The sequence below is a fragment of the Tritonibacter multivorans genome (assembly GCF_001458415.1).
Lineage (GTDB): Bacteria > Pseudomonadota > Alphaproteobacteria > Rhodobacterales > Rhodobacteraceae > Epibacterium > Epibacterium multivorans.
The window spans coordinates 1-87757 of the sequence record NZ_CYSD01000024.1 but is presented as its reverse complement, the minus strand read 5'-3'; the positions used below and the strand labels follow the sequence as shown (position 1 = coordinate 87757).

Annotated in this window: 73 protein-coding genes and 1 riboswitch; of the genes, 31 read left to right on the top strand and 42 right to left on the bottom strand. The window is 58.5% G+C overall.

The annotated features are described in order from the left end of the window. From TRM7557_RS08545 to TRM7557_RS08495, 11 genes are all read right to left on the bottom strand, one after another. On the bottom strand, positions 1-182 hold a 182-nt coding region (locus tag TRM7557_RS08545; protein WP_165592434.1), incomplete at its 3' end, for a transposase. A 471-nt stretch (positions 183-653) separates the two neighbouring features. Next, the gene (locus TRM7557_RS08540) at positions 654-3356 is read right to left on the bottom strand and encodes an AAA family ATPase (protein ID WP_082626564.1); all 2703 of its coding nucleotides are present in this window, start codon (positions 3354-3356) and stop codon (positions 654-656) included. Between the two features lie 109 nt (positions 3357-3465). Beyond that, complete coding sequence (locus TRM7557_RS08535) at positions 3466-5742, bottom strand: nSTAND3 domain-containing NTPase (RefSeq protein WP_074941960.1); 2277 nt, start codon at positions 5740-5742, stop codon at positions 3466-3468. A 189-nt stretch (positions 5743-5931) separates the two neighbouring features. Further along, a complete protein-coding gene (locus TRM7557_RS08530) occupies positions 5932-7824 on the bottom strand; it encodes a type IV secretory system conjugative DNA transfer family protein (RefSeq protein WP_058289805.1) in 1893 nt (630 codons plus the stop codon). Further along, positions 7817-9625, bottom strand: a complete 1809-nt coding sequence (locus tag TRM7557_RS08525) for a relaxase/mobilization nuclease domain-containing protein (protein ID WP_058289804.1) — start codon at positions 9623-9625, stop codon at positions 7817-7819. The genes TRM7557_RS08530 and TRM7557_RS08525 overlap by 8 nt, the downstream gene beginning before the upstream one ends. After that, positions 9612-10142, bottom strand: a complete 531-nt coding sequence (locus tag TRM7557_RS08520) for a hypothetical protein (protein WP_235811434.1) — start codon at positions 10140-10142, stop codon at positions 9612-9614. The genes TRM7557_RS08525 and TRM7557_RS08520 overlap by 14 nt, the downstream gene beginning before the upstream one ends. Before the next feature lie 234 nt (positions 10143-10376). Further along, on the bottom strand, positions 10377-10658 hold the full coding sequence (locus TRM7557_RS19850) for a hypothetical protein (protein ID WP_074941962.1): 282 nt from the start codon (positions 10656-10658) through the stop codon (positions 10377-10379). Next, positions 10645-10869 (bottom strand): hypothetical protein, encoded by a 225-nt coding sequence (locus TRM7557_RS08510; protein ID WP_058289801.1) that lies wholly within the window; start codon positions 10867-10869, stop codon positions 10645-10647. The genes TRM7557_RS19850 and TRM7557_RS08510 overlap by 14 nt, the downstream gene beginning before the upstream one ends. Continuing rightward, the gene (locus TRM7557_RS08505) at positions 10866-11069 is read right to left on the bottom strand and encodes a hypothetical protein (RefSeq protein WP_054463963.1); all 204 of its coding nucleotides are present in this window, start codon (positions 11067-11069) and stop codon (positions 10866-10868) included. The genes TRM7557_RS08510 and TRM7557_RS08505 overlap by 4 nt, the downstream gene beginning before the upstream one ends. Beyond that, positions 11066-11374 (bottom strand): hypothetical protein, encoded by a 309-nt coding sequence (locus TRM7557_RS08500; protein ID WP_058289800.1) that lies wholly within the window; start codon positions 11372-11374, stop codon positions 11066-11068. Before TRM7557_RS08500 ends, TRM7557_RS08505 begins: the two co-directional genes overlap by 4 nt. A 624-nt stretch (positions 11375-11998) precedes the next feature. After that, positions 11999-12877, bottom strand: a complete 879-nt coding sequence (locus TRM7557_RS08495) for an ArdC family protein (RefSeq protein WP_058289799.1) — start codon at positions 12875-12877, stop codon at positions 11999-12001. Between the two features lie 569 nt (positions 12878-13446). On the opposite strand from TRM7557_RS08495, the gene TRM7557_RS08490 reads away from it, so the two are divergent. From TRM7557_RS08490 to TRM7557_RS08445, 10 genes are all read left to right on the top strand, one after another. Next, positions 13447-14319, top strand: a complete 873-nt coding sequence (locus TRM7557_RS08490; protein ID WP_074941965.1) for a WYL domain-containing protein — start codon at positions 13447-13449, stop codon at positions 14317-14319. Then, complete coding sequence (locus tag TRM7557_RS08485; RefSeq protein ID WP_058289797.1) at positions 14316-14930, top strand: DUF1819 family protein; 615 nt, start codon at positions 14316-14318, stop codon at positions 14928-14930. Before TRM7557_RS08490 ends, TRM7557_RS08485 begins: the two co-directional genes overlap by 4 nt. Before the next feature lies 1 nt (position 14931). Further along, entirely contained in the window at positions 14932-15534 is a 603-nt protein-coding gene (locus TRM7557_RS08480) for a DUF1788 domain-containing protein (protein ID WP_058289796.1), read from the top strand. A 4-nt stretch (positions 15535-15538) separates the two neighbouring features. Then, positions 15539-19057: a BREX system P-loop protein BrxC gene (brxC, locus tag TRM7557_RS08475; protein ID WP_058289795.1), complete on the top strand. Its 3519-nt coding sequence runs from the start codon at positions 15539-15541 to the stop codon at positions 19055-19057. Further along, positions 19057-20244, top strand: a complete 1188-nt coding sequence (locus TRM7557_RS08470) for an AAA family ATPase (protein ID WP_058289794.1) — start codon at positions 19057-19059, stop codon at positions 20242-20244. The genes brxC and TRM7557_RS08470 overlap by 1 nt, the downstream gene beginning before the upstream one ends. Next, positions 20241-20792: a hypothetical protein gene (locus tag TRM7557_RS08465; protein WP_058289793.1), complete on the top strand. Its 552-nt coding sequence runs from the start codon at positions 20241-20243 to the stop codon at positions 20790-20792. The genes TRM7557_RS08470 and TRM7557_RS08465 overlap by 4 nt, the downstream gene beginning before the upstream one ends. Further along, on the top strand, positions 20792-24292 hold the full coding sequence (gene pglX, locus TRM7557_RS08460; RefSeq protein ID WP_058289792.1) for a BREX-1 system adenine-specific DNA-methyltransferase PglX: 3501 nt from the start codon (positions 20792-20794) through the stop codon (positions 24290-24292). The genes TRM7557_RS08465 and pglX overlap by 1 nt, the downstream gene beginning before the upstream one ends. Further along, the gene (gene pglZ, locus TRM7557_RS08455) at positions 24289-26784 is read left to right on the top strand and encodes a BREX-1 system phosphatase PglZ type A (protein WP_058289791.1); all 2496 of its coding nucleotides are present in this window, start codon (positions 24289-24291) and stop codon (positions 26782-26784) included. Before pglX ends, pglZ begins: the two co-directional genes overlap by 4 nt. Before the next feature lie 9 nt (positions 26785-26793). Then, positions 26794-28869 (top strand): BREX system Lon protease-like protein BrxL, encoded by a 2076-nt coding sequence (brxL, locus tag TRM7557_RS08450; protein ID WP_058289790.1) that lies wholly within the window; start codon positions 26794-26796, stop codon positions 28867-28869. Positions 28870-29058: 189 nt separating this feature from the next. Then, positions 29059-31188, top strand: coding sequence for a GmrSD restriction endonuclease domain-containing protein (locus tag TRM7557_RS08445; protein WP_058289789.1), 2130 nt, complete (start codon positions 29059-29061; stop codon positions 31186-31188). Between the two features lie 61 nt (positions 31189-31249). Here TRM7557_RS08445 and TRM7557_RS08440 read toward each other — a convergent pair whose 3' ends face one another. From TRM7557_RS08440 to TRM7557_RS08425, 4 genes are all read right to left on the bottom strand, one after another. Next, complete coding sequence (locus tag TRM7557_RS08440) at positions 31250-31447, bottom strand: hypothetical protein (protein WP_058289788.1); 198 nt, start codon at positions 31445-31447, stop codon at positions 31250-31252. 321 nt (positions 31448-31768) lie between these two features. Then, a complete protein-coding gene (locus TRM7557_RS08435) occupies positions 31769-33034 on the bottom strand; it encodes a type II toxin-antitoxin system HipA family toxin (protein ID WP_235811433.1) in 1266 nt (421 codons plus the stop codon). Positions 33035-33060: 26 nt separating this feature from the next. Then, positions 33061-33306, bottom strand: coding sequence for a helix-turn-helix domain-containing protein (locus TRM7557_RS08430; protein ID WP_058289786.1), 246 nt, complete (start codon positions 33304-33306; stop codon positions 33061-33063). A 97-nt stretch (positions 33307-33403) separates the two neighbouring features. After that, positions 33404-34267 carry a hypothetical protein gene (locus TRM7557_RS08425; RefSeq protein WP_058289785.1) on the bottom strand — a complete coding sequence of 288 codons (864 nt, stop codon included), beginning with the start codon at positions 34265-34267 and terminating at the stop codon, positions 33404-33406. Between the two features lie 593 nt (positions 34268-34860). Here TRM7557_RS08425 and TRM7557_RS08420 point away from each other — a divergent pair. Together TRM7557_RS08420 and TRM7557_RS08415 are read left to right on the top strand one after the other, a co-directional pair. Beyond that, positions 34861-35322, top strand: coding sequence for a (2Fe-2S)-binding protein (locus tag TRM7557_RS08420; RefSeq protein WP_058289784.1), 462 nt, complete (start codon positions 34861-34863; stop codon positions 35320-35322). A 3-nt stretch (positions 35323-35325) separates the two neighbouring features. After that, positions 35326-37569: a xanthine dehydrogenase family protein molybdopterin-binding subunit gene (locus TRM7557_RS08415; protein WP_058289783.1), complete on the top strand. Its 2244-nt coding sequence runs from the start codon at positions 35326-35328 to the stop codon at positions 37567-37569. A gap of 57 nt (positions 37570-37626) precedes the next feature. Here TRM7557_RS08415 and TRM7557_RS08410 read toward each other — a convergent pair whose 3' ends face one another. From TRM7557_RS08410 to TRM7557_RS08390, 5 genes are all read right to left on the bottom strand, one after another. Beyond that, the gene (locus TRM7557_RS08410) at positions 37627-39648 is read right to left on the bottom strand and encodes an ATP-binding protein (protein ID WP_058289782.1); all 2022 of its coding nucleotides are present in this window, start codon (positions 39646-39648) and stop codon (positions 37627-37629) included. Beyond that, entirely contained in the window at positions 39633-40517 is an 885-nt protein-coding gene (locus tag TRM7557_RS08405; RefSeq protein WP_207382647.1) for a phosphate/phosphite/phosphonate ABC transporter substrate-binding protein, read from the bottom strand. Before TRM7557_RS08405 ends, TRM7557_RS08410 begins: the two co-directional genes overlap by 16 nt. Beyond that, the gene (locus TRM7557_RS08400) at positions 40514-41035 is read right to left on the bottom strand and encodes a response regulator (RefSeq protein WP_058289781.1); all 522 of its coding nucleotides are present in this window, start codon (positions 41033-41035) and stop codon (positions 40514-40516) included. Before TRM7557_RS08400 ends, TRM7557_RS08405 begins: the two co-directional genes overlap by 4 nt. Positions 41036-41192: 157 nt before the next feature. Continuing rightward, a complete protein-coding gene (locus tag TRM7557_RS08395; protein WP_058289780.1) occupies positions 41193-41555 on the bottom strand; it encodes a response regulator in 363 nt (120 codons plus the stop codon). Between the two features lie 251 nt (positions 41556-41806). Continuing rightward, positions 41807-42733 carry a LysR family transcriptional regulator gene (locus TRM7557_RS08390; protein WP_058289779.1) on the bottom strand — a complete coding sequence of 309 codons (927 nt, stop codon included), beginning with the start codon at positions 42731-42733 and terminating at the stop codon, positions 41807-41809. A gap of 173 nt (positions 42734-42906) precedes the next feature. Between TRM7557_RS08390 and TRM7557_RS08385 the strand changes: the two genes are divergently transcribed. Further along, positions 42907-43887 (top strand): MBL fold metallo-hydrolase, encoded by a 981-nt coding sequence (locus tag TRM7557_RS08385; protein ID WP_058289778.1) that lies wholly within the window; start codon positions 42907-42909, stop codon positions 43885-43887. Between the two features lie 26 nt (positions 43888-43913). On the opposite strand, the gene TRM7557_RS08380 is transcribed toward TRM7557_RS08385, so the two are convergent. From TRM7557_RS08380 to metZ, 8 genes are all read right to left on the bottom strand, one after another. Beyond that, the gene (locus TRM7557_RS08380; protein ID WP_058289777.1) at positions 43914-44537 is read right to left on the bottom strand and encodes a glutathione S-transferase family protein; all 624 of its coding nucleotides are present in this window, start codon (positions 44535-44537) and stop codon (positions 43914-43916) included. A 210-nt stretch (positions 44538-44747) separates the two neighbouring features. Continuing rightward, positions 44748-46988, bottom strand: coding sequence for a phosphoenolpyruvate--protein phosphotransferase (gene ptsP, locus TRM7557_RS08375; protein ID WP_058289776.1), 2241 nt, complete (start codon positions 46986-46988; stop codon positions 44748-44750). Between the two features lie 288 nt (positions 46989-47276). Continuing rightward, positions 47277-47663 carry a DUF4260 domain-containing protein gene (locus TRM7557_RS08370; protein ID WP_058289775.1) on the bottom strand — a complete coding sequence of 129 codons (387 nt, stop codon included), beginning with the start codon at positions 47661-47663 and terminating at the stop codon, positions 47277-47279. 107 nt (positions 47664-47770) lie between these two features. Beyond that, positions 47771-49006 carry an aspartate kinase gene (locus TRM7557_RS08365; RefSeq protein ID WP_058289774.1) on the bottom strand — a complete coding sequence of 412 codons (1236 nt, stop codon included), beginning with the start codon at positions 49004-49006 and terminating at the stop codon, positions 47771-47773. Between the two features lie 134 nt (positions 49007-49140). Continuing rightward, positions 49141-50589: a TrkH family potassium uptake protein gene (locus TRM7557_RS08360; protein ID WP_058289773.1), complete on the bottom strand. Its 1449-nt coding sequence runs from the start codon at positions 50587-50589 to the stop codon at positions 49141-49143. Between the two features lie 80 nt (positions 50590-50669). Next, on the bottom strand, positions 50670-51395 hold the full coding sequence (locus TRM7557_RS19740; RefSeq protein ID WP_058289772.1) for a hypothetical protein: 726 nt from the start codon (positions 51393-51395) through the stop codon (positions 50670-50672). A 333-nt stretch (positions 51396-51728) separates the two neighbouring features. Then, positions 51729-52832 (bottom strand): GTP cyclohydrolase FolE2, encoded by a 1104-nt coding sequence (folE2, locus tag TRM7557_RS08350; protein WP_058289771.1) that lies wholly within the window; start codon positions 52830-52832, stop codon positions 51729-51731. Positions 52833-53053: 221 nt separating this feature from the next. Then, positions 53054-54241: an O-succinylhomoserine sulfhydrylase gene (gene metZ, locus TRM7557_RS08345; protein ID WP_058289770.1), complete on the bottom strand. Its 1188-nt coding sequence runs from the start codon at positions 54239-54241 to the stop codon at positions 53054-53056. Between the two features lie 67 nt (positions 54242-54308). Further along, positions 54309-54387, bottom strand: a riboswitch (SAM riboswitch). A gap of 155 nt (positions 54388-54542) precedes the next feature. Here metZ and TRM7557_RS08340 point away from each other — a divergent pair. Then, positions 54543-55475 carry an alpha/beta hydrolase gene (locus TRM7557_RS08340; protein ID WP_058289769.1) on the top strand — a complete coding sequence of 311 codons (933 nt, stop codon included), beginning with the start codon at positions 54543-54545 and terminating at the stop codon, positions 55473-55475. 4 nt (positions 55476-55479) lie between these two features. Here TRM7557_RS08340 and TRM7557_RS08335 read toward each other — a convergent pair whose 3' ends face one another. The 4 genes from TRM7557_RS08335 to ftsY form a co-directional block, all read right to left on the bottom strand. After that, positions 55480-55776: a hypothetical protein gene (locus tag TRM7557_RS08335; protein ID WP_058289768.1), complete on the bottom strand. Its 297-nt coding sequence runs from the start codon at positions 55774-55776 to the stop codon at positions 55480-55482. A gap of 175 nt (positions 55777-55951) precedes the next feature. Beyond that, positions 55952-56569: an inner membrane-spanning protein YciB gene (locus TRM7557_RS08330; protein ID WP_058289767.1), complete on the bottom strand. Its 618-nt coding sequence runs from the start codon at positions 56567-56569 to the stop codon at positions 55952-55954. Positions 56570-56617: 48 nt separating this feature from the next. After that, complete coding sequence (locus TRM7557_RS08325; RefSeq protein WP_058289766.1) at positions 56618-57520, bottom strand: EamA family transporter; 903 nt, start codon at positions 57518-57520, stop codon at positions 56618-56620. Further along, positions 57517-58683, bottom strand: coding sequence for a signal recognition particle-docking protein FtsY (gene ftsY / locus TRM7557_RS08320; RefSeq protein ID WP_058289765.1), 1167 nt, complete (start codon positions 58681-58683; stop codon positions 57517-57519). Before ftsY ends, TRM7557_RS08325 begins: the two co-directional genes overlap by 4 nt. A gap of 47 nt (positions 58684-58730) precedes the next feature. On the opposite strand from ftsY, the gene TRM7557_RS20380 reads away from it, so the two are divergent. Together TRM7557_RS20380 and TRM7557_RS08315 are read left to right on the top strand one after the other, a co-directional pair. Continuing rightward, positions 58731-58865 carry a hypothetical protein gene (locus tag TRM7557_RS20380; protein WP_268873717.1) on the top strand — a complete coding sequence of 45 codons (135 nt, stop codon included), beginning with the start codon at positions 58731-58733 and terminating at the stop codon, positions 58863-58865. After that, positions 58862-59251, top strand: coding sequence for a hypothetical protein (locus TRM7557_RS08315; RefSeq protein ID WP_058289764.1), 390 nt, complete (start codon positions 58862-58864; stop codon positions 59249-59251). Before TRM7557_RS20380 ends, TRM7557_RS08315 begins: the two co-directional genes overlap by 4 nt. Here TRM7557_RS08315 and xseA read toward each other — a convergent pair. Continuing rightward, positions 59248-60681, bottom strand: coding sequence for an exodeoxyribonuclease VII large subunit (xseA, locus tag TRM7557_RS08310; protein WP_058289763.1), 1434 nt, complete (start codon positions 60679-60681; stop codon positions 59248-59250). The genes TRM7557_RS08315 and xseA overlap by 4 nt on opposite strands. A 191-nt stretch (positions 60682-60872) precedes the next feature. Here xseA and purD point away from each other — a divergent pair, with 191 nt between their 5' ends. Together purD and TRM7557_RS08300 are read left to right on the top strand one after the other, a co-directional pair. Continuing rightward, positions 60873-62135 carry a phosphoribosylamine--glycine ligase gene (gene purD, locus TRM7557_RS08305; protein WP_058289762.1) on the top strand — a complete coding sequence of 421 codons (1263 nt, stop codon included), beginning with the start codon at positions 60873-60875 and terminating at the stop codon, positions 62133-62135. Between the two features lie 352 nt (positions 62136-62487). Continuing rightward, positions 62488-63366: a bestrophin family protein gene (locus TRM7557_RS08300; RefSeq protein ID WP_058289761.1), complete on the top strand. Its 879-nt coding sequence runs from the start codon at positions 62488-62490 to the stop codon at positions 63364-63366. Here TRM7557_RS08300 and TRM7557_RS08295 read toward each other — a convergent pair. Further along, positions 63359-64153, bottom strand: a complete 795-nt coding sequence (locus TRM7557_RS08295; RefSeq protein ID WP_413081155.1) for an FG-GAP repeat domain-containing protein — start codon at positions 64151-64153, stop codon at positions 63359-63361. The two genes, TRM7557_RS08300 and TRM7557_RS08295, sit on opposite strands and share 8 nt — an antisense overlap. 41 nt (positions 64154-64194) lie before the next feature. After that, the gene (locus tag TRM7557_RS08290) at positions 64195-64518 is read right to left on the bottom strand and encodes a 2Fe-2S iron-sulfur cluster-binding protein (protein WP_058289759.1); all 324 of its coding nucleotides are present in this window, start codon (positions 64516-64518) and stop codon (positions 64195-64197) included. 172 nt (positions 64519-64690) lie between these two features. Between TRM7557_RS08290 and TRM7557_RS08285 the strand changes: the two genes are divergently transcribed. From TRM7557_RS08285 to TRM7557_RS08275, 3 genes are all read left to right on the top strand, one after another. Further along, a complete protein-coding gene (locus tag TRM7557_RS08285) occupies positions 64691-65137 on the top strand; it encodes an OB-fold nucleic acid binding domain-containing protein (RefSeq protein ID WP_082626562.1) in 447 nt (148 codons plus the stop codon). A gap of 57 nt (positions 65138-65194) precedes the next feature. Next, positions 65195-65701, top strand: a complete 507-nt coding sequence (locus tag TRM7557_RS08280) for a peptidoglycan-binding protein (protein ID WP_235811432.1) — start codon at positions 65195-65197, stop codon at positions 65699-65701. Positions 65702-65858: 157 nt separating this feature from the next. Further along, the gene (locus TRM7557_RS08275; protein WP_058289808.1) at positions 65859-66527 is read left to right on the top strand and encodes a Crp/Fnr family transcriptional regulator; all 669 of its coding nucleotides are present in this window, start codon (positions 65859-65861) and stop codon (positions 66525-66527) included. Between the two features lie 177 nt (positions 66528-66704). Here the strand turns inward: TRM7557_RS08275 and TRM7557_RS08270 are convergent, their stop codons facing one another. Continuing rightward, positions 66705-67403 carry a helix-turn-helix transcriptional regulator gene (locus tag TRM7557_RS08270; RefSeq protein WP_058289758.1) on the bottom strand — a complete coding sequence of 233 codons (699 nt, stop codon included), beginning with the start codon at positions 67401-67403 and terminating at the stop codon, positions 66705-66707. A gap of 174 nt (positions 67404-67577) precedes the next feature. Between TRM7557_RS08270 and TRM7557_RS08265 the strand changes: the two genes are divergently transcribed. Then, entirely contained in the window at positions 67578-67898 is a 321-nt protein-coding gene (locus TRM7557_RS08265) for a VOC family protein (RefSeq protein ID WP_235811431.1), read from the top strand. An 80-nt stretch (positions 67899-67978) separates the two neighbouring features. Here TRM7557_RS08265 and TRM7557_RS08260 read toward each other — a convergent pair whose 3' ends face one another. Then, positions 67979-69436, bottom strand: coding sequence for a Do family serine endopeptidase (locus TRM7557_RS08260; protein WP_235811435.1), 1458 nt, complete (start codon positions 69434-69436; stop codon positions 67979-67981). Between the two features lie 388 nt (positions 69437-69824). Here TRM7557_RS08260 and TRM7557_RS08255 point away from each other — a divergent pair, with 388 nt between their 5' ends. The 5 genes from TRM7557_RS08255 to TRM7557_RS08235 all read left to right on the top strand — a co-directional run bounded on the left by TRM7557_RS08255 (position 69825) and on the right by TRM7557_RS08235 (position 76184). Beyond that, a complete protein-coding gene (locus tag TRM7557_RS08255; protein WP_058289755.1) occupies positions 69825-71567 on the top strand; it encodes a sensor histidine kinase in 1743 nt (580 codons plus the stop codon). Next, positions 71564-72922: a sigma-54-dependent transcriptional regulator gene (locus TRM7557_RS08250; RefSeq protein ID WP_058289754.1), complete on the top strand. Its 1359-nt coding sequence runs from the start codon at positions 71564-71566 to the stop codon at positions 72920-72922. Before TRM7557_RS08255 ends, TRM7557_RS08250 begins: the two co-directional genes overlap by 4 nt. Before the next feature lie 134 nt (positions 72923-73056). Then, complete coding sequence (locus TRM7557_RS08245) at positions 73057-74067, top strand: C4-dicarboxylate TRAP transporter substrate-binding protein (protein ID WP_058289753.1); 1011 nt, start codon at positions 73057-73059, stop codon at positions 74065-74067. Positions 74068-74135: 68 nt separating this feature from the next. After that, a complete protein-coding gene (locus TRM7557_RS08240; protein WP_058289752.1) occupies positions 74136-74768 on the top strand; it encodes a TRAP transporter small permease subunit in 633 nt (210 codons plus the stop codon). A gap of 15 nt (positions 74769-74783) precedes the next feature. Further along, complete coding sequence (locus tag TRM7557_RS08235; protein WP_058289751.1) at positions 74784-76184, top strand: TRAP transporter large permease; 1401 nt, start codon at positions 74784-74786, stop codon at positions 76182-76184. Between the two features lie 90 nt (positions 76185-76274). Here TRM7557_RS08235 and hflC read toward each other — a convergent pair whose 3' ends face one another. From hflC to rpiA, 4 genes are all read right to left on the bottom strand, one after another. Then, the gene (hflC, locus tag TRM7557_RS08230) at positions 76275-77150 is read right to left on the bottom strand and encodes a protease modulator HflC (RefSeq protein ID WP_058289750.1); all 876 of its coding nucleotides are present in this window, start codon (positions 77148-77150) and stop codon (positions 76275-76277) included. Then, positions 77150-78295 (bottom strand): FtsH protease activity modulator HflK, encoded by a 1146-nt coding sequence (gene hflK, locus TRM7557_RS08225; RefSeq protein ID WP_058289749.1) that lies wholly within the window; start codon positions 78293-78295, stop codon positions 77150-77152. Before hflK ends, hflC begins: the two co-directional genes overlap by 1 nt. 121 nt (positions 78296-78416) lie before the next feature. Further along, positions 78417-79772, bottom strand: coding sequence for a glutathione-disulfide reductase (gor, locus tag TRM7557_RS08220; protein ID WP_058289748.1), 1356 nt, complete (start codon positions 79770-79772; stop codon positions 78417-78419). Between the two features lie 300 nt (positions 79773-80072). Beyond that, positions 80073-80861, bottom strand: a complete 789-nt coding sequence (rpiA, locus tag TRM7557_RS08215) for a ribose-5-phosphate isomerase RpiA (protein ID WP_058289747.1) — start codon at positions 80859-80861, stop codon at positions 80073-80075. A gap of 254 nt (positions 80862-81115) precedes the next feature. Between rpiA and TRM7557_RS08210 the strand changes: the two genes are divergently transcribed. From TRM7557_RS08210 to TRM7557_RS08200, 3 genes are all read left to right on the top strand, one after another. Continuing rightward, entirely contained in the window at positions 81116-81823 is a 708-nt protein-coding gene (locus TRM7557_RS08210) for a glutathione S-transferase family protein (protein WP_058289746.1), read from the top strand. Then, positions 81823-83196, top strand: a complete 1374-nt coding sequence (locus TRM7557_RS08205; protein WP_058289745.1) for an L-serine ammonia-lyase — start codon at positions 81823-81825, stop codon at positions 83194-83196. The genes TRM7557_RS08210 and TRM7557_RS08205 overlap by 1 nt, the downstream gene beginning before the upstream one ends. Positions 83197-83309: 113 nt before the next feature. After that, on the top strand, positions 83310-84218 hold the full coding sequence (locus tag TRM7557_RS08200) for a DMT family transporter (RefSeq protein ID WP_058289744.1): 909 nt from the start codon (positions 83310-83312) through the stop codon (positions 84216-84218). Here the strand turns inward: TRM7557_RS08200 and TRM7557_RS08195 are convergent. Continuing rightward, positions 84208-84867 carry a thiamine diphosphokinase gene (locus tag TRM7557_RS08195; RefSeq protein ID WP_058289743.1) on the bottom strand — a complete coding sequence of 220 codons (660 nt, stop codon included), beginning with the start codon at positions 84865-84867 and terminating at the stop codon, positions 84208-84210. The genes TRM7557_RS08200 and TRM7557_RS08195 overlap by 11 nt on opposite strands. Positions 84868-85005: 138 nt before the next feature. On the opposite strand from TRM7557_RS08195, the gene TRM7557_RS08190 reads away from it, so the two are divergent. Next, entirely contained in the window at positions 85006-87543 is a 2538-nt protein-coding gene (locus tag TRM7557_RS08190) for a hypothetical protein (RefSeq protein ID WP_058289742.1), read from the top strand. The last annotated feature ends 214 nt before the right edge of the window (positions 87544-87757 follow it).

Sequence of the window (87757 nt, the reverse complement as noted above, 5' to 3'; positions counted from 1 at the left end):
GCGGTCGCCGGGCCACTGAAGACCTGTGCCATGTTCTCAATCGCGGTCCGTTTCCAGCCGCTGATCATAGTGGGGTGGATGTCATACTTCTTGGCCAGCTCGGCCGTCGTGAGCTCCTCGCGGATGGCCTCCAAAGCAACCTTCGCCTTGAACTCTGTCGAATAGCGTTTTCGTTTGGTCATTTCTGTGCGTTCTTCCTCAGGCGCTACAGCTTAACACTTGGTCCGAAATCCCGCGACCATCTCTCCCTTCTTCATGATGATGTTCCTTGCAGGGGGCATGATCATCGCGACCCCGCTAATCGTGCGATCGATCTCAGGCAACTTCATGATGGCCGGACCGCCGAGCATTCCCGGTCCGGGTGGATTCGCAAAGGGATTGATCGGCACCAAGGGGTCACGGGCGCGGGCTCGCTTTGGGACCAGGTCAAATGCTGAGATCGCGGGGGCTGGGATACGGCAGGCAGGCGGTGCGACTGTTTCTATGGTTCAGAGGGTCGCTGAAAGGGCAAAGCGGTTGGAATAGGGATTTCGGCCCTGAGCCGACATTCAGCGCCCCACAATTAGGTCCCCGCAAGCTGACATTGGTGCAACTCGCAGCAATTCTCTCTATCGGACAATTGGGATGGACCAGCATAGCCTAATGACGCAACATCAAAGGAACTCTGGCTCAGGACCTTTCTCATAGCTATGTCCTTTCTCGAGAACGGCCTTTCGGTCAGAGACCTTCTTGTGAAATTCGACAAGGGCCTGCAGGTCAGCATCAATATCTACCTTTTCAGGTAGCTCCTGTGGCAAGTCTGCCGCCCTATCGTGCCCGGAATGATGCGAGCATCGCTTCATGCCCTCGAAAATCGCCGGATAATCATCTGCGGGATCATAGCAAGCATGCTTTAGGCTTTGGGTCATTACCTCCGGACGAAAACGCTGGATCGTACCGTTGAACAGGATTTCTTCGACGATCCGCTCCCAGGTTTCGCGCATTAGCGTATAGATGGCCGTGAGCGGATCGCGAAATTCCTGAACCGCCGGATCATAACCGTCCTTATACAATTTAGCCTTAGCTTCGTTGAGCTCGCCGATGCGTTGCTTTGCCTTCTTGGTGTGGTTCGGCTTACCCGAGTCATCAATAATCCCGAATTTGGTTCCACCTAGACTCGACATCCATTCGGTATGGCAGGGAATATCGGCACGGCGTGCCTCATTCTCCATCATGTAATGAAACACGATATTGTGCGTAAAGATGATGACCTGGCGGCCAGCCGAAGCCTCCGCCACAAGCCGCTTTGCCACAGCTTCCATTCGGGAGTGATCCAGCGAGGAAACCGGATCATCGACTATAATGCCGTGTTCGGCACCAACCTCGATCAGTTCGGCAAGGAAACATGACAACGCGAGCGCTCTCTGTTCACCCTCGCTGAGCACATCGCTGTTGTTTGCCACACGCTGATGGGCAGTCAGGCCAACTTCAATAACACTGTCAGGGCCCGCACTGCGGTCGGAGAGATCGATGGGAATATGCGAGAGTTTGAGAGTTTCCAGTTCTTCTGTGAGCTGCGTTTTCAGGCTCTTGGTCAATATGACACGGCGACGGGCCGTGAGCTGGCGCGCAATGGGACCTGACGCACACAGCTTGCGCGCCTCTTTGATCTTGAGCCGCTCCACGAGCTGCTTAAACCGGGCGACCACAATTTCGATCTCCTGACTCAGCTTCTTTGCATCTTCGAGCTCTGCCTTTTCGGATGCGAGCGTTTTCATGCGCTCTTCATCGGCATCTGCGTTTTCAAGAACATCGATCTGCGCCTGCAGGTTTTCAAGCGCTGCATCGATCTTTTGGATGAGATCGACTTGGACAGCTTCCAAAGCATCCGCCCCATCAAAAGTGCCCGCTGCGATCATCGCCTTCACCGCCTCAAGACGTGAAGCAAGAACATGGTAACCAAGCGTAATCTCATCGACAAAAGCCTGATGGTCATCGCTCAACCCGCCATAAACGCCAAGAAGCGCTTTGGTTTGATCCTGCGTGCCAAGGCGGAGAGCATTGATCGAAGCGACAAGCACCTCGTAGTCTTCTGTGGCTTTCTGACTGTCGCTGGCAGTGCGCCCAGAAATATACTCATCGAACCTCGCCATCCGTGAAGCTGCGTCATCCTCCAAAGGTTGCTGACAAAGGACGCAGGATTCGCCAGTGGCCAGCTTGGGGTCATCGCGCACAGGGAAAGCTTCACCGGCAAAGTCGCGGGCATAGATCAGCATCTTTCGCCAGGATTCCGAACCGATTTCCGGGATCGGCATCCCTTCTCCCAGACCTTGGGCTGCTGTCTTGGCCGCCTCGGCCTTTGTCGTCATATCGGTGTGGGCATCTTTGATCTTGGCAACGCCATCATCGGCAAGAAGTCCAAGGTGACCGGAAAGCGCGGTCTTTATATTCTCTAGCCCCTGCTTCGCCAATCTGTGAGACCGCAGCCGCTCCTTAGGATCATCGCGAATTTCATCGCTGACGCTCTGGAGATCGGCCTCCTTTTCATCATTCCATACGGAGAGCGCGCGCAGGCCCGCTTCATCGGGAAGATCGGCTAGCTCTGTTTCAGGGACGAGTTTTGCAAGAGCCTGCGAGACAGCGGTGCCATCCGTATAACCAGCAGGCAGTGGCGTACGGATCGCCGCATCGATCCCGTTTTCCCGCACCTCAAAATCACCGTCCAGCGCCTTTGCTGCCAGAGCGAGCTTGTTCAAAAGGTCGAGCTCGTAGGGTAGGAATTCAACCTTGCGGTCTTTGTCTACGTAAACGCGCGCCGTCGCCGTATCGAATACGGATATCCTTGCTAGTTCTGCCGGAGACGGATCGCCATGTCGCCAGGTTGCCTCTTGGCGATCGGGTTCGTCGCCTTCCATGCCGAACACAAGGTCAACTTCTGGTGGGTCGGCTGAGGCGGCCTCATAAACATTGCCTTTGAGGTCTTGAGGACTGAGAGACCTGCAAAGCTGTTTAGCTATTCGGCAGTAGCCGCTCTTACCTGATGCATTGGCACCATAAACAAGTGTGATCCCATTTTTCGCGAATTTGATCGGAGGCTGGTCGCCTGCTAGCCGGTCTACCCGACGGACAGGTCCAATCGCACCAAGAATTGTGCGTGGGGCGTCGGCTGCCGGATCAGATAGGTACTCCGCAGCTAGGGGAGTAACCGCAGCGACCTCGTCGTCGATCAGTTCTGTTGCCTTCTCAACAACCTTTCGTAGGTCCGACAAGTCTTCTTTGCTCAACTCGCCTGTTGTCGCCAGCCGCCGAAGCGCATCCTTTTGCCAATCCGGCCGTACTTTTTGATCTGACCAAGTAATAAGTTCCTCAAATGCCATTAAACTAATGTCCTTATAAATGCCGAACAGCGATGGGCCGCTGTTGGTTCGCCACAAGCTAAGTCAAGTGCCCTTTATGAGAAAACGCAGAATCATTGGAGCAGGAGAGTTATTTCGAAAGAGTCGAGAACAAGCTTACGAGATCATTGTCGGAAAACTCTGCATCAACGTGACTACTTCGCCCGCGAGAACTCGGTTGGTAGTCATCATAGTCAGGCACTTCATTTTCACTGATTTTCTCTAGTATCACCATTTTCGCAGTCTCGGCACTTCGATCAGTGTGTTGTGCAATGAACTCCAGCATCTCTAGGTGCTCATTCAGCTCACTTTCGGACGAAAGGTCAGAGATTCTTTCTGAAATCTCATCAAACTCATAGTCAATCGCGGAATTGATCGCGTCCTCGATGGGGCCGAGATCAATAGCTTCATCAAGGTACTCGTTTATGGCGTCATTCACTGCGACCAACTCGTCCATCGGGACGCCAGCTTCGATCGCCTTCACCAGAGCGACCTCAACTGACGTGAGCAGGACCGCCTTGCCCTCCACATCATCATCGACAAAGTTGGAAACCCTCCAATGAAGTTCCGGTAGGTCTCTGGAATCACGTGACGCTTCGATCCCAAGAACCTCGCTGTTCACAACTGAGATCGCGGCATCGAGAAAGCTACGGTCGTCAGATTGCTCAAACAGGTCGAACAGAAGGGATCCGCGCTCAGAGATAGAAAGGTCAACTAGTTCGCGGAACCAATAATTGTACTGTTTCGACTTTACCTTTGCGAAGTTGGGAATTTGGTCCAGTTTGTTTGCAAATTGGAAGAATGCCAGCGCCAGCGTTTTCAGTTTATCAGGATCGGTCTGGAACCTATGCTTCAAGTGAATCCATAGGTTCTGTGCCCATTCAGCTCGAACACAAAAAGTCGGCAGCAGGCCCAGAAAATCTGCATCAGATAAATGCTCTTTGAGAAAGTCGCGGACTGATGGGTTCACAAACCGGACCTGCTGATCCGATATTGCAACAAAACCAGACTCGAGTGATTTAAGAGCTTCTTCGAAGTCCTCTGGCTTTGACGGCTGTGAATAGTGTTCGCATATCTTATTGTGTATCGCGTTGTAGTTTTCCCGCAGAACCTCAATGGACTGGCCATACTGATTGCCGAAGTAGAGAGCCACAAGCAGGTTCTGGCAGCGTATACTGAGACTGCGGTATGCCTTTGCCCAGATCGGAGCAGGATTTTCTAGGGTCTTGAAAGCAAATGTCGGATAGGCGGATGCTTCCAAGCCCTCAGGACACTCTGCGGCAGCATGAGCGATTCGGCGCGGATTATAGTTTCGGTGGTCGACGATCTTCTTCAGCCAGTCACCTTGAAGCAAAGCTTCTATGTGTTCGCCACTCAAATCTGATGCGGCAAGATGGTTGAACAATATGCGCGCTTTGATTGCGCGAGTATATTGACCGACATCCAGCAGAAATTTTGAAAGCTGGAAGCGGCCCTCATCCATATGATCTGAAAGCCGTCGTGCTTCCTCAAAAATGTGTGCGCGCGTGGTAAGAATGAAACGAGAGTTTTTGGAAGCTCTAACGCGTTTCACAAATCTCGCAAGTTGCCCATCCCGTTGAACAAGTGCTTGGCGATCAAGCTCAATCTGTCCAAGGAAGTCATCAAAGAAGAAGATGGTTCGCTTTTCCTCATCAAGTTTGGCAAAGCCATCGTCGAGAGATCTTATCGCGCAAAACTGCCAATCGTCATTGAGATAGTGATATGTGAGCATTTTGGCCAACGTGGTCTTTCCCACCCCTGGCGGGCCAGACACAACGAGGACACGATGTCGTTCGAGCGTTTCAAACGCGGCGTCAAAACTTGGGTTACGAACATAGACTCGCAACTCGTCCAAGATTTCAGCTTTGGTCGCTGCTGTGTGGGCCTCAAGACCTGACTGCAGCACCTTCTCCAAAACTGCCGTACTGGTCATCCAGAGTTTCAGATGTGCCTTTTCGATGTCGGGGTGACGCTTCAGCGCGGCCTCGATGTCTTCCGCACTCCAAATGTCTTCCGAATGTTTGAGGCGATCACCTAACACATCTGCCAGTTCGTCGCTGCGTGCAGGTGTCAACGATTGAGACGTCAAGAAAATGTAACGACTTGGTTTCAGAAGATCGATCTTCGGCACTTCCTTTTTCAAAGCCGACTTCAACTGAGAAAACGTTGAATTCAGATAATGCTTGCACTGAAGAATGGTCGACTTAGGACCCTTGGAATGCCTGCCATCAATACCGCCATCAGCTCCCGCGCCAAACGCAGAAAATCGCTGACCGGTTTCAGCTTGCAGGATATCACGACACAGATCTTCAAAATCCGGAGGTGACAGATTTCCAAGCCTTTTCATGTCACAATCCCACCAACTATTCCGTTAATAAGCCTACACTGCCAGACCTGCAATTGGATGAGAAAGTCAGCATAGTCCACACGAAGGGGGGACCACTCCCGATCCACATTACGACCTCCCGCGAATGTCTGCTTAACTAACAAATCAAGTGAAACGATACCAGTGCAGCGAACGACCGCTCTCTGCCCGTCATCCCCGAGCAGCCTCTTCCATGAACCGTTCCACCCTTTCAGTTCCGGCCTGATAATCACCCAAACTGGCCTGATCACCTGACTGTGCATTTTGACTGCCGGACGCCAATTCCTCAATCTCATCGCGCCGTTTCCCACCACCTTCAAAGGCATCATCTACAGCCCCTCTTGGCACTTCCAACGCCCCGATCTTCGCCTCCAGCGCCTTGATCTGCCCTTGCAGTCCACGCATCTGGTCTCCCGCAGATGGATATGGCAGATCGCCGGTCTGCTTGTCGAAAATCTGCTTAAAGAACTGATCCTCATAGTATTTGATCCGCTTGGCGCGGACGGGCATCTGCGCGTCGACCACCAGAACGATGTCATCAAGATCCATGCGCCGCGCCTCATCCTCGGGCAGCAACGCGGTTTCTTCGGTCCGTTCAGACATGCTGCGCCCGGCGAAAGGGTTGCGACCGACCGAGCGCGAACGGGTCACAACGCGCTTGGTTGTTTTACCTACGGCTTTGCTGAGCTCTTCGATGGTCTTTTCATCTGATGGAGTCAGATAGAGCTTGATGCCCGCGTTGCCCTGCAGGGCACGCCGGGCATTTTCACCGTAGATCTCGTCCAAAGCCGGGATCGTCTGTGTGACGATCGCGAGGTTGGCGCGGTAGGACCGCAGGGTTTCGATGCTGTCGAGAACGATCGGCATTTTTCCGAGGCGGTTAAACTCATCGAGCATGATCATCACCGGCCAAGGTTCGTCCTTGCCGGGTTCGTGGTCCTGCAGCGATGCCAGCAAGTCCGAGAAGAACAAGCGGATCAACGGCGCGAGGGGTTTCACCATAAGCGGTTCGACCACGAGATAAACCGAAAACGGCGATTTTCGGATGTCGCGGAAATCGAAGTCTGACGTTGCGGTCGCACGGTCGATGGCGGGGTTTGACCACTGCTTCAGGCCGGACGTCATCAAGAGCGACAGATAAGAGGTGAGCGTGTCGTTGTTGGTCGAGGCCATGCGCATGAAGATCAGCTTGGCAGCTGGATTAACGACTTCGTCGGCGCGGCGGCGATACTCTTTCTGTTTGTCACCGCCTGATGCTGTGATGCGGTAGATCTCACCCAAGGTAGGCCGCTTTCGCTCGAACGCCAAAAGCCCTGCCGCCACAAACAGATCGATACCGCCATCGAGGAGCCCTTGGACGCGGTCGCTATCTGCTTGCAGGAACAGCGAAGCCAGAAGTTGCAGCTCCATCTGCTGGCGGTCGACGTTTTCCAGCGCCGATATGCGCAGCAAGGGATTGTACCGGTGCGAGCGGCCATCTTTCCAATCTGTTGGCGCGAACCGGAACACCTTGTCACCTTGCGCTACCCTGTGGCGCGCTGTTGCCTCGAAATTTTCGCCTTTTACGTCGAGCACCACCGCACTGCCCTGATAGGTCAGAAGGTTCGGGATGACGAACCCCGTCGTTTTGCCGCGTCCGGTCGGGGCGACGATCAGGGCATGGGGGAACACCTTAGACATAACGAAGGGTTTGCGACTTTTGGGCTTGCCCATTTTGCCGAGGACGAAGCCGTGGCCGGGCTTTCCGAAAAAGCCGTTCCGCTTCATCTCGGACATATGCTGCCAGTGGGTTTCACCGAACTTGGTCAGTGCTTCGTTCATCAGCACAGCGCTGAGCAAGACACCGGCACCGGTACTGATCCCGACGATCAAGTGAACGATCTGCATATCGCCCGGATGGGTCGATCGAAGAACTCCATAACTGCGCGCCAGCATCAAGAAATCGATATCCGCCCCGACCCCGAACCAGCGGAATGTCAGAAAGGCCGACGCCAGAACATACCCCAGCATCGCGCCGAGAAGAGCAAAGCTCATGACGCCAAGTGCGATCCGCGCCTTACCCATGCGTCACGCCCTTTTCGCCGTCGGCATCGACATGCCGCTCGCGTTGGAGATCTATTTCCTCATTGGCGATCTCGTCGAGGACATGCTCCATCGCCACGCTGTTCGCCAAAGCGGCATCGCTCTGCAGATAGGCCTTGGCCGCATAGAGACGGTCCAGACGGTCTTCGATATGTTCCTCCAGCGTGGTCTCATCGCCAATCGCCAAGTCCGGTGTGTTTTCTTCACCGACCAGTTCCTCCAGCTCGGAGCGCAAGGTCTCGCGTTCCAGATCGCTACGGAATGGATCTGCGGTCGGATCATCTCTCAAACGGCTCAGGATGTCAGAGGTGGTCGGCGGCAACCGGTCGATTATGGCTTCTTGCCGGTCAGACTCCACCGAACCACTGTCCTTGAGAACCTCAGCATCGGCCAAGACACGGCCCAGCTCACTGTGCACCTCGTCGAGACGGTCGATCGCCTTCTCCAGCTGATCGGCGCGTGACAGGTCAAAGCCTTCCTTCTCGGCAATCGCCTTCAAATCCTGGCCAAGCCATTGCCGCTCCAGTGCGGCATTGCCCGCGCCTATTTCGACGCGACGCGCAACATCCTGCGCGTCAATGCCTGTGCCTTTCAAAGCCTGCTGAAGACGTTCAGAAAGAGCTGGATCCTGCAATGCAACTTGGGCGTCGGCCTGAATGTTCGCGGCCGAATAGATCCCACTCTTGGACGCATCCTCAAGCAAGGTATGGGACTGCGTTCCCATTGGGCTGAGATGCGACAAAGAGCGATAGATGTCGTTCAGCTCATGCTCCAGCGCGGCACGCCGCTCCACCGGGGCGTCCGCCACAATGCGTTCGGCTTGGTTGATCTTGTCGTGAAAGGCATCCACGACCTCATCAAACGAATGCTGTTCTTCGGCCATGCCATATACCTTTCCATCTGCTTCAATCGGTTTGCCCTGCGCCAATAACGTCGCGGCCTTCTCCAAGGCTGCTGCAATGTCATGCTGGTTCTCGCGCGAGGCCTCGGCGGCCAGGCCGCGATAAAGCCGCGCGTTCTGCGCCACGTCAGCCAAGGCACGGTCAAGCTCCGGCCCCACGCGCTCACGTTCGGTCAGCTTCTGGCCCTTGGCTTCCGCGCGACGCTGGTCTGCATCGCTTGGCCTCTTCGTCGTGATCCCACGTTCGAGCTTTCGGGTCGCCTCAAGCCGCAACCCATAGCGGTCCGACACCTCAACCATTGCCTCGCGAAAACTGTCGTAGTTGAAATGGTGCCCTTCTTTCAGAAAAAAGAATTCACCGTCCTTGCTGCGCCGGTTCAGGACGATATGAGCGTGTGGATGGTCCCGGTCCTCATGCACGGCGGCGATGTAGTCAAATTGGCTGCCTTCACCTTGAAAGAAACGCTCGCAGATCTCGCGCGTGATCTCGGCGACATCCTCGCCGCGCGTGCCAATCGGGAAGGCCATCAAGAGGTGCGAGGTATGTCCCAGTTTGGGATGGAACCCCTCATTCCACCGTGCGGAAAACCGGCGCGTAACCTGCTCGATCTCCTTGCCTGATAGCACGCTTTGGCCGTCATAGGTGCCACGGCTATCGATGATAAAGCTCGACTTGGTGGTCAGGTATTCCAGCTGGTTGCGCAGCTGCGTTTTGTTGTGTGTGCCGCCGTCGCGAATGGCTTTGAAGATCGCGGGTGAATGGCCCATGGCCGCGCGCGCCATCTGCTTTGCACGGGCGCGTGGAACGCTGCCGCGAATGCGGCTCCAGTCACGATCGAAGAAGGCCTGCTGCGCGGCGGCAACGGCGCTATTCCGGGCCATCGGCAAAGCCTCCCAGAACGCGGGCAACCTCGCCAGACAGCGCGCTTCGGCGGCGCTGCGCCATGTCTTGGACCTGGTCCGCGATGTCGAAGATCAGCCCGGCCAAAGCGCGCACCTGACCATGGGCAGAATTGCCATAAGGCGGCGTCTTGCCCTGGCGCTTTGCCTCGTTCAGGCGCTGCGCGATCTGGTTGATGTTGTTGCCGGTGCGATTGAGCGAGGCCGAGAGCCCCTGCATCTGATTGGCCAGTTCATCGTCGGGAACAAAGAGATCGTTTGAGGCATGGATCAGCCGCCTCAGCCCCTCGGCGCGGTTGGTGATATCATGCCGCGTCAGCACCGCATCAAAGCTCGCAAGCTCCTTTGGCGTGAGCCGGACATTCACCAGTTCAGAGCGCACGCGCGCATCAAGCTTGCGGCTTTGATCGGCCTTCAATGTGTAGAAGATGCTGCGGGTCGTTACCCCGAATTCACGGGCCAGATCCTCGATCGGCACCCCTTCGGCACGCTTGCGCACGATGGCAAAACGTTGATTTTGCGTCAGTCGCTTGTGCCGTGGTGCGCGCGGTCGGCCCATGTGAAGTAATCACCCCTATTTCTTGCCAGCATCATACAGGCAGCCCCGTTATGGCATTTCGCCATAGTTGATTCAATATTATAATATTGCATCAACTGCCTGTATTCCGTTTGGAGCAGCCATAAGCTGCGACCGCCGGGCAAAGCCCGGCCCCATGCGCAAGGCATGGCACCACTAATCGTGGTTCCACGCCTCAGCATCGCCAAGCAATTGCAGCGCTATTGCGCGGGCCGCGCCCTCAGCGCTGGCATAGGTTTGATGATCGGGCAGCTCGTGCAGATCAAAGGGCTGTTGCGGGTCGTCCGGAGTCTCAACTCGAACATAGATCGCCCAGCCGTCGATCAGTGCCGGATCATCACAATACTCCTGACCGCCGTCGGGCAGATTGCAGAACCCATGTAGGTGTACACTGGCGCGACCCTCTCGGGTCGCCTGCCTGATGTCAGAATACTTCATGGCAATCCTCGGCTTTTTCCTCGATGAAAACTTCGTCAGGCTCGCCGTTCAGGCGGGTGCTATCCCGACTGGTCAAGCCGATAGCCGACCCGTTCCGCGTGAATGTGATGAGGTATTGCCCGAGGTCATCACGCGTCACCACATACCCGCTGTTGACCCAATGAACGCGGTTGCCCGCCTCCACTGCTGCCTTTATGCCTGCCAAGGTCATCGCAACGCCTCCTCAAGGATTGCGAGAGCCCCAAGACAATCGTCGATATAGGGCTGCTCCTCACCCTCCAGATCGTTCAGCTCCAGCCGGTTCAACACCGCGTAAAGCGTGGCGCGGGCCTCACGGGCGGCGCTTCGCAAGCTGACGGTATCTTCCAGACGCGCTGTCGCAAAATCATCACTGTGATAGTCAGGGATCATTGGATTTCTCCCGCCTTGTGCTTCCAACGCGGAGCGATGTCTTTGAACGGCACCGTGAAGGGTGGCAGCGCGTCAAAGCCGTTCGAGCTTTTGACCACCTTCACCTTGGCGCAATCCTCCTCGACGCTGAGGATCTCGACACAGAACACGCCCCCCAAACCGGACGGGACGACGATCTCCTTAAGCTCGTGCCGATGCTTCCCGCAATAAACGCAGGTGTTATAAAGCCCGTCGATGGTGTGACCGCCGGTCGTGCGATCACAGTCGCAGGTCCAGAATTGCGGGGGCTGATATTTATGAGCCATTTGTGGCCTCCTCTTGGGTGCTGCGGTTGGGGCTTGGCTCCCCTTCCGCCGATGGGCTGCACACCGGCCAATCTGATCTGACCGAATACGCATGTATTCGGCGGAACAGAGTGGGTGGGGGCACAGCCCGACCCACGCCCCTGGAGCGGCCAGTCAATGGGTCAAAGCCAGCAACTGGTGCGGCCCGCAGCGCGCCTTCGCGCGAGGACACGGGTTGCAGGCTTTGACGACGCGCACGCGCGGCGCTTGCCCATTGACGGGACGTGACAGGGATGTTGGGCGGACCAATCAAATTGAAAGAAGCCTGAAGGAGGTGAGCGGGCTGAAAGCCGGTCGATCCTCCGCACAGTCCGTTTCTCAAAGCGGCCCGTGCGCAGCAGCACGGGCCACAATTTCTCATCTCGTTCAAGATAACCGCGCCCCGCCATGCGAGGCGGGGCGCGGGTGCTCAAAGCTCAACGCCAGGTTTCAAGTTTCCGTCCGTATCCAGCCACGAACGGGCCTCGGCGCAATCCAAGCAAATGCACGAACAACTGCCTTTCACGATGACCGGCGCGAGAAAGATCACCGGATTTGACGCGCCGCATTTGCGGCACGTCATCAGGGGCAGGATTGCGGTGCGGCTCATGCTGCGGCCGCTTTCGATTGACCTGCGGCTGCTAGGACAAAATCGGCTGCCTTCTGGGCCTCGGACGCCGCGCGAAAAATTGCCCGCTTGTCCTCCTTGATCGCTTTCAACCACCCTTCAACATAAGCGGCGCTTTGGTCAAACTCCGGTGCAACGCCAATCTGAGCACCAAGGAAACAAGCGCCGATTTCCGCCACCAGCTCTTCAAAGGCATAGGCCTCACGGTTCGCAAATTTCTTGATCCGCTCAAGCCGCTTTTCGCTACCGGTCCAGTGGATTGATTCATGGGCAAGGGTCGCGAAATACCCTTTCGCACTAAGGAAGGTCGCCACGGGCGGCATATGGATGTGATCCTTGGCCGGGCTGTAATAGGCTCGCGGCTCATCGGTGGTCACGATCTCCGCACCCGTGCGAGCAAAAAACGCCTCAAGCTCAGGATCTTCGGCCGTGCCAAGATCACGCGGGGCCTCGGGCCGGATGTAGTAGTCCTCCGGCAAACCTTCGATCTGATCGGCGTTGAAAACGCGGTAAGCGCGCGCGTAGGGCAGTTCTTCCTCAATGCCCTGCTCGTTCTCTCGGGTGAACGTCCCGTATTTGACCACGGTCGACGACGTTTCACCTTTGCGGACTTGGCCACCCAGCTCCTGAGCCTGTTTGTAGGTCATCCAGCGGCTGGACACATAACCGTGCTTGGCCGCCATAACCCAGAGCATCAGGATATTAATCCCGCGATACTCCTCGCCGTTGTGTCGGGTCGGCAGGGCAATACCGGACGCGCTCCCTGTCCACGGCTTGCGCCATGGCGGCGTGCCTGCCTCGATCTCTGCAATAATGGTGTCGGTGACGTGAGCATATACATCAAACTTTGGTGCCATTTGTGGCCTCCTCGATCAAATTGACGCGGGTGAGGCTTCGCGCCCCCTTCCGCCGATGGGCTGCGCCTCGGCCACCTGATCTGACCGAATACGCATGTATTCGGCGGGACAGAGTGGGAGAGGGCAAAGCCCGACCCACGGCCCTGAACGGGGCTGTCAATCGGCCACATTTGCGAAGAAAATGTCTGCGCCAAAATCAGACGCCAATTTGCCGCGCGAGGAATGGCTCGCCTGCGAGACAGGGGAAATTGGTGGCTTATTTTGAGGATGGCCCAAGGTTGACCGCCACGGTCAGGGATGTTGGGCGGACCAAAAAAAAGAATGATGTCTGGATCGGGGTGAGCGGGCCATCGGCCCGTTGAGCCTCGGTTCAGTCTGCCAGGAAACGTTGCCCGCGCGCTAAAGCGCGGGTTCTACTGAAACCATGCGATACTTCCTAGGTCGCGCGCGACACAAGACCGAAGCAATCCATCAACCCGCTGACAGAATTACAAGATATTGCAGACAGTCCGCTGAGTATATGGTTCTTAAATCTAGACCCATCCTCTGGGTTTCACTAGACTTAAGCTATGACAAGCGAATCGAACAGTCTTTCACGATGGCAGCAGGATCGCCGTGCATTCATTGAGCACAGGGTCTTTTGGCGGGGACGTGTCGGCCTTGCGGATCTGATGGACGTGATGGGCCTCAGTCGGGCTCAAGCTTCGAAAGACCTCAATAGCTACATCAATGATCATCCCGAACACATCATCTACGATAAAACGGCCAAGACCTACGTTCTGGGCCCGAAGTTCGAAGAACACTATACTGCGCTTGAGCCGTCAGCGTATCTTGATGATTTACTATCGATCTCACGAGGCGGTTCAGTCCCCGCTGCAGACTGGATTGTCTACCAACCGGATATTCTGGCAACCACTGTGCCAGGGCGCGGACTAAGCGCGCCAACACTTCGCAACGTCTTATTAGCCTGTGAACAGCGCAAAGAGCTGCAAATAAGCTATCAGTCGATGTCGTCCCCCGATCCAGAAGATCGCGTTATCATTCCTCATGCCCTCGCACATGACGGATTTCGTTGGCATGCGAGAGCGCTATGCTCAAAAGACCAGGTCTTCAAAGACTTTGTTCTCGGGCGCATACTGAAGAGCGCATTGGGGGAACAATCAGATGTCGACGCCGGTACGGATGAGGACTGGCACCAAACAATAACACTCAAAATCGCACCGCACCCCGGCCTTCCTGAAAACCAACGCAGGATTGTCGAGCTAGACTATGCAATGAATGACGGGGCGGCAGAACTTTCAGTGCGAAAGTGCCTATTGTTCTACAATCTAAAGCGGCTAGGCCTCGATGTTGATCCAAGTATCCGCACCCCACAGGATCAGCATATAGTTTTGATCAATGACGGAGAAGTCCGCGCTGCTCTCGAGAGGGGGCGGCGATGAGTGCTTTGGCGAAACAAGACTACAAGATGTCATTTAGCACCGGCGGGCTCTTCCTCAACGAAAGCCTGGAAGTCGCGCGCTTGCATAAAGACGATGAAGCTTGGGAAGACACAATTCTCAGAGCCATGGAGGAAGGCACAACCAGCCTACCGAAATCAGCATCGAACCGTCGATCGCTGCGCGAAATTTCTAACCGCTTGCTGACTCTCACGAATGAGGAACGCGCTTACCTTGTGGAAGAGGCGGACCGCTCCGAACAGCAGGCGCTGTTGTGGATCGCCACATGCCGCGCATATCGGTTCGTTCGTGAATTTGCGGTGGAAGTGGTGAGAGAGCGATACCTATCTTACCAACTCGATTTACCGCTCGAAAGCTTTGACATTCTTTTTGAGGCAAAAGCTGAATGGGATGAAGGTCTGGCCGGATTAAGTCGGTCGACCCGCCTGAAACTTCGTCAAATCATGTTTCGCATGATGCGTGAAGCCGGGATCATTTCAGAAGATGATCGCATTCAAACCGCGATTATTTCCACACGTTTGAAACACATGATTGAAGACCACAACCCCGGCGAGCTGGCCTTTTTCCCCAGCGTTCCGGTTGAGGGAGCTTAATTTGAAACGAGAACTAAACCGGAAAGAGCGGGCCGAGCACCTCTACCGCGTGATCACCAGTGAACGCTTCCTGACCAAACAAGGCCTAGGGAATGAAGTGCCATTTTTCATCTATCCCTTTCCTGCCGAGGAGGGGCTCACCATGGTTGAGGATCGTGAAGATCTTGTGACCCGAATTCAGCACTCCGGCACTCGAGTATTGGACCTGAACCTCTACGATCTCGCGCTCGACATACTTTCAGAGCGCGGGATCTTAGAGCAGGTTCTCGAAATTGAGGCCGACAGTAGCAAGGGTGAGATCAAGGAACTACTACAAGGCGTCTTGGACCCACAAGCTCACCTGATCCCGCATATTGGCCAGGCGATCCAAGCGACCCCACATGACGTCATTTTCTTGTCTGGCGTCGGTGAGGTATACCCTTACATCCGCTCTCACAACGTGCTGAACAACCTACAAAGCACTGCGAAAGAAGCACCAACCGTTCTCTTCTTCCCAGGAAGCTACACCCATGCTTTGGCGACTGGCGCGTCATTGGATCTCTTTGGTCAGCTTCATGACGACAAGTATTACCGCGCCTTCAACATTCTGAATTACGAGGTCTAAGCCCATGGCCCAGCTGCTAAAAGACATTTTTGAGAAACCCGTTGATCGCGCCATTGACGGCGTCATCAAGGCAGACGACGAGGCAAGCCTTCGCGTCGAACTCGACGAGTACGTCATCACAGGGGAGATCGGCCAACGGCTGGAACAGTTCCTCGAGGCCTACAACAATTATGACACTTCAAATGGCGTCTGGATCTCTGGCTTCTTTGGCTCTGGTAAGTCGCACTTGCTGAAGATGCTGGCTCTACTGCTTGAAAATCGTGAAGTCGACGGCAAAACCGCTCACGAGATCTTCGCTGAAAAGCTCAAAGGCGAGCCAATGCTGGCAGGAGCACTCAACAAGGCCGTTTCCATCCCGTCGAAATCGATCTTGTTCAACATCGACCAGAAGGCAGATGTAATCTCGAAATCGGATGTAGATGCGCTTCTATCTGTCTTCCAAAAGGTCTTTGACGAAGCCTGCGGGTTCTATGGCAAACAGCCTCATATCGCGCAATTCGAACGCGACTTGCAGGGGCGTGGGCAATTCGAGGCATTCCAAGAAGCTTTTCGAAGCGCTGCTGGGAAAGACTGGGAACGCGGTCGAGAACAGGCGCTACTCGAAGCCAAGAATATTGCGACAGCGTTTGCAGAAGCAACCGGTGGTGATCCTTCAGATGCAAAAGACATCCTGAGCCAATACCGGAAGGACACACGAGTCTCGATTGAGGACTTCGCTGGCACAGTCAAAGCTTGGATCGATGACCAGCCCAAGGGCTTCCGGCTCAACTTCTTCGTTGACGAAGTCGGCCAGTATATTGCGGACAATGTTAAGCTCATGACCAACCTGCAAACCATCGCAGAGAGCCTTAACACCAAATGCAAAGGGCAGGCTTGGATCATAGTAACTGCGCAGCAAGATATGGCGTCGGTTATCGGCGACATGACGCAACAGCAAGAGAATGACTTCTCTAAAATCCAGGCCCGCTTCAGCAACCGCATGCCGCTGAACTCGGCCGACGTCGCCGAAGTGATCCAGCGCCGCCTCCTCGCCAAAACGTCGGAAGGGCAAGTAACGCTTGGCAACCTTCATGACCGCGAAGAAAACAATCTCAAGACCCTGTTCGATTTTACTGACGGCTCGATGAAGCTCAAAAACTACCGGGATCGCGAGCACTTCATCTCAAGCTATCCTTTCCCCCCCTATCAGTATGACCTCTTCCAAATGGCGATCACGTCTTTGTCGGAGCACAACGCATTTGAAGGCAAACACAGCTCGGTCGGTGAGCGGTCGATGTTGGGCGTTTTCCAAGAGGTCTCGAAGAAGCTGAAAGACAAAGAAGTCGGAGGGCTGGCCACTTTCGATCTCATGTTCGAAGGGATCCGCACCGCACTGAAATCTTCGGTTCAACAGAGTATTCAGATTGCCGAAAAAAACCTGGACGATCCTTTTGCCGTTCGGGTTTTGAAATCCTTGTTCCTCGTCAAATACGTCAAAGGCTTCAAACCGTCGGTTCGAAACATCGGAATTCTGCTACTATCAGAGTTTGAGGCGGACCAGACAAGCCAACGCCGCAGGATCGAGGATGCATTGAGCCGTCTGGAACGGGAAACCTATATCCAGCGGAACGGTGAGGTCTATGAGTTCCTCACCAATGAGGAAAAGGATGTCGAAGCGGAAATCAAAGCCCTCGACATAGACCCTTCTGAGCTCTCGAAGGAACTCGAAACCCTCGCATTCGATACCATTCTGCGTCATCGCAAGATCAAGCATCTCGCAACGAATAGCGAATATGCCTTCACTCGAAGGCTGGATGATCACGCGGTTGGACGCGAGTACGAACTGGCAATCAATCTCGTTTCGCCCCTCAGCGACGAGGTTGAAAGCCCCGATGGCATTCGAATGAAAACCATGTCTCGGGAAGAGCTAGCGGTTGCCATGAAACCAGATGCCAACTTCGTCCGCGACCTGATCCTGTTTAAGCAAACGGACAAGTTCATCCGTCAGTCCCGGAGCGGTTCTCCGCAGCCGGGTCGCGACCGTATCGTCGCAGAAAAAGGAGAACAAAACGGCCGCCGCGCAAAAGACCTTGAAATGCGGCTTCGCAAGTTGATGGGAAGCGCCCGACTTTTCGTCAGGGGTGACGAATTGGAGATCGGTGGCGAGGATGCTCAAGAGCGCATCAGCAAGGCATTCCAGTCCCTGGTCGACAAAGTCTACACCAATCTCCCGATGCTGCGCGGCGTCAGCTATACCGAGGCCGATATAAACAAAGCGGTACAGTCGGAAAGCGGACTCTTCGGTTCTGACGGCACAGGTATCAACGAAGCCGAACAAGACGTCCTCAGCTTCATCAATGCGCAGGCACGCAACGGGGTGAAGGTCTCCGTCAAATATCTGGCTGATCGGTTCACGTCCAAACCCTACGGCTGGCCAGCAACCGCAGTCCTTTGCCTTGCAGGCAGCTTGGTCGCCAAAGGAAAAATCGAAGCGCGCGTCGACAGCGCCATCAAGGAAGGGTTGGATCTTGCCAAGGCGTTGAACAACAGTCACGCGCTTCCGAACATATTATTGACCCCTCAGACAGAATTCTCCGCTGCAGAAATTCGTCGAGCGAAGGAACTTTATCAGGAGCTCTTTGCGCACCCCTCATCGGGAACAGATGCGCGTGGTTTGGGTGCGGAATGGGCTACAAGCATTGATACGCTCGAAGCCGAGGTAGACGGGCTTGTTCGCCAGTCACACCGCTACCCTTTCCTAACCGCGCTCGAACCGTTCCATGAACTGCTGCGGGGCATGAAGGGCAAACCAGCGAACTGGTATATTTCCGACGCGCCCAAGCGCGAGGATGACATTCTGAACGCGAAGGAGGATATCCTGGACAAGGTGAAGTCCTTCATGGGGGGTGCACAAAAAGGTATCTACGATGATGCCCGCGATATGCTCGCCAGCCAATCTGCCAACATCGACTACGTCGATCCTGATGCCGGGGCGAAGCTACGCTCCGCATTGGAGGATCCGGGCTGCTTTAAGGGGGCATCGATCCAGAACCTCAAATCCGACCTGTTTGATCTGAAAAACAAAGTCGAACTCAAGGTTCTTGAGGAACGCAAAGCCGTCATCGCAGAGGTCGAAGACGTCTCTGCCAAAATCGCACAAATGCCGGACTTCCAGGCGCTCGACACGGACAAACAAGCTCGCATCACCACGCGCATCGAGAGCCACAAGGCAGGTCTCGACACGGTTACGCTGATCCCCGTGCTGCGCGACCGTGCCAATGGCGCGCGCACCAACTTGCTGTCGGACGTCGTCACCGAACTCGACCGCCTCGCGCGCCCGGCTCCTGCACCCGAGCCACAGCCCGGCATGTCGGACCGGCCAGCGCCTGCACCGCAGCCCCCCACAACGGTCCTCGCCTCGCAGCTGAAGGTCACAGCCCCCAAAACGCTGCTGACCGATGAGGCCGACGTCGACCAGTACCTTGAAGAAATGAAAAAGACCCTGCTGGCCGAAATCCGCGCGGGCAAGAAAGTGATCGTCTAATGATAGCCAATCTTGAATTCGAGAACTTCACCGCGTTCGAAAAACTGGATCTTTCTCTTTCCCCTCGCCTCAACGTTATTATCGGGTCAAACGGGACAGGGAAGACGCTTCTATTAAAGGCTATCTATGGCTTAGGTCTACTCGCCGGTGGTAGATTTCCTGATCGCTCAGACGAAGGTTTCGCGGCCTCAGCATCAGGAAAATTCCTGAGCATTTTTTCATCTGAGGACGAAAAAGTGGGAACCCTCTCTTCCAAAGGGGCTCAAGCGCAAACCCGGCTACGACTGGTGAACAGCGATGGTTCCGCAGTTGAAGTAACTTTCGGTGCGAGGTCTCAATACTTAGATTTTGCCTCAGACACCGTGAAACCCAATGCTGCCGACACGCCTGTCTACATCCCGACCAAAGAGGTGCTTTCCTTGGTTCGTGGCATTCGCCACCCGAAACATGACCGCGCTACTGTCGAGATGATCTTCGATGATGGCTATGTGAACCTTGCTGAACTTCTTGTGCAGCCCGGCTTCGACGAAAAATCTGATCTCCTCGAAGATCCGAGGCTATCGAATGTAATTCGCGATCTGGTTACTCTGGTAGGGGGACGCTATCGCGCAAAAATTGACGGCGGCTTCGATTTTCAGCCCGGGCGGTATGAAGAAAAAGCCAAGTCGACGACGGACGGCGGCGAGGGAAGATCCAACGCTCAAATCGCGAAGGCATATCAAGACTCGACTCAGACCAGATTTGTTTCGAGTGGCGTTCAGGCTTTCCCAACTGGAATGACTGCTGAAGGATACCGCAAGATCGGTGTGCTTCACCGCTTGCTATGTAACGGATCGATCAGCCCTGGCAAAACGGGGGCCCTGCTATGGGATGAGCCTGAGTCGAACCTGAATCCGAAACTGATGAAGAAGCTGGTTCAGGTCCTATTGGAGCTTTCACGCAACGGACAACAAATCATTCTTGCTACCCACGACTACGTGCTTCTGAAGTGGCTAGATCTTCTTACGGATGAAGGGAAGGAAGACCATATTCGTTTCCACGCAATTTATCAGGATCCTAACACGCAGAAAATGAGCGTCGAAAGCGCAGACAGCTATGCGCTTATTTCAAAGACAGCTATCTCGGACACCTTTGCAGAACTCTTCGACGAAGACATGGCCCGTGCGCTCGGAGCGTCGAGCACATGAAGCTGTACAGAGCCGAGAAAAATGCTGATCTCGAGTTTTCGTTTCCAGATGAAGCGATATGGGATGAACTTGATAAACAGGGAGTGAAGCTTCCTGTTCAAATGAAATTTGTCGACCTCGTTATCGAAAGAGAGAACGACATTTTGCTTGTTGAAATTAAGGATCCTTCGAACAAGAGAACTCCACCTGATGAGAGAGCGAAATATTTCAAAAGGCTTTCAGACAATTCGATTCTAACTCAAGAACTGACACCGAAAGCGCGCAGTTCATATACGTTTTTGCATTTGATGGAGCGCGACACCAAACCGCTCAAATACGTCGTTCTCATCGGTCTCGATGCCTACGATCCGGTTCAACAGAAGGCATTGCTTACGGGCTTCAAAGATCGCCTTCTAGCCGATATTCGATGCGAGACAGACACCCCCTGGCGACGGCAACACATAGCTGATTGTGTGGTGGTGTCCGTTGATATCTGGAACAAAACATTCGCCGATTGGCCCGTAGCACGGATTGCCGAAGCGACTAATATTGCGGAGGCCATCGACTGATGGATACCACAAAGCTCAGAAAGTTCGCCCAATTTGCGCGGAGCACGTTGATTGATCAAGTCGCCGCAAGGATGGACGCCGTCTTGAGCGAGGGCTCAAGGGCTCAGCGAGAACACCCGAAAGCGTTCAAGAAACTTGAGGCATTGGTCGCCAAACATGGACCAGAGCACGTCGTCGAAAAGGTGGCCTATGTCTGGTTCAACAGGTTCACCGCTTTGCGGTACATGGATGTGAACGGTCTCTCTCCTGTTCGCATTGTGTCTCCGTCCGTTGGTCAATTTCAACCTGAGATACTTTCGGATGCAAAATCAGGGAGTATTAACGAGCAAATTGTTTCCGAAATCACCCGGCAAAAGGTCCTTAGCTTGTTGGACGGGCGTATCGATAGTCCGGACCCTCAAGGAGAGGCGTACAGATTGCTTGTGGTCGCGGCATGCAACTACTGGCATGAGGCATTGCCGTTCATGTTCGAACGCATCGACGACTATACTGAGCTACTAATGCCTTCGGACCTCCAGTCCAACGCTTCGATCCTCGCCTACCTCCGTGAGGCGATGACGCCTGACGTGTGTGAAGACGTCGAGATCATCGGCTGGCTCTACCAGTTCTACATCTCGGAGAAGAAGGACCAGGTCTTCGCGGGCCTCAAGAAGAACCAGAAGATCACTGCCGAGAACATCCCCGCCGCGACGCAGCTCTTCACCCCGCACTGGATCGTCCGCTACCTGGTCGAAAACTCGCTGGGGCGGCTCTGGCTGCTGAATAATCCGCAAAGCCGTCTGGCCGAGCGGATGGATTACTACATTGCGCCGGAAGAGCCCGAGACGGACTTCCTGAAAATCACCAAGCCCGAAGAGATCCGCATCTGCGATCCGGCGGCGGGCTCGGGGCACATGCTGACCTATGCCTTTGACCTGCTCTACGCCATCTACGAGGAAGAGGGCTATGACGCGACAGAGATCCCCGCGCTGATCCTGACGAACAACCTGACGGGGGTGGAGATCGACGACCGCGCGGGGGCGCTGGCGGCCTTTGCGCTGGCGATGAAGGCGGCGGCCAAGCTGGGGCGGCGGCGGTTTTTGCGGATGGAGGCAAAGCCCGACATCTGCGTGTTGCAGAACGTGGCCTTTACCGAGGCCGAGATGCAGGATGTGGCCGCCGTGGTGGGCAAGGATCTGTTCACCGATGAGCTGCGCGAGACGCTGGGACAGTTCGAGCAGGCGAAGAACTTCGGCTCCCTGATCGTACCGAAACTGCGCGATCCGGCAGAGACGCTGCGGGTGGTCGAGGCGCGGGATTTTGCGGGCGACCTGCTGCTGAAGGAGGTTCAGGACCGTGTCATCGCCGTGCTGCGCATGGCCGAGGCGCTGTCGCCGAAGTATCATGTAGTGGTGGCCAACCCGCCGTATATGGGCGGGAAAGGGATGAACCCAAAACTGGGTGCATTCGCAAAAGAGAGCTACCCCGATAGCAAATCTGATCTGTTGACTATGTTTATGGAACGATCTGCCTCCCTCGCACGAGCTTCTGGAATGATCGCCATGATCAATCTCCCATCCTGGATGTTTTTGAGTTCATATGAAAAGTTGCGGGAACTCCTGCTGTCATCCCAGCATATCTACTCATTGCTCCAGTTAGGTCGCGGACTGTTTGGCGCAGATTTCGGCACCGTCGCGTTTGTTTTGCGAAACTCGAAAAGCGCTGAAGGAGAAACCGGTATCTATAGACGCTTGTTTGAAAAGCATGTCGACGTCCGAAAGTCGGAAACAATCCAAAATCTATTCCTGGAAAAAGATTACGGACGGTTCGTCTGTGATAGTAGCGTGTTTGAGCAGATACCTGGCCACCCCATTGCGTTTTGGATTAGCTCTCGCGCACTTGAAAACTTCAAGCAGCCTAAGTTTCAAGACCAATACACAGCCAAGAAAGGGATGGCTATCGGAGACAACGCCCGTTTCTTGCGACAATGGTTCGAGGTTTCAGAGAACAAGCAGAACAGAGACGCGCACGATGCAAGTGAAACAATGCAACACAAGTGGTATCCTTGTCTCCACGGCGGGTCCTTCCGGAAATGGGGGAGTAACAAGGAGAGCGTAGTCAATTGGCTCGAAAATGGGTCAGAAGCTAAGAACGCAATTTCCCAAAAGACTGGAGACCATTGGTCACGTTACATCATTAGCACTGATTTTTTCTTTCGACCGGGCCTCAACTGGACGGCTATCTCGTCATCATCTTTTTCAGCACGATACCATCCGCACGGCTTTGCGTTTTCATCGGCCTCAATGGCTGCTTTTGATGAGGACGAAAACACAACGCACGGACTCGCGCTGATAAATTCCAGAGTAGGAGCGTACTATTTCAATCTTTTGAGTCCCACACTCAACTACGGAATTTCGGAGGTCAAAAAAACTCCGCTCGTTGAGGGTAGCGCCAGCACCAAGATAGAGTCAAACACTCGCGAGCTCGTTCATCTTTCGGAATCCGACTGGGACGCCTACGAAACCTCCTGGGATTTCACCACGCTTCCGCTGCTCCAAAACGATCACCGCGAAGGTACGCTGGAGGCCACCTACACCACCCTTCGCACCCATTGGCAGGGCATGACGGACGAGATGCAGCGGCTGGAGGAAGAGAACAACCGCATCTTCATCGACGCCTATGGTCTGCAAGACGAACTGACCCCCGAGGTGCCGCTGAACGAGATCACCCTAACCTGTAACCCCGCCTATCGCTATGGCATCAAGAACGACACGGCGGCCAACGAGTCCCGCCTGCGCGCGGACACCATGGCCGAGTTCCTCTCCTACGCCGTGGGCTGCATGTTCGGCCGCTACAGCCTCGACGCGCGGGGCCTGATCCTCGCCAATCAGGGCGAAACGCTGGCCGACTACCTCGCCCGCGTACCCGCGCCGAGTTTCATGCCGGACGAAGACAACGTCATCCCCGTGCTGGACGAGAACTGGTTCCCCGACGACATCACCGAACGCTTCCGCCTGTTCCTGCGCGTGACCTTCGGCGAAGCGCATTTTCGCGAGAACCTGCGCTATATCGAGGACGCGCTCGGCAAAGAAATCCGCAAGTATTTCACCAAGGATTTCTACGCCGATCACGTGAAGCGCTACAAAAAGCGCCCGATCTACTGGATGTTCTCCAGCCCCAAGGGCACGTTCAACGCCCTGATCTACATGCACCGGTATCAAAGCGACACGGTCTCGGTGCTGCTGAATGACTACCTGCGCGAGTTCATCACCAAGCTGGAGGGTGAACGCGTGAATGAACAAAAAAGGTCTGATGATCCGACTGAGACCAAAGCTAACCAAACAAAGGCACTGAAAAAAGTCAGCGTATTGTCCAAGCAGATCAACGAACTGAATGAATGGGAACGCGAGGTGATCTTCCCACTCGCGCAGCGGAAAATTGAGATCGATCTGGATGACGGGGTGAAGGCGAACTATCCGCTGTTCGGGTCTGCCCTGAAGAAGATCGCGGGGCTGTCATGACGGACCGGATCAAGGCAGGCCTTGAGCGGCTGTTCATCGATCACCGGATCGTCTTCTGGTACGACGCCGCGCGCGACATGCGGGCCGAATATGACGCTGTGGATCTACCGGATGTGGAAAAGGTCGAGATCGCGAATAACGAGTTCGGCCTGAAGTACCGGATGCTGCGGCAAGAACCGAAACAGAAGTTTCTGGTGTTCCACGACGGCCCCGCGCCCGAGATGGCCGACAACTGGCTACTGGATCTCTATTTCGCCTGCGGTGTCTTCAAGGCCGACCAAGCGGCGATCTGGCTGTCTGAACTGGGCCTGCCGCTGCAGTTCGAGGACGTGGTGCGCGACCATATGGAGTTCTACCGCGCCAAGGGCCGCATCGAGGCGCTGAAGCAGATGCTCACGCCGTCGGACACGAAGACCGATGTGCTGCGCCGCATGTTGGCCGTCTGCGCCGGGGCCGAGGGAGCCTTGGACACGGTGATCGAGGAGCTGCTGGCCGAGCTCGCGGACGAGCGCGACGACGCCATGCGCCTGATGGAGCGGTCCGGTCTGACAGAGTTCTTCTGGAAGCAGGTTGAGAATGCCTATGGCTATGTCAGCGATGCGCCAGATTTCGAGGACTTCGCGATCACCCTGTTCCAGTCCTGCTATGCCCGCGCCTTGGGCGAAGATGGCAAGCTGAACGGCGAAGCGCTTCTTGTCTTCCGCCGCTGGAAGAACAACCGGCTGGGGGCGAAGGCGTTTGAAACGCTGAGTGGGAAGTACCAGGACATCCTACGGATCCCTGAAGACGTGCAAGAGCGCGACATCAAGGCCCTGCGTGCCATTGATCACTTCGAAGAGATCGACCGGCAGATCATCCGCTCTCTGGTGCGTGAGATGGCAAGCCAAACGGTCTCATCAGCCGAGGTGCTGAAGACCGTGCGAGAGCGGCGGCAAAGCCATTGGTACCCTACCTATGAGGATATTTATCAAGCCATCGGCTATGCCACAGAATTCCAGCAGGCGTTGGCTGAAGCGAACCTGACCATGACCTCCCCCGCAGAGGGGGTGAAGCGCTATGTTTCGCACTGGTACAAGATCGACCAGCTCTACCGCAAATTCATCTATCATATGCAAAAGAGTGGTCAGGCCTCGCTGCTTAGCGCGCTGTTCGAAAGCGTAGAGAACCGCTACACGACCAACTTCCTGTCTGCCGTCAATGACGCCTGGCAAGATCAGATCGCTGGACTGAGCGATTGGAAGATATCGGGATTTGCGCATCAGACCGATTTCTATATGGACCAAGCCGCCGAATTCCGCCGCCGCGATCAGAAGGTGGTGGTGATCATCTCAGACGCATTGCGCTATGAGGTTGCGGAAGAAGCCCTGCGCCAGATCCGTAAACTGAACCGGTTCGACGCCGATCTAAAGCCGATGATTTCTGCTTTGCCCAGCTACACGCAACTCGGCATGGCTGCGCTCTTACCGAACAAGGATCTGGAGCTGTCGGAGGACGGAAACGTATCTTCGTTTGGCTTGCCTACTCAGGGAACCGCAAACCGCGAAAAGGTGCTGGGCATGGGGCGTGCCGGAGACCGTGTCAAAGCCATGAAGGCCGATGATTTCATGAGCTTGAAGGCGGACGACGGAAAAGAGGTTTTCCGCGATCATGACATTCTCTACCTCTATCACAACAGGATCGACATCGTTGGCGACAAGCTCGCCACCGAGGAACGCGTGACAGAGGCTGCAGAAGTCGCTGTCGAAGATCTGACCAAACTAGTCCGCAAGCTCACAACCGCCAACTTTTCCAACATTCTTGTGACGGCCGATCACGGCTTCATCTATCAGCACCGCGCGTTGGACGAGACAGATTTTTCGGTAGCGGTTCCTGCTGGTGCGGAAATCCTTGTAAAAAATCGTCGATTTATCATTGGGCGAGACCTTGATGCGACATCTGGAATGAAGAAGTTCTCACCCGCAAATCTGGGTCTATCAGGTAACTTGGATGTTCTACTGCCCAATTCGATCAATCGTATGCGCGTCAAGGGGGCGGGAAGCCGGTTTGTGCATGGCGGGGCCACGCTTCAAGAGGTCATTGTTCCCGTACTCCGCGTTGGTAAACGACGCGAAGCCGATGTCGAAAAAGTTGAAGTGCAGATCATCGTAACTGGAAAAAGCCTGATATCTTCCGGCCAAACGGCGGTCACTCTCTATCAAACGCAGCCGGTTTCAGAGAAACAGCAACAACGTGATGTTCTTGCTGGGATTTACGCTTCGGACGGCACGCTCATTTCAGATGAGCACCCGCTGACCTTTGACTACACCTCGCAAAATGCGCGCGAACGGGAGCTGCCCATCAAGTTCCTGCTTTCTCGCGATGCTGATCGGTTCAACAACCAGGACGTCTTCCTCAAGCTTCGCGAACGGATCGGCAAAACGAGCCACTTCGAAGATTACACAAGCCACCGTTTCCAACTGCGTCGTGGCATATCGACAGATTTCGACTTTTAAGGACCTATCATGAGCGCACTCGACGAAAAGATTAACGAGCATTTCGCGGGCTACGTGGTCCGCAAAGATCTTGTGAAAGCGGTCAAAGGCAACGCAATCGTTCCAACCTATGTCCTCGAATACCTGCTTGGGCAGTACTGTGCGACTGACGACGAAGCATCAATCGAGAGCGGCATCGAAACCGTCAAAGAAATCCTCAGAAAGCACTACGTTCACAGAAGCGAAGCGGGACTGATCCAATCCACGATCAAGGAAAAGGGACGCTACAAAGTCATCGACCAAATCAGCGTCTCGCTGAACGAAAAAACAGACAGCTACGAGGCCACGTTCGACAACTTGGGCATCAAAAAGGTTGCGGTGGACAGCGGTACGGTCAAAGCGCATCCAAAGCTGCTTGTGACCGGTGTATGGTGTATTGCTGATGTTCAATACGAGTTTTCCGAAGACGCGCGAACGTCTCCGTGGGTGCTCGAGACCATCAAACCCATCCAGATCGCCAAGGTCGATTACGATGGGTACAAGGAGGCGCGCGCGCAATTTACCAAAGACGAGTGGATTGATCTCTTAATGCAGTCAATTGGCTTCAATCCTGAAGCCTTCGGACGTCGCAGCAAGCTTTTGCAGCTGATGCGGCTGATCCCCTTCGTGGAGCGAAACTATAACATCATCGAACTTGGCCCAAAGGGAACGGGTAAATCGCATATCTACTCTGAGTTTTCGCCACACGGGCAGCTGATCTCCGGCGGCGAAGTGACCATCCCGAAGCTGTTTGTAAACAACTCGAATGGGAGGATCGGACTGGTCGGATATTGGGATGTGGTGGCCTTTGATGAATTTGCAGGGCGCGAGAAAACTGCGAACAAGGCCCTGGTCGACATCATGAAAAACTACATGGCAAACAAGACCTTCTCGCGCGGGGTTAACCCCATGGGGGCAGAAGCGAGCTTCGCGTTTGTCGGCAACACAGACCACAATGTGCCATTCATGCTCAAGAACAGCGACTTGTTCGAAGCCCTGCCACCCCAGTTCCATGACTCTGCATTCATTGACCGCCTCCACGCTTATCTGCCTGGCTGGGAGATCGACGTGATCCGAGGCGAGATGTTCACCACTGGCTACGGGTTCATTGTCGACTACCTCGCCGAGATCCTTCGCCATTTGCGCCAAGAAGACTTCTCCAACCGGCCGGACCTGCATTTCAAAGTCAGCGAGAAGATTTCAACCCGTGATCGGGACGCCGTCTACAAGACCATCTCGGGCTTCCTGAAGGTGATTTTCCCTGCCGGAGATGAAACAGCCGATGACGTTGAAGAGCTCTTGCAGCTCGCACTTGAAAGTCGAAAGCGCGTTAAGGACCAATTGTTTCGGATCGATGCGACTTATCCAGATGTCGACTTCTTCTACACTGGCTCTGATGGGGAAAAGCGGCGCGTCCAGACCGTCGAAGAGCAAGAGTTCCCCCAATTCTACTATCTGAAGCCTGCCTTAGACCCAAAGCAGCAGGACCAACCCACTGATGCTGTCGATGATGATATCATCGAAGTCGAATATGAGCCGCGCGACACATCGGAGACCTCAGCGCCCGCCAAGCCGCGCGCCGAAGAGGGTCACCACGTATTCGCCGAAAACCGAAAAGGCATCAGCTACGATAAACTGTTCGGGCCCTATCTGGACGGTGCATCGCGGATCGTAGTGACAGACCCCTACATTCGCTATTTTTACCAGATCAAGAACATGATGGAATTCGTCGAGATGGTGATTCAGCGCAAGGCGTTGGAAGATCAAGTGGCTATCCATCTTGTCACCGGGCCTGATGACGGCAACGTGCAAAAGCAACGCGAATTGCTGGAGAGCATTACCGAGGCATGCATTGGTTCGGGCGTTGATTTCACCTGGGCATTTGATGGTTCAGGGACCGCGCACTCGAGAGACATCGTCACCGATACCGGCTGGAAAATCGTACTTGATCGCGGTTTAGATATTTTCCAAGCGCCTATGCGACGTGACGGGTTCAGCCTAGGCGACCGCCTGCAAGAGCATCGCATGCTGAAGAACTTCTATGTGACCTATGTGCGGCAAGACTAACGGTGAAACTGAGTAGATATTTCAGAAAAGAGCAAAGCCATGTTCCGCGTTGATTTGAACCAAAACCGCTTGTCCCGCCTGTCCCAGAAGCGTTTTTCTGACTTGAACCTGCGCAAGCACGGAGATTTGCAGGAACGGCTTGCGAACGAACCAAAATTGCAGATGCGCAGAAATTAGACGGACGAACGAATGAATAACCAGCCAAAGCCAGATTCGAAGACATACGACGACCTGATCTCGGACGTCAAAAAAGGCATCATCAAAGTACCCAAGTTCCAACGGGATTTCGTCTGGGACTTGAAGGCAACTGCGAAGCTTCTGGACTCGATCCTTAAAGGCTATCCCATCGGGACCTTCATCCTTTGGGAAACGGATCAACGCATCAATGATATAAAAAACATTGGTGGCTTTGACCTACCCGAGACGCCCATAGGGCGCAATGTTCAGTATGTCCTTGATGGGCAGCAACGCATCACTTCCCTCTTCGCGGCTTATCTTGGTGCGCAGATCAGAAAACCCACCGAGAAAAAGGTGACCGACTACAAAGACATCGTCGTGAACCTGGAAGAGAACCTCGAGGAGAAGGAAAAGGACATCGTCACCGTGAAAGACGAGACGGAGGTTTTCATACCTCTGCATGACGTTCTGAACTTTGATTACCAGATGGGCAATGAACTAGAACAGCGTGGTTTTGAGAAACCACAAATCAATCAGATCAGTTCTTATTCCAGCGCCTTTAAGACCTATGCGTTCTCAACCGTCACCCTTCGGCAGAACGATATCGAGTCCGCCATTGAGGTGTTTACTCGAATAAATACAGGGGGAAAGGTTCTCACGCTTTTCGAAATTATGTCGGCCAAGACCTACGACGAAGCCGCTGATTTCGACATGCAGGCCCGTTGGGAGAAGTTCCAGAAAAAACTTAATGACAGCAAGTATGAGAACATTTCTCCCTCTGTTCTTCTGCAAATCCTGAGCCTCGTCATAAGCGAGTCGAAGGAGTGCAAGCGAAAGACGATCCTTGGCCTGGACAAGGCGGACATCATTGCAAGGTGGGATGATGTCATCTCTGCGATCGAGAAGACCATCGATCACTTCCGAACAGTATTGCGGATACCTGTTTCCCAAATTCTGCCCTACGACACTCTTATCGTGCCTTTTGCCTACTTCTTCTTGAAAACGGGCAAGTCACCCAGCGGGCAGCAACGGAAATATCTGGAAGAGCTCTTCTGGCGTTCTTCCTTGTCGCTGCGGTATTCATCGGCAACTGAATCCAAGCTGGCGGCTGATATCAAGAAAGTTGATCTAATCATAGCAGGCCAGCGGCCAGCTTACCCCGAGTTCAAACTTTTCATCAATTCAGCTCAAGATCTTCGTGAAACAGACTTCTCGACCGGGAACGCCATCTGCAAGTCGATCCTGTGCATTCTCGCATATCATGAACCAAAAGATTTCGACACAAACGGTAAAGTGCTTCTGGATAACTCCTATCTCAAGATCGCCAGCAGTAAGAACTACCACCATTTCTTTCCGAGGGCATTTGTCCGCAAACATGGCAGCGATGCAGAAACCCCCTATGCCAACTCGATTGTCAACATCACTTTGGTCAGTGCCGAACTGAACAAGAAGCGGATCGGCGCAAAGGCCCCATCGGTCTATCTAGCGGATTTTGCAGATGAGAACTCAGAATTGAAACACGCGCTGAGCAGCCATCTCATCGAGTTGGATGATGCCTCAGTTGTTCAAGACGATTTCACTGCATTCCTGAAGCGTCGCTCAGAAGTTCTCTATGCCGAAATATTGAAGCGCATCGAACCATCCGAGGCACCTGCTCAGATCGATCCCATCCACGAAATGATCCTCGAGGGGGAAGGCCAGCTGGTAGAGTTTAAATCCACTCTGCGATACGACATGCGTACTGGCGAAGTGAACAAGAAGCTCGAGCACGTGGTCGCCAAGACAGTTGCGGCGTTCATGAATTCTGACGGTGGAAGCCTCTTCATTGGTGTAGATGACCATGGGAATGCCATTGGCCTCGAACTCGACTGCGGCACACTTTCAAAGAAAGATCGGGACGGCTTTCAACTCCACATTGCTAATATCTTCGACAAGTTCCTCGGCAAGGACGTTATGAAGCTCTGGAAACTCAACTGGCCCACCTATGACGACAAACAGATTTGTCATGTTGAGGTCACAAGGGCGAACAAACCCGTTTACGTGATTTCCGAAGGTAAGGAGGAGTTCTTCGTACGCAAAGAAGGATCATCGCAGCCCCTTTCGCGTGCGGAAGAGCATGAATGGAACAAGGGACGCTTCTGAGAAAAGTCCAGAGCCTTGAGCAACGGGGCACCAGAGCGGGAGTCCCGCCCTGGCGCTAAGATCACTCGATGACCGGGTCTTCATCGCGACGAGGGAAGGCGACCATGTCGACGTCGGGGAACATGCTGTGCTTGACGTTGATCGAAGTGATCTTGCCGCTGTCGTCGGTGTTGACGAAGACGACGCCGCAGCGGTCCCAGAAGTTCTTGCCGTCTTTTTCGCCGGATTTGACGTTCAGTTTCAGAGTTTGAGTAGCCATTTTTTGATCCTCACTTTGAGTGTTTCGATGAACATGACCAAAGCTGGCACCAAGGGGCTGTCAGCGAGAAACTTGCCTCGCGAGGAATGCGCTGGCGCAGGGGAATTTTCTTGTTGAAGCGGGGCTTGCCCCGCGTCTGCTACGGCTGCCCGCTTATGTTCAGCAATCAGAAACACGGCATTGAGGATCTGAGTTCGGCCATCAATCTCTGGGCTGGTCCGTCAAAGTTGGCCCGGAATGCTGCAACTACTGCACTGGTCCTGCAGATTGCTCTCAGTCAATATGATCTAACGATCATAAAGCGGAAATATGATCTGCGGATCATACGGCGCAAAAGGCAGCTGCGCGACGTCTTGCGCCAGCAACAATGGCTTCGGCCAATGACTGTGGGAACCCATCCGGCAAGCCTGCGAGTGTCTTGTCCATGGCAGGTTCAAGCTCTGTCGCAATGTCCGACAAGATCTCTTCGGCCAGCGCGACACCAAAACCTGCCGCCTTCGCTGCCTGCAGGAAATGGCGAGGCACCACCTCATTGATCCGATAGTGCCCGTCGACCGCCATTGCGAGGCGCATCCGGTTTTGGCGAATTTGACTGTCATCCACTGCTTTTTGGGCACTCAGCACATCGTAAAGCGGGGTCATACGGAAACCACCAGGGCGCAAAGCGATGCTGAAATTCTTGGCGTGCCCATCCGTCGCTCCCAGGAGCCAAAACAGCACCTGCGCGCGGAAGAAGGCGCGCTGATCCAGCTCGGGATCATCACTGCCCTTCAGCAACTCGACCCCTTCGGTGATCCCTGGCCCGCCATCCATTTGGTATTTTTGACTGGGTGGGACCGATAGCGCCTGACAAAAGTCTTCCTGCGGGAGGCGGATCAATCGGCCATCCTTGGTCCAGCGCCTATCGAACCGCGTCACGACAAGGCTTCGCACGTCTTCGAAGTCGGCAATCTCGACCTCCGCCACATCCATGCCCATGGCGCGGCAAAAGCTCATGCAGAAATACTCGTTTTCAACGCTGTCGGATAGATCAATCCCTGCGGGTAAAACACCTAGCTGAGTCTTGAGGATATGGGTCGTTGGGGTGAGCCCCGATGGACGGATCCACGCGCCCTCATGGCGCAGAAGCGCCGTTTTCTCCTGCGCCCCTGCGATGGAAATGCGGAAGTCGTCTTCCTCGTCCAAGCCTAGCGGAGCGCTCGCGAGGTTGCGCAGCATATCGGCAATCTGCGCCTCAGACACGGGCTCTCCCTCGAGTGTGCCATCCTCTGGGACCTCACCAGAGACGAACTGCAAGGCCCCTACGCAATCGCGCCCGATTTTCTCCAGCATGTGCCAGGCGTCCGTACCGCCTGCACGCACCCGAGCGGCTACGCGCTCACGTATCGCCTGATTGTCCGGCAGCAGATTTTCAAGATAGGCAATGACAGGACCACCTTGGTGCGCCTCTTCGCGCAAAGGCAGCGAAAGCGAGATGGGCATGGCGTGTTGCCACGACAGCCAGTCCGGATCATAGGTGAAGTTGATTGCGCCTGAGCCTGCAAGACGCAAAGCCCCCACCAGCCTTCCATTTAGAAGCACCTGCATAGTGCCGCTACGCCCGCGTTTCGCCATCAGAAGATATCCTCGATCTCAAGCGAGCCACCGCGCTCCACCATTCGGAACTCAAGCCCAAGAGCCGCCATGACAGCGAGCACAGTGGCGAGCTTGGTTCCCGCGTCGCCATTCTCGAGCGACGAAATCGTCGCGACGCGCAAATTCGTGCGCGCGCTGATATCGCTTTGGGTCCAGCCGCGCGCTTTGCGCGTCCGGCGGAGTGCCTCGCCGATCTGCTCGGCCGTTCGTGCTGTGAGGTCCATGACGCGGCTCCTTTTACGGCACAGCGTAAATAAAAACAAATTACGCTGCAACGTAAAAATCTAAATTTTGCGCCACAGCGTAACATGCGATTTGCACTCACACCTGCAGTCCCGCAGCGCGGACCTGTTCTGGCGTCACCAGTTTTGACGCAATCAAATCCTCGATCTGCCGGTTGGTGATGTGGCGGCAAAGGGGATGGCGCTCGTGGATCCACTCGGCGAGGCTCGCTCGGCCTTTGGCTTCGGCCTCTCGCGCCTTCTCGCGGTCGGCCTGGATCTGGGCCAGTCCCTTCTCCCACCGGCGCATCTTGAACCAGTTGTCTGAGAAACAGACCTTGCTGCGCGTGAAGCCCTCGCTTTCCTTGGCATAGGCTTTGACCGCCTGCCTCAGATCATCGGGCTTCACTCCGGCCTTCACAGCTGCTGCGATCAGGCGCAGACTGGTCTGCCGGTCTCGGATCCTGTCCTCGGGATAGACTGCCAAGATCTTCTCAGCTTCAAGATCTTCAACCTCTTCCGCCACCTCGCGCCTGCGCGTAGGTGGTTTATGGATGGTTTTAGGATGGTTTGGGGTCCACCGTGAACCCCGTACCCCGTTCACCGTGGACCCCGTACCGGGTTCAGGCTGGACGGGGTTCACAGTGACCCCCGTCTCAATATCGGGCTCGGCCGTGGGTTCGAGCGCGGCCACGCGTTCCAACACAATCCGGTAAATGACGGTGTAGCCGTTCTTGCAGTGCCGCCGCCCTGTCTCGATCAGAATGCCTTCGCGCAGGAAGTCGATGATGGTGCGCTTCACTGTGCTCTCGCTGAGCTCTGTGTGGCGCTGGATCGTCCCCTTGGAGCACCAGATGCCCGAGCCATCATCGCTCGCCTTATCGGCCAGGAACATGATGATCTGTTTGCGTGCGGCGCTACCAAAGCGACGCTCAGCGCATTCGTTTGCGATGCGCCAGCTCATTGGACCACCTCACCGGTCAGAGGCCACGAAAAAGCGGACTGAGCGTTTGCGGTGTGGCGCTGGCCTGTGCTAATGTACTTCGAAAGCTGACAGGCTTTTTCTATTTGGCCCCGGTTCACAGTTGCCGCTGTGACGGGGCCTTTTTCGTTTTGAACCGGCGAATTTGGCTTTGAAACTTTCGCTTTTTGTTCACTTTTTGTCAGGGGGTGTTTTGCACCCTTAAGCCGTTGTTTTCGCTTATGCTCTTTCTGGATTGCAAATCCGTGTACACCGGTTCGATTCCGGTACTCGCCTCCACATAAAATCAACCACTTAGATCAAAAGCGTCCCCCCCCGGGGCAGCAGTGATCGTGGTTTGATGTCGAAAGCCTCCTCCCTCTTGTCGCCCCGATACGGCTTGGCATAGCCCTGTTTCGGCTGACCCAAATGGCCTGAGCGCGCGCTTCTTCTGCTGTTGATTGTCGGCGGTCCTTCGCCAAGTTGGCATGGATTACCAATCGTTTGGCACGCTATGCGAGGGGGATTTCTTTTTCCTGTGCTTGAATCCGCGTAGAATGCGGCAAAGGCCGTGCGTCTGGAGAAGGAGCCACGTCATGAAGCTAACTGTAAACGGCACGCCCCATGAGGTGAGCGTCGAAGAGGATATGCCCCTTCTGTGGGTCCTGCGGGACGAGCTGGGGGTGACCGGCGTCAAATACGGTTGCGGTGTGGCCCAATGCGGCGCCTGCACCGTCACCCTGAACGGCGAGGCTGTCCGTTCTTGTCAGGTGCCCGCCGCCGACCTCGAGGGCGCCGAGGTCACAACCATCGAAGGTCTGGGCACGCCCGATAATCTGCATATTGTCCAGCAGGCCTGGGAGAAACATCAGGTGGCGCAATGCGGCTATTGCCAGTCCGGCCAGATCATGCAGGCCGCCGCCTTCCTGAGCCAGAACCCAAACCCAACCGACGCTGATATTGACGACGCAATGTCGGGAAATCTGTGCCGCTGTGGCACCTATCCGCGTATTCGCGAGGCCGTCAAAGACGCGGCCAGCATGCTGCAGGGGGCCTGATCGATGAGTAGATTTGGTAAAATTGCCCGCCGTTCGTTTCTGATTGGCTCTGCTGCGGTTGTCGGGGGCGTGGCCTTTGGCGTCTACAAGGCCAAGACCCCGTTTCCGAACCCCAATCTGGATGATCTTGCGCCCGGCAGCGCCAGCTTCAACCCCTGGGTCATTATTGACAGCGACAAGATCACCCTGATCGCGCCCCATGCGGACAAGGGTCAGGGCATTTTCTCGGCGCAGGCGGCGATGATCGCGGAAGAGCTGGATGTCGCGCTGGACGATGTCGAGATCAGCTTTGGCGTGCCCGATCGCGCCTATTACAACACGGCTGCAATGGATGCGATGGCCGGCTATCCGATGTATGACAACAGCCCCGCGGCAGAACGCATGCGCGGTGTACTGGGCGGCGTGATCAAGCTGGTGATGCCGATGATGGCGACCGGCGGCTCTTCGGCGATTCCCGATTCTTATGACAAGCTGCGCGAGGCGGGCGCGATTGCCCGCGAGACGCTGAAACTGGCGGCCTCGCAAAACACCGGCGTGCCGGTGGATCAGCTAAAAACCGAAGGCGGCGCGGTGCTATTCCCCGATGGCAGTGCCGTGAAATACACCGAACTGGCAGAACTGGCGTCGACCATCGACCCGGTAACGGATGTGACCCTGCGCGACCCCAAGGAATGGAAGATCCTCGGCAAGCCGATGAAGCGGGCAGATATGGTGGCGAAATCCACCGGCACGCTGCAATACGGGATCGATTTCCGCACCGAAGGCATGCTGCACGCCACGGTCAAGATGAACCCCCGTCAGGGCGGCGCGCTGAACAGCTATGATGCCTCGGCGGCGGAAAACATGCGCGGTGTGAAAAAGATCCTGCCGGTGCAGAACGGCGTGGCGGTTGTCGCCGACAACACATGGCGCGCCATTCAGGCGGCAAATACGATCACCTTTGACTGGGGTCCTGCCCCCTACCCCGCGGAACAGGACGACCATTGGCACACCTTGGCTGGTGCGTTCTCGGAAGAATTCCTGAACGCCGATGCCCGCACCGTCGGCGACGCCGGCGCGGCAGAGGGCACGTCTGTGATTGGCGAATACCGCTCGCCCTATCTGGCCCATGCGCCGCTGGAGCCGTTGAACGCCACCGTTCTGGTCACCGATGACCGCGTCGACATTTGGACCGGTCACCAGATCCAGACCATGCTGGAACAGCGCGTCGCGGACATCACTGGCCATGACGTCGAAAACGTCCATCTGCACAATATGTTCATGGGCGGCAGCTTTGGTCACCGGTTGGAGTTCGGCTTTGTCGATCAAGCCGCCGAGATCGCCAATCAGATACGCGGGACGCCCGTCCAGCTGACCTATTCCCGCGAAGAAGACTTTGCCCATGACTACCCCCGCCACATCACCATGGGGCGCGGTGTTGCCAAGGTGAAGGACGGCAAGGTCAATGCGCTGGATGTTCAGATCGCCGGTCAGTCAGTGATGAAATCGCAGATGGGCCGCATTGGCATGAGCCTGCCCGGCCCCGACGCGCAGCTGCACGAAGGCGCTTGGGATGCGCCCTATTTCAACCTGCTGAACCTGCGGGTGCGGTCCTATGCGGTGGAAAACCTTGCGCCGGTGTCGTCGTGGCGCGCTGTGGGCGCGGGTCCCAATGTGTTCATCTATGAAACGCTTTTGGACGAGGCGATCCATGCCGCAGGCGCGGACCCGCTGATGGAGCGGATCCGACTGATGGGCCATGAACCATCGGTCAAAGTGCTGGAAGCCGTAGGTGACATGTGCAACTGGGCCGGTGCGGATCTTGGCAATGGCCGGGGGCGCGGCGTGGCCTATGGGTTCTCCTTTGGGGTGCCGGTGGCCACCATTGTTGAGGTGGTGAACACCGACGATGCGATCAAGCTGGAAAAGGTCTGGGTCGCAGGTGACGTGGGCAAGGTGATTGACCCTGTAAACCTCGACAACCTCGCCAAAGGCGGCACGGTCTTTGGTCTGGGCCACGCAATGAACTGCGAAATCACCTATTCCGACGGCATGGCGGAACAGGCGAACTATTATGATTTCGAGGCCATGCGCCTGAACCAATGCCCCGAGATCGAGTTCCGCGCGCTGGAAAACGGTGAGAAAATCCGTGGTTTTGGCGAACCGCCGATCCCGCCGTCAGCGCCTGCGCTTGGCAATGCGATCTTTGCGGCCACCGGCAAACGCATCCGCGAAATGCCATTTAACAAGCACATCGACTTCGTCTGAAAACCGCAAAGCCTGCCTCCGATATGGGGAGGCAGGCTGTCGCCGTCATGGCATGGCTCAGGCCGTTTCCGCAAGCGGCTCTTCTTTGGCTGCGCCCTGATCCGGCAGGACAATCCGGAAACACGCGCCCTCGCCTTCGTTGGTGGCCGAGATCACGCCGCCCATGTCCCGTATGGTGCCAAAGCTGATCGACAGCCCCAGCCCTGTGCCTTTGCCCGGTTCCTTGGTGGTAAAGAAGGGCTCAAACAGCTTGTCCATCACGGCCTCTGGAATGCCGCCGCCCGTGTCGCGCACGGTCAGGACGTGGCCATCCGGCGTGCCGAATTCGGCATCAATGGTGATGCGTCCTTCATTACTGCCCTCGGCCAGTTTGCGCGCCTCAATGGCGTCGCGCCCGTTCGAGATCAGGTTGAGCAGCACCTGTTCAAAAATGACCCGTTCCCCCAGCACGGTGGCATCGACGTCTTCCGGTACGGAAACGCGCAAACCAATGTCGAGGGTCTGCAGCTGCGCCCGCGCCAGGCTGGCCACTTCGGTCAGGCTGTCGCGCAGATCGAATGGGGTTTGTTCACCGCTGGCCTCGCGACCGAAGATCCGCATGTGATTGATGATCTGCGACGCGCGCTCGGTCTGTTCGCCCATCCGTTCCAGTTTGCTGCGCAGATAATCAAAGTCGCCTTTGCCGCGATCAATCCGTTTCACACAGTTGGTGGCCGCCATGCGGATCACGCCAAGAGGCTGGTTCAGCTCGTGGGCAATGCCGGTCGCCATTTCGCCCAAAGTGGCCAGTTTTGAGGCCTGGATCAGCTGGTTTTCAGACTGTCGCAGATCGGTGATATCCTTTGCGGACAGAACGGTGCCGATGCCATCGACCTGACTTTGCACCGTCAACAGCACCCGGTCGGGGGCACAGTTCAGTTCGCGTGGCGTGCCAGAGCTGCAGGCCAAGCGCCCGGTGATCCAGTCCTGCGCGGTGGTGCCTTCGGCCAGCGCGTCCTTAAACACCCCAAGACGCACGCCCACCTCAAGATACCCTTTGAGCGTAAACTGCTCGTGGCCGATGGTGGACAGGATGGTGTCGTTTGCACGGCGGAAAGCCGCATTGAGGAACAGGACGCTGCCATCCAAACCAAAGATTGCCACCTGTTCTTCGACCTGATCAAAGGCCGAAATCAGACGTTGCTGTTTAAGCCTTGCGGATTCGATTTCTTCCATGGCATCGCGAAAGACCACGGTTGCCCGCGCCATATCCCCGATTTCATCCTCGCGGTCCGTATCGGGAATAAAGACACGGCTGTCGCCGAACTGTTCATTCTTGGAGATCTCCGTGAGACATTTGACCAGAACCTCCACCCGTGCTTTGCGGTTCAGCAAGAACCGATGCTGTTCCTGAAGCCTGTGACGTTCCTGAGACAGCGATTGGGCCATATCGTTGAAACAACTGGCCGTCACGGCCAGTTCGTCCCGCCCGCGCACTTTGATCCGATGGTTCAGATCGCCGCTGGAGATGGCCCCCGCCCCTTTTTGCAGCCAATGCAGCTGGTGGGTCAGAACAGACCCCAGAAGATATCCAAAGACCGCAACGAGCGACATGCCGATAACGGCAATAAGAATGTTCCAGCGCAACGCAGACGCAAGCTCCGCCTCGATTGCGCGGGTGGACATGCCCAGTTCAATCACCCCAAAGGTCGTGCCTGAAACGATGATCGGCAGCTGGAGGTCAATCATATGGTCGCTGCGGGCGCTGTCGAAATCCGCATCCGCCACGAACGGGCGCGCGAGAGCTTCGGCATCGCCGCCCGCTGACAGAACCACGCCAGACGGGCTGAGCACGCGAAGATATTCCAGCTCTTCCCCGAATAAGGCGGTTGCAATTGTGGCATCCAGCGTCGCCAGATCCGTGGCAATCACCGCATCAGAGACCGCGTTTGAAAACACCCGCGCGGTGGTTTCTGCCCGTTGAAACAACTGGGTGGCGGCAGAGCCACCCAGAGCAAACTGGTTGATCATAATGAGGATTGCCATAACCGTCAGTTCAATCAGTGCAATCCCCAGAACTGTCTTTAATCGGAAGGACATACAGCATCCCCCTTACGAGAAATACCGGTTTCATCCCGCGACATTTCCAGTGACCGCACATCATCCCAGGCGCTATCACCTGCGGCGACAAAGCCTTTCATGCCGATCCCCGTCACAAGGGTTGGCTGTGCCTCGGCAATGGTCATCAAAGCGCCCTGAATGCCATCGCGCAATTGCGCATCCACCGCGCCGTGCACCGCGATCGCATGGGGGGTATAGCCCGGGGTTTCCTGAATGATCTGCAGCTGCGCCCGGATTTCGGGATCAACCGCATTGAAGGTCCGCGTGACCCCACCGCCTGCCACCATCAGACCAGCCGCCACTGCGCGGTAAACGCTGTCGTGGGATTTCACATAGGCAGGGTCGAACTCCACCCCGTTTTCAGCCAGCAGCGCGCGGTTCAGGATGCTGGCGCCAAACGCTCCTGGAGAAGGGAAAGCAACCGTGCCGCCCTGCAGCCCCTCCAGATCTTCGAAACTGGCATCCGCCCGCGCCACCAGCACACCTTTGAGGCGTTTGTCGGACTGATGCGCAATGGCGGTGTACGACGCCTCGCTCGAGAAGATCGTGTAGTGCATCGGGTTCATATAGGCGACGTCAAACGCGCCGGATGCAAGACAGGCCTCAAAGGTGGGAATGTCCTTGGTGGTGCGAAAGCGGAAGGTGACGCCCGTTTGCGCGCTCAGCTCTGCCAGAAACGGGCCCCACATCTTGGCCAATCGGCTGGCAGATTGCTGCGGCACAATGCCAAAGGTCAGAACCTGCCCCCCGGCCCCACTGCTGGCCATGGCGGGTTGTGCAAAATGGGCACCGCCGAAGACGGCCATGGCGGCCAAAACCGACGTCAGCTGTTTGAACACAGGTTTCATGCGGCATCTCCTGCGGCTTTGACATTTGCGGCATGCACACCTTCGGTGGTGCTCTGAACACGTTCCAAAAGATTCTCGGCCCGGTCCGGATCCTCAAAATAAGCCATGCCTTCACCTGCACCTGCGGTGATCGCTGCGATCAGCGCATCCGCATCCAGGGGTTTGGACAGGAAATCCACAGCGCCGATCTGGACCGAGGACTTCAGCGCACTTGGGTCGCCGCTCAGAACAACAAAATTGAGGTCGCGTCCAGGGAAACGGGCCTGCGCACGGGACACCAGCTGGATGCCATTGGACATGTCGCCCGAGGGATCAACAAAGTGGACATCTGTGACAACAACGCCAATGAACGGGTACCATTCCAGCACCTCAAGCGCCATGTCGACACTGTCCGCGATAATCGCGTTCCACCCTTCGAGATCGACAATGTCCTTCAGCTCTTCAAGCGCGTCCCGGTCGTCATCGACCAGAAGAACGGTCAGTTGCTGGTTCGGGGTCTCATCTGCTTTAGAACTCATGCCTAATCTCCTCATAACGTTACTTTACGGCTTCAGCATGCGGTCAGTGTACCTTTGTACACAATTCTAAAAGTGCCCCCCTATCCGCCTGAGCGGCGGCGCCCTGTTCAAAAGGCGTATACACCCTATACGCGTGTAAAATTGTTTGTTTTTGGCCTTAAGCAGCGTCTGACCGACCTTCGATCAGGTCAATTAAGTCTTCAACATCAAGGGGTTTGGCGAAACACGCCGAAGCCCCCAAGGCCAAAGCATCCTCCCGAGAACTCTCTGCGCCATGGCCGCTGACCACGACAACACGGCCTTTGAACCCCTGCTCCGATAGTTTCCGCAACAGCTCCAATCCGCCCACTTTGGGCATCTTTAGATCCGTTACCACAACATCAAAGCTCTCTTCCGCGAGCTCTTCCAGAGCTTCGGGAACGGAGGCGGCGGCCACCACCTCGTAATCTTCCAGTTCGAGAGATTCCTGAAGTTCTTCGCGCAAGAGCGGCTCGTCATCTACGATCAGAATATTGGTCATGTCACCTCCGGTCTGTGTCGTCAGTGTGGCCGTCAGAGTTTAACGGCCTCTTGCCGCGCGCAGGCCCATTGCCCCACCCACCACAAATCCATCAGAAAATATGTCTATACTCACGGACGGATAGGTCAGATTAGCCTGCGGTCACGGTGGCAGCGGCGCGCATTCGGACAGGCGACGCGCGCAAATTTGCCCCCCTGCCTCACTCGGCGTGGATCAGAAATCGGCTGGAGCCGCAGCGGTGTTGCGCTGGCTTAGGCCTCTTTGAGGAAATTGGAGACGGGCACCACACCTTCGGTTTCCGCAAGCGCGGCCCACAGGCTGCGGGCAACCGTGCGCAGGGTAAAGTCCATCGCCTGTTTGCTGCGGTAGATCAGGAACATATCCTTGGGCGCCACCTGATACCCGGGCAGGATTTCAACAATGCGCCCAGACGCCAGGGCCTCGGACACCACGGCCAGGGGCGCGCGCGAAAAGCCCATGCCATCCAGCACCGCGCGCTGGATCAGGTCGGGGCTGCCCACCGTCATCCCCACCGGCACATTGACATGCTGCGTCGCCCCATCCTGAAGGATCGGCAGGCGCGAGGCATTTGGGTCATCGGAAAACCGGATAAAGCGCAGCCGCTGCAGGTCTTCGGGCACCTGCGGGTGGCCATGGCGTTCCAGATACTCGGGCGTGGCAAAGAGCACCGTGTGAATGGACGCAATCTTGCGCGCAACGCCACCGCTGTCGCCCAGTTTTCCTGTGCGCAGCAGCAGATCATAGGGTTCGTTCAGAATATCCACAAACCGGTCTTCGAGATGGATCATCGGTTCCAGCTCAGGGTGGCGCTGCTTGAGCGAAATCAGCGCAGGCCCGGTGGTCAGCTGGCCCAAATAGGACCCCATCGACACCCGCACCACCCCCTGCACGCGGCCTTTGCGGCTGTTCATTGCATTGAGCAACCCGCCGTAATTCCCCAGAATTTCCTGCGCATGGTCATAGACCACTTGGCCAGCTTCGGTCACCCGCACGCCGCTGGGGCTGCGTTGCAGGAGCTCTTGATCAAAGAACCGCTCCAGCGCCTGAATCTGCTGGCTGGCGGCCGACTGGCTGATTTTCACCCGCTTGCTGGCGCGGTTCACGCTGCCGCTGTCGACGGCCTCGACAAAGGTTTGAAATGCTGTCAGCCTGTCCATATGAGCCTGCTCCCTGATCGCACGGTCCGCGGTTATTAGCTCATCTAATACCCCCTATCAGAATTACAATTCTCCCGGGCCGGGAAATCTTGCCCCATATTGCAAGCGTGGCGCTGACTGCTGTTGGGCATCGGCGCTGCTGCTTTGATTTCATGCCCCAAGGAGGGTTTCTGATGACTTCCACCCGCAGAACATTTCTTGCTGCCGCCGCCGCAGCCCCGCTGGCTGCTGGCCTTCTTCCGGCTGTGGCCCGCGCAGGCTCCGGCCATTCTCAGGCCGCGGCCCATCAGGTAGCAGGCGTCCAACGCCGCAAGGTCGGTGAGGCCACTGTCACCGCCCTGCTGGATGGCTATCTGGATGTGGCCCCGGCCCTGATGTCGACCTATGACGCCGAAGCGGCCGGCCAGTCGCTGGCGCGCTATGGCCAGACCATGCAGGCAGACGGGCTGCGCATTCCGGTCAATGGCTATCTGATTCAGGCAGGCGGCAATACTACCCTGATCGACACCGGCACGTCGAACCTCTTTGCGCCGACCCTTGGCACATTGGGGGCAAACCTCGCCGCTGCCGGGGTGAGCCCGGAAGAGATTGATCAGGTGATCCTGACCCACATGCATGTGGACCACGTCGGCGGCCTGATCGACGCAGGCGGTGCGGCGATGTTCCCCAACGCCGAGCTGATCGTGTCCCAGACCGAATGGGATTTCTGGTACAGCGACGAGATGCGCACTGCCGCAGGCGAAGGGGCGGCTGCCTTCTTCCAAGCGGCACGCATGACCACCACGCCCTATCAGGACCGTCTGAAGCTGGTAACAGGGGATGCGGATCTTGGCGGCGGTCTGTCGACGCAGGCGCTGCCGGGGCACACGCCGGGCCATCAGGGGGTTCTGCTGAACTCTGGCGATGACAGCCTGCTGTTCTGGGGCGATGTCATCCATATGACCGGCATTCAGTTTGCCTACCCGGATGTGACGCTGGCCTTTGACACCGATGCTGAGGTGACCAAAGCAACCCGCGCCAAAATGCTTGATATGGCAGCGGCCGATGGGCTGCGCGTGACGGGGTCGCATCTGGATTTCCCGGGCTTTGGTCTGGTTCTGCGCGACGGCGACGCCTATCGCTTCCAGGCGGCACCCTGGGACTACGCGCTGTAAATCAACCTATACAGATCTCCGGGGGCTTAACCCTCGGGGATCTCGTTGACCCATTTTGGCTGGTGATAGCCTTTCTGCACCGCAGGCCGCGCGCGAATGTCCTGATACCAGCGGCGCACATTGGGAAAGGCGCTCAGGTCGATGCCCTGCCATTCATAGCGCGACACCCAGGGCCAGATCGCCATATCAGCAATCGAATAGGCCCCCGCCACAAACTCCCCCTGCCCCAGCCGAGTGTCGAGCACGCCGTATAGCCGCCGTGCCTCGGTCGCGTAGCGTTCCTCGGCATAGTCGGACTTGCCGCGGTTATAGTGCAGAAAGTGATGCGCCTGCCCCAGCATGGGGCCGAAACCGCCCATCTGCCACATCAGCCATTCCATCACCTCGAGCCGCTGGTCCGGGCCCAGAAAGCCACCGTAGCGTTCAGCCAGATAGACCATGATCGCTCCGCTTTCCATCATCGAGACCCCGGTGTCATGGTCCACAATTGCCGGGATTTTATTGTTGGGGCTGATCTTCAGGAAGTCGGGTGCAAACTGATCGCCTGCGCCAGTGTCCACTGGAATGGCTGTGTAAGGCAGGCCCAGTTCTTCCAGCAGGATCGACACTTTCCGCCCGTTTGGCGTGGTCCATGTGTAAAGATCAATCATTGCCTGCCCCCTTAAGCGACCTCTGTCTGCGGCTATCCTAGGGGAAAACTCCGCGGCTGAGCGGGAAAAAGCCAAAACCCGAAAAAATGTTGAGAAAAGACAATCTAGAACGAAGAAAGGGGCCAAAATGGCTCAGTAGGTTAGAAAAAGAAAAGCCGCCTCACGCAATGCGAAGCGGCTTTCGTCTGTTTTCCAGCGTCGTGCTGACGATCACAGTTCGCGCAGATACCGAATGACAGAGGGGCGCACGCTCTGTTCGCCGCGATGGCGCGCGTCCGAGATCACCTTGCGCAGCTCTCCCAGATCGACCCGCATCATCAAGGATTTCACTGGCCCAATCGACGCCGGGCGCATCGACAAGTAACGGATGCCCATGGCAGCCAGGCACACAGCTTCGATCGGGCGGCCTGCGTCTTCGCCACAGAAGCTGAGCGGCGTGTCACACATATCGCAGCGCTCCACCACGCGTTCGATAAAGGACAGGAAGCTGGCATTCAGCGTGTCATAGCGTTTGCGCACCCGTTCGTTTTCACGATCCGCCGCAAAGAAGAACTGCTTGAGGTCATTGCCGCCGATAGAGACAAAATCCACCTCTTCAAAGAACTTCAACGGTGCAAACCCCAGCGACGGGGTTTCCAGCATCGCGCCCACCTCAATGCTTTCGGGCAACACATGCCCCAGCTTGCGTTCGCGTTCGAGTGTTTTGTCGACCTCACGCCGTGCCTGACGGTATTCTTCGAACTGGGCGACAAAGGGGAACATGATGGTCAGGGGACGCCCTTTGGCCGCGCGCATCAGCGCCTGCAGCTGCATCCGCATGACGCCGGGCTTGTCCAGACCCACACGGATCGCCCGCCAGCCGAGCGCCGGGTTGGGTTCATCCGTGGGTTTCATATAGGGCAGCACCTTGTCCGACCCAATATCAAGCGTTCGGAAGACCACGCGCTTTTCGCCGGCTGCGGTCAGAACGCGTTCATAGGATTCCACCAGCTCTGCCCGTTTGGGCATCTGGTTACGGATCAGGAATTGCAGCTCGGTGCGGAACAGGCCCACCCCTTCTGCGCCCGAGGTGCCAAGCGACGGCAGATCTGCCATCAGGCCCGCGTTCATCATCATATGGATGCGTTTGCCATCCACCGTCACCGCTTCTTTGTCGCGGATCGAGGCATAGCGTTCTTTGGCCTGCGCCTGCATCGCGATCTTGTCGCGGAAGGCGCTGGTCACAGGATCATCCGGGCGCAGATGTACCGTGCCGACATCGCCATCAACCAGCACATGGTCGCCATTCAGCGCCTCGGTCGTAATACGGCCCACATGCACCACCAAGGGGATCGCCAAGGCGCGTGCGACGATCGCGGCATGCGACCCAACCGAGCCCTCCTCAAGGATAATGCCTTTCAGCTTGCGGCCATAATCCAAGAGCTCTGCCGGGCCAATATTGCGCGCCACAAGGATCGGGTCATCGGGCATCTCTGCCCCGGTTTCCCGGCCCTGCCCGGTCAGAATGCGCAGCAGGCGATTGGACAGATCGTCCAGATCGCTCAGCCGTTCGCGCAGGTACGCATCCTGCGCCTTGGCCATGCGACCGCGCGCCAAGGATTGTTCCTTCTCCACCGCCGCTTCGGCCGACAGACCGCGGGCGATGTCTTCTTCCATCCGCCGCATCCAGCCTTTGGAATTGGCAAACATTCGGTAGGTTTCCAAGACCTGCAACTGTTCTTTGTCGGCGCTGCGCGCGCCTTCGAGCATCTTATCGACGCCAACCCGCAGTTCGTCCACGGCCTCTTGCAGGCGTTCAAGCTCGCGGTGCGGATCATCGGCAATGGGGTTGGTCACAACCACACGCGGCTCATGCAACCAGATATGGCCCTCTGCCGCGCCTTCCTGCGCCACGCCCCCTTCCAGCTGCACCGGCTGCTGGTGCAGCGCCGACATCGCCGCGCCTTCGCCGACAAAAGCGCCCAGCTCGGTCATCTCGGCGATCACCATGGCCACCACTTCAAGCGCATAGACCGCGTCTTCGGTATATTCGCGGCTGTCGCGCGACTGCACGACCAAGACGCCCATCATCTCGCCCAGCCGCTGGATCGGGATGCCAAGGAAGGAAGAAAACGCCTCTTCCCCGGTTTCCGGCATATAGCGGAAGCCACGGGCGTTCGGCGCATCAGCGGTGTTCACCACCTTGCCCGATCGCGCCACACGGCCCACAAGGCCTTCGCCGACGCGCATCCGGGTCTGGTGCACGGATTCGCGGTTCAGACCTTCGGTGGCGCAGAGTTCGAGCGTTTCTTCGTCACGGAACAGATAGATCGAGCACACTTCGGTTCCCATGCTGTCCGCGATCAACTGGGTGATCTTGTCCAGGCGTGCCTGCCCCGCATCATCGCCGGCCATGGCCTCGCGAAGACGGCCAAGCAGCTTGCGGCTCTCGGATTCGGTGTTCTCTGCCATGTCTGGCCTTTCTCGGCGTTCTTGCCCACCACATCCTGCCCGTCTGACTTGCGGGAATTGCTCGGTCTGCGGCGGGGTGCTCCTCCCCTTGTGGCCTACGCATGCAGGCCCCAGTTACTTGCAATGTGGCGTTCGCAGCCGCCTATGACAAGCCCTGCCAAAAGGTCAGCGCGTCAAAAGCGACGCAAGGTCGGTGGCCTTGCCCAATTCCTCGACGCCAAAAGCCATTGGCGCAGCCCGAATTGCTGCGACGCGGCATTTTCTACTGAGATAACAAGACGTTCTTGCTCACGGCTCTGCCCCCTCTTTGGCGGCGCCGATTCTGCCCAGATGGGTCAGCTGAAACCCGCCTCCCGACTTCAGCCCATAGCCCAGCATACGGTCAAACCCCGCATGCCCTAGCCAGGTCGCGCCGACAACCTGCGCCCAGCTGGCGTCCAGAACAATCCCCGGAACCAGCAGAACAGCCGCTGTGCCATAGCTGTGCAGCGAATTATAGAAAAACGCCCCAACCCGTGGCCCGGCCCCATAGGCGGCAAAGCTCAGATCCGGGGCAAAAAACAGCAGAACAATCCCCCAGACAGGGGCTGCATCCGGGACATGCCACCACAGGGTGACACAGCCCGCAAAGATCAAAGCGCCTTCGACCCGTTGCCAGATGATTGTATCACGCATGATCCCGCTCCGCCGCTGTTGCCCGTTTCAGATAGACACGGGGCGGCCAACAAAAAACCCCCGCCGTTTCGGGCGGGGGTCTTTGAATTGGGGCAAATCCGTCTGGATCAGGCTTTTTCCAGCTCGAACGCGTCGTGCAGAGCTTGAACGGCCAGTTCCATGTATTTGCGTTCGATCAGCACAGAGATCTTGATCTCGGAGGTGGTGATGACCTTGATGTTGATGCCCTCATCCGACAGCACCTTGAACATCTTGGCCGCCACACCGGATTGCGAGCGCATGCCAATGCCCACGACGGACACTTTCGCAACCTCGGTATCCGCGATCACCTCGGCAAAGTTCAGCTCGCCCTTCTCTTTGTAGTCCCCCAGCGCGACTTCGGCGCGGGCGACCTGATCGGTCGGGCAAGAGAAGGTCATATCGGTGCGGCCGTCGTCCGAGATGTTCTGAACGATCATATCGACATTGACGCCAGCGTCAGACAGGCAGCCAAAGATCGTTGCTGCGATACCGGGGCGGTCGGCCACGGAAACGGCAGTCAGTTTGGCTTCGTCGCGGGAATAGGCCACACCGGCCACAACATTGGATTCCATGATTTCCTCCTCGTCGCAGACCAGCGTGCCGGCCTCGTCGGATTGTTCTTCAAAGCTGGAGAGCACCCGCAGCTTTACCTTGTAACGCATTGCCAGTTCAACGGAACGGGTCTGCAGAACCTTGGCGCCCAGCGACGCCAGCTCCAGCATTTCTTCAAAGGCGATCTTATCGAGCTTGCGCGCCTTTTCACAGATGCGCGGGTCAGTGGTATAGACCCCGTCAACATCGGTGTAGATGTCGCAACGCTCGGCTTCAAAGGCCGCAGCGAAAGCCACTGCCGTGGTATCCGACCCACCCCGACCCAGCGTGGTGATCCGGCCTTCGGGGGAAATCCCCTGGAAGCCTGCAACCACGGCGACTTTCATGCCTTCGGCGAATTTCGCGTTGATATTCTCTGGCGGGATCTCTTCGATCCGGGCCTGGCTATGCGCCGAGTTGGTCTTCAACGGCACCTGCCAGCCCTGCCAGCTGCGTGCGGGCACGCCCATTTCCTGCAGGGTCAGCGCCATCAGACCGGCGGTGACATTTTCACCAGAGGACACAACCGCATCGTATTCGCGGGCATCATGCAGGGGCGAGGTCTCGTTGACCCAGCCGACCAGCTCATTGGTCTTACCGGACATCGCCGACACGATGACGATCACGTCATAGCCCTTGGCCACTTCAACGCCGACGCGTTTTGCGGCGCGGCGGATGCGGTCCAGGTTGGCGACAGATGTGCCGCCGAATTTCATCACGAGTGTGGGCATCTGGGCCACGCTCCTTCTGCAGCTGGAATTTCGGTTCGCGGCTGAATAGGCGAGCGTTAAGCCACGTGCAAGACCCAAGCGGGTCTTTATGTCGCCAGAGGCCCGTTTTCCGCAATATTCCTATATAACGGAGGTCAACTCCGCCAGAACCGGAGGGTGAAGATCGCAAACACCGCCAAAAGCTCCAGCCGCCCGATCAGCATTGCCAGCGACAGGATCCATTTTGCGGTGTCATTCAGGCTGCTGAAATTCCCTGCAGGACCAATGGTATCGCCAAGGCCCGGACCAATATTGGCCACCGCCGTCGCCGCGCCAGAAATCGAGGTGATGAAATCCAGCCCCGTCAGCGCAAGCGCCCAAGCCACAATGCCAATCGTGACCACAAAGAACATGAAAAACGAAATAACAGAGCTGAGCACATCAGGCGTCACCGGACGGCCCGCATAGCGCGTCACAAAGACTCCATTGGGCGACCGGATCCGTTGCACCTGCACCCGGATGGCCGCAAACAGCAGCTGATAGCGGAAGATCTTGACCGAACAGGCAGTCGACCCCGCGCAGCCGCCGATCAGCCCCAGAAAGAAGAAGATCATAATCAGGAACGGCCCCCAGGCCATATAGTCCACCGAGGCATAGCCAGTGCCCGACATGATCGACACAATGTTAAACAGCGCCTCGCGCACCGCCTGCTCTGGGTGATGCGGGAAGACATAGACCAGCACGCTCGCGGTCACGATCACCAGCACAGCAATGGTCGCCAGAAAGGTCTGGATCTGACTGTCGCGAAACAGCGGTTTGGACTGGCCATTGATCAGCTGCACGTAGCGGACAAACGGCAGTGCCGCGAGGATCATAAACACCGCAGCCGCATATTCCGCAGGCCCCGAAAACGTCCCGAACGATCCGTCATAGTTGGAAAACCCGCCCGTCGACATCGTTGTCAGCGCATGCACCAGCGCGTCAAACAGGCCCATGCCAAGGATGGTATAGACCAACGCACAAATGACGGTCAGAACAAAATAGATGGTCGAGATCTGCGTCGCGATCGCCTGTGCGCGGGGCAAGATTTTCCCCATGGTATCAAAGGCCTCGGATTTAAAGATCTGCATGCCACCAACCTTGAGTTCCGGCAGGAACACCATGGCGACAACAATGATCCCGATGCCGCCCAGCCATTGCAGAATGCCCCGCCACAGCAGAATGCCGCGCGGCAGGTCATCAAGGCCGGAAATCACCGTGGAGCCGGTCGTGGTCATGCCCGACATGGCCTCAAAGAACGCATCGGTGAACGACAGCTGCGTGGCGCCCAGCATCATCGGCAGCGCGCCAAACAAGGGCAGCGCCACCCAGACAGAGGTGGTCAAAAGAAAGGTTTGGCGGATATCCAGCCCGCGGCCAACGGCATTGGCACAGCTGAGCGCCAAAAGCCCCCCCACAAGGATGGAGATGATCGCGCTTTCCAGAAACACCGGCCATTGGCCGTTGCCATCATAAAGGTCGATCAGAAGCGGAAAGACCATGGTCGCCCCAAGAATGGTGACGAGCAGGCCAATGACATAAAGGACAGGGCGCAGATCCAGCATGGGTGCACCGTTGGCAACGCCCGCAGCCAGAGTCAAGCATCTGGCGCAGTCCGGGGCGCTGCCATCAGGTCAAGGGTGGCTTATTCGCCGCCCTCGGTGGTTTTAGCAGGCGTTTTGGCGATTGTGGCCTTTGCCTCGGGCTGCATCGGCTCGCCCAAGGGCAGACTTGGCGGTTTGGACGGGGCGCGTGTGCCGCGGCGACGGTTTGCAGCCAATGTCTCGGCTGCGGCATTGCTGACAGCGGGCGCTTCCTCAGCCGGCTCGGGCGCGACCTTTGGAGCGGCGGCTTTGGGGGCGGCTTTTACCGGGGTTTTCGGCGCAGTTTTCCGCGCAGGCGCCTTGGCGGCTGGTTTCGCGGCGGTTTTTGCGGCAGGTTTGGCGGCGGGTTTGGCGGGTGGCTTGGCCTCGGCTTTGACCGCAGCGGGGGCTTTGGGTTCCGCAGGCGCAGGCTTTGCCGCTGGTGCGGTTTTCGCTGCCGGGGCGGCCTCTGCCTTGGTGCTGGTTTTCGGGGCTGTTTTGCGCGCCGGTGCCGCCTTCTTGGCCGCCGGTTTTTTCGGGGCGGCCTTGGCCGCGGGTTTCGGCGCAGGTTTGAGCGCGGTCGGCGTCACGGTCGGTGCTGGTGTCGCAATGCCCAGCATATCCTGCTGTGCTTTCAGCAGCGCCTGGGCAATCTGCATCTGCTGGGCGGGGGCATTGGCTGCAACGGAGGCAGCCGCGCGCAGCATTTTTACTTGCGTGCCCACAGCATAACCGGCCCAGGCCTGCGGGGATTTGGGGTAGTCAGAAAAACCTTCAAAGCGGATCATGAGACCTCCTCGGGTCGTGCAGCGATCTTGGGACAGACAACAGATGCGCACCAAAGTCCGGTCTGACACAGGCGCCGTTTGGCCCCTGTTGTGCAGGGCCATCCCGAAAAGGAATAGGCTGAACTTAACATGCGCACTCCTGAACTAGAGGCGCGGAACAGGGCCCGTGACGGGCAAAATCGCCGCGCTATGGCCAAAGCCTAACACAGGAAAACGAGGCATCAGCAGAAAAAATGCCGCGCTGCGGCAAAAATCCGCGGCACGGCAAATATTGGCTCAGATTTTGCGCCTGATTATTGCACCAAACCCCTACCCTTCGGTAAGGGCGCGGGTTTATCCGCGATGAATCAGGGTCGAGAACAGCTGTGGATCCAGGCTCGCCGAGGCAAACATCGGCCCCTGCGTCAGCACGGACACGGCGTCATGGCTGTGCAGGCTTTCCTGATGGCTGGCGACAATGCGGAAATCGGCAATGCGGCCATCGCTTTGCAGCGCTTCGCAGAACAGCCGCGCGGCATCTTCGACGAAGATCGGGTTGGCGGCATTCAGTTCGGCAAAGGCCTGCTCGTCTTCGCGTTTGACCATGACTTGGGTCTCGGTCGGCACCGCGCGGCGGCAGTGGTCGATCAGATCCTCGAACCACAGGATCGGCTGGTCACGTTCCACCTGCACCGAGATGCGCGCGACAGAGCGCTGCGAATGCGGGGTCGCCAGCTGGCCGCGCGACTGACGCGCGTGCTCGGACAGCTCCAGCGAACAGGGGCACGTGGAAGAATAGACATAATCGAGATGGATGATCTCGTGACGCTCGCCGCCGGTCTGCACCAGTTCCAGCGCAATGTCGTAATACTGATACCCTGACAGGCCAGACCGCAGGCTTTCGATTTTCGCCGGGAAAGAGAACCGCATCTGCAGACGCGCATCGCCGCTGTCGAGATCGGTCAGGTAATCCTCGAGCGCATGTTCCATGACCTCGAACGAAAAGGTCTTTTCCGCGTGCTTATAGAACGACCGCATGATCCGGGACATATTGATGCCCTTCTTTTCAGCCTGCAGGCTGACGGACCCTGTGACAGATGTTTCCAGCAGCAGATCACCCGCATCGCGGGTGTGGAAGCGGATCGGCAGGCGGAAGTTGGAAATGCCCACGTGCTGGATCTGTTCCTGCGCCCCACGGATCAGGCTGGTCGGCCCGTTCTGCAGGTCCGGCAGGGTCGCACGGTAGTTCTCATCCGCTTTGAAGTCTTCGTCATAGTGACGGGACAGTTCGGGGTAATTGGTCACTTCGCGACCGGGCAGCAGACGGGCAATGGCCGGGTCCATCTGCGCGATCTCGGTCTCGGTCGCGGTGGCAGCCCAGTCCCGCAGGACCTCCAGGGCTTCGGCAGCCGTTTCGCGGTCCGGGGCGCTCTCCCGATTGCGCGAATAGATGTTCATCGTCGATCCTCCGACTGCCTAAAAACCGGGCACGGGGCCCAGATGTGGGATTTCCTACCCTATTAGGGGGGTGCAGCGCAAAAGGTTCATTCAAAAACGGCCTTTTCAGGCCGGTTTCGGACCAAAAGCGCCCTCCCACCTAGGGTTTCTTTGGGTGAGACGCATATAGGGCGGTCGCGCCGGAACGCAACCGCCCTTTTTAACGTTCACACCACGCTGGCTTAGCTGGCCGCCGCCAGCGCCTGCTTCAGATCGGCAATCAGATCATCGGTGTCCTCCAGACCAATGGAGATCCGCACCAGACCCGGCGCAATGCCCAGATCCACCTTCTGTTCATCTGACAGACGCTGGTGGGTGGTGGTTGCCGGGTGGGTGGCGATGGATTTCGCGTCGCCGAGGTTGTTGGAAATCACCGGAATGGTCAGCGCATCCAGGAATTTGAACGCCGCGTCCTTGCCGCCCTTCAGGTCCAAGGACAGCACGGTGCCGCCCTTGCCGCCCAGCTGTGTCTGGATCAGGTCGTTCTGCGCGTGGGATGCCAGACCCGGATAGATGGTGCGCTGCAGCGCTGCGTGCCCCTCAAGGGCCTCGGCAATCGCCAGCGCAGAGGTCGCCTGCGCCTGCACCCGCAGATCCATGGTTTCCAGACCTTTCAGCAGCACCCAGGCTGAAAACGGGCTGAGCGCGCCGCCGGTGTGCTTCATGTAAGGCTCAAGCGTGCCGCGGATATACTCCTTGGAGCCAAGGATCACACCGCCCAGCACCCGGCCCTGGCCGTCAATGTGTTTGGTCGCGGAATAGATCACCACATCGGCGCCCTGCGCAATTGCGTCAGAGAACACCGGGGTCGAGAACACATTGTCAATGACCACGGTGGCGCCGACAGAATGGGCGATCTCGGCCACGGATTTGATGTCGATCACCTCGAGCGTCGGGTTCGACATGCTTTCAAAGAACACGGCTTTGGTGTCAGGGCGCACAGCCGCGCGCCATTCGTCCAGATTGGTACCGTCGACAAATGTCACCTCTACGCCATACCGCGTCAGGATGTTCTCGAGGATATAGAGACAGGAGCCAAACAGCGCCTTGGCAGAGACAACGTGATCGCCCGCTTTCAGCATCGAGGTCAGCGCACCGTTCACAGCCGCCATGCCGGATGCGGTGGCAAAGGCGTCTTCGGCCCCTTCCAGCATCGCAATCCGTTCTTCGAACATGGCCACGGTCGGGTTGCCGTAGCGGGCATAGATGAACTCATCCTCGCCCAGTTCGATAAACCGCTGCTCTGCCTGTTCGGCGGTGTCATAGACAAATCCCTGGGTGAGGAAGATCGACTCGCTCACCTCATTGTATTGACTGCGACGGGTGCCGCCATGGACCAGCTTGGTGCGTTTGTTCCAGCTCTCGCTCATCTGTCTTCTCCTCGCGCGATCCCTTTGATTGCGCATAAAAAAACTCCCAATCGGCCAAGCGAAGGGGAGTCCTTACGTCCTGACCTCTTTAGCGGTTTGTTTTACGTGGCCCGCAATCCGGTAAACAAATCGCCACGGGTAGTCCCGCGTTTGGTACGCCCGTCGCGACGCTCAGTCAATAGGCAGGCCCGTCCGCGTCACTGTCAATTCACCAGCCTGTCATGCGCCCGTTACGCTTTGCCGGTACCGGCTGGGAGAAACGCAAAACAATGCGGCTGGCAAATCAGGTGTGGGGACCAAAATGGCAGTGATCCGTATGAATGCCCAAGGCGACAAGGCTGTGGCCCATGGGCGCCCCGTGGAACTGGAGGCGGTTCTGGAAGCAGAGGCCCAGAATACAGGCCCTGTGGTGGTGATGATACACGGCTTCAAATATGAACCCGGCAACCCCTACCACTGCCCGCACCGCCACATTCTGTCGCTGGACCCCGACCACCTGCCATGGCGCGCGCCCTCTTGGCCGCGGCATCTGGGGTTTGGTCTGGGGCATGCGGACGAAGGTCTGGCCATTGCCTTTGGCTGGAACGCCCGTGGCGGGTTTTCGGCGGCCTTGGGGCGCACGCGCGCGGCCGGGTCCGCGCTGGCCTCTGTTGTGAACCGTATTCATACGGTTGCGCCGCACCGCCCTGTCCACATTATTGGCCATTCGCTTGGCACCAAGGTCGCATTGGATGCCCTGTCGGACCTGCCCGCAGGCGCAGTGGACCGGATCATTTCGCTGACCGGCGCAATGTATCGCAGTCAGGCCGAAGCGGCGCTGAACACACCGGCCGGGCGCAGCCTTGAGTTCTTCAATGTGACCACCCGCGAAAACGACCCCTTCGATTTCCTGTTCGAACGGCTCGCGGCGCGTCCCACACGGGGCGATCTGGCCATTGGTCATGGGTTGCAGGCCCCCAATGCGGTAACCCTGCAGCTCGACTGCCTTCAAACGCTCGAACATCTGCGGCAGATGGGGCATGATATTGGCCTGCCCGAACACCGCATCTGCCACTGGTCGTCCTATATGCGTCCCGGCGCGCTGCGGTTTTACAAACGCCTGATCCGCAAGACCGACCGCAATCCGCTGGCACAGCTGCAGCAGATCCAGCCAGACCGGCCCGCGCCGCGCTGGTCGCGCCTGCTGAACCCCGGTCCCCTGCCCGCACCAATGCCGATCTGGCAGCGGATCTGACCGCTCAGGATGCCTGCTTGCGGGTCAGCCGATAGACCAGCGGCAGTGACAGCGCGATCATAGGGATCGCAAAGGCGCGATAGGTGATCTGTAGATTGAAGCCGATGTAGGACACGTAGGAGCCGCCGAACAACAGCAGGCTTTCTTCGATCGAGGTGCCTTCAAACCCGGTCGCCGTGTTCAGCGCGGCCTGCGCCAGAAACAGGCAGATCGCACTTACGACAAACCCCGGCGTGCCCCAGCGCAGCGGCATCAGGCTGCCCAGCACAGCAGCGGCAAGGGTGACAGCGGCCAAAATCATTGTGATCCTCACTAAAGCGACGCGTCCTGAGAAGACATTCGCAGCGTTCACGCAAAAACAAAGGGGCCATACTGCCGCATGCCCCCTTCGTGAGTGATTGTGATCGGATGTAATATTTCGCAGCCCAAATTCGCCCCAGTTGCCCGCAGCAGGCAACAGGTCACTCCGGCGGGTCTCAGCCGTCTTCTGAGGCCCCGTCTTCTTCGATCCCATAGGCCGAGAACAGCTTGCCCTGCGCCATAAAGAACACAAACATCGCAGCCGTCAGGCCAAAGGTTTTGAAGTAGACCCAGGTGTCTGTGGATTGCGTCCGCCAGATTGCCTCGTTTGCAACCGCCAGCGCAAAGAAGAACGCGCACATGCGGCGGGTGAGGATCATCCAGCCCTCGGGCTGCAGCGGCATCATCTCTTCCATGACCACCCGCAGGTAGCTTTCGCCGCGCAGCAGGCCAAAGCCGATAATTCCGCCGAACATCAGGTAGATCATCGTCGGCTTCATTTTGAAGAAGCGTTCGTCATTGAACCAGACCGACAAGCCGCCAAACAGCACGATCATCACCAGCGTCAGCACCTGCATCTTGGACAAAACGCCGGTCAGCCGCCACAGCACCAGCGTCGAGGCCACCATCAAAGGCACAAAGGCCGCAGTCACCACGATAAAGCCCGCATAGTCGGTGCCCGCGATCTGGAACACTTCATCTTTCAGCTTCAGATAAGCCACAAAGAACAGCACCACCGGCCCCAGCTCCAAAAGCGTTTTGACCATTGGGTTGATCTTCTTCTGCTCCGCCATTGTCACGTCTCCCTGCAGGCGACAGCCGCCCTAAATTGCACGCGGGGGTTACCCGCCCATTTCCACAATCACCGCGCCCAGCGCGATCAGGGCCATCAGCGCAATCCGGCGCGGCCCCACGGTTTCTTTCAGCACCAGCCAGCCAATCAGGGCGGCAAACACGGTCGAGGTCTCGCGCAGCACAGCCGCCTCGCCCACTTTGTCGAGGCGCGTGGCCAGCATGATCGACCCGAAGGACGCAAAAGCCACAAAGCCACCAATCACACCGCGTTTCATCAGCGGGCCCAGCGCCGGGCGGTCTTCCATCCGGCTCCACCGCCACAGCGCATAGGGCGGCATGGCGATCCCGTCGATCATGAAAAACCACGCCAGAAACGTGAACGGATCCGCCGTCGCGCGAATGCCGTAGGCGTCATATGTGGTGTAAAGCGCCACAAAGAAACCCGTCATCAGCGCCAGAACCAGCGCAATCCCCAAGGTGTCGCGCGCGGTCTCAAGAAAGATGAAATTATAAACCGCAAGACCAAAGATCCCCATCAACAGGACCCCAACACCAGCCCATTGCACCAGCGTAAAGCTCTCGCCAAACAGCCAATAGGCCCCGATCACCGCAAACAAGGGCCCGGTGCCGCGCACCACCGGATAGACCACGGTGAACGCGCCCTTGGTGTAGGCCATGGCCTGCAAGACCTTATAGGCCACATGGATCACAAAGACGCCGACAAAGATGGGCCACATATGCGCTTCGGGCCAGGGGACCACAAACAGCGCAAAAGGCGCGGCCATCAACCCGTAAGAGGCATCAATAGCGCCCCGGCTCAGCCACGGGTCATGGCGCCCCTTTTGCAGCGCACCAAAGACCGCATGCAGAAACGCCGCCATCACGGCAAGCGCCAGCGCGACCTGATGGCCTGCTTCGGTGCCCTCCAGCGAGATCAGCCAGTCGCTCATCCTTTATCAAGCCCGGTCAGAGCGGCGGCAAATTCTTCCGGGTCAAAGGGGGACAGGTCGTCGATCTGCTCGCCCACGCCAATCGCATGGATCGGCAGGGCGAATTTATCGGCCAGCGCCACCAGCACGCCGCCCTTGGCGGTGCCGTCCAGTTTGGTCATCACCAGCCCCGACACATCGGCCAGTTTCTTGAAGGTCTCAACTTGGCTTAGCGCGTTCTGACCGGTGGTCGCATCCAACACCAGCAGGGTGTTATGCGGCGCGCTGTCGTCCTTCTTGCGGATCACGCGGACGATCTTGGCCAGCTCCTCCATCAGATCGGCGCGGTTCTGCAGACGGCCGGCGGTGTCGATCATCAGAAGATCCGCACCGTCAGCTTCGGCCTTGGTCATGGCATCAAAAGCCAGGCTTGCCGGATCGGACCCTTCGGGCGCAGTCAGCACCGGCACACCGGCGCGGTCGCCCCAGACCTGCAGCTGTTCAACAGCGGCGGCGCGGAACGTGTCGCCCGCGGCAATCACCACTTTCTTACCGGCGGCGCGGAACTGGCTGGCCAGCTTGCCAATGGTCGTGGTCTTGCCCGATCCGTTCACACCAACCACCAGAACCACCTGCGGTTTTTTGGGGTAAATCGGCAAGGGCTTCGCGACATTTTCCATGATCCGCGCAATTTCCTGCGCCAGCAGCTCGCGGATTTCGCGGGACGACACCCGCTTGCCCATCCGTCCCTCGGCCAGATTGGCGGTGACGCGCAGTGCGGTGTCGACCCCCATATCGGCGGCGATCAGCATCTCCTCGAGGCTCTCGAGCATATCATCATCCAGCACCCGGCGCGGCTCGCTTGGGGCGGTGCGGCCCATCAGGCGACCCAGAAGACCCGGCTTTTTCGGCACCTCCGGCTCTGCGGCGGGGGCTGGGGCTGGGGCCGGGGCTGCTGCGGGTGTCACCTCTGCCGGTGCCACAGGCGCGCTTTCCACTTGCGGCGCGGGTTGCGGCGCAGGGGCGCGCGGTTCAGGGCTAGCAGGCGCTGCAGCAGACGCCCCTGCACCAGAAACCTCTGCGGGGGCCTCGGACGCCCCCTCTTCAACAATGGCGTCCACTTCCTTTGACAGGCGGGAAGAAGATTTCAGCAGCCGTTCTTTCAGCTTCGCAAAAAGCGCCATCGGGGTCTCCGGGTCAGGTTCGTTTGGTCTCTTACCGCCCTCACCTAATGCCGATTGCCGCCGGTTGCAAAGCAGATGGCACCTTTGAGGCCGTAATTTTCCCCACCTGCGGCGCGCAAATCGAGGAAATGCACAAAGACCCCTTGGCGCAGATCCCGCAAGCGGGCAGTTTGGGCGCATGAGATTGCCGCTGATCCTGACCCTCTGCCTTGCGCCTGTTCTGGCCCACGCCCAGATGAGCGCCGAAGACTTTGAACGCTACACCAGCGGGCGCACTCTGATCTATGGGCAAGGCGGCCAGGCTTACGGGGCCGAACGCTACCTGCCTGGTCGGCGGGTGACCTGGTCTTTCCTTGACGGCGAATGCAACGACGGGATCTGGTATCCTCAGGACGGCAATATCTGCTTTCTTTACGAGGACCGCGACGCCCCGCAGTGCTGGCAGTTCACCGAAACCGCAACTGGGTTGATTGCGCGTTTCGCAGGCGAAGACAGCACGCTGGAACTTTATGAGGCACGCGAAACGCAGGAAGACATGATCTGCCTCGGCCCCGAGGTCGGGGTCTAACCTTTCGCCACATCCACTTTACCATCGGCAAATTCGATCGACAGCACATCCGCCGCCTTGGCCTGTGCGGTATTGGTGACCAGCTGATCCCCCGCCCGCACCACCGCATAGCCCCGGTCCAGCGTCGCCTTGTAGCTGAGGATGTCAAGCTGGCGGGATGCAGCCTTGAGCACCTGCCCCTGCCGGTCAATCCGCGCCAGTTGCGCCGCCTCCAGCCGTTGCGCCAGCGCGCCAAGGCGGTCCTGTTTCTGGGTCAGATCCCGCTCAATTGGCCGCACCGTAAGCCGCGAGGACAGGTGGCGCAGATTGTCGGCGCGTTTGTCCACCAAGGCCCGCAGGGTTGCGGGGCGCAGGGACGCGGCGGTCTCGCTCAGTGCGATTTTGCGCCGCTGCACGCCCGCGATCAGCGCATTGGGCAGCCGGTCGACAATCCGGTCCAGCCGCTGGCGCGGGGTCTCCAGAAGGGTTTCAGGGCGCGGCAGCGCCCGGGACAGATCGTTCAGACGCTGGCGGCGCAGCTGCACCGCTTGGCCCGCGCCGCGCGTCAGACGTGCGCCCATGCTGTCGGCCCAAGCCATCAGTTCAAGGCGCACCGGCACCGCATGTTCCGCCGCCGCCGTCGGCGTCGGCGCGCGCAGGTCCGAGACATAGTCAATTAGCGTGGTGTCCGTTTCATGCCCCACGGCCGAGATCAGCGGGATCTGACTTGCGGCGGCGGCGCGGGCCACGATCTCTTCGTTGAACCCCCAGAGGTCTTCGATCGAGCCGCCCCCCCGGGCGACAATAATCAGATCCGGGCGTGGCAGCGCACCGCCGGGTGTGAACTGGTTGAAGCCATTGATCGCATGCGCCACCTCAGCCGCACAGTTCTGCCCCTGCACAGCGACGGGCCAGACCAGCACCTTGCGGGGGAAACGGTCGCGCAGGCGGTGCAAAATATCGCGGATCACCGCCCCCGAGGGGGAGGTTACAACGCCAATAAACTGCGGCAGAAACGGGATCGGCTGTTTGCGTTCCGGCGCAAACAGCCCTTCGGCGGCCAGCTGGGCCTTGCGTTTTTCCAACAACGCCATCAGCGCGCCTTGCCCCGCAACGGCGACCTCATCAACGTTCATATTGTATTTCGACTGCGCCCCAAACGCCGTCAGACGCCCGGTGACCACGACCTCGAGCCCCTCTTCCGGCACCACCGACAAGCCCGAGATCTGCCCCTTCCACGTGGTGCAGGCCAGCACGGATTTGTCGTCCTTGATGTCGTAATACAGATGGCCCGAACGCGCTTTGAACACACGCCCCACTTCGCCGCGCACCCGGATACGGCCAAAAGATCCCTCAAGCGTGCGCTTCACCTCGCCCGAAAGCTCGGAAACGGTGAATTCCGGTGCGTTCTCACCTGCCGCTGGTTGCGGGTCTTCGAACAGGTCTGCCATGGGTGTGCCTCGGGAAATGGTCTTGATTTGTCCCAACCATAAGGGAGTGCCGAGGCAAGGCCAAGCCGTTCTAAACCCCCGCGCAGCCATCGCGAAAACCTGAAACTCTTTCGTGTGAACCAAGGGTAATCTTGCCCTCTTTCGCCGAAGCCCCTATGAGGTCCCGAGAACATCAAGCGGAGCCATGGCACATGAACATCCTCATCCTCGGCAGCGGCGGGCGCGAACATGCGCTGGCATGGGCGGTCAAGCAGAACCCGAAATGCGACAAGCTGATTGTGGCGCCGGGCAATGCGGGCATCGCGCAGATCGCGGAATGCGCGGACCTGGATGCAGAGAACGGCGGCGCGGTGGTGCGCTTTGCCGAAGAAAACGCCATTGATTTTGTCATCATCGGCCCCGAAGCGCCGCTGGCCGCAGGTGTGGCGGACCGCTTGCGCGAAGCGGGCATTCTGGTCTTTGGCCCCTCGGGCGAGGCTGCGAAACTGGAGGCATCCAAAAGCTTTACCAAAGAGGTCTGCGACGCGGCGAAGGCACCGACCGCAGGCTATGGCCATTTCACCGATGCAGAGGCCGCGAAGGCACATGTGCGCGAACATGGCGCGCCCACCGTCGTCAAAGCCGACGGGCTTGCGGCGGGCAAAGGTGTGATTATCGCCATGGACGAACAGACCGCGCTGGACGCGATTGACGACATGTTCGGTGGCGCTTTTGGTGGTGCCGGCGCCGAGGTCGTGATCGAAGAATTCATGGAAGGCGAAGAGGCGTCGCTGTTTGTGCTGGTCGACGGCGAAGAGGTGCTGTCGGTGGGATCCGCGCAGGATCACAAGCGCGTCGGCGAAGGCGACACCGGCCCCAACACCGGCGGCATGGGCGCCTATTCCCCCGCGCCGGTGCTGACCGCCGAAATCGAACAGAAGGCGATGGAAGAGATCGTCAAACCCACGATGCGCGTCATGGCCGAGCGCGGCACCCCCTATCAAGGGGTGCTTTATGCCGGTCTGATGATCAAGGACGGCCAGCCGCGTCTGGTGGAATACAATGTGCGCTTTGGCGACCCGGAATGTCAGGTGCTGATGATGCGTCTGGGCGGTCAGGTGCTGGACCTTTTGCAGGCTGCAGCCGAAGGCCGCCTGTCAGAGGCGCGCGCGAATTGGGCCGATGACCATGCGATCACCGTGGTGATGGCGGCAGCAGGCTATCCGGGGGCTTACGAGAAAGGCACCGAGATCAAAGGCCTGGACGCCCTGCCCGAGGACAGCATGAATATGGTGTTCCACGCGGGCACCAAAGAGGACGCAGGCAAGATCCTGGCCACCGGTGGACGCGTGTTGAACGTGACTGCCCGCGGTGACAGCCTGCAAGAGGCCCGCGACCGCGCCTATGCAATGGTCGATGCGATCGACTGGCCCGAAGGTTTTGTGCGCCGCGACATTGGCTGGCGCGCGCTGTAAGATTGCGCTGAGCGCTAAAAGATCCGCCGCCGTGGTCCTTTGGGGCTGCGACGGTTTTTCTGTGTAGCCTGCGCACGTACCGCCTGCGGCGCGCCCAAAATCGCCTGCGGCGGGCGGGTCGCTCCCGCCGGTTTTGCTTGCATGGACATGCAAGCGCCCCCGTTTGGGCCGCGCGCCGCTGCGCGGCGCGGCCCCGCTTGTGACTTTGGGGGCGAGCAGGTCTGATCTGTCGGAACCGGGCTGTTGAATGGCGCAGGTCCGTTTGACGCATGGCCCCTCTCTGACAGAGGGTTTAGATCTCGAGCCAGGATCGCTTTGGGCCGAACGAAGCCACGCAGAACGGATACGTCGCATGATTGTCAGGGAAAAACCGGGTCTTTGGGAGCTGATCTTTGCAGTGCAGGGATCGGTGTTGCCGCGCATTCTGCCGCGGATCATCGGACTGGCGCTTCTGGCGGCGGTTCTGGTGTGGCTGGATCGTTTTGTCCTTGCCCTGCCCCATACCAATGCCGCGCCCTTCGCGGTGTTTGGCGTCGCGCTCTCGCTGTTTCTGGGCTTTCGCAACAATGCCGCCTATGAACGCTGGTGGGAGGGGCGCAAACTGTGGGGGCAGCTGATCGCCGACCTGCGCAGTCTGGGCCGTGAAGTGCAGATATTCCTGCCACCCGAGGCCCGTCGCCGCCCGCTGGAGCTGGCTTTGGGTTTTGTCCATCTGCATCGGATCAACCTGCGCCGCCTGACCGATTTTGCCCCCGCCACGCGTTGGACGGGAACGGACCTTTCGACAGCGCCCCACCCGCCCTGCGCGGCACTGGACATGTTGACCGTGAGCCTGAGCAAGGCCGCCCCGGATGGGTTTGCCCAAAAGGCGCTGAGCGAACGGCTGGCGTCCATGACAGCCGCACAAGCGGGCTGCGAACGCATTGCCGCAACGCCCCTGCCCTTTGTCTATTCGCTGTTGGTGTTTCGCACGACCTACCTTTATTGCCTGCTGATCCCCTTTGCCCTGCTGGAAGGTGCGGGCTGGATGACCCCGGCTTTTGTGGCAATTGTGGCCTATGTGTTCTTTGGTTTGGCCGAGGTCACCGAAGAGCTGGCCCATCCCTTTGGCGAAACCCTGAACGGGTTGCCGCTGGATGCCATGTGCCGGACAATGGAAATTTCGCTGATGGTGCAAATGGGAGAGACCCCGCCCGACGCCGCCAAGCCCAAGGGCTATCTGCTCAGTTAACCTCGCACGCCAGCGCGGCGGTCAGGCGTGTTTTCGGGTCAAAGGCGCCAATGTCGCGGGTCCGGATCTGATCGTCTTCGAGGGTCGAGACCATAATGCGGGACCAATTGACATTGGCGGTAACGATCTCCGGGCCCTGACCACAATTGCGAATGCCAGAGGTGATGAAATCCTCGCCAATGCGGTGATTGGTGAGACCGGGCGTGGATGCGACCTGTTCCAGCGCCCCTTCGCGAAAGCGCCAAATGCGCAGGGTTTTGGCCAGATGCGGACGGTCGACATAGGCGACCTCGATGTGGCCGTCGCCGTCCAAGTCTGCCGCACCAATGGGGGCCAGCCAGCGGAAACGTGTGCCAATATGAGGGGTGGCCGCGATTTTGGTGCCGCTGGCGTCATAGATGGAAAGCTGCGCGCCTTTCTGGGCATCGCTTTCTACCACCATGACCTCGGGCGCGCCGTCATCGTCAAGATCGACAAGACGGGGGGCGAGATCCTCAAAGACACGGGTCAGCGGCAAGCGTATGGTGATCTTCTCCCGACGCAGAACCGCGTTGGACCGCAAGGCCGTACCTGCCTTGAGGTTGCTGCGGTGCAGGATCAACGCGCCGTATTCCACGTCATCGCCGAGAACTGCATGAGCATAGCGCAGGGTTGGCTCGGCGAATTCCGCAGATGTCACAATGGTGGCCTCTGTCCCGGCCCCCAAGGGGAGCGCCGCGCCTGCAAACGTTGCCGCAAGCACAAACGTCAGCGCTGCGCGGCGCGCGGGCCGGGGCGATTGGCGCAACCGAAGACGCCGCGCGATCTGCAGCCCCCGCGCCCTCACGATCAGATCTGCTTTTCAGGCAGCTTCACCACCAGACCATCCAGCGCATCGGTCACTTTGATCTGGCAGGTCAGGCGCGATGTGGCCATATCGGGCTCGAACGCGAAGTCCAGCATGTCCACTTCCATGTCATCCGCCTTGGGTAGTTTTTCGACCCAGGCCGGATCCACATAAACGTGACAGGTGGAACAGGCGCAGGCGCCGCCGCAGTCCGCTTCGATGCCCGGAATATTATTGTCACGCGCACCTTCCATCACAGTGAGCCCATTGGCCACATCCACCACATGTTCGGTGCCGTTGTGCTCAATATAGGTGATCTTTGCCATTCTTCGCTTTCCCTAATCTGGCCCGTATCTGGGTACTCGGCTGTCTGTTCTCGGCAGAGGTTGTAGCCAAGCCACATGCCCCAGACCAGCCCTCAAATGCTGAAAGCGATGGTTACTGGAATAACGCGGCAAATGTTCTATATTTGTTCCAAGCCTATCCGAAAGCTGCCGCATGAAAACCACCACCGCCCTGTCACAGTCCCCCTGCCCGACACGCCAGACACGCCAGACCAGCGCCATTCGCAACTGGCCGCGCCCGCCCGCCTGCCTGACCGCTGCGCGCCTGTGGGAGCCGCCGGAAAACGCCCGCATCACGGTGGCAGGACTGGTGATCCTGCGCCAGCGCCCCGGGACCGCCAAAGGGGTGATTTTCCTGACCCTCGAGGATGAAACCGGCGTCGTGAACATTATCGTCTGGCGCAAGATTTACGAACAGTTCCGGCGCGCTGTGATTGCCGGACGTCTCTTGCGCGTCACTGGCCGCATCCAACGCGCCGATGGCGTGGTGCATGTGATTGCGGAAACGATCGAGGATATTTCACCCATGCTCGATCTTTTGCTGGAACAACAGGGCCGTAGCGAAGATCCAGCCTTTGCGCCGCCCCCCGAAATAAGCTAGCCTCTCAGGGAGACAGACGCTCAACCGCGCAACCCAAAGACGAAACAACAGGCACAGATGGCATCACCAGCAGAAAAGACCGCATGGCGCTACGGCGTTCTGTTCTGTACCGTGCTAAGCGCCTGCGCCCCGGTGGCGCCCTCTGCCGTTGGCCAAAAAGCACCGCCCGGTGCCCATCCGGACACCTGCTGGAGCACGGTCATTGCGCCCGCCCGGATTGAAACCATCAGCGAACAGGTCGAGGTCACCCCAGCGGTGCACGATGCGAATGGGCAGATCCTACAGCCAGCCACCTATGCCACGGAAACCCGCCAAGAGATTGTCAGCCCCCGGCGCGAGCGGTTTTTCCAGACCCCCTGCCCGATGGAGCTGACCCCGACCTACGTGGCCTCACTGCAGCGGGCGCTACAGGTCCGTGACCTCTACGCAGGCCCGATTACCGGCACATTGGATGCGGCCACTGGCCGGTCCATTCGCGCCTATCAGCTGCCCCTGGGCATCGACAGCGCGGATCTATCGCTGGAGGCGGCGCGCAAACTGGGCCTGAGCGTTCTGCGACGCTGAGCGCGTTCCCTCAGATGCCACGCAGCGTTCTCGGCACGACATGCAAGAGGTTCTTGCTCCAAATCGCGCCAGCGCATAGACCTTTCAGGGCTGGAGTGGCGTGCACACCCTCCGGACCTTCATCCTTTGTGCGGAGATCCCGATGGACAGCCCCCCGATGGACAACACCCTGCCCCCAGATCTGAGCTTCCTCTCGGGCGCCTCAGAACGGCTGCGCCTGATGCTGGAAAGCCAGGCCACGGATGTGCATCTGGCGGCTGGCGACGTGCTGTTTGAGCTCGGCGATGAGGGCGACGCGCTCTATGCGATTGTCTCGGGCGCGCTGGAAATCTCGACCCTCTCGGCGTCGGGGCGGAAACTGTCGCTCGACCTGATGCGGGCCGGTGCCATGTTTGGCGAGATCGCGCTGTTTGACCCCGGCGAACGCACGGCAACCGCAACCGCCGTGGAGCCCTCGCATCTGCGCCGCCTTCGCAACCGCGATGTGCTGGCGCAGCTGGCCCAGCACCCGGAGCTGGCCGGTGACATGCTACGGCTGGCGGGGCAGCGGATGCGTTGGATGACGGCGCAGCTGAATGAACAGGTGTTCCTGCCGATGCCCGCCCGTCTGGCGCGTAAGCTGTTGTATCTGACCCGCGCCGACGGCCGCGGACAGCTGAGCCTGTCGCAATCCGAGCTGGCGGAATTTGTCGGTGCCACCCGCGAGGCGGTGTCCAAAACCCTATCGAACTGGCGCAAAGCAGGCCTGATCGAGATCAGCCGTGGCGGCCTGACCATTCTGGACCGCGGCGGGCTGACCGTTCTGGCCGACCCCGACGGGATTTAGGGCAGAGACTTCAAAAAAATTCTGTTTTTCTTGTGCTTGTGTGATCCGGTTCACATCGCGTGGCGGTGCAGCTGGCCTAAGACACCCATGCAGCAGCCAATTCCCAATCCATCCCATTGGCTGCCTGTCCCAAAACGAAGCCATGTGCCCCGCCCGGCACATGGCTTTTTTGCTGGATCACAGTCCAAAGTCCTCTGCAAAGACCGAGGGATCGAACCGGTCCTTTGGCAACAAAGTGAAAGACTTATTGGTCATTTGGGCTGAAAGGATTCGATCACATCGAAAATTGCGCGGTCGGTCCCTGAGGCGATCAAAGGCCAATACATACCAAATCGGATATTTAAGCAGCAGATAATGCGGTGCGATCTGGCGGTTCGAAATTTCACCATCCTCGCGCTGGTATTGGATGGCCAGTTCCGACTGGCTGACAAAGGCCTGGTGTAAGGTCTGAACAACCGGTTTCGGCGGCGTGCTTGCACCAGCCTGTACAAAGGTCGACGCAGTACCACCAATCAAAATTCGGGATTTCAGGCGCTCGACCTGTTTACGCTTTTCTGGCGAAAACGATGCAACCAGCTGCCGTCGTACAGAGGCAAGACTGGCCAAAAAGATAGGGGATTTCATCTGCTCTGCCACGGAAATGCTGATCAGCAGATCGACGGCTTCGGCATAGGGCAGGTTCAAACGACCCACGCCCCAACTGCGATCAAGGCGAACTCCGCCGCCACGCCCGCGGTCTGCGGCAATCTGCATGCCCTGTTCACGCATTACGGACAGATCGCGCGCAATGGTTCGTGTGCTGACACCATGCTGCTGGGCCAGATCCTTGATGGTGCAATGGACATCTTGCTTGAGCTGTACTGCCAGCAATTCCATGCGCCTGATCCGTTCGGTTGCGGAGCTTCGAGACATAAAACAAATAGGACACAAACTGTCTTATTTATCAATATTACCCTACTCAGACGGGCCCTTTCCGGGTCTTCACCCTAAACATGGCAAGCGGAGCGCAGGACAATGAAAATGAACTATTGTGTGGTGGGAACAAATAACATGACGGCCTCTCAAGGCTTCTATAATGCGCTGTTTGCGCAGGCGGGCCTTCAAACCGTTTTGCCATCCGAGCGCATGACCTATTGGATCGGTGACGATTTTGCCTTTGCCACAGCCGAACCCTTTGACAAGAAACCTGCAACCCACGGCAATGGCACCATGGTTGGATTTAGTGTTGGCTCAAAAGAAGAGGTGAAGAAACTGCATGGTTTGGCACTTCGGCTTGGGGGGCGCTGCGAAGGCGCGCCGCATCAGCGCGGACCCAAGTTTTCGGCCTATGTGCGAGACTTGGACGACAATAAACTATGTTTTTCTGACTGATGGCCAGAAAGGCCTGCCGAGAGCCAGTTCAACAAAAAAGCCGGGCACTGGGCCCGGCTTTTCTTTTGTTCAGTGCGGGATCACTCACCCAAATTCAGCGCCACAAAGCGGGGTTCGCCGGCGCGGCGGACCATGAGGAACAGGGACTTGCGGCCCGATTCTTTTGCCGCCTCGATCTGGGCTTCAAAATCGGCGATGGTGGCGATCTTGTTCTGACCGGCCTCGGTGATCACGTCACCGGCGCGCAGGCCTTTTTCCCAGGCCGCCGAGGTCTCATCCACGCTGAGGATCACCAGACCTTGTGCGTCGGGGGCGAGGTTCAGCTCGCTGCGCATATCGTCGGTGACAACACCAATGGTCAGGCCCAGGAATTCTTTCTCCTGCTCAGCGGTGCCTTCTTCGGGCGTTTCGCCCTCTTCCTCGGAGGGGCCGTTTACCGCATCCTCGCGGCGGCCAAGGGTCACGCGCAGGGTTTCGGTTTTGCCATCACGGAAGACAACAACACGGACGGTTTTGCCGACCTCGCTGTCGCCCACGCGGCGGACCAGATCGCCGGTGTCTTTGACGTCATGGCCGTCAAACGACAGGATCACGTCACGTGACAGCAGGCCGCCCTCTTTGGCGGGGCCTTCCGGCACATCCGTGACCAGCGCGCCTTTGGGGCCTTCCATGCCCATAGCTTCGGCCAGATCCTCTGTGACGTTCTGAATGCGCACGCCCAGCCAGCCGCGGCGGGTTTCGCCGAATTCTTTCAACTGGGCCACAACCTTGGTCACCACGTTCGATGCCATGGAGAACCCAATCCCGATGGAGCCGCCATTGGGCGACAGGATTGCGGTGTTCACGCCGACCACATTGCCGTCCATATCAAACAGCGGCCCGCCCGAGTTGCCCCGGTTGATCGCCGCATCGGTCTGGATGTAGTCGTCATAGGCGCCCTGCAGCGCGCGGTTGCGGGCCGACACGATACCTGCCGACACAGAAAACCCCTGCCCCAGCGGATTGCCCATGGCCACAACCCAATCGCCCACACGGGCGGTGTCGCTGTCGCCGAATTTGACAAACTTCAGCGGCTGTTCGGCGTCGACCTTCAGCAGCGCAATATCGGTATTCGGGTCGGTGCCGATCACCTTGGCGGGCAGCAGCTTGGCGGGCTGGCCATCGCCCGGGAAGAACTCGATCTCGATCTCATCGGCGCCATCAATCACGTGGTTGTTGGTAACAATGAACCCATCTTCCGAAATCACAAAGCCCGAGCCCAGCGCGGACGAGCGGCGCGGGCGGTTCGGGGTGTCGCCATTGGGGCCATTGCGGTCCTGAAACTCGCGGAAGAAATCCTCAAACGGAGAGCCCTCTGGCACAATGCCCTGCGGGCCACCCGCGCGGCCTTCGACCACGGTCGAGGTGGTGATGTTCACAACCGACGGGCTGATCTTATCAACCAGCGGTGCCAGGCTTTCCGGGCGGGCAAAAGCCGCCGCCGCCTGCAATACGATCAGGGCCAGCACAACAAAGCCGCCCCACAACAATCGGGCCATCTGCCCTGTCACATCCACGCTTTCAGCCCGTGTCACAGCCTGTGCCTTCACCGGTCTACTCCTCCGTCTCATTCTGTTGTCGCCTGTGCCGCAGGATCGTGGCACGCGAGTGTTAATCTACAATGTAGTGGCTTGAGCGCAGGCTGCAATGAATGTTGCAGGGGAACAATTCGTTGTGAGGCGCAGATTGACCTTTTTCGCGCAACTTAGGACAGCATCGGGGGCGTGGCCCGGATGCGCCGCTTTGAAGGCAGCCGAACTGAGAAATGAACAAAGGCCGCATGATGTTGGTCAAGCGGTGAGTCCGTGATGCAGTGTGTCCGTGATGCGGGGGTTTACGAGAGGCCTTGGTCTGTGGTCCTATCCCGGCGCACGTCAAGGACCCTTCATGCGCCGCGCCTCATTTATTCTTGCTCTTCTTGTTGCAGTTGCCGCCGGCGCCAGCCTGTTTCAGCTGTCCTATCGCAGTTTCCGCGCTCAGGAGCTGGCCCAGGCCGAGGGGCGGCTGTCGCTCTATCAAAGCACGGTCCGGGCCGAGCTGGAGCGGTTTTCGCATCTGGCCTATGTAATGGCGAACGACCCCTTTGTGATCGCAACAGCTGCGGGCGCGGGCACCGGGCCGCTGAACCGGCGGCTTCAGGACTTTGCCAGCCAAGCGGGGGTGGATGCGATTTACCTGATGGATGCAGACGGGCTGACCATTGCCGCCTCAAACCACCATGAACCCCGCAGCTTTGTCGGCCAGTCCTATGGCTTCCGCCCCTATTTTCAGGATGCAATTGCCGGGGGTCAGGGACGGTTTTATGCAATTGGCGCCACCACTGGCGAACCCGGTTATTTCATTGCTGATGCGGTGCAGGAGGGCACGCCAACACCGACCGGCGTGATCGCCATCAAGCTTGATTTTTCGAGCCTACAGGACAGTTGGCGCGCAGCTGGTGAGCAGGTTTTGCTGGCCAACGAGGATGGCGTGGTGTTGCTCGCCTCGGACCCCGCGTGGCAATACCGCAGCCTGCAGCCGCTGTCGGCGGACCAACGGAATCGGATCATTGCCGCCAAACAGTTCCCCGGCGAACGGCTGGAGCCGCTGGACTGGACGCCGCAGCCCGATAATGTGGCGGGCATCGGCGGACAGACCAGTCTGTATCTGCAGGCGCGCGCCCTGCCTCATGGCTGGTCTTTGCATTACTTTGCCAGCGATGACCGCGCCACCGCGCGGGCCTGGCTGGTCACCGCGCTGTTCCTGCTGGTGGCAGGTGCCAGTTTCATTGTCTGGCAAATCGGCCGCACCCGCCGCGTCGGCGCAGCGCTGGCTCGGTCGGAACAGGAAGAAGCCCAGCTGCGCCTTGCCAACGAACGTTTGGCGCAAGAGATTGAGGTCCGGCGCACCGCTGAACGTCGCCTGAAACGCACACAAGGAGAGCTGGAGCGCGCCAGTAAACTGGCAGCCCTCGGCCAGCTCGCGGCCTCAGTGACGCACGAGCTGGGCCAGCCCATCGCCGCCATGCGCAACCATCTGGTGGCGGCCGAATTTGCCCCTGCCCCGCCTGCGCGGCTGCCCGGCCAGATCGCCAGCCTTGTAGACCGGATGGAAGGGATCACCCGCCAGCTTCGGTTCTTTGCACGTTCTGAACAAGAACCCTTTGGTGATGTGGATCTGAACGTCGCGGTGCAGGCGGCGCTGTCGCTGGTTGCCCCCAATGTGGAAAAGGCCCGCGCTGCGGTCGCGCTAGATCTGCCGGATCAACCGGTGCTGATCCGGGGCATTTCCCTGCGCGTGGAACAGGTTTTGACCAATCTGCTGCGCAATGCGCTGGATGCCACGGACGAGGTCGACGCGCCCGAACTTGCGGTCTCGGTCCGGCTGGCCGCAGACAGTGCACTGGTCGAAGTTCAGGACAATGGTCACGGTCTGGGTGATGCCACGCTGGCGGATCTGCAGGAACCCTTTGTCACCACCCGCGAAAGCGGGCGCGGCCCGGGTCAGGGCATGGGGTTGGGTCTGGCCATTTCCGCCAGCATTGTCAAAGATCACAATGGCACAATGACAGCGCGCAATCGCAAGGCCGGGGGCACCATTTTCACCGTGACCTTCCCACGCCCGCATTCAGAGGACGATCTCGACGCATGACCAATTCCACAACTCAGGCCGCAGCGCAGCCTTTTCACGTTCTGGTCGTGGATGATGACAAGGCCATGCGCCAGTCGCTGGAAGACCTGCTCGAAGCTGCGGGCTGGCGGGTTACCGCCCTGCCCCGCGCCGCCCAAGTGGCCGACCAGCTGGCCAGCAGCCCGCCGGATGTGATCCTGTCGGATGTGCAGATGCCGGGGATGACGGGACTGGAACTGCTGGCGCGGCTGGATAAACAGGTGGCCCCACCAATGGTGCTGATCTCGGCCCATGGGGACATTCCCATGGCGGTGCAGGCCATTCAGGACGGGGCTTACGGGTTCATTGAAAAACCTTACGAGCCACGCCGCCTGCTGACGGTTCTGGCCCATGCCGCCGAACAGAACCGCATGCGCCACAGCAATGCGCGCCTTAAGGAACGGCTGTTCAAACTGTCAGGGTTGGACCGCATTCTGCTGGGCCAGACGCCGGGCATAGCAGAGCTGCGGCAGGATATTCTGGATCTGGCTGAAACCTCTGCCGCCGTGCTGTTGCAGGGCGACACAGGCACCGGAAAGGAACTGGTGGCCCATGCGTTGCATGATCTGGGCGCCAACCCCGATGCGCCATTTCTGGCGCTGAACTGTGCAGCCCTGTCTGCGGACACCTTTGAGGCCGAGATGTTTGGCGTTGCAGGCCAGTCCGACGGTCGATTGCTTGCGGCCTCTGGGGGGACGCTGTTTCTGGACGAAATCTGCACCTGCCCCCCTGCAGCTCAGGCAAAACTTCTGCGCGTGATCGAAGACCAGCAGGTTCTGCCTGTGGGGGCCAGCGCGCCGGTGCCAGTGCAGTTTCGCGTGATCTCGGCCACCAACGAAGATGTCACACAGGCTGCCGCCGACGGGCGGCTGCGCCAAGACCTTCTGTTCAGGCTCAACACCATTGTCCTGACCCTGCCGCCCCTGCGCCAGCGCCGGGATGATCTGGTGTTGCTGGCCACACATTTTCTGGCTGAATTTGCCGAAGTTTACGAAATCGACGCGCCAGAGCTGGACCCGGATGACCTTGCAGCGCTGCTAGCCCATGACTGGCCCGGAAACGTGCGTGAATTGCGCCATGTCTGCGAACGCCGCACCTTGGCCGCGCGGCGCGGCGGCGGTTCCCTTGCCCGTGCGATCCAAAGCGACCATCCGGTGGATGATGTGCCGGATACCTTACGCGAAGCCGTGGCTGCTTTTGAACGCGAGCTGATCGGCAAGGCGATCAAGGCGCATAAGGGGCGCATGGATGCGGCAGCAGAAGCACTGGGGATCGGGCGGCGCACACTCAATGAAAAGATCGTAAAACTGGGTCTCGATAAGGACGCGCTGCTCTAGCTGCTGAGCGCCTATCGTGAACCCTGCGGAAATCCGCAGGGGCCTGCCCCCCAGCCCCGCAATTTCCCACATTGTCAGACGCAGCGCGCGGGTGAATACTCCCCCATACCAAGCATGAACTGGGAGGAGATCTCATGCAGAAGCATCTTAAACGCGCGGCTCTGGCTGCGCTGTCGCTGACAATTGCATCCGAGGCCATGGCGGATCAGTGGAACGTGTCCCTGTGGGGCAAGCGCCGCGCCTTTACCGAACACGTTGAAAAACTGGCCGAGCTGGTGTCTGAGAAAACCAATGGCGAATTCACCCTGAACATCAGCTATGGCGGTCTGTCGAAGAACAAAGAAAACCTTGACGGGATCTCGATTGGCGCGTTTGAAATGGCGCAGTTCTGTGCCGGCTATCACCGCGACAAGAACCCGTCGATCACCGTGCTGGAGCTGCCGTTCCTGGGCGTGACCTCGCTGGAGCAGGAGATCGAGCTGTCGATGGCGGTCTATGAACACCCCGCCGTGGTCAAGGACCTGGCCCGTTGGGACGCCACCCTGCTGATGCCCTCGCCGCTGCCGCAGTACAATCTGGTCGGTGTGGGGGATGCCCCCAAAACGCTGGCTGATTTCGAAGGCCTGAGCGTGCGCGCCACCGGCGGTATTGGCAAAGCGATGGAGACAGTGGGCGCGGTGCCGACCTCTATGTCCGCATCTGAGGTCCGTCAGGCGATGGACAGCGGCATTGTCAAAGCGGTGAGCTTTGCGCCCCATGCCCATATGTCCTTTGGCACCATTGAAAACGGCAAGTGGTGGACCACCAACCTGAACCCCGGCACCGTGAACTGCCCGGTTGTGGTCAACACGCTGGCGCTGGAAAGCCTGTCGGACGATCACCGCGACGCGCTGCTGAGCTCGGTGGATGAGGCGCTGGATCACTATGTCAGCCACTATAACGGCCAGACCATGGAAGCCTGGGGCCCGGCTCTGGAAGAGCGCGGCATTGAGCAGGTGACCTTCTCTGATACAGAGATCGCGAGCTTCAAAGAAGCGGCTGCCGCCCCGGCCGCTGCGGCCTGGATCGAAGAAAACACCAAGCGCGGCCTGCCTGCGCAGGAGCTTTATGACATGGTGACCGGCAAAATCGCTGCCGCGAACTAACCCCGACCCGCCCCGGTGCTGACCTGATCCGCACCGGGGTTTTTCTATTCAAAAACTGGAGGTTTAAGATGGCCGGATCCTCTCTGGTGCTGTCGGATGACAGCCGTCTGAGCCAGATCGACCGCAGCCTGTACCGGCTGGAACAGGTGCTGGCCCTGGTCAGCGGGCTGGCGGTGTTTTCCCTGATGCTGATGGCTGTTGTGTCCGTGGGCGGGCGCAATTTCTTCAACCAACCCCTGCCCGGTTATGTGGACTGGATCGAACAGGCGATGCCGCTGATTGCCTTTATGGGCATTGCTTACGCCCAGCGCGATGGCGGGCACATTCGCATGGATATGGTTGTCGGCGCGTTGAAAGGGCGCGTGTTGTATCTGGTAGAATTCATCACCACCGCCGTAATCCTGTTGGTGGTTGTTCTGCTGGTCTGGGGCACCTGGTCCCATTTTGACCGCAGCTTTGATTTTGCCATGCCGATGTGGAGCACCGACAGTTCCATCGATATTGGCCTGCCGATCTGGCCTGCGAAACTGCTGGCGCCGGTGGCGTTCTCCGTCCTCAGCCTGCGACTTGCCTTGCAGCTCTGGGCCTATGCGCGCGCCATAGTGACCCCCGATCGCGCCCCTGTGGCCATTCCGCTGATCGCCGATGCCGCAACCCAAGCCGCAATGGAAGCCGAGCATGTCTCGGGCCGCGACGAATAACGAAAGCACAGAGACATGGAACCCATTGATATTGGCCTGATCGTTTCAGGCGGCATGCTGGTGCTGGTTGTGCTGGGGATGCGCGTGGCCTTTGCCGCCGCCACCGCCGGTATGATCGGCCTGATCTGGATCTTCTGGGCCAAATTCGGCTATGATCCGGACCGTTTTGGCAAGGCGGTCACCGTTGCGGTAAAGACCGCAGGGCAAGTGCCGCATTCGAAAATCTCCAGCCAAGCGCTGAGCCTGATCCCGACCTTTATCCTCATCGGCTATCTGGCTTACTACGCAGGGCTCACCAAAGCGCTGTTTGAAGCCGCAAAACGCTGGCTGGCCTGGGTGCCGGGTGGCCTGGCGGTGTCGACCGTTTTTGCCACCGCAGGCTTTGCCGCAGTGTCCGGCGCCTCGGTCGCCACATCTGCCGTCTTTGCCCGTATCGCCATCCCAGAGATGCTGAAAATCGGCTATGACAAACGCTTTGCTGCGGGGGTTGTGGCGGCCGGTGGCACTTTGGCCTCCCTCATCCCGCCGTCGGCGATTTTGGTGATCTATGCCATTATCGTGGAACAGGACGTGGGCAAGCTGCTGCTGGCGGGGTTCATTCCCGGCATGTTCTCGGCCCTGATCTATGGGCTGCTGATTATCGGCATGGCGATGACGATCAAGAACTTTGGCCCCGCTGTCAGCGGTTTCACCTGGAAGGAACGGTTTCAGGCCCTGCCCCCGGCGCTGCCCATTTTGGTGGTGGTGATGACCATCATCTTCTTTGTTTACAACCCCTTTGGCGGCGACGCATGGGGCACGCCGACCGAGGGCGGCGCGATCGGGGCCTTTGTGGTGTTTCTGATGGCGCTTTACCAAGGCATGCGCTGGAGCGAGTTGAAAGACGCGCTGCTGGAGACTGCGAAACTGTCAGTGATGATCTTCACCATCATCTGGGGCGTCTTGATCTATGTGCGGTTCTTGGGCTTTGCCCAGTTGCCGAACGCGTTCTCTGATTGGATCACCAGCCTCGAGATGTCGCCGATGCTGATCCTGGTCTGTATTCTGCTGGCCTATGCGGTCTTGGGCATGTTCATGGATGCGATTGGCATGCTGCTGCTGACCCTGCCGGTGGTCTACCCCGCCGTTATGGCGCTGAATGGGGGCGAAGGTGTCAGTGCGGCGGATGCAACCTTTGGCATGTCGGGTCCGATGTGCGCGATCTGGTTCGGCATTCTGGTGGTGAAAATGGCCGAGTTCTGCCTGATTACTCCGCCGATTGGTCTCAACTGTTTTGTTGTCGCCGGCGTGCGCGACGATCTGAGCGTGCAGGACGTGTTCAAAGGTGTGACGCCGTTCTTCCTGGCCGATGCTGCAACGATCGCGCTGCTGGTGGCCTTCCCCTCCATCGTGCTTTGGCTGCCGGGACAAGTTTAAATCGACACGACCTCCGGTCCCCGAAACCCGGAAACGCAAAAGGGGCGGCCCGCACAGGCCGCCCCTTTTATTTTGTCTTGTCAGATCGCTTTAGCGGTCAGCCCCACCAGAGAATTTCAGGTAGTTGAAGAACTCGCTATCCGGCGACAGCACCATGGAGGAGTTCCCCTCCAGCAGCGAATTGGAATAGGCATTCAGCGACCGGTAGAATTCAAAGAATTCCGGGTCCGCACCGTAAGCTTCGGCGAAGATACGGTTGCGTTCTGCGTCTGCCTCACCGCGGATGACTTCGGCTTCACGTTCAGCTTCTGACACCAGCTCGACCTCGGTACGATCCGCCTGCGCGCGCACACGCTGGGCTGCTTCGTTACCACGGGCGATCTCGTCTGCGGCTTCACGTTCACGCTCTGCCCGCATCCGGGCGAAGGTCGCGTTGAGGTTGGCTTGCGGCAGGTCGGTGCGTTTCAGGCGCACGTCGATGACCTCCAGACCCAAGGAACGGGCCTGTGCAATCGCACCATTGCGGATACGCAGCATCAGCGCGGCACGATCCGACGACAGGATATCGTTGGAGCTGACCGAGCCCAGAACCGCGCGGGTTTGGTCGCGCAGGATCTTGTCGAGGCGACGTTCAGCGCCAAAGACATCTTCGCCACCAACGGCCTGACGGAAGGTATCCACATCTGCGATGCGGTAGCGCGAGAAGGCATCGACCACCAGACGGCGGTCATCACGAGGGGTCACCTCGAGCGGGCCAACTTCCAGAGACAGAATGCGGTCATCATAGCGCACAACTTCATCAATGAAGGGCACTTTGAAGGCCAAGCCCGGCTCTTCCTGCACATTCACAACCCGACCAAAACGCAGCACCAGCGCTTTTTCACGCTCGTCCACAATGAAGATCGACGACAGGCCTGCAACGGCCAAAAGAAACAGGACAAACAGTCCCAATGCAGCACGGTTCATCAGTTATTGTCCCCCGTGTTGGACTTGCGCAGCTCGTTCAGCGGCAGGTAAGGCACAACGCCCTGACCATTGCCGCCCGCATCATCAAGAATGATCTTGTCGACACGAGAGAACACGTCTTCCATGGTTTCCAGATAGAGACGCTTGCGGGTCACTTCCGGGGCTTTTTCGTATTCTTGCAAAACCGAAGTGAAGCGCGCGGCCTCACCCGAGGCCTCGTTCACAACCTGCGCACGATAGGCTTCGGCTTCTTCCAATGTCTGCGCAGATTGACCACGCGCCGCCGCCAGTTTGCGGTTTGCGTAAGCGTCAGCCTGCTTTTCCAGACGGTCGCGTTCCTGACCAGCCGATTGCACTTCGCGGAAGGCGTCTTTCACCGGATCGGGCGGATCGGCCCCATCAAAGTTCACACGGACCACGTTGACACCACTGTCGTAGCTATCAAGCGTTGCCTGAATGAGTTCCTGCAGACGGTCGCGGATGATACCACGGTCCCGGTTGAGGATCGGCGCCAGTTCCGACTGCGCGATGATCTCGCGCATGGCGGATTCAGACACCGCGTTGATGGTGGATTGCGGATCTGCGAGGTTAAACAGATACTTCGCCGGGTCCGAGATGTTCCAGACCACTTGGAAGTCCACATCAATGATGTTTTCATCACCGGTCAGCATCAGACCAGCTGTTGCACCGGACGAGCCCGTACCGATGTTTTCGGTCTGCTCGACCCGCACCGGGATCACCTCGCGGCTGACCAACGGCCACGGCGCAAAGTTCAGGCCCGGCTCACCGGTTTTCCAATATTCGCCAAGGAACAGCTCGACCGATTTTTCTTCCGGCTTCACAGTATAGAAGCTGGAAAACGCCCAAAGGCCAGCCGCCACAAGCGCGCCCAGCGCCAGCGTACCGCCGGTGATCTGCGGGCCACTGGGGGATCCACCGCCTGTGCCGCGACCACCGCCCTGGCCACCGCGACCGCCCATAAGGACACGCAGCTGTTCCTGGCCTTTTTTCACCAGCTCGTCGATTTCTGGGATTTGCTGGTCGTCGGGACGACGTCCGCCGCCTCCACCACCGTTATTGCCCCGGTTTCCTCCGCCGCCCGAAGAGCCGCCGCCCCCCCAGGGGCCACCGTTATTGCCAGCCATCTAACTCCTATCCATCCTCTCCCCCGATCTTGGGGGTCGTTGAAGTATCTTGTCTAACCTGTGGTCGCCCGCCGCAAATTCAAGCAGCGCGCGCCCTTTAGATCGTTGTTTTTGCGTCTGCTCAGGTCGAGCGGACGGGTGTTTTCAATGTCACCAATTCTTCCGACATCGTCGGGTGAACCGCAACCGTGCGATCGAAATCTTCTTTGGTTGCGCCCATCTTTACGGCGATGCCTGCAAGTTGGATCATCTCGCCCGCGCCCGGCGCCACAATATGGCAGCCCAGAACCTTGCGAGAGGCCTTGGACACAACCAGCTTCATCAGCACTTTCTGCGCGCGGCCAGCAAAGGACTGCTGCATCGGCTTGAAGGATGCGGAATAGACCTCGATCGCTTCTTGCGCCGCGGCTTCTTCTTCAGACAGACCAATGGTGCCCATTTCCGGCTGCGTGAAGATCGCGGTCGGGATCAGGTCGTGATCCGGGCTGGTCGGGTTGCCGTTGAACACGGTTTCAACGAATGCCATGCCTTCACGGATCGCCACAGGGGTCAGGTTCACACGGTCGGTCACATCGCCAATGGCATAGACCGACGGCACGCCGGTTTGCGAATACTGGTCCACCACGATGGCCCCATTGCGGCCGCGTTCGATCCCCAGCTCCTCAAGGCCCAGATTGTCCGCTTTCGGCGCGCGACCGGTGGCGTACATCACCTTGTCATACAGCGCCTCGGTGCCATTGGTATCCGTGACGCGGATCTGGTCGCCCTCCTGCACCATGGAGGCCACATTGGTGTTCACCTGCAGGTCCACGCCAGCTTCACGCATGCCGTCGGCAACCATATTGCGGGCCTCTTCATCAAAGCCGCGCAGGATCTGTTCACCGCGGTAGAACTGCGTGGTTTTCACGCCAAGGCCGTTCATAATGCCCGCAAATTCCGATGCGATATAACCGCCACCAACGATCAGGATGTTTTCCGGCAGCTTGTCCAGCAGGAAGATCTCGTTCGAGGTAATCGCCAGCTCTCCACCCGGCACATCCGGGATCGACGGCCAGCCGCCGGTTGCGATCAGAATGTGCTTGGCGGTTTTTGTGGTGCCATCGGACAGTTCAACCGTGTGCGGGTTAACCAGCTTGCCGCGCGCATCAAAGGTTTCAACGCCTGAGTTCTTCAGCAGGTTCCGGTAAATGCCTTCCAGACGGTCCAGTTCCGCGTGCAGCTTGCCTTTGAAGTGGTCCCAGCTAAAGCCGTTTTCCGTGATATCCCAGCCATAGGCGCGGCCGTCCTCAATCATACCGGAATATTCCGAGGCGAAGACCATCAGCTTTTTGGGCACACAGCCGCGGATGACGCAGGTGCCGCCATAGCGGTCTTCTTCGGCCAGCGCGACCTTAGCGCCGCCCGCTGCGGCAACCCGTGCCGCCCGAACACCGCCGGAGCCGCCGCCGATGACAAAAAGATCGTAGTCAAAGCTCATATCGCTCGCCTTTTCCTATCTTGTTCTTCTGTGGAGCCCCAATGAACGCTCCCCTGTCTTTTACCGGGGTATCCCATAGGGCGCATGCAAATGCCATAGGCGCAATTGGGCGTTTTGTTCCGGGTTTCAAGTCATAGACCTGCTGCCCCCCAAGACTGGGGCGTCTGTTTGCGGTTTTCCGAGCCATACTCCCACAATCGTGAAAAGAGTTTCAACAGAGGCAGGACGGGAACGCCGCGCGTGGCCCGCAGGGGCGCGCGCGGCGCCGGTCGTTTCGGGCGCAGCCCGAAGCGAAACCCCTTACTCTTCCAGATCGGTAAAAAGGTTCTCATTCTCCAAGAAATCAACCCGTCCTTCCTCAACCGATCCTTCATTGATGTCGCGCACTTCGACACGGCCATCGCCATAGCCAACCACAACCCGGTCGCAGATGTCGATAAACAGGCCATTCTCGACCACGCCGGGGATCTGGTTCAGCACCATGGCCATCTGGCGCGGGTTGCCAATGCGGGTGAGGTGCAGGTCCAGAATGTGGTTGCCCTCATCGGTGACAAAGGGCACCCCGCCCTTCATTCGCAGGGTCACATCGCGCCCCAGCACATCCAGCGAGATCAGCGTTTCCTCCAACAGCGACCGCGTGGTCGACAGACCAAAGGGCAGCACCTCAACCGGCAGCGGAAACGCCCCCAGAGACGCGACCTCTTTGCTTTTGTCGGCAATCACCACCAGCTGATCCGAGGCCGCAGCGACCACTTTTTCGCGCAGATGCGCGCCGCCGCCGCCTTTGATCAGGTTCAGCTCCCCATCAAATTCATCGGCCCCATCAATGGTCATATCCAGCCAGCCCGCCTCTTCCAGAGACACCACCTTCAACCCCACCTCACGCGCCAGATCGGCTGTGCGGGTCGAGGTCGGCACCGTGACAATGTTCAACCCCTCCATCGCCACCCGGTCGCCCAGACAGCGCACCAGCCAGGCAGCGGTTGACCCGGTCCCAAGCCCCACCCGCATGCCATCTTCGATCATCTCTGCTGCGCGTTTGGCGGCTACAAATTTGGCTTTGTCGATCGGGGCAAGTTCTCTGCTCATCACATGGATCCTTATTCGGGTCTTCTGGCGGGTTTCCTGTGCACCGGCCGTTCTGGCAGGCTTTTGTCTCTTATAGGAATTTTGCCCTCCTGTGGCGAGTGACCTTTGCCGTTTGATGCGGAACAAAGCGCAAAATCACCCACGCCCCGACAGGCGGCCACCGCAAACTGCACTATTTCCCGCAGGGCGCGTTTCCGATAGGAAACGTCGAAAACGAACATGTATTTGACCCGCACCCTTTCTACGGTGAGCTTATGGAAACAACCCTGCGCCTGCACTATGCCCCAGACAACGCCTCGCTGATCATTCGGCTGGCGCTGGAGGAGCTTGGCCTGGCGTATGAGACCTGCCTTGTGGACCGCGCAACCGGCGCACAAAGCCAGCCAGCCTATCTGGCGCTCAATCCCAATGGCACGATCCCAGCGCTTGAGACGCCGGATGGCGTGCTGTTTGAAACCGCCGCCATTCTGATGTGGCTGTCGGAAACCACAGGCAAACTGGCCCCCGCAGTGGACACGCCCAAACGCGCGCATTTCTTGAAATGGATGATCTGGTGTTCCAACACCTTTCAGGTCGATCTGCGCCATTTCTTCTATCCCGAAAAATTCATAGGCCCCGATCCGGATCAGCAGCGCCAGCTGCGCGGGATGTTCCGTGCCCGGATTGAAGGGGATCTTGATATTCTTGAGGCCGGCTTGGTCGCAACACCCGGTCTCGCCGGTGGGGGTACGCCAACGCTGCTGGACATATACATCCCCTGCCTGCTGCGCTGGACCAAACTCTATGCAGAGCTGCCGAACCAGCCCTGGTTCGAGCTGAGCCGCTACCCGATACTCCATGCCATAGCGCAGCGCGCCGAGACCCGCGCCAGCACGCAGGCTGCCCAAATCGCCGAAGGGTTGGGCCCCCACCCCTTTACCGCACCCATCCTCGCCACTCCGCCAGAAGGATCTGCTACCTGATGTTCCTCTCCGTATTCGATATGTTCAAGGTGGGCATTGGCCCTTCGTCTTCGCACACTATGGGCCCGATGGTCGCGGCTGCGCGATTCCTCGATATGATGCGCGCTTCGCCGTTTGAATTTGCCGGGCTGCGGGCGTCGCTGCATGGCTCGCTCGCCTTTACCGGTGTGGGCCACGCCACGGACCGCGCCACCATCCTTGGCCTCGCCGGGTTCCTGCCGGACACCTATGACGACGACAAAGCCGAGGCCGCGCTGTCCGCAATCAACGAGACCAAGACCATTGTACTCGATGATCTGGGCGCGCTGCACTTTGACCCCAAAGCAGATATGATCTTTGACTACGATCACGCGCTGCCCGGTCACGCCAATGGCATGATCCTGATGGCCACGGACCCGCAGGGCGATGTGATCCTGCAGCAGGTGTTCTATTCTATCGGTGGCGGTTTTGTGGTCACTGAGGAAGAACTGGCCCAGGGCAAAGCCACAGAAGAAGGCGACCCGGTCCCCTTCCCCTTCAAATCGGCGGCGGAAATGCTGGAGATGGCCAAGGCCAGCGGCAAGACCATTGCCGAGATGAAGCGCGAGAACGAGATCGCGCGCGGCAGCAAAGACGGCCTGTCCAAAGGTGTGGATCGCATCTGGCAGGTGATGAACGACTGCATCAACCGCGGGCTCGAACGCGACGGCATCCTGCCCGGTGGCCTGTTTGTCAAACGCCGCGCCAAAGGCATCTATGACGCGCTGATGGCCGAACGTGGCATGAACCTGACCGCACCGCACACCATCAACGACTGGATGAGCGTTTACGCCATGGCCGTCAACGAGGAAAACGCGGCGGGCGGTCAGGTGGTCACAGCGCCGACCAATGGCGCGGCGGGCACCCTGCCTGCGGTGATCCGATATTATCTGGATCACGTGCCGGGTGCCTCCCCCAGCCACGTCGAAGACTTCCTGCTGACCGCCGCTGCAATTGCCGGTCTGGTGAAATTCAACGCCTCGATCTCGGGCGCTGAGGCAGGCTGTCAGGCCGAGGTCGGCTCTGCCGCGGCCATGTCTGCGGCTGGCCTGTGCGCGGTTATGGGCGGGACACCGGAACAGGTGGAAAATGCGGCGGAAATCGCGCTCGAACATCACCTTGGCATGACCTGCGATCCGGTCAAAGGTCTGGTTCAGGTGCCCTGTATCGAACGCAATGGCTTGGCGGCGATCAAGGCGGTCTCAGCGGCGTCGCTGGCGCTGCGCGGCGACGGCCAGCACTTTGTGCCGCTGGATGCCTGCATTGAAACCATGCGTCAGACCGGCGCGGACATGCACGAAAAATACAAAGAGACCTCCTTGGGTGGTCTGGCGGTAAACGTGCCGAACTGCTGAACAGTCAGCCGTCCCCCCCTACATTGCGGGCTGTGGCATCCTGTGCCGCAGCCTTTTGTATTGCGACACGCCGGGCGCTTGTCAGATCCAGATACCGCGCCTAGCGTGACGCCATGACACAAGATCGCCCCTTCCTTGGCGTGTCCCTGATGCTGGGGTTCTGCGTTACCATTCCCGCCTGCGACGCCATGGCCAAGCTGCTGGGCGCAACGCTCCCTGTGGGCCAGATCGTCTTTGCCCGTTTCGCGTTTCAGGCGGCGCTTCTCGTGCCGCTTGCTTTTGCTTTGGGGTCTTTGCGGATGCCCCGCCGCATTCTGCCCTTTGTTGTCCTGCGCACGCTGCTGCAGATGGCCGGTGTGGGCGCCATGTTCACCGCCTTCAAACATCTGCCGCTTGCCGATGCGGTGGCGATTGCCTTTGTGATGCCCTTCATCATGCTGGTCTTGGGGAAATATGTGCTGGGTGAAGAGGTTGGTATCCGTCGTCTTGGGGCCTGTAGTGTTGGTTTCACCGGCACGCTGCTGGTGATCCAGCCGAGCTTTGCCGCGGTAGGCTGGCATGCATTGTGGCCGGTTCTTGTGGCCGTGATCTTTGCGCTGTTCATGCTGGTCACCCGCAAGATCGCCAAAGAGACCGAGCCGATCTCGCTTCAGGCGGTGAGCGGCCTGCTGGCAAGCGGGCTGATGGTTCCCCTGCTGTGGCTGGGGGAAGCCGCCGGGGGCCCCGGTCTGAACCTGACCCCGCCCCCAGCTGACACATGGGTTTTGCTGACCGCGACAGGCGTGCTGGGCACTTTTGCGCATTTGCTGATGACCTGGAGCCTGCGCTTTGCGCCAACGGCCACGCTGGCCTCCATGCAATATCTGGAAATTCCGGTGGCCGTTCTGCTGGGCTGGATGATCTTTGGCGACCTGCCCAATGCGCTTGCGGCCCTTGGAATTGGTCTGACCATCTCCGCCGGGCTTTACGCGGTCTTGCGGGAACGGCGCGCCGCTGCAGGGGCGACCCGCGTCACTGCTTGAGCGCGGCGACCAGTTCCCCCAGCAGCCGACGCGGCACGATCGCCAAAAGCCCCGCCCCGTTGGGTGTCAAAGTGATCGGCCCCAGTGCCCGGTTCGACGTGCCGATCTGCCCCATGGGTGACAGCTCCAGATCATCGATGGGCCATTCCAAACCCGTGGACTGACCGCGCACCGGTTGCAGCGGGAACAGTGACACCACCTCGCCCGCCTTGGTTGACAGAGATACGGGGTGGGTCAGGTGAAAGATCACCTCTGTTTCGCCAAGCAAAATACAGGGGCTGTCATGCCCCTGCGCCAGAACATGTAATGCCGCCAGCTGGTGATCCACCCGGCCGCCCAAGAACCCCACGGCCAGAACAACCGGCGTGGAAATCATCCGCAGCGCCTTGTCGAAATCTGTGGTATCCTGTTCTGCGATGTTGTGAATGCTGCCCCCCGGCAATGTCTGCTGCGCTGCCGGGCTTAAGGAATCCAGGTCACCAATGACGGCTTCGGGCACGTGCCCAAAGGCCAAGGCCTGATCCGCCCCGCCATCTGCGGCCACCAATCGCGGAGCCAGCGCGAGGGCTGCGTCAAGGGTGCTTTGGGTCAGGATCCCGCCTCCGACGAGGGTAACTGGATCCGAGGTGTGAACAATTTTAGAGGTCATGATGTGATTTTTTACGGATTTAGAAACCGGCCACAATCTAAACACAAAAAAATACGATCAATTGCACGGATTCGGGCCGAATTCGGCCATGACATCATTAGGGTTAACAGCACGAACTTGGCGAGGACGAGCTGACAGATGGTACATAATAACAAAGTTTTGACCGTTTCCTACGGGACTTTCTCCTGCACCCTCGAAGGGTTTGAGGATTCGTTCGACACAATGAAGGCCATTGCCGAGTATTTCCGCGATCTCGCGGCAGATGATCGTTATTTTGGGGCCGAACCGCCGCAACCCGATGCCGAGATGCTGGCGCGGATTGCACAGCGCGAAGTCGCCCGTCAGGTCGAAGCACACACCAGTGATCAGGGGATCCACCTGCGCGCTGCCACGGCGTTGGCGCCGGATGCAGCCGCTGTAGCCCCGACCGCAGGGCCCGCAACGACATCCGAAGCCGCCTCCCAGGACGCACCGGCTCCCGCCAAAGCCGACGCGCCTGCGCCCATCTCGGAACCCGTCTCGGAAACTGTATCAGAACCGGTCGCGCAGACCGACGCTCCCGCCTCGATTGCCCCCGCAGCGCCCGATGTCCCATCCAATGCTACAACCAGTGTCCCGGACATCGCCCCCCCTGTTGCGGCTGACACCGCGCTTGCACCGGAGCTCGCAGATACCGAAGATACCTTCGGCGACGTAGAGCTGTTTGAAACCGCTGCTGCGGAAGAGGCCGCCGTTGAAGAAAATCAACAAGTTGCCGCAGAGGTCGACTTTTTCGACGTGAGCAACGAGGCTCCGGGTGTGGACACCGCGCCGACAGAAGGCTCCGATGCGGAGGCAGCAGCCTGGGGTGTGGACGCCGCACTGGTTGATGCCAGCACGGCCTCCGAAGAAGACCACATTATCCTTCCCGAGGCAGAGACCGAACCAACACCCGTATCTGAAAGCATTGCCGCCAAACTGCAGCGCATCCGCGCCGTGGTCGCAAAGACCCCGCCCCGCGAAGAAGAATTCAGCGAAGATCAGCACGCCGAAGGGTTCAACGTCGGCAACGCCTATCTCGAGGATGCTGTAAAAGAGCTCGAAGCCGTAGGTGACGAGAGCGCTGATGAGTCTGACGCAGCCGACCTCATCGAAGACACGATCGAAGCCGATGTCAGCGACATTCTGGATCAGCTCGAGGCAGAAGCTGCCTCCAATGCCCCAGAGACTTCGAGTGCAGCACAGGACGATGATCTGGACGCCACATTGCGTGCGGTGACCGAAGCGACAAAAGCCGAGGCCGAGCGGACCGCTGCGCCCTTGGCTGAGGACGCCATTGACCGCGTCGCGCAAGAAGCGCCGACCGAAGAGGTCGCCCCCGCAGACGCCCCCACCCCAGAGGCCACAGAAGACGCAGCAGACACTGCAGACGCAGAACCGCAGCTCAACGCCAAAGCGGAACCGGCTGCCGAAGCTGCCAAGGCCAAGGTCGAACCGCGCCGCGTCCGGGGGCGTGTGATCCGCGTTCGCCGCGCCGCAGTGTCGAACACTTTGGTAGACGCCACCGCCGAAGATGTAACGCCAGAGGCCGCTCAGCCTGCTGCGGAACCTGTCGCCGAGGCAGAGCCGCCGCGCCCAGAGCCGACCCAGGACATTGCGCCCGCGCCTCAATCCGCGGCTCGCGACGAAAAACCGGATGCCCAAAGCAGCCTGAGCGACGCTGACGAGGCGGACCTGATGGCAGAGCTGGCAGCGGTTGAAGCAGACCTGATGGCCTCGGGCCGCCCGGCTGAGGCGCCCTCCGCCGCTCAGCAGGAGGACGCTCAGGACAACGGCCCGGCGGACACCGAAGGTTTTGCACAGGAAACTGTTCGCCTTGAAGAACAAGAAGATTTTGACACGGCAGAAAACATGCCCGCGTCTCCGACAGCGGCGTCCCTGCTGCAGCGCAGCCCCGGCGCGCTGGAAGGGGATCTGTCGCGTCTGATGGCGGAAGCCGATGACAAATTGGAACAGGCGGATGCCGCGTCCTCTCGCGAGACATACAACCAGCTGCGCGCCGCCGTAGCAGCAGCGCAAGCCGAAGGTAGCACCCTGGACGACAGCGCCGAAAAAGACGCACAGGCGCAGGCCTATCGTCAGGACCTGGACAGTGTCGTCCGCCCGCGGCGCCCGCTGGGCGACGACGCCAAAGGCGCTGCTGGTCGCGGCGCACCCTTGAAACTGGTCGCCGAACAGCGGATCGACCCGGACCCGACGCCTGAGCCGATCGGTCAGGTCTCCGAACCCGAAGAGGTCGCCGCAACCCTGCAAACAGCCCCGGCGCGCGCGGGCCAACCTGTGCGCCCACGCCGCGTCTCCAGCGCCATGCTAAGCCGAAAGAGCACCAGCGGCGCTGAGGGTCTCGATACCGGGTTTGCCGATTTCGTGCGCCAGCAGGGTGCGGTTGAACTGGGCGAATTGCTGGAAGCAGCGGCAGCCTATTTGACCAAGGTCGAAGGCCGTGACCAGTTCACCCGCCCGCAGCTTCTTGGCAAAGTGCGCGGTCTTGATGATCAAAGCAGCCTGACCCGCGAAGACAGCCTGCGGGCCTTTGGGCAGCTGCTGCGGGACGGGAAGCTGGACAAAGCTTCCAACGGGCGCTTCACCACCAACAGCCAGACCGGTTTCCAACCCGGAGACCGCGCCGCTGGGTAAACCAAGGCTCGACCCCACATTCAAAAGGGCGCTCCTGAGAGCGCCCTTTTTCTTTCATCTGAACCGATCGAGAGGGATTTCGCTTTGGGCTTCGCCCAAAGCGACCGGCACGGCGCGCGCCCCTTTGGGGCGCGCGCCGTGCCATACCCAACTGGCCGGTTTGCATTTCAATGCAAAAAAGGACAGGCGGGGGNAACCCGGGGGGCNTTCCGGG

Bases quoted from the DNA above. Each gene is read 5' to 3' on its own strand.
- TRM7557_RS08540 (WP_082626564.1), bottom strand. From the start codon at position 3,356: ATGGCATTTGAGGAACTTATTACTTGGTCAGATCAAAAAGTACGGCCG.
- TRM7557_RS08535 (WP_074941960.1), bottom strand. From the start codon at position 5,742: ATGAAAAGGCTTGGAAATCTGTCACCTCCGGATTTTGAAGATCTGTGT.
- TRM7557_RS08530 (WP_058289805.1), bottom strand. From the start codon at position 7,824: ATGGGTAAGGCGCGGATCGCACTTGGCGTCATGAGCTTTGCTCTTCTC.
- TRM7557_RS08525 (WP_058289804.1), bottom strand. From the start codon at position 9,625: ATGGCCCGGAATAGCGCCGTTGCCGCCGCGCAGCAGGCCTTCTTCGAT.
- TRM7557_RS19850 (WP_074941962.1), bottom strand. From the start codon at position 10,658: ATGAAGTATTCTGACATCAGGCAGGCGACCCGAGAGGGTCGCGCCAGT.
- TRM7557_RS08510 (WP_058289801.1), bottom strand. From the start codon at position 10,869: ATGACCTTGGCAGGCATAAAGGCAGCAGTGGAGGCGGGCAACCGCGTT.
- TRM7557_RS08505 (WP_054463963.1), bottom strand. From the start codon at position 11,069: ATGATCCCTGACTATCACAGTGATGATTTTGCGACAGCGCGTCTGGAA.
- TRM7557_RS08500 (WP_058289800.1), bottom strand. From the start codon at position 11,374: ATGGCTCATAAATATCAGCCCCCGCAATTCTGGACCTGCGACTGTGAT.
- TRM7557_RS08495 (WP_058289799.1), bottom strand. From the start codon at position 12,877: ATGGCACCAAAGTTTGATGTATATGCTCACGTCACCGACACCATTATT.
- TRM7557_RS08490 (WP_074941965.1), top strand. From the start codon at position 13,447: ATGACAAGCGAATCGAACAGTCTTTCACGATGGCAGCAGGATCGCCGT.
- TRM7557_RS08485 (WP_058289797.1), top strand. From the start codon at position 14,316: ATGAGTGCTTTGGCGAAACAAGACTACAAGATGTCATTTAGCACCGGC.
- brxC (WP_058289795.1), top strand. From the start codon at position 15,539: ATGGCCCAGCTGCTAAAAGACATTTTTGAGAAACCCGTTGATCGCGCC.
- TRM7557_RS08470 (WP_058289794.1), top strand. From the start codon at position 19,057: ATGATAGCCAATCTTGAATTCGAGAACTTCACCGCGTTCGAAAAACTG.
- TRM7557_RS08465 (WP_058289793.1), top strand. From the start codon at position 20,241: ATGAAGCTGTACAGAGCCGAGAAAAATGCTGATCTCGAGTTTTCGTTT.
- pglX (WP_058289792.1), top strand. From the start codon at position 20,792: ATGGATACCACAAAGCTCAGAAAGTTCGCCCAATTTGCGCGGAGCACG.
- pglZ (WP_058289791.1), top strand. From the start codon at position 24,289: ATGACGGACCGGATCAAGGCAGGCCTTGAGCGGCTGTTCATCGATCAC.
- brxL (WP_058289790.1), top strand. From the start codon at position 26,794: ATGAGCGCACTCGACGAAAAGATTAACGAGCATTTCGCGGGCTACGTG.
- TRM7557_RS08445 (WP_058289789.1), top strand. From the start codon at position 29,059: ATGAATAACCAGCCAAAGCCAGATTCGAAGACATACGACGACCTGATC.
- TRM7557_RS08440 (WP_058289788.1), bottom strand. From the start codon at position 31,447: ATGGCTACTCAAACTCTGAAACTGAACGTCAAATCCGGCGAAAAAGAC.
- TRM7557_RS08435 (WP_235811433.1), bottom strand. From the start codon at position 33,034: ATGCAGGTGCTTCTAAATGGAAGGCTGGTGGGGGCTTTGCGTCTTGCA.
- TRM7557_RS08430 (WP_058289786.1), bottom strand. From the start codon at position 33,306: ATGGACCTCACAGCACGAACGGCCGAGCAGATCGGCGAGGCACTCCGC.
- TRM7557_RS08425 (WP_058289785.1), bottom strand. From the start codon at position 34,267: ATGAGCTGGCGCATCGCAAACGAATGCGCTGAGCGTCGCTTTGGTAGC.
- TRM7557_RS08420 (WP_058289784.1), top strand. From the start codon at position 34,861: ATGAAGCTAACTGTAAACGGCACGCCCCATGAGGTGAGCGTCGAAGAG.
- TRM7557_RS08415 (WP_058289783.1), top strand. From the start codon at position 35,326: ATGAGTAGATTTGGTAAAATTGCCCGCCGTTCGTTTCTGATTGGCTCT.
- TRM7557_RS08410 (WP_058289782.1), bottom strand. From the start codon at position 39,648: ATGTCCTTCCGATTAAAGACAGTTCTGGGGATTGCACTGATTGAACTG.
- TRM7557_RS08405 (WP_207382647.1), bottom strand. From the start codon at position 40,517: ATGAAACCTGTGTTCAAACAGCTGACGTCGGTTTTGGCCGCCATGGCC.
- TRM7557_RS08400 (WP_058289781.1), bottom strand. From the start codon at position 41,035: ATGAGTTCTAAAGCAGATGAGACCCCGAACCAGCAACTGACCGTTCTT.
- TRM7557_RS08395 (WP_058289780.1), bottom strand. From the start codon at position 41,555: ATGACCAATATTCTGATCGTAGATGACGAGCCGCTCTTGCGCGAAGAA.
- TRM7557_RS08390 (WP_058289779.1), bottom strand. From the start codon at position 42,733: ATGGACAGGCTGACAGCATTTCAAACCTTTGTCGAGGCCGTCGACAGC.
- TRM7557_RS08385 (WP_058289778.1), top strand. From the start codon at position 42,907: ATGACTTCCACCCGCAGAACATTTCTTGCTGCCGCCGCCGCAGCCCCG.
- TRM7557_RS08380 (WP_058289777.1), bottom strand. From the start codon at position 44,537: ATGATTGATCTTTACACATGGACCACGCCAAACGGGCGGAAAGTGTCG.
- ptsP (WP_058289776.1), bottom strand. From the start codon at position 46,988: ATGGCAGAGAACACCGAATCCGAGAGCCGCAAGCTGCTTGGCCGTCTT.
- TRM7557_RS08370 (WP_058289775.1), bottom strand. From the start codon at position 47,663: ATGCGTGATACAATCATCTGGCAACGGGTCGAAGGCGCTTTGATCTTT.
- TRM7557_RS08365 (WP_058289774.1), bottom strand. From the start codon at position 49,006: ATGCCCACACTCGTGATGAAATTCGGCGGCACATCTGTCGCCAACCTG.
- TRM7557_RS08360 (WP_058289773.1), bottom strand. From the start codon at position 50,589: ATGCTGGATCTGCGCCCTGTCCTTTATGTCATTGGCCTGCTCGTCACC.
- TRM7557_RS19740 (WP_058289772.1), bottom strand. From the start codon at position 51,395: ATGATCCGCTTTGAAGGTTTTTCTGACTACCCCAAATCCCCGCAGGCC.
- folE2 (WP_058289771.1), bottom strand. From the start codon at position 52,832: ATGAACATCTATTCGCGCAATCGGGAGAGCGCCCCGGACCGCGAAACG.
- metZ (WP_058289770.1), bottom strand. From the start codon at position 54,241: ATGAGCGAGAGCTGGAACAAACGCACCAAGCTGGTCCATGGCGGCACC.
- TRM7557_RS08340 (WP_058289769.1), top strand. From the start codon at position 54,543: ATGGCAGTGATCCGTATGAATGCCCAAGGCGACAAGGCTGTGGCCCAT.
- TRM7557_RS08335 (WP_058289768.1), bottom strand. From the start codon at position 55,776: ATGATTTTGGCCGCTGTCACCCTTGCCGCTGCTGTGCTGGGCAGCCTG.
- TRM7557_RS08330 (WP_058289767.1), bottom strand. From the start codon at position 56,569: ATGGCGGAGCAGAAGAAGATCAACCCAATGGTCAAAACGCTTTTGGAG.
- TRM7557_RS08325 (WP_058289766.1), bottom strand. From the start codon at position 57,520: ATGAGCGACTGGCTGATCTCGCTGGAGGGCACCGAAGCAGGCCATCAG.
- ftsY (WP_058289765.1), bottom strand. From the start codon at position 58,683: ATGGCGCTTTTTGCGAAGCTGAAAGAACGGCTGCTGAAATCTTCTTCC.
- TRM7557_RS20380 (WP_268873717.1), top strand. From the start codon at position 58,731: ATGCCGATTGCCGCCGGTTGCAAAGCAGATGGCACCTTTGAGGCCGTA.
- TRM7557_RS08315 (WP_058289764.1), top strand. From the start codon at position 58,862: ATGAGATTGCCGCTGATCCTGACCCTCTGCCTTGCGCCTGTTCTGGCC.
- xseA (WP_058289763.1), bottom strand. From the start codon at position 60,681: ATGGCAGACCTGTTCGAAGACCCGCAACCAGCGGCAGGTGAGAACGCA.
- purD (WP_058289762.1), top strand. From the start codon at position 60,873: ATGAACATCCTCATCCTCGGCAGCGGCGGGCGCGAACATGCGCTGGCA.
- TRM7557_RS08300 (WP_058289761.1), top strand. From the start codon at position 62,488: ATGATTGTCAGGGAAAAACCGGGTCTTTGGGAGCTGATCTTTGCAGTG.
- TRM7557_RS08290 (WP_058289759.1), bottom strand. From the start codon at position 64,518: ATGGCAAAGATCACCTATATTGAGCACAACGGCACCGAACATGTGGTG.
- TRM7557_RS08285 (WP_082626562.1), top strand. From the start codon at position 64,691: ATGAAAACCACCACCGCCCTGTCACAGTCCCCCTGCCCGACACGCCAG.
- TRM7557_RS08280 (WP_235811432.1), top strand. From the start codon at position 65,195: ATGGCATCACCAGCAGAAAAGACCGCATGGCGCTACGGCGTTCTGTTC.
- TRM7557_RS08275 (WP_058289808.1), top strand. From the start codon at position 65,859: ATGGACAACACCCTGCCCCCAGATCTGAGCTTCCTCTCGGGCGCCTCA.
- TRM7557_RS08270 (WP_058289758.1), bottom strand. From the start codon at position 67,403: ATGGAATTGCTGGCAGTACAGCTCAAGCAAGATGTCCATTGCACCATC.
- TRM7557_RS08265 (WP_235811431.1), top strand. From the start codon at position 67,578: ATGACGGCCTCTCAAGGCTTCTATAATGCGCTGTTTGCGCAGGCGGGC.
- TRM7557_RS08260 (WP_235811435.1), bottom strand. From the start codon at position 69,436: ATGGCCCGATTGTTGTGGGGCGGCTTTGTTGTGCTGGCCCTGATCGTA.
- TRM7557_RS08255 (WP_058289755.1), top strand. From the start codon at position 69,825: ATGCGCCGCGCCTCATTTATTCTTGCTCTTCTTGTTGCAGTTGCCGCC.
- TRM7557_RS08250 (WP_058289754.1), top strand. From the start codon at position 71,564: ATGACCAATTCCACAACTCAGGCCGCAGCGCAGCCTTTTCACGTTCTG.
- TRM7557_RS08245 (WP_058289753.1), top strand. From the start codon at position 73,057: ATGCAGAAGCATCTTAAACGCGCGGCTCTGGCTGCGCTGTCGCTGACA.
- TRM7557_RS08240 (WP_058289752.1), top strand. From the start codon at position 74,136: ATGGCCGGATCCTCTCTGGTGCTGTCGGATGACAGCCGTCTGAGCCAG.
- TRM7557_RS08235 (WP_058289751.1), top strand. From the start codon at position 74,784: ATGGAACCCATTGATATTGGCCTGATCGTTTCAGGCGGCATGCTGGTG.
- hflC (WP_058289750.1), bottom strand. From the start codon at position 77,150: ATGAACCGTGCTGCATTGGGACTGTTTGTCCTGTTTCTTTTGGCCGTT.
- hflK (WP_058289749.1), bottom strand. From the start codon at position 78,295: ATGGCTGGCAATAACGGTGGCCCCTGGGGGGGCGGCGGCTCTTCGGGC.
- gor (WP_058289748.1), bottom strand. From the start codon at position 79,772: ATGAGCTTTGACTACGATCTTTTTGTCATCGGCGGCGGCTCCGGCGGT.
- rpiA (WP_058289747.1), bottom strand. From the start codon at position 80,861: ATGAGCAGAGAACTTGCCCCGATCGACAAAGCCAAATTTGTAGCCGCC.
- TRM7557_RS08210 (WP_058289746.1), top strand. From the start codon at position 81,116: ATGGAAACAACCCTGCGCCTGCACTATGCCCCAGACAACGCCTCGCTG.
- TRM7557_RS08205 (WP_058289745.1), top strand. From the start codon at position 81,823: ATGTTCCTCTCCGTATTCGATATGTTCAAGGTGGGCATTGGCCCTTCG.
- TRM7557_RS08200 (WP_058289744.1), top strand. From the start codon at position 83,310: ATGACACAAGATCGCCCCTTCCTTGGCGTGTCCCTGATGCTGGGGTTC.
- TRM7557_RS08195 (WP_058289743.1), bottom strand. From the start codon at position 84,867: ATGACCTCTAAAATTGTTCACACCTCGGATCCAGTTACCCTCGTCGGA.
- TRM7557_RS08190 (WP_058289742.1), top strand. From the start codon at position 85,006: ATGGTACATAATAACAAAGTTTTGACCGTTTCCTACGGGACTTTCTCC.